This is a genomic window from Acidomonas methanolica (genome assembly GCF_004346035.1).
In the GTDB taxonomy this organism is placed as follows: Bacteria; Pseudomonadota; Alphaproteobacteria; order Acetobacterales; family Acetobacteraceae; genus Acidomonas; species Acidomonas methanolica.
In genome coordinates, this window is the sequence record NZ_SLZN01000009.1 from 1 (window position 1) to 108,411 (window position 108,411).

The 108,411-nt window shown below is 65.3% G+C and carries 98 protein-coding genes; 53 read left to right on the forward strand and 45 right to left on the reverse strand.

All coding sequences use genetic code 11. The features are described from left to right. The first annotated feature begins 126 nt into the window (after window positions 1–126). Entirely contained in the window at window positions 127–372 is a 246-nt protein-coding gene (locus tag EDC31_RS08580; RefSeq protein WP_132127005.1) for a hypothetical protein, read from the forward strand. 37 nt (window positions 373–409) lie between these two features. Here EDC31_RS08580 and secB read toward each other — a convergent pair whose 3' ends face one another. Next, on the reverse strand, window positions 410–940 hold the full coding sequence (secB, locus tag EDC31_RS08585) for a protein-export chaperone SecB (protein WP_042062105.1): 531 nt from the start codon (window positions 938–940) through the stop codon (window positions 410–412). 182 nt (window positions 941–1,122) lie between these two features. Here secB and EDC31_RS08590 point away from each other — a divergent pair, with 182 nt between their 5' ends. The 4 genes from EDC31_RS08590 (at window position 1,123) to EDC31_RS08605 (ending at window position 5,413) form a co-directional block, all read left to right on the forward strand. After that, on the forward strand, window positions 1,123–1,830 hold the full coding sequence (locus tag EDC31_RS08590; protein ID WP_042062106.1) for a Tim44/TimA family putative adaptor protein: 708 nt from the start codon (window positions 1,123–1,125) through the stop codon (window positions 1,828–1,830). A gap of 73 nt (window positions 1,831–1,903) precedes the next feature. Next, window positions 1,904–3,046, forward strand: coding sequence for a murein transglycosylase A (gene mltA, locus EDC31_RS08595; protein ID WP_239641764.1), 1,143 nt, complete (start codon window positions 1,904–1,906; stop codon window positions 3,044–3,046). A gap of 2 nt (window positions 3,047–3,048) precedes the next feature. Then, window positions 3,049–3,879 carry a DNA-methyltransferase gene (locus EDC31_RS08600; RefSeq protein ID WP_042062110.1) on the forward strand — a complete coding sequence of 277 codons (831 nt, stop codon included), beginning with the start codon at window positions 3,049–3,051 and terminating at the stop codon, window positions 3,877–3,879. Window positions 3,880–3,961: 82 nt separating this feature from the next. Further along, window positions 3,962–5,413 (forward strand): cytochrome-c peroxidase, encoded by a 1,452-nt coding sequence (locus EDC31_RS08605; RefSeq protein WP_275574637.1) that lies wholly within the window; start codon window positions 3,962–3,964, stop codon window positions 5,411–5,413. A gap of 136 nt (window positions 5,414–5,549) precedes the next feature. Here the strand turns inward: EDC31_RS08605 and EDC31_RS08610 are convergent, their stop codons facing one another. Beyond that, the gene (locus EDC31_RS08610; RefSeq protein ID WP_042062114.1) at window positions 5,550–8,309 is read right to left on the reverse strand and encodes a ribonuclease E/G; all 2,760 of its coding nucleotides are present in this window, start codon (window positions 8,307–8,309) and stop codon (window positions 5,550–5,552) included. Between the two features lie 676 nt (window positions 8,310–8,985). Between EDC31_RS08610 and EDC31_RS08615 the strand changes: the two genes are divergently transcribed. Beyond that, window positions 8,986–9,837, forward strand: coding sequence for an N-acetylmuramoyl-L-alanine amidase family protein (locus tag EDC31_RS08615; protein WP_186820022.1), 852 nt, complete (start codon window positions 8,986–8,988; stop codon window positions 9,835–9,837). 20 nt (window positions 9,838–9,857) lie between these two features. On the opposite strand, the gene EDC31_RS08620 is transcribed toward EDC31_RS08615, so the two are convergent. After that, window positions 9,858–10,463, reverse strand: a complete 606-nt coding sequence (locus tag EDC31_RS08620) for a glutathione S-transferase family protein (protein ID WP_042062122.1) — start codon at window positions 10,461–10,463, stop codon at window positions 9,858–9,860. Window positions 10,464–10,727: 264 nt separating this feature from the next. On the opposite strand from EDC31_RS08620, the gene EDC31_RS08625 reads away from it, so the two are divergent. Next, window positions 10,728–12,299, forward strand: a complete 1,572-nt coding sequence (locus tag EDC31_RS08625) for a 2-isopropylmalate synthase (RefSeq protein WP_042062116.1) — start codon at window positions 10,728–10,730, stop codon at window positions 12,297–12,299. Window positions 12,300–12,349: 50 nt separating this feature from the next. Here the strand turns inward: EDC31_RS08625 and EDC31_RS18110 are convergent, their stop codons facing one another. Together EDC31_RS18110 and EDC31_RS08635 are read right to left on the reverse strand one after the other, a co-directional pair. Next, window positions 12,350–12,808 (reverse strand): hypothetical protein, encoded by a 459-nt coding sequence (locus EDC31_RS18110; protein ID WP_243697798.1) that lies wholly within the window; start codon window positions 12,806–12,808, stop codon window positions 12,350–12,352. A gap of 131 nt (window positions 12,809–12,939) precedes the next feature. After that, entirely contained in the window at window positions 12,940–13,170 is a 231-nt protein-coding gene (locus tag EDC31_RS08635) for a hypothetical protein (protein ID WP_132127007.1), read from the reverse strand. A gap of 404 nt (window positions 13,171–13,574) precedes the next feature. Between EDC31_RS08635 and EDC31_RS08640 the strand changes: the two genes are divergently transcribed. The 14 genes from EDC31_RS08640 to htpG all read left to right on the forward strand — a co-directional run bounded on the left by EDC31_RS08640 (window position 13,575) and on the right by htpG (window position 27,170). After that, entirely contained in the window at window positions 13,575–14,621 is a 1,047-nt protein-coding gene (locus EDC31_RS08640) for a rod shape-determining protein (protein ID WP_042057402.1), read from the forward strand. Window positions 14,622–14,655: 34 nt separating this feature from the next. After that, on the forward strand, window positions 14,656–15,579 hold the full coding sequence (mreC, locus tag EDC31_RS08645; RefSeq protein WP_042057400.1) for a rod shape-determining protein MreC: 924 nt from the start codon (window positions 14,656–14,658) through the stop codon (window positions 15,577–15,579). A gap of 12 nt (window positions 15,580–15,591) precedes the next feature. Continuing rightward, window positions 15,592–16,158, forward strand: coding sequence for a hypothetical protein (locus EDC31_RS08650; protein WP_042057399.1), 567 nt, complete (start codon window positions 15,592–15,594; stop codon window positions 16,156–16,158). Window positions 16,159–16,312: 154 nt separating this feature from the next. Beyond that, window positions 16,313–18,184 (forward strand): penicillin-binding protein 2, encoded by a 1,872-nt coding sequence (gene mrdA / locus EDC31_RS08655; RefSeq protein WP_186819993.1) that lies wholly within the window; start codon window positions 16,313–16,315, stop codon window positions 18,182–18,184. A gap of 46 nt (window positions 18,185–18,230) precedes the next feature. Then, window positions 18,231–19,385 (forward strand): rod shape-determining protein RodA, encoded by a 1,155-nt coding sequence (rodA, locus tag EDC31_RS08660; RefSeq protein ID WP_042057395.1) that lies wholly within the window; start codon window positions 18,231–18,233, stop codon window positions 19,383–19,385. Further along, window positions 19,382–19,780: a DUF3293 domain-containing protein gene (locus EDC31_RS08665; protein ID WP_042057393.1), complete on the forward strand. Its 399-nt coding sequence runs from the start codon at window positions 19,382–19,384 to the stop codon at window positions 19,778–19,780. The genes rodA and EDC31_RS08665 overlap by 4 nt, the downstream gene beginning before the upstream one ends. Window positions 19,781–19,798: 18 nt before the next feature. Continuing rightward, window positions 19,799–19,957: a hypothetical protein gene (locus tag EDC31_RS17695; RefSeq protein WP_158310317.1), complete on the forward strand. Its 159-nt coding sequence runs from the start codon at window positions 19,799–19,801 to the stop codon at window positions 19,955–19,957. A gap of 146 nt (window positions 19,958–20,103) precedes the next feature. Continuing rightward, window positions 20,104–21,078 (forward strand): ACP S-malonyltransferase, encoded by a 975-nt coding sequence (gene fabD / locus EDC31_RS08670; RefSeq protein ID WP_042057391.1) that lies wholly within the window; start codon window positions 20,104–20,106, stop codon window positions 21,076–21,078. A gap of 45 nt (window positions 21,079–21,123) precedes the next feature. Next, entirely contained in the window at window positions 21,124–21,864 is a 741-nt protein-coding gene (fabG, locus tag EDC31_RS08675) for a 3-oxoacyl-[acyl-carrier-protein] reductase (protein WP_042057389.1), read from the forward strand. Between the two features lie 191 nt (window positions 21,865–22,055). After that, window positions 22,056–22,295, forward strand: coding sequence for an acyl carrier protein (locus EDC31_RS08680; protein WP_003618476.1), 240 nt, complete (start codon window positions 22,056–22,058; stop codon window positions 22,293–22,295). A gap of 173 nt (window positions 22,296–22,468) precedes the next feature. Next, a complete protein-coding gene (fabF, locus tag EDC31_RS08685) occupies window positions 22,469–23,752 on the forward strand; it encodes a beta-ketoacyl-ACP synthase II (RefSeq protein ID WP_042057386.1) in 1,284 nt (427 codons plus the stop codon). 55 nt (window positions 23,753–23,807) lie between these two features. Continuing rightward, window positions 23,808–24,767, forward strand: a complete 960-nt coding sequence (mltG, locus tag EDC31_RS08690) for an endolytic transglycosylase MltG (RefSeq protein ID WP_306310134.1) — start codon at window positions 23,808–23,810, stop codon at window positions 24,765–24,767. Next, window positions 24,764–25,156 (forward strand): NUDIX hydrolase, encoded by a 393-nt coding sequence (locus EDC31_RS08695; protein WP_042057383.1) that lies wholly within the window; start codon window positions 24,764–24,766, stop codon window positions 25,154–25,156. The genes mltG and EDC31_RS08695 overlap by 4 nt, the downstream gene beginning before the upstream one ends. A gap of 148 nt (window positions 25,157–25,304) precedes the next feature. Further along, window positions 25,305–27,170 (forward strand): molecular chaperone HtpG, encoded by a 1,866-nt coding sequence (htpG, locus tag EDC31_RS08700; protein ID WP_042057382.1) that lies wholly within the window; start codon window positions 25,305–25,307, stop codon window positions 27,168–27,170. 52 nt (window positions 27,171–27,222) lie between these two features. Here htpG and EDC31_RS08705 read toward each other — a convergent pair whose 3' ends face one another. Beyond that, the gene (locus EDC31_RS08705) at window positions 27,223–28,314 is read right to left on the reverse strand and encodes a retropepsin-like aspartic protease (RefSeq protein WP_042057379.1); all 1,092 of its coding nucleotides are present in this window, start codon (window positions 28,312–28,314) and stop codon (window positions 27,223–27,225) included. Window positions 28,315–28,907: 593 nt separating this feature from the next. On the opposite strand from EDC31_RS08705, the gene EDC31_RS08710 reads away from it, so the two are divergent. Then, on the forward strand, window positions 28,908–31,373 hold the full coding sequence (locus EDC31_RS08710; protein ID WP_052511787.1) for a TonB-dependent receptor: 2,466 nt from the start codon (window positions 28,908–28,910) through the stop codon (window positions 31,371–31,373). Here EDC31_RS08710 and EDC31_RS08715 read toward each other — a convergent pair. From EDC31_RS08715 to EDC31_RS08725, 3 genes are all read right to left on the reverse strand, one after another. After that, window positions 31,346–31,855, reverse strand: a complete 510-nt coding sequence (locus EDC31_RS08715) for an energy transducer TonB (RefSeq protein WP_042057378.1) — start codon at window positions 31,853–31,855, stop codon at window positions 31,346–31,348. The two genes, EDC31_RS08710 and EDC31_RS08715, sit on opposite strands and share 28 nt — an antisense overlap. Before the next feature lie 19 nt (window positions 31,856–31,874). Next, on the reverse strand, window positions 31,875–32,774 hold the full coding sequence (gene rpoH, locus EDC31_RS08720) for an RNA polymerase sigma factor RpoH (protein WP_042057377.1): 900 nt from the start codon (window positions 32,772–32,774) through the stop codon (window positions 31,875–31,877). A gap of 245 nt (window positions 32,775–33,019) precedes the next feature. Then, the gene (locus tag EDC31_RS08725; RefSeq protein ID WP_042057376.1) at window positions 33,020–34,039 is read right to left on the reverse strand and encodes an RluA family pseudouridine synthase; all 1,020 of its coding nucleotides are present in this window, start codon (window positions 34,037–34,039) and stop codon (window positions 33,020–33,022) included. Between the two features lie 41 nt (window positions 34,040–34,080). On the opposite strand from EDC31_RS08725, the gene EDC31_RS08730 reads away from it, so the two are divergent. After that, on the forward strand, window positions 34,081–34,443 hold the full coding sequence (locus tag EDC31_RS08730) for a hypothetical protein (protein ID WP_042057374.1): 363 nt from the start codon (window positions 34,081–34,083) through the stop codon (window positions 34,441–34,443). Window positions 34,444–34,469: 26 nt separating this feature from the next. Here the strand turns inward: EDC31_RS08730 and EDC31_RS08735 are convergent, their stop codons facing one another. Next, window positions 34,470–34,766: an ArsR/SmtB family transcription factor gene (locus EDC31_RS08735; protein ID WP_042057372.1), complete on the reverse strand. Its 297-nt coding sequence runs from the start codon at window positions 34,764–34,766 to the stop codon at window positions 34,470–34,472. 138 nt (window positions 34,767–34,904) lie between these two features. On the opposite strand from EDC31_RS08735, the gene EDC31_RS08740 reads away from it, so the two are divergent. Next, the gene (locus EDC31_RS08740; RefSeq protein ID WP_042057368.1) at window positions 34,905–35,978 is read left to right on the forward strand and encodes an alkene reductase; all 1,074 of its coding nucleotides are present in this window, start codon (window positions 34,905–34,907) and stop codon (window positions 35,976–35,978) included. A gap of 171 nt (window positions 35,979–36,149) precedes the next feature. Here the strand turns inward: EDC31_RS08740 and EDC31_RS08745 are convergent, their stop codons facing one another. The 4 genes from EDC31_RS08745 to treF form a co-directional block, all read right to left on the reverse strand. Next, window positions 36,150–36,563: a flagellar biosynthesis regulator FlaF gene (locus tag EDC31_RS08745; RefSeq protein WP_042057366.1), complete on the reverse strand. Its 414-nt coding sequence runs from the start codon at window positions 36,561–36,563 to the stop codon at window positions 36,150–36,152. Window positions 36,564–36,703: 140 nt separating this feature from the next. Continuing rightward, a complete protein-coding gene (locus tag EDC31_RS08750) occupies window positions 36,704–38,242 on the reverse strand; it encodes a flagellin (RefSeq protein WP_042057364.1) in 1,539 nt (512 codons plus the stop codon). Window positions 38,243–38,325: 83 nt separating this feature from the next. Continuing rightward, entirely contained in the window at window positions 38,326–40,059 is a 1,734-nt protein-coding gene (locus EDC31_RS08755; protein WP_081797493.1) for a tetratricopeptide repeat protein, read from the reverse strand. Window positions 40,060–40,105: 46 nt separating this feature from the next. Then, window positions 40,106–41,785, reverse strand: a complete 1,680-nt coding sequence (gene treF, locus EDC31_RS08760; RefSeq protein WP_052511783.1) for an alpha,alpha-trehalase TreF — start codon at window positions 41,783–41,785, stop codon at window positions 40,106–40,108. 157 nt (window positions 41,786–41,942) lie between these two features. Here treF and tldD point away from each other — a divergent pair, with 157 nt between their 5' ends. From tldD to EDC31_RS08775, 3 genes are read left to right on the forward strand one after another with little or no spacing between them, the layout of a single operon-like run. Further along, window positions 41,943–43,412, forward strand: coding sequence for a metalloprotease TldD (gene tldD / locus EDC31_RS08765; protein ID WP_042057363.1), 1,470 nt, complete (start codon window positions 41,943–41,945; stop codon window positions 43,410–43,412). Between the two features lies 1 nt (window position 43,413). Beyond that, on the forward strand, window positions 43,414–43,635 hold the full coding sequence (locus EDC31_RS08770) for a hypothetical protein (protein ID WP_042057362.1): 222 nt from the start codon (window positions 43,414–43,416) through the stop codon (window positions 43,633–43,635). Beyond that, the gene (locus EDC31_RS08775; protein ID WP_239641595.1) at window positions 43,608–44,471 is read left to right on the forward strand and encodes a glutaminyl-peptide cyclotransferase; all 864 of its coding nucleotides are present in this window, start codon (window positions 43,608–43,610) and stop codon (window positions 44,469–44,471) included. The genes EDC31_RS08770 and EDC31_RS08775 overlap by 28 nt, the downstream gene beginning before the upstream one ends. On the opposite strand, the gene EDC31_RS08780 is transcribed toward EDC31_RS08775, so the two are convergent. The 6 genes from EDC31_RS08780 to EDC31_RS08800 are packed head-to-tail and all read right to left on the reverse strand — an operon-like array spanning window position 44,380 to window position 48,898. Next, window positions 44,380–45,000 (reverse strand): cytochrome c oxidase assembly protein, encoded by a 621-nt coding sequence (locus EDC31_RS08780; RefSeq protein ID WP_052511781.1) that lies wholly within the window; start codon window positions 44,998–45,000, stop codon window positions 44,380–44,382. The genes EDC31_RS08775 and EDC31_RS08780 overlap by 92 nt on opposite strands. An 11-nt stretch (window positions 45,001–45,011) precedes the next feature. Further along, window positions 45,012–45,632, reverse strand: coding sequence for an SCO family protein (locus tag EDC31_RS08785; RefSeq protein WP_158310316.1), 621 nt, complete (start codon window positions 45,630–45,632; stop codon window positions 45,012–45,014). After that, window positions 45,629–47,362: a cbb3-type cytochrome c oxidase subunit I gene (locus EDC31_RS08790; RefSeq protein WP_042057359.1), complete on the reverse strand. Its 1,734-nt coding sequence runs from the start codon at window positions 47,360–47,362 to the stop codon at window positions 45,629–45,631. The genes EDC31_RS08785 and EDC31_RS08790 overlap by 4 nt, the downstream gene beginning before the upstream one ends. Next, window positions 47,359–47,904: a cytochrome c oxidase subunit II gene (locus EDC31_RS08795; protein WP_052511779.1), complete on the reverse strand. Its 546-nt coding sequence runs from the start codon at window positions 47,902–47,904 to the stop codon at window positions 47,359–47,361. The genes EDC31_RS08790 and EDC31_RS08795 overlap by 4 nt, the downstream gene beginning before the upstream one ends. A 15-nt stretch (window positions 47,905–47,919) precedes the next feature. Next, window positions 47,920–48,063, reverse strand: coding sequence for a hypothetical protein (locus tag EDC31_RS17700; protein WP_158310315.1), 144 nt, complete (start codon window positions 48,061–48,063; stop codon window positions 47,920–47,922). Between the two features lie 46 nt (window positions 48,064–48,109). Beyond that, window positions 48,110–48,898: a c-type cytochrome gene (locus tag EDC31_RS08800; RefSeq protein ID WP_081797491.1), complete on the reverse strand. Its 789-nt coding sequence runs from the start codon at window positions 48,896–48,898 to the stop codon at window positions 48,110–48,112. 531 nt (window positions 48,899–49,429) lie between these two features. Here EDC31_RS08800 and EDC31_RS08805 point away from each other — a divergent pair. The 7 genes from EDC31_RS08805 to galE all read left to right on the forward strand — a co-directional run bounded on the left by EDC31_RS08805 (window position 49,430) and on the right by galE (window position 58,427). Further along, a complete protein-coding gene (locus tag EDC31_RS08805; protein ID WP_042057358.1) occupies window positions 49,430–51,118 on the forward strand; it encodes a methanol/ethanol family PQQ-dependent dehydrogenase in 1,689 nt (562 codons plus the stop codon). A 13-nt stretch (window positions 51,119–51,131) separates the two neighbouring features. After that, the gene (locus EDC31_RS08810) at window positions 51,132–52,277 is read left to right on the forward strand and encodes a c-type cytochrome (RefSeq protein WP_052511775.1); all 1,146 of its coding nucleotides are present in this window, start codon (window positions 51,132–51,134) and stop codon (window positions 52,275–52,277) included. A 1,013-nt stretch (window positions 52,278–53,290) separates the two neighbouring features. Beyond that, window positions 53,291–55,204 (forward strand): methanol/ethanol family PQQ-dependent dehydrogenase, encoded by a 1,914-nt coding sequence (locus EDC31_RS08815; RefSeq protein ID WP_239641594.1) that lies wholly within the window; start codon window positions 53,291–53,293, stop codon window positions 55,202–55,204. Between the two features lie 200 nt (window positions 55,205–55,404). Then, on the forward strand, window positions 55,405–56,181 hold the full coding sequence (locus EDC31_RS08820; RefSeq protein ID WP_239641593.1) for a transporter substrate-binding domain-containing protein: 777 nt from the start codon (window positions 55,405–55,407) through the stop codon (window positions 56,179–56,181). A gap of 3 nt (window positions 56,182–56,184) precedes the next feature. Next, on the forward strand, window positions 56,185–56,958 hold the full coding sequence (locus tag EDC31_RS08825; protein WP_239641592.1) for a c-type cytochrome: 774 nt from the start codon (window positions 56,185–56,187) through the stop codon (window positions 56,956–56,958). Between the two features lie 59 nt (window positions 56,959–57,017). Continuing rightward, window positions 57,018–57,293: a formaldehyde-responsive transcriptional repressor FrmR gene (gene frmR, locus EDC31_RS08830; protein ID WP_042057356.1), complete on the forward strand. Its 276-nt coding sequence runs from the start codon at window positions 57,018–57,020 to the stop codon at window positions 57,291–57,293. 147 nt (window positions 57,294–57,440) lie between these two features. Continuing rightward, window positions 57,441–58,427: a UDP-glucose 4-epimerase GalE gene (gene galE / locus EDC31_RS08835; RefSeq protein WP_042057354.1), complete on the forward strand. Its 987-nt coding sequence runs from the start codon at window positions 57,441–57,443 to the stop codon at window positions 58,425–58,427. A gap of 176 nt (window positions 58,428–58,603) precedes the next feature. Here galE and dps read toward each other — a convergent pair whose 3' ends face one another. Further along, entirely contained in the window at window positions 58,604–59,152 is a 549-nt protein-coding gene (gene dps / locus EDC31_RS08840; protein ID WP_042057352.1) for a DNA starvation/stationary phase protection protein Dps, read from the reverse strand. A gap of 104 nt (window positions 59,153–59,256) precedes the next feature. Continuing rightward, entirely contained in the window at window positions 59,257–61,770 is a 2,514-nt protein-coding gene (locus EDC31_RS08845; RefSeq protein ID WP_052511771.1) for a glycosyltransferase family 2 protein, read from the reverse strand. 209 nt (window positions 61,771–61,979) lie between these two features. On the opposite strand from EDC31_RS08845, the gene pstC reads away from it, so the two are divergent. From pstC to EDC31_RS08875, 6 genes are read left to right on the forward strand one after another with little or no spacing between them, the layout of a single operon-like run. After that, on the forward strand, window positions 61,980–62,948 hold the full coding sequence (pstC, locus tag EDC31_RS08850) for a phosphate ABC transporter permease subunit PstC (RefSeq protein ID WP_132127006.1): 969 nt from the start codon (window positions 61,980–61,982) through the stop codon (window positions 62,946–62,948). After that, the gene (gene pstA / locus EDC31_RS08855; protein ID WP_042057346.1) at window positions 62,948–63,817 is read left to right on the forward strand and encodes a phosphate ABC transporter permease PstA; all 870 of its coding nucleotides are present in this window, start codon (window positions 62,948–62,950) and stop codon (window positions 63,815–63,817) included. The genes pstC and pstA overlap by 1 nt, the downstream gene beginning before the upstream one ends. Window positions 63,818–63,833: 16 nt before the next feature. Continuing rightward, a complete protein-coding gene (gene pstB, locus EDC31_RS08860) occupies window positions 63,834–64,646 on the forward strand; it encodes a phosphate ABC transporter ATP-binding protein PstB (RefSeq protein ID WP_081797489.1) in 813 nt (270 codons plus the stop codon). Window positions 64,647–64,666: 20 nt separating this feature from the next. After that, window positions 64,667–65,389, forward strand: a complete 723-nt coding sequence (phoU, locus tag EDC31_RS08865) for a phosphate signaling complex protein PhoU (protein WP_042057343.1) — start codon at window positions 64,667–64,669, stop codon at window positions 65,387–65,389. Next, window positions 65,389–66,081 (forward strand): phosphate regulon transcriptional regulator PhoB, encoded by a 693-nt coding sequence (gene phoB, locus EDC31_RS08870; protein WP_042057341.1) that lies wholly within the window; start codon window positions 65,389–65,391, stop codon window positions 66,079–66,081. Before phoU ends, phoB begins: the two co-directional genes overlap by 1 nt. Before the next feature lie 9 nt (window positions 66,082–66,090). Then, a complete protein-coding gene (locus EDC31_RS08875) occupies window positions 66,091–67,251 on the forward strand; it encodes an ATP-binding protein (protein WP_042057339.1) in 1,161 nt (386 codons plus the stop codon). An 8-nt stretch (window positions 67,252–67,259) separates the two neighbouring features. Here EDC31_RS08875 and dld read toward each other — a convergent pair whose 3' ends face one another. Then, the gene (dld, locus tag EDC31_RS08880) at window positions 67,260–68,975 is read right to left on the reverse strand and encodes a D-lactate dehydrogenase (protein WP_042057337.1); all 1,716 of its coding nucleotides are present in this window, start codon (window positions 68,973–68,975) and stop codon (window positions 67,260–67,262) included. Window positions 68,976–68,989: 14 nt separating this feature from the next. Then, window positions 68,990–69,847 carry an EcsC family protein gene (locus tag EDC31_RS08885; RefSeq protein WP_042057335.1) on the reverse strand — a complete coding sequence of 286 codons (858 nt, stop codon included), beginning with the start codon at window positions 69,845–69,847 and terminating at the stop codon, window positions 68,990–68,992. Between the two features lie 135 nt (window positions 69,848–69,982). Here EDC31_RS08885 and EDC31_RS08890 point away from each other — a divergent pair, with 135 nt between their 5' ends. Next, window positions 69,983–70,429 carry a hypothetical protein gene (locus tag EDC31_RS08890; RefSeq protein ID WP_052511769.1) on the forward strand — a complete coding sequence of 149 codons (447 nt, stop codon included), beginning with the start codon at window positions 69,983–69,985 and terminating at the stop codon, window positions 70,427–70,429. Between the two features lie 463 nt (window positions 70,430–70,892). Here EDC31_RS08890 and EDC31_RS08895 read toward each other — a convergent pair whose 3' ends face one another. The 6 genes from EDC31_RS08895 to EDC31_RS08920 form a co-directional block, all read right to left on the reverse strand. Continuing rightward, window positions 70,893–73,301, reverse strand: a complete 2,409-nt coding sequence (locus EDC31_RS08895; RefSeq protein WP_042057334.1) for a helicase-related protein — start codon at window positions 73,299–73,301, stop codon at window positions 70,893–70,895. A 52-nt stretch (window positions 73,302–73,353) separates the two neighbouring features. Continuing rightward, a complete protein-coding gene (locus EDC31_RS08900) occupies window positions 73,354–73,986 on the reverse strand; it encodes a D-sedoheptulose 7-phosphate isomerase (RefSeq protein ID WP_042057332.1) in 633 nt (210 codons plus the stop codon). 158 nt (window positions 73,987–74,144) lie between these two features. Then, a complete protein-coding gene (pdeM, locus tag EDC31_RS08905) occupies window positions 74,145–74,822 on the reverse strand; it encodes a ligase-associated DNA damage response endonuclease PdeM (protein WP_042057330.1) in 678 nt (225 codons plus the stop codon). 10 nt (window positions 74,823–74,832) lie between these two features. Next, the gene (locus tag EDC31_RS08910; RefSeq protein WP_042057328.1) at window positions 74,833–76,047 is read right to left on the reverse strand and encodes an alpha/beta fold hydrolase; all 1,215 of its coding nucleotides are present in this window, start codon (window positions 76,045–76,047) and stop codon (window positions 74,833–74,835) included. 28 nt (window positions 76,048–76,075) lie between these two features. Then, complete coding sequence (locus EDC31_RS08915; RefSeq protein WP_052511767.1) at window positions 76,076–76,888, reverse strand: class I SAM-dependent methyltransferase; 813 nt, start codon at window positions 76,886–76,888, stop codon at window positions 76,076–76,078. A gap of 3 nt (window positions 76,889–76,891) precedes the next feature. Continuing rightward, the gene (locus EDC31_RS08920) at window positions 76,892–79,438 is read right to left on the reverse strand and encodes a ligase-associated DNA damage response DEXH box helicase (protein ID WP_042057326.1); all 2,547 of its coding nucleotides are present in this window, start codon (window positions 79,436–79,438) and stop codon (window positions 76,892–76,894) included. 41 nt (window positions 79,439–79,479) lie between these two features. Here EDC31_RS08920 and EDC31_RS08925 point away from each other — a divergent pair, with 41 nt between their 5' ends. From EDC31_RS08925 to EDC31_RS08950, 6 genes are all read left to right on the forward strand, one after another. Further along, window positions 79,480–80,490 carry a ligase-associated DNA damage response exonuclease gene (locus tag EDC31_RS08925; RefSeq protein WP_042057324.1) on the forward strand — a complete coding sequence of 337 codons (1,011 nt, stop codon included), beginning with the start codon at window positions 79,480–79,482 and terminating at the stop codon, window positions 80,488–80,490. Continuing rightward, complete coding sequence (locus tag EDC31_RS08930; RefSeq protein ID WP_042057322.1) at window positions 80,487–82,082, forward strand: cisplatin damage response ATP-dependent DNA ligase; 1,596 nt, start codon at window positions 80,487–80,489, stop codon at window positions 82,080–82,082. The genes EDC31_RS08925 and EDC31_RS08930 overlap by 4 nt, the downstream gene beginning before the upstream one ends. 75 nt (window positions 82,083–82,157) lie before the next feature. Further along, entirely contained in the window at window positions 82,158–82,613 is a 456-nt protein-coding gene (aroQ, locus tag EDC31_RS08935; protein ID WP_042057320.1) for a type II 3-dehydroquinate dehydratase, read from the forward strand. Beyond that, the gene (locus tag EDC31_RS08940; protein WP_042057318.1) at window positions 82,610–83,050 is read left to right on the forward strand and encodes an acetyl-CoA carboxylase biotin carboxyl carrier protein; all 441 of its coding nucleotides are present in this window, start codon (window positions 82,610–82,612) and stop codon (window positions 83,048–83,050) included. Before aroQ ends, EDC31_RS08940 begins: the two co-directional genes overlap by 4 nt. A gap of 13 nt (window positions 83,051–83,063) precedes the next feature. Beyond that, entirely contained in the window at window positions 83,064–84,410 is a 1,347-nt protein-coding gene (accC, locus tag EDC31_RS08945; protein ID WP_042057317.1) for an acetyl-CoA carboxylase biotin carboxylase subunit, read from the forward strand. Between the two features lie 27 nt (window positions 84,411–84,437). Next, entirely contained in the window at window positions 84,438–85,010 is a 573-nt protein-coding gene (locus tag EDC31_RS08950; protein ID WP_042057316.1) for an NIPSNAP family protein, read from the forward strand. 33 nt (window positions 85,011–85,043) lie between these two features. On the opposite strand, the gene EDC31_RS08955 is transcribed toward EDC31_RS08950, so the two are convergent. Then, complete coding sequence (locus EDC31_RS08955; RefSeq protein WP_042057315.1) at window positions 85,044–86,525, reverse strand: LTA synthase family protein; 1,482 nt, start codon at window positions 86,523–86,525, stop codon at window positions 85,044–85,046. A gap of 200 nt (window positions 86,526–86,725) precedes the next feature. Here EDC31_RS08955 and EDC31_RS08960 point away from each other — a divergent pair, with 200 nt between their 5' ends. The 3 genes from EDC31_RS08960 to EDC31_RS08970 are packed head-to-tail and all read left to right on the forward strand — an operon-like array spanning window position 86,726 to window position 90,991. Further along, window positions 86,726–88,462 carry a capsular polysaccharide export protein, LipB/KpsS family gene (locus EDC31_RS08960; RefSeq protein WP_158310313.1) on the forward strand — a complete coding sequence of 579 codons (1,737 nt, stop codon included), beginning with the start codon at window positions 86,726–86,728 and terminating at the stop codon, window positions 88,460–88,462. A gap of 2 nt (window positions 88,463–88,464) precedes the next feature. Next, the gene (locus EDC31_RS08965; RefSeq protein WP_081797487.1) at window positions 88,465–89,781 is read left to right on the forward strand and encodes a capsule biosynthesis protein; all 1,317 of its coding nucleotides are present in this window, start codon (window positions 88,465–88,467) and stop codon (window positions 89,779–89,781) included. Between the two features lie 7 nt (window positions 89,782–89,788). Further along, complete coding sequence (locus EDC31_RS08970; protein WP_042057313.1) at window positions 89,789–90,991, forward strand: glycosyltransferase family 4 protein; 1,203 nt, start codon at window positions 89,789–89,791, stop codon at window positions 90,989–90,991. A gap of 88 nt (window positions 90,992–91,079) precedes the next feature. Here the strand turns inward: EDC31_RS08970 and EDC31_RS08975 are convergent, their stop codons facing one another. The 3 genes from EDC31_RS08975 to EDC31_RS08985 all read right to left on the reverse strand — a co-directional run bounded on the left by EDC31_RS08975 (window position 91,080) and on the right by EDC31_RS08985 (window position 93,479). Continuing rightward, window positions 91,080–91,949 carry a lipid-binding SYLF domain-containing protein gene (locus EDC31_RS08975; RefSeq protein ID WP_042057410.1) on the reverse strand — a complete coding sequence of 290 codons (870 nt, stop codon included), beginning with the start codon at window positions 91,947–91,949 and terminating at the stop codon, window positions 91,080–91,082. Window positions 91,950–92,053: 104 nt separating this feature from the next. Continuing rightward, a complete protein-coding gene (locus tag EDC31_RS08980; protein ID WP_042057311.1) occupies window positions 92,054–92,890 on the reverse strand; it encodes an inositol monophosphatase family protein in 837 nt (278 codons plus the stop codon). A 19-nt stretch (window positions 92,891–92,909) separates the two neighbouring features. Then, complete coding sequence (locus tag EDC31_RS08985) at window positions 92,910–93,479, reverse strand: MmcB family DNA repair protein (RefSeq protein WP_239641591.1); 570 nt, start codon at window positions 93,477–93,479, stop codon at window positions 92,910–92,912. On the opposite strand from EDC31_RS08985, the gene EDC31_RS08990 reads away from it, so the two are divergent. Continuing rightward, window positions 93,478–94,377 (forward strand): glucosamine inositolphosphorylceramide transferase family protein, encoded by a 900-nt coding sequence (locus EDC31_RS08990; RefSeq protein ID WP_042057309.1) that lies wholly within the window; start codon window positions 93,478–93,480, stop codon window positions 94,375–94,377. The two genes, EDC31_RS08985 and EDC31_RS08990, sit on opposite strands and share 2 nt — an antisense overlap. A 30-nt stretch (window positions 94,378–94,407) precedes the next feature. On the opposite strand, the gene EDC31_RS08995 is transcribed toward EDC31_RS08990, so the two are convergent. From EDC31_RS08995 to EDC31_RS09020, 6 genes are all read right to left on the reverse strand, one after another. Beyond that, window positions 94,408–95,481: a glycosyltransferase gene (locus EDC31_RS08995; protein ID WP_042057307.1), complete on the reverse strand. Its 1,074-nt coding sequence runs from the start codon at window positions 95,479–95,481 to the stop codon at window positions 94,408–94,410. Next, complete coding sequence (locus tag EDC31_RS09000) at window positions 95,478–96,230, reverse strand: nucleotidyltransferase family protein (protein ID WP_042057305.1); 753 nt, start codon at window positions 96,228–96,230, stop codon at window positions 95,478–95,480. The genes EDC31_RS08995 and EDC31_RS09000 overlap by 4 nt, the downstream gene beginning before the upstream one ends. Beyond that, window positions 96,227–97,006, reverse strand: coding sequence for a sterol desaturase family protein (locus EDC31_RS09005; protein WP_042057303.1), 780 nt, complete (start codon window positions 97,004–97,006; stop codon window positions 96,227–96,229). The genes EDC31_RS09000 and EDC31_RS09005 overlap by 4 nt, the downstream gene beginning before the upstream one ends. Before the next feature lie 65 nt (window positions 97,007–97,071). Continuing rightward, complete coding sequence (locus EDC31_RS09010; protein WP_042057301.1) at window positions 97,072–98,193, reverse strand: LptF/LptG family permease; 1,122 nt, start codon at window positions 98,191–98,193, stop codon at window positions 97,072–97,074. Next, window positions 98,190–99,344, reverse strand: coding sequence for an LptF/LptG family permease (locus EDC31_RS09015; RefSeq protein ID WP_042057299.1), 1,155 nt, complete (start codon window positions 99,342–99,344; stop codon window positions 98,190–98,192). The genes EDC31_RS09010 and EDC31_RS09015 overlap by 4 nt, the downstream gene beginning before the upstream one ends. After that, a complete protein-coding gene (locus EDC31_RS09020; RefSeq protein WP_042057407.1) occupies window positions 99,341–100,234 on the reverse strand; it encodes a metallophosphoesterase family protein in 894 nt (297 codons plus the stop codon). The genes EDC31_RS09015 and EDC31_RS09020 overlap by 4 nt, the downstream gene beginning before the upstream one ends. A 104-nt stretch (window positions 100,235–100,338) precedes the next feature. Between EDC31_RS09020 and EDC31_RS09025 the strand changes: the two genes are divergently transcribed. Further along, window positions 100,339–101,298 (forward strand): diacylglycerol/lipid kinase family protein, encoded by a 960-nt coding sequence (locus EDC31_RS09025; protein ID WP_081797495.1) that lies wholly within the window; start codon window positions 100,339–100,341, stop codon window positions 101,296–101,298. A gap of 4 nt (window positions 101,299–101,302) precedes the next feature. Beyond that, on the forward strand, window positions 101,303–102,217 hold the full coding sequence (locus EDC31_RS09030) for a hypothetical protein (protein WP_042057295.1): 915 nt from the start codon (window positions 101,303–101,305) through the stop codon (window positions 102,215–102,217). 27 nt (window positions 102,218–102,244) lie between these two features. Here EDC31_RS09030 and spt read toward each other — a convergent pair whose 3' ends face one another. The 5 genes from spt to EDC31_RS09055 form a co-directional block, all read right to left on the reverse strand. Then, window positions 102,245–103,444: a serine palmitoyltransferase gene (gene spt, locus EDC31_RS09035; protein ID WP_042057293.1), complete on the reverse strand. Its 1,200-nt coding sequence runs from the start codon at window positions 103,442–103,444 to the stop codon at window positions 102,245–102,247. Further along, window positions 103,441–103,698 (reverse strand): acyl carrier protein, encoded by a 258-nt coding sequence (locus tag EDC31_RS09040; protein WP_042057291.1) that lies wholly within the window; start codon window positions 103,696–103,698, stop codon window positions 103,441–103,443. The genes spt and EDC31_RS09040 overlap by 4 nt, the downstream gene beginning before the upstream one ends. 40 nt (window positions 103,699–103,738) lie before the next feature. Then, on the reverse strand, window positions 103,739–105,460 hold the full coding sequence (locus EDC31_RS09045; protein WP_239641598.1) for a fatty acyl-AMP ligase: 1,722 nt from the start codon (window positions 105,458–105,460) through the stop codon (window positions 103,739–103,741). Between the two features lie 86 nt (window positions 105,461–105,546). Next, on the reverse strand, window positions 105,547–106,701 hold the full coding sequence (locus EDC31_RS09050; protein WP_186819994.1) for a sensor domain-containing protein: 1,155 nt from the start codon (window positions 106,699–106,701) through the stop codon (window positions 105,547–105,549). Beyond that, window positions 106,698–107,990: a lipopolysaccharide biosynthesis protein gene (locus tag EDC31_RS09055; protein WP_239641597.1), complete on the reverse strand. Its 1,293-nt coding sequence runs from the start codon at window positions 107,988–107,990 to the stop codon at window positions 106,698–106,700. Before EDC31_RS09055 ends, EDC31_RS09050 begins: the two co-directional genes overlap by 4 nt. Between the last annotated feature and the right edge of the window lie 421 nt (window positions 107,991–108,411).

Below are 108,411 nucleotides of genomic sequence, written 5' to 3' on the forward strand. Positions count from 1 at the left end.
TACGACCGCGGCGTCCCGTCGGCAGCCCATTCCAGACCATGGCCGGGTCAAACCACACCGTCAGGGAGCCGCGCTGCTTCAGCGCGGCATTATACAAACGCCAGTTCGTCGTGCGGCAGATCGGGGATGGCGGCTTGCTCATCACATTCAGCTACCACCCTGGGTTCATTCCGTGAATCCAGGAACAAGCTATTTCCGCAACAAAGCCCTCTCGAATGGGAGGACACCCGCTGGACCAGCGGTGACGCGCTTCTGCCCCTCGGCACGCGCCAGCCCGACAGCGTCGCCATCCTCACCATCCAGATCAAGGCGGGTGGGCCTTATCTGGTGGTGGAGAATGCGCTCGAGGACGTCGCTCTTGCCATGGCCTGATTCGGGCGGGGAGGGCTTGCCCTCCCCGGAGCGTGTTTCAGGCGTGGCCGGCGGGTTCCGGGAACTGGGCGGCGCGCTTGGCCTGCCAGAGCGCCACGAAATCGATGGGCGCCAGAACAACGGCGGGGAAGCCGCCATCGCGCGTCACGTCGCTGATGATGCTGCGGACAAAGGGGAAAATCAGGCGCGGCACTTCGACGAGCAGCAGCGGCTCGATGATGTCCTGGGGCGGATTATTGAGCGTGACGATGGCGGCATAGGTCAGGTCCGCGATGAACACGGTGCGGCCGGCCTGGGCTTCTCCCTGGATGCCAGTGCCTTCGACGGCCTCGACGCGCGTCGTCAGGACGACCTCGAAGACCGGCTGGTTTTCCTCGAGTTGATCGACCTTCACGTCGATATTGACCGAGACCTGCGGCGCGTCGCGCAGGGATTTGAAGATCGCCGCGCCAGCCGGCACCTCGAAGGAGAGATCCTTCGTGTATTGCAGGTTGATGGCAAGGGGAATGCCCTGCGGCGCGTCGGAAGGCAGGGAGTCGTTGGCGGGGGGCGTGGTGGTCTCGGACATGGTTTCTCTCGGATCGAAGGCGTCGGGGCGGCCCGCGTGATGCGGACCGCGTCGCTGACTCGGCGGTAGCATGGCGCGGCCCATGCGCCAACCGTCGAAAACGGGGAGAGGCAGGATCAAACGGATTGTGTTATAGACAGGGGGCCCCAAAACAGGGGGCCTGATCGCAAGCTAGGGTTCTGATGAAATTTCTTGACGCCATTCCCTATGACATCGTCGTGTTCGCGCTTGTGAGCGTCCTGCTCGGCTACAGGTTGTGGCGCGTGCTCGGACGACGGGTGGGTGTGTCCGAGGCGCCCGCGCCTCGCGTCGTGCCTGTCGCGCGGCCGGAGGCGATCGTCGCCGCGCCGGCGGCCGAGCCGGTGGCGACGCATGAGATTCCGGCGCCCGGAACGCGCGTGGGGCAGGTTCTGGCGACGATCGCGACCCTGGAGCCGGGTTTCGTGCCGGAGCGTTTTCTGCGCGGGGTGGAGACGGTCTTCCGCAGCGTGGTGCTGGCCTTCGCGACCGGGGATCGGGACAAGCTGCGCGCGACGCTGACTCCGGGGGCGTTCGAGGCGTTCGTCTCCGCGCTCGAGGCGCGTCAGGCGGCGGGCGAGGTCTTGCAGGTGGAGATCGTGGCCGTGCAGTCGCTGGCCATTCAGGACGCCGCCATCGAGATGCCCGGAACGGGAACGCAGGACACGGGGCCGCGAACGGATGTGAAGCGGGGCATGATCGAGGTGCTGATCGTGTCGCGGCAGATCAGCCTGCTGCGCGATCGGGACGCCCAGCCTCTGGTGGGGACCGAGGCCGTGACGGAATTCTCCGATCTCTGGCGTTTCGAGCGGGTGTTCGGCATGCAGACGGGTGGCGCATCCTGGCGGCTCGCGGCGACGCGCGCGGCTTGAGAGCGCCCGAGAGGCGGGTTCACGAAGGGCGCGGCTTGGAGTAGCGTCTGCGCCCATGAAATTTGTGTGCTTGATGGCCCTCGGGGCTGTAGCCGGCCTGCTCGCCGGATGTGCCGAGCAGGCGGCGTCCACGCAGCGTGCCGCCTTTTCTTCGGTGTCCTTCGAAACATTGACGGGGTGGGGTGACGAGACGCCCTCCGCGCTCGTCGCTCCCTTGCGGGAGGAATGCCGACGCATCGCGCGCATGCCGCCGGAAAGCGTGCTGGGCGGCGCGGGGGACGGCTCGATTCCCAATGGGCGTTACGCCGGGGATTGGGCGGGGGCCTGCGCCGCCCTGGAGGCTGTGGGCGAAGGGGACGAGGCGGCGCGGCGGTATTTCGAATCGTGGTTCGTCCCGTATGAGATTGGCGTTTCCGCCTTTTACACCGGCTATTATGAGGTGGAGGTCGCGGGCGCGCCGCAGCGCGGCGGCGCGTTCCAGACGCCTCTTTATGGTCGTCCGTCGGATCTGGTCCAGGCCCGCGCGACGGACGGGCGTGTCGTCAGCGGACATTGGGTGGACGGCGCGTTCAAACCCTATTTCAGCCGCGCGGAGATCGATGCCGGGGTTCTGGACGGCAAGGCGCCGGTTCTGGCGTGGCTGAAGAGTCCGGAAGACCTTTTCTTCCTGCAGGTTCAGGGCTCCGGGCGGATCGTCATGCCGGACGGGTCCGTCTTGCGCGTCGGGTATGACGGGCGAAACGGTCATGACTATGTGCCGATCGGCAAGGTGCTGGAGGAGCGTGGCGCGCTGGCGCCCGCGGATGTGACCATGCAGTCCATCCGTGCGTGGCTCGCGGCGCATCCGGATCAGACGCGGGAGGTTTTGGAGCGCAATCCGAATTACGTCTTCTTTCGGCGGCTGGACGGTCTTCTGCCCAGTGTCGGCGCGCCCGGCGCGCTGGGCGTCGGGCTGACGCCGGGGCGGTCGATGGCGGTGGACCGGACGGTGCTGCCGCTCGGCGCGCCGCTCTGGGTCGAGACGACGATGCCGGAAGGAACAGGCGATGCGGGCGCGTGGCGGCATCTCGTTCTGGCGCAGGATATCGGCTCCGATATTCGCGGGGCCGGGCGGGGTGATCTCTTCACCGGCTGGGGCGCGCGGGCGGAGGACGTGGCGGGCAGGCTGCGCGCCAAAGGGCGGATGGTGGTGTTGCTGCCGCGGCCGCCCGCCTGATCATGGCCGCGACGATCCGCTCGCGGCGGGAGCATCTGGGGCGGCATGAATTGGTGCGCGGCGACGCGCTGGGCGTCATGCGGCGCATGGCGGCGGAGAGCGTGGACGTGGTCGTGACGTCGCCGCCCTATAATCTCGGGTTGTCCTATCGCAGTTATCGCGACGCCTTGAGCGAGGACGCCTATCTGGAGTGGATGGAGCGCATCGGGGCGCAGGTGGCGCGGGTGATGCGGCCGGGGGCGTCGTTCTTTCTCAATATCGCGGGGTCCTCGGCGGAGCCCTGGCTGCCCTTCGAATTGATGGTCCGGCTGCGGCGGCTGTTCGTGTTGCAAAATCATATCACCTGGATCAAGTCCGTGGCGATCGGCGATGTGACGCACGGGCATTTCAAGCCGGTCAATTCCTCGCGCTACGTCAATCGCAATCATGAGCACGTGTTTCACCTCACGCTGAAGGGAGACGTGAAGCTCCAGCGGCTGGCGGCCGGCGTGCCGTTCACCGACAAATCCAACATTGCCCGGCGGGGACATGAGCAGGATCGCCGCTGCCGGGGGGATACGTGGTTCATCCCCTACGAGACCGTGCGGACGCGCGAGCAGAAATTCCATCATCCCGCGACCTTTCCCGTCGCCTTGCCGCTGGCCTGCCTCACTTTGCACGGTGTTTCCTCCGGGAGCGTGGTGCTGGACCCGTTCATGGGAACCGGGACGACGCTGCTGGCGGCGGAAGCCGTCGGCGCGCGCGGGATCGGGATCGAGAGCGACACATCCTATGTCGCGATCGCGCGGGAGCGGCTGCGGGAGGTCATGAATCGACCAGACCGATCAGAGTGATTGGCAGAAACAGTTAGACATGTGAGGCCCGGCTCCAGACTTTCAAGAGCCATTCATTTCATTTTCAGGAGTAAAGCGGCACGTGTCCTCGATCGTAACGAAAGCCCTTGCAGGCGTGGTGCTGCTGGGAGGCGTGGCCTATGGCGGCACGCTCGCGTGGCTCATGCATTTCGATCATGAGGGCGTGCCGCAATTGCCCGCCGGAAGTCCGACACGGAGCGATCCGGTGGCCATGAGCGCGTTCGCCGTCTTCCAGAAATCCCGGTGCGATTACTGTCATGTGCCCGGAACGCCACTCCCCTTCTATGCGACTCTGCCCATCGCGCATCAGCTCATGCAGCACGACGTGCGCCAGGCTCTGCGCCATTTTCGCTTCGATCCCGTGCTGGCGGCGTTCAGGGCGGGCAAGCCGCCCTCGGTCGAGCAGTTGTCGCGGATCGAGGAGGTGGTCGAGCAGAACCGCATGCCGCCGTGGTCCATGCTGCTGATGCATCCTGACGCCTATATGACAGAGGCGGCTCGCGAGGCGGTGCTGAACTGGGTGCATGAGGAGCGGCGGCGTTATTATGCGACGACGGGCGTGGCCGCGCGCTTCGCCGCCGAGCCGATCCAGCCGATTCCCGAGAGCCTTCCCGTCAATTGGGAGAAGGCGGCGCTGGGGCGCGATCTATTCTTCGACAAGCGGCTGTCCGGGAACGGGCAACTCAACTGCGCGAGCTGTCACGGGCTGAATACGGGCGGGGTGGACAATCTCAGGACGGCGACCGGCATCAACGGGCAGAAAGGCCCGATCAACGTTCCGAGCGTCTATGACGCGGCGTTCAATATCGCGCAGTTCTGGAACGGGCGGGCGAAGGATCTGGCCGCTCAGGCGGCGGGGCCGGTGACCAATCCGGTCGAGATGGGCTCGCATGACTGGGATCAGGTGGCTGCGACCATCCGGGCCGTGCCGGATTACGCCACGCGCTTCGAGGCGCTCTATGGCCTCGAGGGCGTGACGGAGGGCACGGTCACGAATGCGATCGCCGAATATGAGCGGACGCTGATCACGCCGGACAGCCGGTTCGATCTGTATCTGAAGGGCGACGACTCAGCGCTCGACGCTCAGGAAAAGCGCGGCTACGAGCGCTTCAAGGCGATCGGATGTGCGGGCTGTCATAACGGCGTCGCCGTTGGCGGGGGAGCGTATGAGATCATGGGGCTTGAAGGGGCGTATTTCAAAGATCGTGGCGATGCGCTGACCCAGGCCGATCTCGGCCGGACGACCGTCACGCAGGAGGCAGCGGACGACGAGCGGTTCAAAGTCCCCAATCTGCGGAACGTCGCTCTGACCTGGCCCTATTTTCATGACGGCAGCCAGAAGACGTTGGAAGACGCCGTGCGCAATATGGCGCGCTACCAGACGCCGGATCACGACATCACGAATCAGGATGTGGCCGACATCGTCGCTTTCCTCAAGACGCTGACCGGCAAATATCAGGGCGTGCCGCTGACCGAGGTTCCCGCCGAGCCGCCCTTGCGTCCCGCGCAGTGAACGAGCGGGAGGCAAGGAAGACTTCCTCCCGACCGTCCAATCCGCTCCGGGGGGCATTTCTTCCGTTGTTTCAGGGTCTGATCGCTTCAGCCTGAAGCGATCAGACCCTGAGATGTCCGACGTGCGGGATGTCGGCTCAGCGCCGCCACCAGCCCACGCGCCGCTCGGCGGGAGCGACTTCGTCCACGTCGATCGGGGTGATCGCGGGCGCTTCCTCACCTGCGGCCTCGGCGGCTGCTTCCGGTTCCGCTGCCGGAGCGGCGGCCTTGCGCGGACGACCGCGACGCCGGGGCTGGGCAGGCGCCTCGTCCGTGACCGTGGGGACGTCCGCTGTCGGGGTCGGCACGTCCTCCGCGGCGGTTTCCGCAACAGCCTTGCGCGGACGACCGCGACGGGCGGGTTTGGGCGCCTGTTCCGCGACCGGCGTTTCGACCGCTGCGGTCTCGACGACCGGAACTTCGGCGACCGGGGCTACGGTCGCCATGCTTTCATCCTTGCGCGGACGGCCGCGACGACGGACAGGCGCTTTTTCTTCCACCATCACGGCGACAGGCGGTTCTTCGACCGGCGTCCTGGCGGCGGGTTCCGGCTCGACCGCCTCGACCGGAGCGGCCGGAGCCGCTTTCTTCTTCGCCCGGCCGGTCCGCTCGGCGCGGCTCGGTTCGAACAATTCCTGAGCGTTTTCCGCTTGTTCGATCACGTCGAAAATATCGAATCCCGCACCGGCAAACGGATCGGCCGGCGTCGGGCCCGTCCAGCCGCGCGGGGCGGGGCTGGAACGCCGCGTTTCGCGGCGCGGCTCCGCCTGAGGGGCCTCCTCCGGTCCGGTTTCGCTCTCATCGCGATTGGCCCGGCGGAAGCGGGTGCGGCGGCGGCCCGGAACGATATTTTCCTCCGCAACGGCGTGCGGTTCGACGGTCGCCTCGTCGTCAGGCGTCGAGTCGCCGGTTTCGTCCACGCCGTCGGCGAACGCTTCCCCGCCATTCTGCTCGGGACGACGGTCGCGATCACGCCCGCGACGGCGGCGGCGACGGCGGCGACGGCCATTTTCCTCACGTGCCTCGCCCGACGTCTCATCCTGGGCAACGGCCTCGTTCTCCCCGGCGTCGAGCGCCTCGGGCTCGTCCAATATCTCGACCGAAGGCTCGGACGGTCCGGCGAGCATCGCCGTGGGGATAGTGGTCTGAGGTACCGGGGCGGACTCGGTCTGTGGACGCAGACGCTCGATCTTCACCTCGGATGGCATCAGTGCGTCATCAGGCTTGAAGACCACGTGCATGCGGTGACGCTGCTCGATCTCGCCCAGCCAGCCGCGCTTGTTGTTGAGGATGTAGAACGCGACGCCGGGCGCGGCCAGCACCTCGATCTCGGCCGCTTTCTGGCGCACGCCCTCGTCGTCGATGGCGCGCAGCACATGCAGCGCCGCGCTCTCCGTGCCCCGGATGAAGCCGGTGCCCTGGCAATGCGGGCAGGGGGTGAGGACCGATTCGGCCAGTGACGGGCGCAGGCGCTGGCGCGACATTTCCAGCAGGCCGAAATGCGAGATGGAGCCGACCTGGATGCGCGCGCGGTCGGAGCGGAGGGCGTCCTTCAGCCGCTTCTCGACCATGGTGTTGTGCTTGCGGCTCTCCATGTCGATGAAGTCGATCACGATGAGCCCGGCGAGATCGCGCAGGCGAAGCTGGCGCGCGACTTCCTCGGCGGCTTCCAGATTGGTGCGCAGCGCGGTCTCCTCGATATTGCGCTGGCTGGTCGAGCGGCCGGAATTCACGTCGATGGAGACGAGGGCCTCGGTCTGGTTGATGACCAGATATCCGCCCGATTTGAGCTGGGCGGTCGGCGAGAACATCGCATCGAGCATGCCCTCCACCTGATAGCGGGCAAAGAGGGACTGCGCCTGTTCGCGCCAGAGTTTCACGTGGTTGACGTTATGCGGCATCAGCAGGCGCATGAACTCGCGCGCGCTCTTCCAGGCGGGTTCGCCGTCGATGAGGATCTCCTCGATGTCCTTGCTGTAGAGATCACGGATGGCGCGCTTGATGAGGCTCGCCTCCTCGTAGATCAGCGCGGGCGCGACGGAGGACAGGGTGTGGCTGCGGATATCGTCCCAGAGTTGCAGGAGATATTCGCAGTCGCGGGTGATCTCCGGCCCCGGGCGCTGGGCGCCGGCGGTGCGGACGATCATCGCCATGCCGCGCGGAAGGTCCAGCGCGGAGATGATCTCGCGCAGGCGCTTGCGGTCGGACTCCGAAGTGATCTTGCGCGAGACGCCGCCGCCGCGCAGGGCATTGGGCATCAGCACGCAATAGCGGCCGGCCAGCGAGATGTAGGTGGTGAGTGCTGCGCCCTTGTTGCCGCGCTCTTCCTTGACGACCTGCACCAGAAGGATCTGGCGGCGGCGGATGACTTCCTGAATCTTGTAGGCACGCAGGAAGCGGGCCATGCGGCGGGCGGCGGCGGCTTCGTCGCCGGTGTCGTTCTCGCCGCCGACCATTTCGGGGAAAGACTGATCGGCGGAGTCCGCATCCGCGTCGCCCTCGGCGGCGGGCTCGTCATGCTCCGCGGGCTCGGCGCGTTCCGCGTCGGTGCGGGCCAGATCGTCGCGGGCGTCCTCTTCCTGAAGGGCGAGCAGCCTCTCGCGGTCGGCGACCGGGATCTGGAAATAATCCGGGTGGATTTCGCTGAAGGCGAGGAAGCCGTGGCGGTTGCCGCCATATTCCACGAAGGCGGCCTGGAGGCTCGGCTCGACGCGGATTACCTTGGCAAGATAGATATTGCCCTTGAGCTGTTTGCGCGCTGCGGTTTCGACGTCATATTCTTCGAGGCGATCACCGTCCATCACCACCACGCGGGTTTCTTCCGCGTGGGTGGTGTCGATCAACATACGCTTGGTCATTAAAAAGGGAACTCCGGTCGGCCACGGTACCGGACGGGCGAAGGCGGCCGCGCCTGCGCGCGGGGGCCGGATGCCTGCAGGCCGTGGCGAAACTGCTGAGAGATGTGGGAAAATGGGGCGCGGGCCGGAGACCGATCGCATCGCCGGGCGACAAGACAGGGCGAAGCCCCGCTTCCTGATCAATCCCGTTGGCGCGAGTGGCGAAAGGCATGAAGTCCCCAAGGTCGAAAACAAGCGGGGCGACGATAACCGGGGCGGAAATCCGCTTTCCCGCGCCCTCGGTTAGGGCTTGGTGAAAGGCGGAATCCTGCCGGAGACACGGCACGACGTCGCGCGGAGGATCGTCAACGGGACGTCCCGCCCGGCGTCCTTCGCTCTTGCAGGAAATCGACCGTCTGGGTCTCTCGTCCCTGTAGGATGACGGAAAAGCTCCTTCGGCGCAAGAGGAGATGTTCGGCAGTTGTTTTTCGGGGTTGAATGTCCAGCCTCGTCCGATCCTGCTTGTCTGAAATCGAGGGTTTCCAAAGGGCGAGCCCTTTGGCGGGTGCCGGGCAGCGCCCGGCGGCGTAGAATCGGTTTTCAAACCGGGACAGACTGACCAGACCCGGTTCGCCACGTTATGGCCATGATGATGCCGGAAAACATGCGTCGGTACACCGATCGCGGAGGGTGGAGGATGGAGAGGCATGGCTTGGGACGCCGTCTGGCGCTCGGCGGTGGCCTGACTCTGCTGGCGGGGCGGTCCGTGGCGGCTTTCGCGCATCAGGCAAAGCATCATGCGGCTCATCAGCATCCGGTCCTGCATAAACCGGCCGTGTTGCGGCAGGCTCCGCCGCCCAAACCGGTCGTGATGCTCGATCCCGGTCACGGCGGGAAAGACCCCGGCGCGATCGGGATCAGCGGTACGTATGAGAAGCATATCGCGGAGGCCGCCGCCGCCGAGTTGCGCCAACAGCTCCTTGCGACTGGCCGCTATCAGGTCGTGCTGACGCGGGATACGGACCGTTTCATCCCGCTGGAAGGGCGTGTCGAACTCGCCCATCGCCATAAGGCGGGGCTTTTTATTTCCATGCATGCCGATGCGCTGCATGATCCGGGGGTGCGGGGGGCGAGCGTCTACACGCTTTCATCCGGCGCCTCGGACGCGCAGACCGCCGCGCTGGCGCGGACCGAGAACAGCGCGGATCGTTTCGCGGGGCCAGCCTTCCACGGCGTTTCGCCGGAGGTGCAGCAGATTCTTGCCAGCCTCGTGACGGAAGAGACCCGGCGGGGGTCGGCCCATATGGCGTCCAGCGTGGTGGAATCGTTCCGTCCGAAGATCAGGTTGCTGACCAACCCGGCGCGGCATGCCGCCTTCGTGGTCCTGAAATCCGCCGATATTCCGTCCGTGCTGGTCGAGATGGGGTTCATGTCCAATCGCCTGGACGAAGCCGCGCTGGGAAAACGGGCGCATCGCGCGGAAATCACCCTGGCGATGCGGAGCGCGGTGGACAGTTATTTCGCCGGCATGGCGACGGCGGCGGGATAGGGACGTCAGAAAACGGCTTCTCAGTAGTGGTCCAGAATGCCGTCCATGCCCAGGAAACCGGGAAGGGCGATGACGCGGTTCAGCCATGCGCGGAGATGAGCGAAAGGCGCGAGGTTGATCCGCCCCTCATGCGCCATGGCGAGATAGGGGAAGAGCGCACAATCGGCGATGGTCGGGCGCGAGGTGGCGAACCAGTCCCGCCCCTCCAGATGCCGGTCGAGTCGCGGCAGAAGATCGGCCGCGATGGCGTGCGCGGCCGCAAGATCGCCGGGACCGCCGCGCTTGACGATCGCGCGGGCGCGGGCGGGACCGTGCCAGAGTTCGTTGGTCGAGATCGACAGCCACGCGGCGATATGCGCCTGGGATTCGGCCTCTTCCGGCCACCAGTGGGTGAGGTCGAATTTCCTGGCGAGATAGATCAGGATGGCCGGAGATTCCCAGATCGCGATGCTGGCGTCCCGCAGCACCGGAACGTGCTGGAAGGGATTGAGCGCGGCGAAAGCGGCTGTCTTCTGCTCGCCGGCCTCGGTGTTGACCGGGATGAGGGTGAGTTCGATGCCGGTCAGGGCGGCGAAGAGGCGAATCTTGTGACAATTGCCGGATGTGGCGCGATCATAGAGTTTCATGGTGAATTTCATCCTGAAAATCCTAGGTCGAGACTAGCAACGGAGCGCGGGCTGCGATAGAGTGTCGCCCATGTTTGCCTCGCCCGCCCTTTCGCGTCTCATAGGTTGCGCTTTCGCGCGCCTCGACGCCTGCGCGGGTCTCTCGCTTCCGGGCGCGCTTCGACTTATCGGCCCCTGAGCGCGATCAGGGCGGCCTGCGGGCCGCTGCGTTCAGGGGACTATGGATTTCAGGCATTCATTCCATAGCGAAAGCACGTCTTCAACATGAGCATCGACCATCCTTCCTTCGGGCGCATCTCCGAAGATCGCGTCATTATTTTTGACACCACGTTGCGTGACGGCGAGCAGTCGCCCGGCTTTTCCATGAATCTGGACGAGAAGCTGCGCATGGCGCGCGCGCTGGAAGCGCTCGGCGTGGATATCATCGAGGCGGGCTTTCCCGTCGCCTCGCCCGGCGATTTCGAAAGTGTGAAGCGGATCGCCGAGACGGTGTCCGATGTCGTGGTCTGCGGCCTGGCCCGCAGCGGCGGCAGGAAGGACATCGAGGCGGCCGGCGAGGCCATCGCCCCGGCGCGGCGGCGGCGCATCCATAATTTCATCTCCACCTCGCCGCTCCATATGAAATACAAGCTGCGCATGGAGCCGGAGACTGTTCTGGAGCTGATCGCCTCCGGCAATCAGGCGGCGCGGCGCTATACGGACGATGTGGAATGGTCGGCCGAGGATGGGTCGCGGACCGAGCCCGACTTCCTCTGCCGCTGCGTGGAAGCCGCGATCCGGAACGGCGCCACGACCATCAACATACCCGATACGGTCGGCTATGCGACGCCGGAGGAGATGCGCGCCATCTTCGTCATGCTGCGCGAGCGGGTGCCGGGGGCGGAGAAGGTGATCTTCTCGGCGCATAATCACAACGATCTGGGATTGGCCGTGGCCAATACGCTGGCCTCCGTCGAGGGCGGCGCGCGGCAGATCGAATGCACGGTCAACGGCATCGGCGAACGGGCGGGGAATGCGGCGCTGGAGGAGATCGTCATGGCGATCCGCACCCGGCGCGACCGCTATCCCTTCGATGACGGGATCGACACGCCGAAGCTGCTGGGCGTGTCGCGGATGCTGGCGATGATCACCGGCTTCGACGTGCAGCCGAACAAGGCGATCGTCGGGCGGAACGCCTTCGCGCATGAGAGCGGCATTCATCAGGACGGTGTGCTGAAGAACGCGCTGACCTACGAGATCATGACGCCGGAATCGGTGGGATGGACGAAGTCGTCGCTGGTGCTGGGCAAGCATTCCGGCCGCGCGGCGTTCCGCGACAAGCTCGCGGCGATGGGATACGCGCTGGAGGAGTCCGTCGTCCAGCAGGCGTTCGAGCGGTTCAAGGTGCTGGCCGATCACAAGAAGACGGTGTTCGATGACGATATCCGCGCACTGGTGGATGACGAGTCGCGCGACCACGAGCGGGTTCGCTTCGTCTCGCTGGATCTGATCGCGGGGTCGAAGCGTCCTGCCGAGGCGACGTTGGAACTGGCGGTGGACGGCGTCACGCGCGCGGCCACGGTCGAGGGGAACGGGCCTGTGGATGCGGCGTTCCGCGCCATTCAGGCAGTCTTCCCGCATGAGGCGACCCTGGCGCTATTCACGATCGGGGCGGTGACGGAAGGAACGGACGCGCAGGCGCGCACGACGGTCCGTCTGGAGGAAGGCGGGAAGCTGGTGGACGGGCAGGGAGCGGATGCGGACACGGTGGTCTCGGCGGTGCGTGCCTATGTCCATGCGCTGAACAAGCTGCTGGTCAAGCGTGTCCGCTCGGAGCCGGAAGCGCTGATCGCGTAAGGGCGTCCGCTTCGTCCCGAGGAGAGGCCGTTCTCCTCGGGATTCCTCCCTCAATAGCCGTAATTGCCCGGCGGCGGCGGGGCGGGCTGGCAATTATAGCCCGGCTGGCACCCTTGCTGATAGCCGGGCCGCTGCTGATAGGTGGGCTGGGGATAGCCGTTGTTGTATCCGCCGTTCGGGGCGGGCGGGCGGCCATTTCCATAATAGGCATTGCCGTTCGGATAGGGCGCGTTGCCGCTCGAGTAATAGCCGCCGCGGGCTGGCGTCGTGACCGCGCCGGTCGCCGCGCCGAGCACGCCGCCCGCGAGCGCGCCGATCGCCGCACCTCTGCCGCCGCCCGCGAGGGCGCCGATGGCCGCGCCCGTGCCGCCGCCGATCAGCGCGCCGGAGCCCGCGCGCGCGGTGGGGCTGTAGGCGCTGCCGCATCCGCTGAGTGTGAGCGCCGCCACGCCCAGCAAGGCCGGTGCGGTGAGGGAGAGGGTGTGTCTGAGAGAAGTGGAGGTGGTCATGTTCGTGTTATCCGCCAGGGTCTGATCGCTTCAGGCTGACTCAGCCCCTCAAACAATAACTTGAAGTCTTTCCGGCGAACACTGGTTCGGCCGGAAAGACTCGCGCGGAGCGCCTCAATAATCGCGGAGGCTCAATAACCGCGCGGGCGGTTGGGCGTCGTGGCGGCGCCGCCGGCCGCGCCGATCGCGCCGCCCGCGAGGCCGCCGATCAGCGCGCCCCTGCCGCCGCCCGCGAGGGCGCCGATGGCCGCGCCCGTGCCGCCGCCGATCAGTGCGCCGGAGCCCGCGCGCGCGCCGGGATCATAGGGGTTGCCGCAGCCGGCCAGGGCAAGCAGGCCGATCCCGCCGGCCGCGAGGGCCATGGGGCGCAGCACGGGGACGGAAATGCTCTTCATGTCGAACTCCTGTGTTGATGGCGGCCTGCGGGGCCGGGACTGTACCCGCCCCGGTAGGCCGGTATTTTTCGGACAACGTTTCAACGGGGCGGCCGCATGACGGGTTGCGCATGCGTCGTCTTCTGGAAAGCGTTGCCTAACGTGCTTGTCGCGGGCGGGTATGGCTAAAGCGTGGCGGCGGCGTGGCGCGAGCGTTCTGGACAGGACGGCGAGAAAGAATAACGGCGCGAACCCCCTTGCTCCGGAGGGCGCGCCTCGCTAAGCCCTGCGCCGGGGCGAGGCGCGTCTTTTCCGGTTTGCCGCCGTATCGTGCGCGCTGCACGTATTCGTGCGCGAATGAGTTTGCGGATTATTTTCCCGGAGGTTTGGGGATGTTTTCACGTCTGCTGGGTCTCATGTCGGCAGACATGGCCATCGATCTCGGCACGGCCAATACGCTCGTCTACGTGAAGGGGCGTGGCATCGTGCTCAATGAGCCGTCGGTGGTGGCGATCGCCGAGGTGCGCGGCAAGAAGCAGGTGCTGGCCGTCGGCGAGGAGGCCAAGCAGATGGTCGGCCGCACGCCGGGCAACATCACGGCCATCCGCCCCCTGCGTGACGGCGTGATCGCGGATTTCGAGGTCGCGGAGGAAATGATCAAGCATTTCATCCGCAAGGTGCATAATCGCCGGGCATTCGCCAGTCCCCAGATCATCGTCTGTGTTCCGTCCGGCTCGACGGCGGTCGAGCGTCGCGCCATTCAGGAAAGCGCCGAGAGCGCGGGCGCGCGGCGGGTCATGCTGATCGAGGAGCCGATGGCGGCGGCGATCGGCGCGGGACTGCCGGTGACGGAGCCCTCGGGGAGCATGATCGTCGATATCGGCGGCGGCACGACCGAGGTGGCCGTCATCTCGCTGGGCGGCATCGTCTATGCGCGCTCGGTGCGCGTGGGTGGTGACAAGATGGACGAGGCCATCATCTCCTATATCCGGCGCATGCATAACCTGCTGATCGGGGAAAGCTCGGCGGAGCGGATCAAGATCGAGATCGGCTCCGCCATGTTGCCCGAGAATTCGCGTGATTACGGGCCGGTCAAGGAGGTCAAGGGGCGCGATCTCATCAACGGCGTGCCGCGTGAGGTGATCGTCAGTCAGGCGCAGATCGCCGAGAGCCTCGCGGAACCGGTGAGCCAGATCGTCGATGCGGTGACGATGGCGCTGGAGAATACGCCGCCGGAGCTTTCCGCCGATATCGTCGACAAGGGGATCGTGCTGACCGGCGGCGGCGCGCTGTTGCATCGTCTGGACGACGTGCTGCGTCACGCGACGGGGCTGCCCGTGCTGGTCGGCGAGTCGCCGTTGAACTGCGTGGCGCTCGGCACGGGGCGGGCGCTGGAGGAAATGCGTCGTTTGCGGAACGTGTTGATCTCGATGTACTGAACCGTCGCGACGCGAGCGGGAGGCTCGGCCGGAGATGCTGTCGATCCAGGCGCGTCAGGCGCTCGCCAAGCTGTTTCTGCCGTTCTTCTTTCTGCTTGCCAGCGCGTTTCTCGTCCTCGGCGTGGCGCGCCGTCCGCTTGTCGATCATGTGCGTCTGGAGATCGAGGACGTGCTGGCGCCGGCCTATGCGCTGATGGCCCAGCCGGGCGAGAAGCTGCGTCACGTCTGGGATGATGTGCGGGCATTCGCCCGGTTAGGCTCTGAGAACGTGCGCCTGCGGCAGGAGAACGAGAAGCTGCGGCGCTGGTATGACGTGGCCGTAGCGCTCGCGAACGAGAACGCGCAACTCAAGGCGAATCTGCACTGGATTCCGGAGAATGCGCCGCGCTTCGTGAGCGGCCACACGATCCGGGACGCGGGAGGGTTATATGGGCGCGCGATCCTGCTGGCGGCGGGAGCGGGGCAGGATATCCATGTGGGTGATGTGGCGCTGGACGCGAAGGGGCTGATCGGACGGGTGACGGAGGTCGGCTCGCGGACATCGCGCATCCTGCTCGTCACGGATCAGGCGAGCCGCCTTCCGGTCATGCTGGAATCGTCGCACGGCACGGCGATCATGGCCGGGGACGGCAGCGCGACGCCGCGCCTGTTGTTCTATGCGCAGAACAATCACCCTCTGGAAGGTGAGCGCGTCTTCACCAGCGAGCAGTTGCCTCCCGCGGGAGAAGCCGCCGATGAATTTTCCGGCCTGCCCGGCGGTCTGCCGGTGGGCGTGGTGCATTACGTGCGGGCGGGCGAGCCGGTCGTGGTGCCTGACGGAGACGTGGAGCATCCGGATATCGTGAGGGTGTTCGATTACGGGCATACCAGCACGCAGGGGCCGGAAGCGCCGGGACGGATGAAACGTGCGCCGGCCGCCGGAGCACCGTTCCCTCTCGTTCCCGGGCGGCCGGGATAGATGAGGACGGGAATGCGACTCGATCTGCCTCCACCGTCGAGCCAGCCGGGAATCGAGCCGCGCGCAAGCCTGCGGCGGCGACTCGATGTGGCGCTGCGGCTGGCTCTGCCATGGGTCTCGCTCCTCGTCTGCGTCTTTCTGCTCTCCGCGTTTTCCAGCCTGCCGGGGGAATCGGCGCTTCTGTTCGGAATCTGTCTGGGCAGCGTCTATTTCTGGTCCGCGCATCTGCCGGAATCCATGCCGTCCTGGGCGGTTTTTCTCGTGGGACTCGAGGCCGATCTCATCAGCTTCGGGCCGCCAGGGACGATTCTGATCGCGCTTCTGGTGGTTCACGGCGTGGCGCACACCTGGCGATATGGTCTGAGCCGAATTAATTTTTTGCCCGGCTGGGGCCTGTTCGCGGCGCTCTGTATTATTCTCTCATTATTTCAATGGGTTGTGGCCTGCGTCGGCGCGCTGCGATTTATTCCGCCAATGAGTGCCCTCTTTCAGGCGGGGCTGAGTATCGGTATCTATCCCACATTGAGCGCCCTGTTCGTGAGGGTGCACCGTGCGATCGTCAATCCGGACCGAGCCTGAAGGTCAGTATCTTGCTCTTGAGCATCCGCCATGAAACGGTTTGCCTGCCCGGTCATGTCCCGCATGGGGGGCGGGAATCGCGTGAGTTCGCCATTGCGTGCCCCGCTTCATGAAGCTGCCTTTTCCCAGGAAGCCGCGACCGCTTCAGCGGCTGATGCCGCGCAAGGACGTCGTCGTGCCGACTCGCGGGGTTTTCACCCGCCGCGCGCTTTTTGTCCTTGCGGCCCAGGCCGGGGTGCTCGGTCTGCTGGGGCGGCGGCTGTATGATCTGCAGGTCGTCGATGGCGGCCATCTCAAGGCGCTCGCGGAGCGCAACCGCGTCAGCAGGCGGATGCTGGCGCCCCCGCGCGGGATCATCACCGACCGCTTCGGCGTGCAACTCGCGGAAAACAAGGTCAACTGGCGCGCCCTGCTCCTGCCGGAAGAGACGACCGACCCGGCCGCCGTCATCAGGAAATTCGGGCAGATCATCCCGCTGGACGAGCGTGATCAGGCACGAATCGAGCGGGACATGCGGCATGTCCGGAAATTCGTGCCGGTCGCGCTCAAGGATTTCCTGAGCTGGGACGATATGGCGCGGATCGAGCTGAATGCGCCGGGCCTGCCGGGTGTGTTCGTCGATGTCGGGTCCACGCGCGCCTATCCGCTCGGGCCGCAGCTTGCGCATGTCGTGGGGTATGTCGCGCCGCCGAACGAGAAGGATCTCGCGGCCTCGGCCATGATGGCGCTGCCGGGGATGCGCGCCGGGCGGGCGGGGATCGAGCAGACGCAGGATGCGTTGCTGCGCGGGGAGCCGGGTTCGGTCGAGATGGAGGTCAACTCGCGGGGCCGCGTGCTGGGCGAGATCAACCGCCAGGAGGGGCGGCAGGGCGACGAGTTGTCCCTGACCATCGATGCCGGGCTTCAGCAGATGGTGCTGGGCCGCATCGCGGACCAGGCGGCGAGCGCCGTGGTGATGGATTGCCGCAATGGCGAGGTGCTCGCCATGGTCAGCACGCCGTCCTTCGATCCGACACTGTTCGATTCCGGTGTCAGCCGCGAGCAATGGACGGAATGGGCGAATGACGTCCGCACGCCGCTCATCAACAAGGCCGTGGCGGGCGTTTACCCGCCGGGTTCGACGTTCAAACCGGCCGTGGCGCTGGCGGGACTCAAATCCGGCATGGTCACGCCGGAGGATCGGTTCAACTGTCCCGGTTATTACGACATGGGCGGCGTTCGGTTCCATTGCTGGTCGAAATACGGGCATGGCAACCTCACCATGCGCCAGGCGCTGAAATATTCCTGCGACGTGTATTTCTATCAGCTCGCGCGCAAGATCGGCATGGACCCGATCAAGGCGATGGGGAACGGTTTCGGTCTCGGTACGAAGCTGGACATCGAGCTGACCCATGTGCGCTCGGGCGTCATTCCCACGCCGGAATGGCGGCGCACGCACGGGCATCACTGGAACGGCGGCGACACGGTGAATGCCGGGATCGGCCAGGGATTCGTTCAGGTGACGCCGCTGGAACTCGCGACCTACGTGTCCCGCATCGCATCGGGCCGGAATGTCGAGCCGCATCTCGTGCGGCGGGTGAATGACAGGTTCTCGGACCAGACCGATGTGACGGCCGCGCCCGCGCTTGAGATCGAGCCGGCGCATCTGGACGTGATCCGGGGCGGGATGTTCGATGTCGTCAACGCGCCGCACGGCACGGCTCCGAAGGCGCGGCTGGACATTCCGGGCGTGCAGATGGCGGGCAAGACCGGCTCGGCGCAGGTGCGGCACATCTCGCGCGCGCTGCGCGAGAGCGGGCATTTCAATTCCATGTCGCTTCCCTGGGAGGAACGGCCTCACGCGCTGTTCATCTGTTTCGCGCCGTTCGACGCGCCGCGCTACGCGCTCGCCGTGGTGATCGAGCACGGCAATGCGGGCGCGGACGCGGCGGCTCCGCTGGCGCGCGACATCATGACGGACACGCTCAACCGCGATCCGGTCAATCATCTGCACGATCCCGGCCAGACGGTCGCAGAAAACTTCTAGCCCGAAATTTCTGGCGTCAGAATTCCTTACGGGAGTATCGGGAGGCATGCGCTTCCAGAAACGTCTCTGGCGGGCGGAGCCGAGCTTCCGTCTGCTGTCCAAACTGTTGCGGATCAACTGGCTGTACGTCCTGCTGATCTGCGCGCTTGCCGCTGTCGGCTATGTCGCGCTCTATTCCGCGGGCGGAGGGTCGGCGCGGCCGTTCGCCGCGCCGATGGCGCTGCGCTTCGGCTTCGGGCTCATCATGATGGCGGTCGTTGCGCTGATCAGTCCCCGCGTTCTGAAGCTGGCCTCCGTGCCGATCTATCTGGGCGCGGTGGCGCTTCTGGTCCTCGTGCTGAGGATCGGGCATGTCGGCAAGGGAGCGGAACGCTGGATCGTGCTGGGGGGGCTCCAGTTCCAGCCTTCGGAGACGGCGAAGATCGCCCTGGTCCTGGCGCTGGCCGCCTGGTTCTCCCGCGTCGACCCCGCCAAGCTGGGCAATCCCCTGCGGCTGGCGGTTCCGGCGCTTCTGGTGCTGATTCCGGTGGTGCTGGTGCTCAAGGAGCCCAATCTGGGAACGGCTGTCATCATCGGCGTTCTGGGCGCGACGCTGTTCTTCGTGGCGGGGATGCGGCTCTGGCAGATCGCCGTTCTCGTGGCGCCGGTGCCGTTTCTCGGCTCGTTCGTCTATGCGCATCTCCATGATTACCAGAAGGCGCGCATCGACACCTTCATGCATCCCGAGCACGATCCGCTCGGCGCGGGATACAACATCATCCAGTCCAAGATCGCCCTTGGCTCGGGCGGGATGTGGGGGGAAGGCTATCTGCACGGCACGCAGGGGCAGTTGAATTTCCTGCCGGAGAAACAGACGGATTTCATCTTCACCATGATCGGCGAGGAATGGGGATATGTCGGCGCGATCGCGGTCATGATCCTGCTGGGACTGATGATCACGGGCGGCATGATGATCGCCATGATGAGCCGCAACCAGTTCGGGCGGTTGCTGGCGCTCGGGATCTCGGTCGATCTCTTTCTGTATTGCGCCGTCAACCTCTCCATGGTCATGGGCGTGATCCCCGTGGGGGGCGTGCCGTTGCCGCTGATTTCCTATGGCGGCTCGGCCATGCTCACCATGATGTTCGGGTTCGGGCTGCTGCTTTCGACCTGGGTGCATCGCAACGAGCGCGACGGTGACGAGGCGGCGCCCACGCCGTGAGCGGGGCGCGGGCGCCCACGCCGCGCCTCGCGCAAGCCTATCGGGCGACGCTCTATGCCGCGCCGGGGCTGCGTGTGCGGATCGGGCGGCGTCCGCAGGGCTGGCCGTTGCCGGGGCGTGAGATCGTGTTGCTGGGGGCGTGCAATCCGGGCGGCCGATTGTTGCCGCCCGGGGTCAATGCGCGGCGGATGGCGGCGTTGCGACGGTGCCTGCATGACGTGGCGTGGCGGGAAGGAGAGGGGCGGCTGGGGCATTGGGCCGAACCGTTCCTCGCCGCCGCGATGCCGTTGGCGCGGGCGAAATCCCTGGCGCGGCGCTTCGGGCAGAATGCGGTCGTGGTGCTGCGGCGGGGGCAGGTCGCGCGACTCGTCTGGCTGTCGGCAACGAATTTTTAATCGTTTCCGTGTGAAGAGTTGCTCAGAGTTCGATGCGGTGTCCTGGGCGGAGACGGGCGCGGAACCTATCGCGATCCCCATACCGGAACGCTGCTGGAGCCGTTCGGCCGCGCCTATATGTATTCGAGCCTGGTGGCGCACGGATTGGCCGAGCCGGGGGAAACGGTCGGGAATTAGCGTGGCAGGACTCGCCTGGAGTCAATGGTTTCCGAGGGACCGGACTGCATGCCGGAACACGGTCGGCGCGTCGCGGTATTTGACAAGCGGGGCTGGGCTCGCCATCACCTTGCGACCTTATTTTGTGGCAGACAGGGTTTGAGGTCATGACGGTTCATGCGTTCGTGTTTCCCGGGCAAGGGAGCCAGTCCGTCGGCATGGGGCTGGCGCTGAACGACGCGTTCGGAGCGGCGCGCGAGGTGTTCCAGGAGGTGGACGACGCGTTGGGTCAGAAGCTTTCGGCGCTGATGTTTCAGGGCGACGCCGGAGAATTGACGCGCACCGAAAACGCCCAGCCCGCGCTCATGGCCGTCTCCATGGCGGTGTTGCGGGTGCTGGAGCGTGAGGGTGGCTTTCGCGTGCAGGACAAGGCCGCGTTGGTGGCCGGGCATTCGCTCGGCGAATACTCCGCCCTGGCGGCGGCGGGATCGCTTGGCATCGCGCAGACGGCCCGGTTGCTGCGCCTGCGCGGCCAGGCGATGCAGAAGGCGGTGCCGGCGGGGGAAGGCGGCATGGCGGCGCTGATCGGCGTCGAGAGCGACCAGGCGCGTGCGATCTGCGAGGAGGCGGCGATTCTTCGGGTGGAGGGGCAGCCTGACCGGCATGAGGTGATCGAGGTCGCCAACGACAATGGCGGCGGTCAGATCGTGATTTCCGGCACGACGGCCGCCATTGCGAGGGCCGTGGCGATCGCGAAGGAGAAGGGCGTGAAGCGGGCGGTCGTGCTGCCGGTCTCGGCGCCGTTCCATTGTTCCCTGATGGCGCCGGCGGCGGAGGCGATGGGCGAGGCGCTGGAACGGTCGGAGATCGCGCGCCCCGTCGTGCCTGTCGTGGCCAATGTGACCGCGGCGAAGGTGTCGGACCCGGCGGAGATCCGCGGCCTGCTGGTAAAACAGGTGACGGGCACGGTGCGCTGGCGCGAGAGCGTGCTGGCCATGGCTGCGATGGGGGTCGAGAGTGTGATCGAGCTGGGGGCGGGGAAGGTTCTTTCCGGCCTTGTGAAGCGCATCGACGGATCGCTGGCGGTTGCCAATGCGGGCGCGCCGGACGAGGTCGAGGGCGTGCTGAAGCTGCTGTCTTGAGATCGGTGTCGGGCGCAGGACTATTTTTGGGAAAGATACGGGATCATGTTCAGCCTTGAGGGCAAGACGGCGCTGGTGACGGGCGCCTCCGGAGGAATCGGAGCGGCTGTGGCGCGGGCGCTGCACGAGCGGGGCGCGGCCGTCGTGCTTTCGGGCACGCGGGAAGAGGCGTTGCGCGCGCTGGCGGCGGCGCTGGGGGAGCGGGCGTTCATCTGCGCCGCCAATCTTTCTGACGCCGGAGAGGCGGACGCGCTGGTCGGACGGGCGGAGGCGGTCGCGGGCGCGCCGCTGGACATCCTCGTCAACAATGCGGGGCTGACGCGCGACAATCTGGCGATCCGGATGAAGGACGCCGAATGGTCGCAGGTCCTGACGGTCGATCTGGAGTCGCCGTTCCGCCTGTGCCGTGCGGCGCTCAAGGGGATGTTGCGGCGGCGCGCGGGCCGAATCGTGAATATCGCCTCCATCGTCGGGACGACGGGCAATCCCGGGCAGGCCAATTACTGCGCCGCCAAGGCGGGCATGACGGGCATGAGCAAGGCGCTCGCCCAGGAGGTCGGCTCGCGCGGCATCACGGTCAACGTCGTCGCGCCGGGTTTCGTCGAGACGCCGATGACGGACGCGCTGCCGGACGTCCAGCGCGAGAAGCTGTTGGGAGCGATTCCGCTCGGGCGCATGGGGCGTCCGGAAGACATCGCGGCGGCGGTGGTCTATCTCGCATCCGACGAGGCGGGGTGGGTCACGGGAAGCACGGTTCACGTCAATGGTGGCATGGCCATGAACTGAATATGGTAAAACCGTGCACGTACTTGGCGGAGCGGGGAAAAGCGTGCTAATCGCCGCCAGCTTCGTCCGGAGTGTGGTTTTCGCGCAGGCGGGCGGGTGTGTTCCGGTCGGGACACCCGGCTCGAGCAGCCAGACGGGTCCATTTCGTTTTTTAAACGCCCGGGCTCCGGGCAGACAGGAAGCCAGAAGAGATGAGCGAAATCGCCGATAAGGTTAAGAAGATCGTTGTCGAACACCTCGGTGTGGACGAAAGCAAGGTGACGCCGGATGCGTCCTTCATCGACGACCTCGGTGCGGACAGCCTGGATACGGTCGAACTGGTCATGGCTTTCGAAGAAGCGTTCAGCGTCGAGATTCCCGAGGATGCGGCCGAGAAGATCACGACCGTCAAGGACGCGATCGACTACATCGAGAAGCAGAAGGCGGCCTGAGACCGTTTTCCAGGTTCGCAGTGGGAACGCCGGATGGTGTCCGGTGGACCCGCGCAGATCCGCGGTTTCGGCGAGGCCGGAGCCGGCGGTGTGACTGAAAGATTCTGGACCGGCCCGATATCCCGCGTATGGCGGGATAAGGTCTGGTTTTCGTTTTGGAGCTGTGCCCGCCCATGATGGCAAACATATCGGCAATGAAGGAGAGGCGCGTCGTCGTCACCGGTATGGGCCTCGTCACGCCGCTTGGCGTTGGCGTGGATGTCACGTGGCAGCGCCTTGTCGAGGGGCGAAGCGGAATCCGGCGCATCTCCTGCTTCGATCCCTCCGACCTGCCGGCGCAGGTGGCGGGCGAAGTGCCCGAGGGTCCGACCGCGGAGGGCGGTTTCACGCTGAGCGACTGGGTGCCCCCCAAGGAACAGAAGAAGATGGATCGTTTCATCCATCTCGGTCTGGCGGCGGCGATTCAGGCGGTCGAGGATTCGGGATGGACGCCCGAGACGGAAGAGGATCGTTGCGCCACGGGCGTCATGATCGGTTCGGGCATCGGCGGATTGCAGACGATCTACGACGCGTCGCTGACCGTGGCGGAAGGGCGCGCGCGCCGTCTTTCGCCGTTCTTCATCCCGTCGGCGCTCATCAATCTGGTGTCGGGCCATGTCTCGATCCGTTACGGTTTCAAAGGGCCGAACCATTCGGCGGTGACGGCCTGCGCGACCGGCGTGCATGCGATCGGCGACGCGACGCGGCTCATCATGCTCGGCGACGCCGACGTCATGGTGGCCGGCGGCGCCGAGGCGGCGGTCTGCCCGCTCGGCATCGCCGGTTTCGCGGCGGCGCGCGCGCTGTCCACCGGGTTCAACGAGACGCCGGAAAGAGCGTCCCGTCCGTGGGATCGCGAGCGCGACGGCTTCGTGATGGGCGAGGGCTCGGGCATCGTGGTGCTCGAGGAATATGAGCACGCCAAAAAACGTGGCGCGAAGATTTACGGCGAGATCATCGGTTATGGCCTCTCGGGCGACGCGCATCACATCACCGCGCCTGCCGAGGGACATGACGGCGCGTTCCGTGCGATGAAGGCGGCGCTGAAGAGCGCCGGGCTGACGCCGGACGATATCGACTATGTCAACGCGCATGGCACCTCGACCATGGCCGACGATCTCGAACTCGACGCCGTGGAGCGGCTCTTCGGCGATGCCGGGCGGAAGCTGGCGATGTCCTCGACCAAATCGGCGATCGGCCATCTTCTGGGAGCGGCGGGATCGGTGGAGGCGATGTTCTCGCTGCTCGCGATCCGCGACAACGTGGCGCCGCCGACCCTCAATCTCGACAATCCGGCGCGGGAAAGCGTGATCGATCGTGTGGCGCTCGAAGCGCAGCGGCGGGACATCAAGGTGGCGCTGTCCAACAGCTTCGGCTTCGGCGGCACCAATGCCAGCCTGATCGTGCGCGGGGTCTGAGACGCCGCCGGACGCGAAACTCTCGTCTGGCCGCCAAATTGCGCGCTGGGTAGGGGTGATCTTCTGCCTGCTCCTCCTCGGAACAGGCGCGCTGGTCGGCGGCGGATGGTGGATCTGGCAACGCCCGGGGCCGTTGGAGGCCGGGCGGGATGTGGTCGTGCCTCACGGCGACACCCTGACGGTCTGGCATGATCTTGCGGCAGCCGGCGTTGTGCAGGATGACGATCTGGCGCGCATGGTCTTTCGCGCCACCATATGGCTGACCCGGCGGGACGGCGCGCTTCATGCCGCCGAACTCGCTTTCCCGGCGCATGTTTCCCTGGCAAAAGTGGTGTGGGTGCTGCGGCATGCGCCGCCGGTCCAGCATCATCTCACCATTCCGGAAGGCTGGACGGCCTGGCGGGTTGCGGCGCAGTTGAAGGCGACCGACACGTTGACGGGAGAGACGCCGCCGATTCCCGAAGGAAGCGTCCTGCCTCAGACGATCGCCTTTCTGCGGGGAACGCCGCGTGCGACCGTGGTCCGGCGGTTGCAACATATGATGGATGGCGCCTTGGCGCGAGTCTGGGCCGGACGGGATGCCTCACTGACTTTGCCCGATGCCCATGCGCTGCTGGTGCTGGCGTCGATCGTGGAGCGGGAGACCGGACGTCCGGCGGAGCGGCCGCAGGTCGCGCGGGTGTTCCTCAACCGCCTGGCGCAGGGGATGCGGCTGCAATCGGACCCGACGGTCATCTATGATCTCAGCGAGGGAACGGGCGCGATCGATCACCCGCTGACGCGCGCCGAACTGGACGAGTCAGGACCGGAGAACACCTATCGCATCGCCGGATTGCCACCCGCGCCGATCTGTTCGCCGGGTCTGGCGACGCTGGAGGCCGTCGCGCATCCTGCGTCCGGAGACGCGCTCTATTTCGTCGCGACGGGAACGGGGGGACATCGTTTCGCGGCCACGCTGGACGAGCATAATCGCAATGTCGCGGCCTATCGGAAATCGGGGAAGGACGGTCGATGAGCGGGATCATTCGGATCGCGGCGGCGGTGATCCGCGATGTGGAAGGGCGTGTCCTGCTCGTCCGCAAGCGCGGGACGGCGGCGTTCATGCAGCCGGGCGGCAAGATCGACGCGGGCGAAAGTGCCGAGGCGGCGCTGCGGCGGGAATTGCGCGAGGAACTGGGAGTCGAGGTCGCGCCGGACGGGCTGGCGTTGCTGGGCGAGGTGTCCGCGCCCGCCGCGAACGAGCCGGACATGACGGTTGTGGCCGTGCTGTATCGCGCCGTCATCACGGGATCGCCCGCCGCGCGCGCGGAGATCGCGGAACTGCGCTGGGTAAGGCCGGATGAGCCGGATATGGTGCTGCTCGCCCCCCTGACGCGGGATCACGTGCTTCCGGCCTGCCGCTGACGCGGCGGGCGCGATTTCTCGCGTCGCGTTCATGGAATCTTAACCGGAAGGGAGGTAAGTCCTCATTCCGCGTGGGAGGCGGACGTTGAAATGCGAAGGGAGCGGGCGCATATCTCCGGCGGCAAAAGGACTGCAAGCAGGAGATTTCATGACTGAAGAAACGTCGCGGCCCGCCGCTCCGGTGGAGGGGGAACAGCATGAATTCAGCGCCGAGGTCGGGCGGCTGCTCGATCTGGTGGTTCATGCGCTCTATTCCGAACGTGAGATTTTTCTGCGCGAACTGGTGGCCAACGCCGCCGACGCCTCCGACAAGCGGCGCTTCGAGGCGCTGACCGATGCGGCGAAGACATTGCCGCCGGATGCCTCGATTCGCATTCATCCGGACAAGGAGGCACGGCTGCTGACGATCAGCGACAGCGGCGCGGGGATGAGCAAGGAGGAACTGGCGAAGAATCTCGGCACCATCGCGCGCTCCGGCACCCGGGCCTTCGGCGAGAAGCTGAATGCGGCCAAGCCGGAAGACCGGCCGAGCCTGATCGGGCAGTTCGGCGTCGGCTTCTATGCCGCGTTCATGGTGGCGGATCGTGTTGACGTCGTGTCGCGCCAGCCGGGCTCCGAGGAGGCGTGGCGCTGGTCGTCGGACGGAAAGGGGGCCTACACGCTCTCACCCGCGACGCGCGAGGCGCCGGGGACGGACATCATCCTGCATGTGAAAGCCGATGCGGACGAGTTCCTCGATGCGTGGCGGTTGCGCTCGATCGTGCGGAAATGGGCGGATCATGTGTCCTGGCCGATCGTTCTGCGCGAGGGCGAGGAGGACAAGCCCGCCAATGAGGGAACGGCGCTCTGGCGCAAGCCGAAATCGGATATTTCCGCCGAGAACTATACGGAGTTCTACCGCCGCGTCTCGCATCAGTTCGACGAGCCGTGGGCCACGCTGCACTGGTCCGCGGAAGGCACGACGGAGTTCACCGCACTGCTCTTCATCCCGAGCGCGCGGCCCTTCGATTTCATGGAACAGTCGCGCGAGAGCAAGGTGCATCTGCATGTCCGCCGGATGTTCATCACCGACGATGCGGAGTTGCTCCCGGCGTGGCTGCGCTTCGTGCAGGGCGTGGTCGATACCGAGGATCTGCCGCTGAATGTCTCGCGCGAGATGCTGCAATCCACGCCGGTTCTGGCGCGCATTCGCAAGGCGGTGACGCGCCGCGTCGTCAACGAGATCAGGAACCGCGCCAGGGATGCCGAGAACGCGGCGGGATTCGCGACGTTCTGGGAGAATTTCGGCCCTATCGTGAAAGAGGGGATCTGGGAGGACAGCGAATATCGTCAGGAACTGACCGGTCTCGCGCGCTTCCATTCCACCCATGGCGACGATCCGGTGACGCTGGACGAGTATGTCGCCCGCATGAAGCCGGAGCAGGAGGCGATCTATTATCTCACTGGCGACAATCCGGGGGCTCTGGCCAATTCACCGCAGCTCGAAGGATATCGGGCGCGGGGGATCGAGGTGCTTCTGTTGTCCGATCCGGTGGATGGATTCTGGCCGGACCGGCTGCATTCCTATCAGGACAAGCCGCTGAAGGCGGCGGCGCAGGCGCATGCGGATCTGGAGAAATTCGAAACTCCGGCGCAGGATGGCGAGGCGGCGGATGTGTCGGCGCTGCTCCCCGCGTTGAAAGACGCGCTGGGCGAAACTGTCAAAGAGGTGCGGGCGTCGGCGCGTCTGGTGGGGAGTGCGGTCGTGCTCGCCAATGACGGCGGTCCGGACCCGATGATGCGGCGTCTCATGCAGCGCTCCGGCCAGTCCCTGCCGCAGGATCTGCCGGTGCTGGAGATCAATCCGCGTCACGCGCTGATCCGCGATCTGGCGGGGAAGCTGGCGGCGGGTCAGGACATTTCCGTTTACGCGCAATTGCTGCTCGATGTGGCGCGGATTCAGGAGGGCGACGCTCTGCCGGATGCGGCGGGTTTCGCCCGGCGGCTGACCACCCTGTTGGCGGGTCAGGGTTGATCGCTTCCGGCGGGGAGGGGGTTTCGGCCTCCACCCGTTTGGGGGCATGGGCCTATTGCCGCACTGCGGCGTGCGCGATGTGTGATGAGATGGGGGGCAGGTTGCCGGGCCCGATATCGCGCGGTCCGGTGTCGAGTTCCTCGCCGCTGAAGAACATCATGCCCTGGCGGAAGGCAAAGAGCACCTTGCGGTGCCGGAAGAAATCGCGGCCGAGCAGGTTGTAGTTCACCGTCTCGACATTCACGCCGAACGGTCCGCCGTGCCACGAACCGATCTGGGCTTTACGGTAGCGATGGCGATAACCGAGGATCATTCTGCCGTCGAGTGTATTGGTGCGGTCGCCCTCGTCGAGATCGACGCGACGCAATCCGTCTGCCGTTGCGTCTTTCTCGGAGAGGACGGACAGGTTGGAGCTTGGCTCGACATGCATCCCGATGGGCGCGCCATCCAGCGTCACAGTGACCATGTTATCGACTCCGGTGCGTCCGGCAATCAGTGGTGCGCGAAATGAATGGGGGCCGGTGGTCCGGGAAAGGTCGCGGCATTCTGGCGTGTCGGGCGGCATGAAGAGCGTGAGGCGCCGGGCCGGGATGTCGAGCAGGACGTCGTAATTTCCCAACATGTCGAAGCCGAGAATGGCCAGTGCGCCCATGGTGACGCCCGGCTTGTCGTTGAATGTGCCCAACTTCATCGCCTCGACATTCTCGGCATGACCCTGAGCCATGCGCAGTTCATGAATATGGGTGAGACGGGTCGTCTCCATGGTGCCGAGGGTGAGCGCGCCGACATAGCCGTCGTCGGGAAGCTCCAGGAACTCATCATTGCCGTCGAAGACGCCGATCATGTCCTCGGACGGGCTGAGAAAGGCGGCACCCTCCTCGTCGTCGATCCGGACGGGTACGGTCGGCGCGCCGTTGCGGTTCAGCAATTCAGAGGCGAGAACATGCCGTAGGCAGGCGGCGGGGAGATTGGTTTCGGCTTCGACGTCAAAGGGAAAGGGCGGCGGCACGAAGGACGGGGGTTTGCCGTGAGCGTCGAGCGGTGCGGCGATATGACGGATACCTTCATGGATTTCCGGCTGGCATCCCGCCAGAAGCAGGAAGGCGAGCAGCCCGCCGCCGGTTTTGCGCGGAAAGAGAGTCATGACGCGGCAAGCGGCGGGCAGTTTCGCGAAGGAAGCTGAACCGCGCCGGCCAGTGGCGCTGTCGCGAGGGAGACCAGACGTCCGGGCGCTCTGTCAGTTCGACCGTGGGAAGGGCCGGTTCCGAGATTGTCTCCGCCGGAGTCGAGAGGAAGGTCGGCCGGGTCGGCCCCGGTGATGGTGGGCGCGCATGCTGCGAAAAGGAGCGGGGCGGGCAAGGGGCGCATGGGCGGTTCCGGCTGGTAGAGATGCGCCGCGGAGTCTGGCGTATGAGAGCGCTCTCGGGAAGGGGGAGGAAAGCGCGACGAGGACAAGTGCCTGCCGAAACGGGAAACGGTGAAGATGCCGTTTATATCGTTTTCGATAAAGATTCATAACAATAGTGAATAAGACTTGTCACAGTGACGTGAGAGCGTCTGCTCGGCGTTGTATTTCATTTGGTTGCTGAAATCGTTTGCATTAAATGCGCGAAAGGGACTGACCCTGCTAAGAAACGAGATTAGGACAGCATGTCAGACGAAGAATGCGTGGGCAAAGAATGTGTGAGTGACTCCTGCTTCACATCGCGGGTAGTCCGACGATGGCGCCGGGGCGGATTGAGGGGGAATCGTGCTCTGCTGCTGACCTCCGCGCTCGTCCTGCCGGGGGTGATCATGATCGGCGGAGCGGATGCGGCGACGCATCGTCATCCGGTCAAGGCCCGGCATGCGTCGCATGCCAACACCATGCTGGCCCAGTCTGCCTCTCCTTCGCCTGCTGCGCCCGTCGCGTCATCCGCACAGACCGCGCAGATGCAGGCGCCCACAAAGACTCAGCCCGTGTTGCCGGCGCCGCAGAGCGAGACGATCGATGTCATCGGCATCACGCCGCTGATGGGCACTGGTATCAGCCGCGAAAAGGTTCCGTCCTCGGTACAGGTTCTGACGGACAAGGATCTGCTTCGCTACGGTCATCCTGATCTGATTCAGGCCATGGACGGGCAACTCGCGGGCGTGAACATGGATTCCGCGTCGGGCAATCCCTACCAGCCGACCATGATCATGAACGGCTTCGAGGCTTCACCTCTTCAAGGCACGCCGCAGGGTATCGCGGTGTATATGAACGGCGTTCGCTTCAACCAGGCGTTCGGCGATACGGTGAACTGGGATATGATCCCGACGATCGCGATCAAGAAGATGGAAGTCCAGACCGCAAACCCGGTCTATGGTCTGAACGCCCTCGGCGGCTCCGTCAATATGCGCATGAAGGACGGCTTCAATACGGGCAATCTGGTCGAGGCCGATCTGTCCGGCGGTCAGTACGGGCAGATTCAGGCGAATGGTCAGTTCAGCCACAAATGGCGCGATTGGTCGGTGTATGTCGCGGCGCGCGAGGAGCATCAGGAGGGTTGGCGCGATCTCCAGAGCACCGATATTCAGAATCTGTATTCCGATCTCGGCTACAAACATGGCAACAAGGAATTCCACGCCAATCTCGTGATGGCCAATTCGACGCTGAACGGTCCGGGAACCTCGCCGATCCAGTTGCTCCAGGCCGATCCCGCGGCTCAGTTCACCGCGCCCAATGCCATCGGTAACAAATACCTGATGTTCGATCTCAAGCAGGGGATCGATATAACGCCGACATTGCATTTCCAGGCTTTGGAATATTATTCCTATTTCCAGCAGCTTGTGTCGAACGGCAATGCGCCGAACGATTCTCCGTGCAATGACGGAACAGGTCTGCTCTGTCAAAGTCCGGGTAACTATTCGACAAGCCGGAACGGCGCGACGATTCCTGCCTATCTCGGCAGCAATCCTTATTCCTATAACGAGCTTGATGATCAGACGACCAACACGAATAGCTACGGCGCGACGTTTCAGGAAATATCGACGCACAAGCTGTTCGGTCTCAAGAATAATGAAGTTGCTGGTTTCAGCTTCAACGGCTCGCAGACGATGTTCTCGGCCACAAGCTATATCGGTGGCGTGACGCCGCTGACACGCTCCTTCATCGGTCCCGGCGTCGTGCTCGACGAGTCGGGCAATGTCCCTGTTCGCGTCGGCATACAGAATAATTATTACGGTATTTATGGTTCCGATACGCTCAGTCTCACGGACCGGCTCTCGCTCACCGTGGCGGGCCGCATCAATATCGCGGACGTCAATCTGTCCGACAAGATGGGCGGGGATTTGACGGGCAATCACCATTACACGCATTTCAACCCGTCGGCGGGTCTGACCTATCGGTTCACGAACTGGCTCTCGGGTTTCGCCAGCTTCGCCGAAAACAACCGCGCGCCGACTCCGGCGGAGTTGTCATGCGCCAGTCCGCAGGATTCGTGCAGCCTTGCGAATTTCTTCGTTGGAGATCCGAATCTGCGTCAGGTCATCACGCATACCTATGAAATCGGCTTGCGTGGTCATGTGAATATCGGTCGCGGAGCGCTCGTTTACGAAGGCAGCATCTACCGCACCAATGCGCAGGACGACATCGCCTTCATCAACAGCGTCACGCTCAATCGCGCCTTCTTCCAGAACGTGGGCGACACGCGGCGCCAGGGGGCGAAGCTGCACCTCGCCTACAATACGGATTGGTGGACCGTCTATCTGAACTATACGTTCAACGACGCCACGTACCGCACAACCTACGTGGAGTCCGGCGGCAGCAATCCGCAGGCCGATGCCAACGGCAATCTGACCATACGGCCGGGTGATCGTCTCGCGGGCATTCCCAAGGACAAGCTGACCGGGGGCGCCGATTTCCGCCTGACGCCCAAATTGACGTTCGGCGCCAATTTCGTGCTGCAATCGGGGCAGTATCTCTATGGCGACGAGGCGAATCTGACGCCGGAACTGCCGGGCTTCTTCACGGTCAACCTGCATGGTACGTATCAGATTACGAAGAATTTGCAGTTCTTTGCCCAGGTCAGCAATATCGGCAATCGCCGTTACTATACGTATGGCACATTCTCGCCTGCGAACTCGGTCTATCTGTGGCAAGTGCCGAATGCGACCAATCCGCGCGCCTACAGCCCTGCCATGCCGATCAGCGGCTATGGCGGATTGCGGTTGACGTTCTGAAGTCGCGACGGGAAGGGGCCGGTTCCCGGCCCCAACGTGTAATTGACATGCAGCTGATAGGAATGGCCTATCGGCTGCCCGTTGCGCTGGGCGGGAAAATAGCTGGCGACCCGGGCGAAATTCAGAGCCGCCTGATCGAGCGTAAACCCTCCGCTGCGGGTGACATGACAGGCGGAAGATCGTCCCTCGGCGTCGATCCAGCACTTGATCGTCACCTTGCCCTCAAGATTTTCCCGCCGGGCGATCTCCGGATAAGGAAGCCGCGGCGACACGAGCATGTTGAGTCTCGGCCCGTGCGTGACGCCGACGACATAATGTTGCGCCGGTCGCTGATGGAGAAAGGTCACGCCGAGTGTAAGCTCGAAAACCGCCAGACAGACGATGCCGCCGATGAAGAACGGGCGGCTCGACCAGTCCGGCTTGCTTCGAGGGAGCGGGGATGGAAGAGGAACGGACTCATGCGGTTCCGCCGGCTCGCTCACGGAATGGTCTTGCGCTCTGTCAGTGCCCCGCAACTTCCGTGCCTTTGCGGCGGCGTTCGGCGACTTCGGCCGCCATGGCTTTCTGGAGCTTCTCGAAAGCGCGGGCCTCGATCTGGCGGACGCGCTCGCGTGAGATGCCGTAGTGGTGGGACAGCTCCTCCAGCGTGGTGGGGTCTTCCTTGAGGCGGCGCTCCATCAGGATATGGCGCTCGCGCTCGTTCAGTCCCTTCATCGCCTCGGTCAGCAGCGCCTGACGGCCGCTGAGTTCCTCCGATTCGGCAAGGCTCTCTTCCTGGTTCTCGTGGTCGTCCACCAGCCAGTCCTGCCACTCGCCTTCGCCGTCCAGCCGCAGCGGGGCGTTCAGACTGTGGTCGGGGGCGGCGAGGCGGCGATTCATCGAGACGACGTCGGCCTCGGGCACGCCGAGGTCGGTGGCGATCTTGTTCACCTGCTCGGGCTTGAGATCGCCGTCGTCGATGGCCTGCATCTGGCCTTTCAGGCGGCGCAGGTTGAAGAACAGCTTCTTCTGCGCGGCGGTGGTGCCCATTTTCACCAACGACCAGCTGTGCAGGATATATTCCTGCATCGCGGCGCGAATCCACCACATGGCGTATGTCGCCAGCCGGAAGCCGCGATCGGGGTCGAAGCGGCGCACGGCCTGCATCATGCCGATATTGCCTTCGCTGATGAGTTCGCTGACCGGCAGGCCGTAGCCGCGATAGCCCATGGCGATCTTGGCGACGAGGCGCAGATGCGAAGTGACGAGCTTGTGCGCGGCTTCGGTATCGTGATCGCGACGCCAACGCTGGGCGAGTTCGACCTCCTCCTCCGGAGTGAGAAGGGGGAACTTGCGGATTTCCTGCAAGTAACGGGTGAGATTGCTCTCGGGCCCTACTGAAATGACAGCGGAAGAGGCCATAGGCGCGTGCTCCTTTCGCCCGGGAGGACTGGCGGGCGCCAGTGCCAGTCTTAACTGGGTGGCAGGGCAAAGGTTCCGCCGGAGCCCCGGGTGACGCTGGGAGGGATTCTCGTCCCCGCCGGCCCCCCTCACCACGAGCGAGGACAGACGGGACATCCGTTCCGGCGGTGCGTCAACTCGTCGGAGTAGGTAAGGGAAACATGGAGCGCTGATTTTGTCAATAAATCAGACTATATTAATCCGGATTAATCTTCCCGTTGCAACGCGGTTAGAAGCGCGCGGAAATCGGCGGGCGGTTCGCTCGTGAACAGCAGCGCTTCGCCGGTCCGTGGGTGAGTGAAGCCCAGGCGGGCAGCATGAAGCGCCTGACGGGGAAAGTCCAGCGCCGCCGCGCGGGCGATCGCCGGGAGGGCGCGCGCGGCTGCCGGAATGCGGCGCAGGTAGACCGGATCGCCGAGCAGTGGATGGCCTGCATGGGAGAGATGCACCCGAATCTGGTGCGTGCGCCCGGTGGCGAGACGGCATTCGACCAGCGAGACGGCATGATGCAGCAGGTCGAGTCGTCGGACGCGGGTGAGCGCGTGTTTGCCGGTCGGGCCGGTGACGACCGCCATGCGCTTGCGGTCGCGCCTGTCTCGCCCGATGGGCCCGTCGAACTCGGTCTCGGCCGGGAGCACGCCCCAGGCGAGGGCAAGATAGGCGCGGTCGATGGTGCGCGCGGCGAAGGCGTTCGACAGCGCTTGATGAGCCAGCGGAGTCTTGGCCGCGACCATGAGGCCCGACGTATCCTTGTCCAGCCGGTGGACGATGCCGGGACGCTTCTCGCCGCCGATTCCTTCCAGATCCTCGCCGCAGTGGCCGAGCAGGGCGTTGACCAATGTGCCGCTCTCGTTGCCGGGGGCGGGATGGACGACGAGGCCGGCCGGTTTGTCGATGACGATGAGATCGCGATCCTCGAAGAGAATGGGCAGGTCGTGATGCTCCGCCTCTGGTCGGGCGGGCGCGGCGGGGGGAACGGTGAGCGCGAACGCCATGCCCGTTCGCGCGACATGGGCCGGTTCGCGCAGGAGCACGCCGCTACAGGTGAGGTGGCCGCCCTCGATCAGCGCCTTGATGCGGGAGCGCGAGAGGCCGGGCAGCGTCTCCGCCAGCAGCCGGTCGATGCGTTGGCCGGATTGCGCGTCGCTGACCGTGAGGCTGTGATGTTCGCCGCTTTCCGGCCGCGGGGGCGGCACGGAGGGCGACAAGGGGCTGGCGTCGTTCATGACGGTGCTGTAGCGCAGGAGGGGGGGACGGGAGAAGCACGATGATGGCTGGGGCGATGCAGGACAAAACGGGGCGGCGTGTGGTGTCGCGGGGGTTGATGGCGGCGGTGATCGTCATGGGCGCGATGATCGTCGTCGGCATGATCGCGCTGACGGGAGTCGTGACGTGGCGCGTGACGCATCGCACGATCTTCGGCCCGACTCCGGAGGCGATTGCCGCCTTGCCTGTTGGGGGAGAGACCATCACCCATTTCGTCGCCCCGGAGGGAACGCGGATCAAAAGCGTGACACCGCGCGGGGATGGAACGGTCATCGTCCGGTTGCGCGGCAGTGACGGAGAGCAGCTGCTGGTCTGGGATCCCGCGCGTGGGCGTGTGATCGCGCGGTTCGAACTCGGGGAATGACGCAAAGCGGCCGACGGGCGGTCGCGTCAGCTCTGGAGGATGGCGGCGAGCAGGCCGGGGAAGCGGGCGTCGATCTCCGCCCGGCGAAGGAAGTTGAGATGTTGGACGCCCTGTATCTCGGTGCGGACCAGCCCGGCCTCGCGCAAGACCTGGAAATGGTGCGACATGCTGGATTTCGGGCGGTCACCGAGCAGAGCGGCGCAGTTCGCATATTCAACTCTTGAGAGAGTTTGGACGACTTCAAGGCGAATCGGATCGGCGAGGGCGCGCAGGACCGTCATCAGATCCGGCGCATCGGGCGCGGAATGGTCGAAAGACGGCATCAGGACGGGCAACTCCGGGTTGAAAGTATTTTGCTCATTTAAGACGTCGGGGAGATTGAAACCAGCGTCTTTGCATATAAATTGTTCGATGAAAGGCGAACAATAAATCTTCGCCGGGTCCGGAAGAGGAAGATAAGCATGCCGAGTTTGTTCGATCCGATCCGTGTCGGCAGCATTGAAGCGCGGAATCGCGTGTTCATGGCCCCGCTGACGCGGGCGCGCGCCACGCGGGAGCATGTGCCGACCCCGATCATGGCCGAATATTATGGCCAACGCGCTGGCGCCGGCCTCATCATCAGCGAAGCGACGGGCATCAGTCGAGAAGGGTTGGGCTGGCCGTTCGCGCCGGGGATCTGGAGCGATGAACAGGTCGAAGCGTGGAAGCCGGTGACGGATGCTGTCCATGCGAGGGGTGGAAAGATCGTCTGCCAACTCTGGCATATGGGGCGGATGGTGCATTCCAGTGTGACCGGGCAGCAACCCGTCGCGCCCTCGGCCATCGCCGCGCCGGGGCAGGCGCATACCTATGAGGGCAAGAAAGACTATGAAGTGCCGCGCCCGCTGGAGATCAGCGAGATTCCGCGCCTTCTCGACACGTATGAGCGGGCGGCGCGCAATGCCGTGGCAGCGGGCTTCGACGGCGTGCAGATTCATGCCGCCAATGGTTATCTGATCGACGAATTCCTGCGTGACAGCGCCAATCATCGTGACGACGCCTATGGCGGCGCGCCCCAGAACCGCGTGCGGCTGCTGCGTGAGGTTACTGAACGTGTGGCGGGAACCATCGGCGCGGAACGGACGGCTGTGCGGCTTTCTCCGAATGGCAACTCACAGGGGGCGATCGACAGCGATCCGCTGACGGTGTTCCTGCCCGCGGCGAAAATCCTCGACGTTTTGAAGATCGCCTTTCTCGAATTGCGGGAGCTGGGGGCGGACGGGACGTTCGGCAAGACCGACCAGCCGAAATTGTCCCCGTACATTCGCGAGGTCTTCACCGGGCCGCTGGTGCTGAACCAGGATTACTCGCCTGAAGATGCCGCGTGGGCGCTGGAAAGCGGGGCGGCGGACGCCATTGCTTTCGGGCGGAAATTTATCAGCAATCCGGATTTGGTACACCGGCTGCGCGGGCGGCTCGCTCTTGCGCCGGACGATATGAAGACCTGGTACAGCCAGGAGCCGGAGGGTTACGTGGATTATCCGGCGGCGAGATAAAACAGGGTATGCCGCACATCGTTTCCCCTCAGTGAGATATGATCTTACGTTTTCCGGGAGTGGATTTGTGGTCGCTCTCGGTAAAGCGTTACATTGAGACTGAAGAAAAATAGTGATGTTGCGTGCCGGACTTACGGCTTTCCAGAAGGGCCGATCAGAGTAGACGGAAACTCACGTCAAAACTGCCATGGTGACACGCTTTTCCGTTCGTCCGTCATGTTCGGCCCTCCTTGACGGTGCTGGTGATGTGGGCGAAAGCCCGTCGATCATCTCGGCATTGATGTCGATCAGCGGTTTGAGCGACGAGTTCGTATTCATGGCTTGGTTACTCTGAACGAGAACCCATGTGCCGAGTTTGATGACGTCGTTGCGCAGAGTTTCCGGCAAGGGATTGTCCCGGTTCCCGGCTGCACGGAGCAACAGAGACCACAGCCTGTAGTTCAAGGCGAGGGCCTGACGCCGCGAGGTTCCGCTCGAAGCGCCTTCCAGTTGTTCATTGATTCGGCGGAAAGCGAATAATTCAGTCTCACGAGGCGAAAGCCCTGAGCCGTCTTGGTTCTGGTAGTATGACGCACCATAAAACATCAGTTTATCTCCTGTTTGACAGTTTCAATTTCAGTCCAGTTTCACGGCGCGTCATTGGAGTCTTTGTTTGAGAGGTTGCTTCAGGCGTGTTCAACCTGAAGCGAGTAGACCCCTCGATGAGATATTTTGCTTGACGAAGTTTAGCCCCGGAAAAGACTGAGGATTGAAGAGGACTGCGAGTTCGCGATCGAAAGGGATTGAATCGCGAGTTGCTGTTTGGTCTGCAAGGCCGTCAACTTCGCGCTTTCCGCCGCCAGATCGGCATCCGTCAGCGCACCCACGCCGCTCGTGAGAGCGTTGGAAAGGCTGCTGGTGGCGCCGCTCAGAACGGAGAGCTGGTTGGCTGAGGAACCCAACGTGCTGGCGATGGTATTCATCTTGGAGATGGCCGCCTGCACGGCCAGCAACGCGACATTCGCGCCGGTCGCCTCGCTTGCCGTCCCGGCATAGGTGGTGCCAGTGGACGTCGCCGCCGTGAAGACGCCCGCCGTATTTGAAGCGTCGAGATTATTCCCGGCAATCGTCAACGCGCCGGCGGCCGACTGGCTCACGCCGAAACCCGCACTCTGCATGGCCGTGATCATGTTGGTCGCGGCGTCACTGCCGGCCGCGCCGGTGCCCACGTTCACGAGGGTGAGGCTCGTCTCTTTCGTCGCATTCCCGTTCGCATCCGTTGCGGTGACGACGGAATAGTTGAAATTGCCGTTATCATCTTTCGAGACGGTGATCTTCGCGCCGTTGGTCGCATGATACATCAGGTCGCCATTGGCGCTGACGGTCGCGGCTCCGACGCCGGTCAGGCTGCCATCCGCGTTGACGGTCAGGGTGGTCGCCCCCGTAAGGGTGGCCAACTGGCTGGCAAGGACCTGCGTGCCGCCCGTCCCCGAGCCGCCGCTCGTTTCAGACGTCAGGGCAGCCGTGCCGGCCGAGGTGTAATTCGTGGCGATGAAGACCGATTCGATCGCGGGATTCGAGGCCGATGCGCTGGCTGCCGACGTCCACGCCGTGTTGTTGAGCGTGATGGAGGCGCCGTCTCCGGCTCCGACGGTTGTCGAGCCTTCCGTCAGGGCGTCCTGGAAGCTTATGGCGCTTGCCGAACCGGAGGTGGGGGTCGCGGAAAACGAAAGCTGAAGTCCCGCCTGATTGACGTTGAGGCCCGACAAGCCGAGACCGGCGGCCGTCGCGTTGAAGCCGGATTGGGTGAAGAGCGTGCCATTGACGTCCTGAGCGGCGGAAACCGACGTATAGGAGACGCCAGCCCCCAATGTGCCGCCGACCAGATTGACGCCCTGGAAAGTGGCGCCCGAGGCGATCGCGTTGATCTGTGTCGCGGCTTGCGTGAGCGCCGCGTTCATCGTGCTTGCGTTATAGCCTGTGGTTTCGGCGCTGGTTACGGTTTCCGACAGCGAGGAGAGGATGCCGCTGATGGAGGTCATCGCCTGCGAAGCCGTGGCGACGACCTGGGAGGCGAAGTTCAGGCCGGACTGGACGCCGGACAGCGCGCCGATCTGCGAGTTCATCGTCTGGGCGATGGCGTACACCGCCGGATTGTCGGAGGCGCTGGATACGTCCTTGCCGGTAGAGACGCGGCTTTCGGTCTGGTTGAGAGCCGCGGTCGTCTGATCGAGGCTCTGGAGGGCCGCCATGGCGGCGTTGTTGGTGTTGATCGAGAGTGACATTGGATTTTTCTCCGGTTTCGCGAATTTTTTCGCAGCGCCAGATCACCACGGGAGTGGTTAACAGATTCTCAAGACGACAAAATTTATTTTGCCGCCATTTCCATGCGGTCGAACCGCATGCACCGATACGTGTTCGACCAGCGGAAAAGCCGGGCGCGAAGCTGTTCCGCGACATCGTTCCAGTCTCCCGGAGAGGTCTGCCGGAAAATATGCATCGTGGGGTACCAGGGGGTGTCGGACCGTTTTTCCAGCCAGCGCCAGCACCCGTCGGACCGTGAGATCATCCACACGGGCAGGCCCAACCCTCCTGCCAGATGGACGATGGATGTATCCACGGCGATGAGCAGGTCGATGCCGAAGAGCCGCGCCGCCGTGTCGGCGAAATCGCCAATGCCGTCCGTCACATCGACGACTGGCAGGCCGGATGTCCCGATCTGTTGTTTCGCATCGCCCAGTTGAAAGCTGCAGAACCGGAGTCCCTCCACGGAGAAGAGCGGGCGGAGGGACTCCAGCGGCATGGAGCGACGGCGATCGACGAGGTGGGCGCGTGGTTGGTGCTTGCGGGCTTCTCCCGCCCAGACGAGGCCCACGACGAGATCCGGCGTCTGGCTCTCTTGTGTCATATGCCGCCTGACTGCACCGCCCTGACGCTCGATTTCCTTTTCCCCGACGAACAGATAGGGGGCTGACGGGATGGTGTCGGGGGTCAGGCCGAGGCGATAGGGCAGGCTCGCCATCGGCAGATGGTAATCCAGGCGCAAGTCGGGCGGCAGTATGGTCATGACGCGCGCCACGCCTCGCACGCTTTCGAAAAGCCGCACGAGCGGGAAGCCGACCTGTACCGTTACGCGAGCGCCGCGCCGGTTCAACTCCTCCGCAAAACGGATGAACTGGAGCGAATCGCCAAATCCCTGCTCGCCATGCAGCAGAATGGATTTTCCGTGCAGATCCTCGCCTTGCCAGAGCGGCGCCGACAGGTCGGTCCGCATCACCTGGCAATCCTGCCAGCGATATTCGTAGTCTTTCCAGCCTTCCGCGAAATTCCCCGCTTTCAACAGGGCGGTCGATCGCGAGAAGCGCGTCCGTGGTTCGGTGGGCAGGATGTCCAGCGCGCGGTCGAACGCCGCGACGGCGTCCTCGCTGCGATCGAGGTTGAGCAGGGCATGGCCGAGATTATGATAGGCCACGCGACTTGCCGGCGAAAGCAGCGTCGCCGTCTCCGCCTCCAGCCGCGCATCCTCGAAACGGCCGCATCCGGCAAGGGCGGAACTGTAATCGGTATGATAATTCGCGTTGGTCATGTCGGCCGAGCAGGCGTCGCGCAGATGGATGCAGGCTTGCTCGGGTTCCCCCAGAATGACCAGACAGCAGCCGAGGCGATGCAGAATGACGCCGTCCGCCGGATTGAGCGCGCGCGCATGCTCGTAATAGGCTCTGGCGCGCTCATGCAGCCCGTCGCTCTCGAAAGAATTCGCCAGAAGAAAATAGGCCATGGCGGAATGGGGAACGGCCGACGCCGCGAGATCGCGTTGCCGGTGGGCTTCGGGGTGGCGTTTGAGGCGGCGCAAGCAGATCGCGAGCAGGATGCGGTGCACGAACTGGCCGCCGAGACGGACGCAGCGGTTCAGGGGCGCCAAGGCGCACGCAACGCGTCCCAGATTCATTTCACATTCGCCGAGCAACGCCAGGGCGGTGAGGTGGTCCGGCTCGCGCGCCAGCACGGACAGCGCCGCGCGCCGCGCGCCGGGCCAGTCCTGACGCTTCATCGCGTCCATGAGCGTCTCGGGGGCAGGGGAGGAAGACGGGACGGTGGCCATGGCGAAACTCCTTTCGCTTATGGCTATCGCCGCAATCCTTAATTTTTCATTTCCGTGGCGCGGATTTTTGGTCGTTCGGGGGAGGCTCGGCCAGAAGAGGTTCGGCGAGCGTCGGATAGAGCTTGATCAATCCCAGCAACGTGCCGTTGGTCCAGCCGAAGCCGATCTGCATGGGATATTCGCCGCCTCCCGGGCCGCCGACCGGGCTGACATCCGGCGAGACGACATCGTATTTCTCCAGAAACACCCCGGATGTCCGCCACGTCCCGACGACGCGGCGCATCCATCGCTCGGCGATCATCCGCGCCAGATCGTCCTTGCCGTATCGGACCAGTCCGCGCACGGCCATCCATTCCAGCGGCGCCCAGCCATTGGGCGAATCCCATTGCTGGCCCGTGTGCTGCGTCGTGGCGACGATTCCGCCGGGGGCGCTCAATCGGGCGCGCGAGGTCCGCTCCAGGCGATCGGCCTGCTCCTGGCTGGCCAGGTGAAGGAAGAGCGGCATGAACGTCGCCGCCGAGAGCACGCCGGTGGTTGCGCCTTTCGTCCAGTCATAATCGCTCCAAGCGCCGAGCCGGGGATCGAACATGAGGCGGTCGATGGCGGCGAGCCGCGTCCGGGCGCGCGCCGTCCATGCCGCCGATTCCGCTCCGTCGGTGGCGCGGGAGATCGTTTGTTCGAGATGTGCGAGCAGGGCGTTGAGATCGATGGGCAGAAGGTCGGTCGTGTGGATCGTGACGAGGCTGTGCCCGTCCGCGAGCCAGCGGCTGCTGAAGTCCCAGCCCGATTCCGCCGCCGCCCGGAGATCGCGATAGACCTCGCCGGGAGGGCGGCCCGATCGCGCGGCGGTGGCGATGTCCTCGGGGTAGCTCTCGTCGCGCGGCGTGTCGAGATCGTCCCAGTAGCGGTTCAGCACGGTGCCGTCGGCGAGGCGCACCACATGGCGATGCGCCTGGCCGGGCGCGAGGCGCTCCGCCCCTTCCATCCAGTAGGCATATTCGCGCTTCATTTCGGGCAGGAAACGGCGAAGGGTCTGCGGTCCCTCATGCCTGGCCAGCAATTCGACCATCAGTGCGAAAAAGGGTGGCTGCGAGCGGCTGAGATAATAGGTGCGCGTCCCGTTCGGAACGTGTCCGTAACGGTCGATCAGCGACGCCATGTCCCGCACCATGTCCTCGACGAGATCCATATGGCCGCTCTCGGCCAGGCCGATCATGGTGAAGTAGGAATCCCAATAATAAAGTTCCGTAAACCGGCCGCCGGGGACCACATAGGGGTAGGGCAGCGGCAGAAGGGAGGAATAGGGGACGGGTTTGTCGGGGCCGCGCGTCAGGACGCGCCACATGCCGTCGATATAGTCCGGAACCGTTTCGTTCCGCGAGACACGATAGATGACGCCCGCCGGGGGGTGGAAGGTGAAGTGCCGGCGCACGAAATCGGCGAGGACGAAGCCGGGCCGGGCCTTTTCCGCGCGCCAGAGGCGGAGGAGCGCCTCGGGCGCGCGGTCGGGCGTCGCGTCCGCCACGGATTTGAAATCGGGAAAGAGATGCGCGTCACCGATCGCCGCGAACAGCCCGTCCAGCGCGATGGAGGGAGGGCGGAGATCCTGCGGCGCGACCATCTGGCGCGCCATGGCCGGCGGCGTGAACGGGACCGGCGGCCGGGCGGCGGCGGGACTCGCCGTCAGGACTGCGGCGATCAGAAGCGCCCCTGTCTCTCTCCTCATCTCTGTTCCTTTTCCGCCGTCGCTTGGTCGCCCCCGTCCGCCGCCTGTGGCGGAAGCGCGAGAGGCCGAGAGACGTTTCGCGCAACGGCCTCTCGCAATCGCGCGGGGAAAGCGCCATGTTGGACGAAGTCCCGTTCAGGAAAAGTGTTCCCGCCCCATGAGTTCCCGTTTCGCCGCCGATCGCGCCCCCCTTTCCGCCCTTGCCGCCACCGAGACGGTGTTCTTCAGTGGCGCGCAGGCCCGGCTGACGCGGGACGAGGCGGCGACTCTGGTGCGGGAGTCGCTGGAGGGGACGGATGACGGCGAATTGTTTCTGGAATATCGGGAAAGCGAATCGCTGACCCTAGATGAAGGGGTGATCCGGTCCGCCAATTTCGACACGAGTTCGGGCTTTGGACTTCGCGCCGTTCTGGGAACGGAGACAGGATTCGCGCATTCGGATGACATCAGCCGTCCGGCGCTCAGGCGGGCGGGCGATGCGGTCGGTCAGGTCCGGCAGGGGCGTTCGGGCACGCTTGCCGCGCCGCCCGCGGCCACCAACCGCCGCCTCTACGCCGAGAACGATCCGCGCGAGGGAACCGACTTCGCCCGCCGCGCCGCGCTGCTTTCGGAGATCGACGCCTATGCCCGCGCGCTCGATCCCCGGATCGTGCAGGTCAGCGCCTCGCTGTCCTCCGAATGGCAGGCGGTGCGCATCCTGCGGCGCGAAGGTGAGGACGTGGCGGATCTGCGTCCTCTGGTGCGGCTGAACATCTCGGTGGTGGTCGAGCAGGACGGGCGGCGCGAGAGCGGCGGACGGGGATTGGGCGGCCGCTACGACGTGCGGCGTCTGATGGAGGCCGAGACATGGAAGGCGGCGGCGGACGAGGCGTTGCGCCGGGCGCTGGTCTCGCTGGACGCGGCGCCCGCGCCGGCGGGCGAGATGGACGTGGTGCTCGGGCCGGGCTGGCCGGGAATTCTGCTGCATGAGGCGGTCGGGCACGGGCTCGAAGGCGATTTCAACCGCAAGGGCACGTCCTGCTTCGCCGAGATGCTCGGTCAGCGTGTCGCCGCGCCCGGCGTAACGGTGATCGATGACGGCACCCTTCCCGAGGCGCGCGGCTCGCTGACCATCGACGACGAGGGCACGCCGAGCGGGCGCACCGTGATGATCGAGGACGGCATCTTGCGCGGTTTCATCCAGGACCGGCTGAATGCCCGGCTCACCGGCGTCGCCCCGACCGGGAACGGCCGTCGTCAGTCCTATGCCCATGCCCCGATGCCGCGCATGACCAACACCCTGATGCTGGGCGGCGATGTCACGACGGAGGAGATGATCCGCTCGACGCGGCGCGGGATTTACGCCGTGGATTTCGGCGGCGGACAGGTGGACATCACCTCGGGCAAGTTCGTCTTCGCCATGTCCGAGGCCTATCTGATCGAGGACGGGAAGGTGACGCGCCCGGTGAAGGGGGCGACGCTGATCGGCTCCGGTGCGGAGGCGATGCGGCGGATTTCCATGATCGGCGCGGATATGGAACTCGATCCCGGGATCGGCACGTGCGGCAAGGCGGGGCAGGGCGTGCCGGTCGGCGTCGGTCAGCCGACGCTGAAGCTCTCCGGCCTTACCGTGGGCGGGACGGGCTGAGATGAGCCACAACTACGCCAAGCCCGCTTCCCCCGAGGCGCGACTCGCCCGGTTGATCGCGCGGATTCCGGACGGGTGGGGCGTGCAGATCGAACGGCCGCCGGGCGGCGGCTGGAGCGTGGGCCTCGAACACCCGGAGGAGGGCGTGACATGGGGAACGCCTCAGCCGACGCTTCAGGCGGCTTTGGAAGACGTATGGCGGCTCGTGGGGCCTCCTGCCTGACCGTGATGCGGTTTCTCCGCTGCCTGATCGTTCTGGCGATCCTTCCGGCGCATGCGGTCGCCCTGCCCGTTGAAACGGCCCGCGTGCTGCATGTCTATCCGCATGATCCCTCGGCCTTCACCGAGGGGCTGCTGATTCATGACGGTCGTCTCTATGAAAGCACGGGGTATGAAGGCGCGTCCTTCATCCGTGAGGAAGATCTCCGCACCGGGCGGGTCCTGCGCAGTGTCCAGCTTCCGCCCGATCTCTTCGGCGAGGGCATCGTGGCCGTGGGAGATGAAATCCTCAGCGTCACCTGGCGCAACGGCGTTGGCTTTCGCTGGAGCCTGCCGGACCTGCGTCGTCTTGGCCGTTTCCAGTATCCCGGCGAAGGCTGGGGCATGACCTATGACGGTCGCCGGATTATCCTGTCGGACGGCACGCCCGTCCTGCGGTTTCTCGATCCGGGCGATCTGCATGTGGTCCGGAGGCTGACCGTCACGGCGGATGGCGTTCCGCTGCGGAACATCAACGAGCTTGAAATGATGAAGGGCGAGGTGCTGGCCAATATCTGGCTCACGAACGAGATCGCCCGCATCGACCCCGCGACGGGCAAGGTCATCGGATGGATCGACCTGACGCCGCTGGTTCGCCGGGTCGGCGCGCGCGACGTGGACGCCGTCCTGAACGGGATCGCCTATGACGCGGCGAATGACCGGCTTTACGTGACCGGCAAGGACTGGCCGCTGCTGTTTGAAATAATGCTCAGTTCGCAGATTTCCGGTGCGCGGCGTGAAGCCCCTCCACCAGATACCACAGCGCCATCACCTGAAGCGGGAATCCGGCGGCGAGCATGACGAAGCCGGCATAATGCTGATCGTCCAGCGGCGGCAGATTCCACAGGCAGATGAGGTTGAGATACGGCGCGTAGAGGACGTTGCCCGCCGTCATCCAGATGACCGCCACCACCATCATCGGCAGATTGGCCAGCGTGAGATAGGCCGCCAGCCAGAGATCGTTCCTGATATGGCGCGTCCAGGGCATGACCTGCGCCCAGAGGAGCAGGCCGGAGAGCAGTTCCAGCCCCCCGATCGGGAGGGAGAAGAGGGCGTTGGCCAGGCCGCGCGACAGGATTTGCGGCATGCTGACCAGAATGCTCAGGCCGCCGAACACGGTCAGCGCGACCAGCGGATCATAGAGCCAGGACGAAGCGGGCGCGCGCCGCGCCGACGCTCCGGCGGCGAGAAGGAAGAGCGGCGGCGCGATCTGGTTCAGGGCCATCAGCGCCGCCGTATAGCTGACCATCGACGCCAGCGTGCTGGACAATTCCCACAGCGCGCCTCCGGTCGCGGCGAGTGCGCCCGACAGCGCCGCCAGACGAAGCACGGTTGAAATCCTCACTTCGCGCCCGGTTTGCCCATGTCGAGAACGTGACGAATATCCTGCGCGATCCCGAACGGATTATTGAGTTGCGTCGGCCCGTACAGCGCATGGACCATGCCGTTCGGCCCGACGAGGGTCAGCACGGAACTATGATCTATCATCCCGTTCATGGGTTCTTTCATGACCGTCACATGCCAGTCCCGCGTGACCTTGTCTATCTCCGGCTGCGTTCCGGTCAGGCCGATGGGCACGGGCGAGAAATGGGAGAGGAAGGTCCGCAGGGCGGGGCCGTCGTCATGCTGCGGGTCGAGCGTGACGAACAGAACCTTCACCCGCCCGCGATCCGCCCCCAGCTCCGCGAAGACCGGCCTGAGCGCCGCGAGCGTCATCGGGCAGACATCGGGGCAGTGGACATAGCCGAAATAGACCAGCACCGCCTGGCCTCTCAACGAGGAGAGCAGGAACGGCTGCCCTCTGTCATCCTGCAAATCGAGGGGGGGCGCCGAATGAGGGCGGACGGGGGTTCCCTCGAAGCTGTAGGCGCCCTCCCGACCCGCATAGAGCCATAGCCCTCCTCCGAGGAGAAGGGCCACGGCCAGCGCGCGGCCCACCGAGCGGAGGGCCTTGGCGCTCACCACGCCACCCATCCCGGAGAGAGGGTCATATGACGCAGGAAGGACCAGAAGATCGGCACATAGGACAGCGCGCAGATGAGCGTCGCCACGCCGGTCCAGAACCATACGGGCTCCATGGCCCGTGCCAGGGAGGAGGTGTGCTCGGACGGAACCGCCGGGCGCTCGAGGCTGTAGCTTTCCGACCGTCCGAACGCGCGGGCGAACGGGATGGCCGGCGCCTCGATCTTCCGCCCGAAGAGCAGCGAGCCGAAGAACACGATGTAGAAGCAGATCATCGCGAGCCAGAGGATCACGCCGCCGATTCCGATCAGCGCCATGGGAATATGCGCCGCGCCGTAGAGCGTGTGGAACGCTTCATGCGGCAGGGCGGACACCCAGGCGCGGCGCGGGACGCCGTAGAGACCGGCCGTCTGCATCCCGATGCCGAAGGTGCTCATGCCGATGAACCACAGCCATGCCGCGGCCAGCGCCAGCCTGCGGCTGATCAGCGCGCGCCCGGTGAGATGCGGGATCAGCCAGAACGCCATGCCCATGAAGGTCATCGCGACGACGCTTCCCACGGTCATATGGAAATGGCCCGGAATGAAGGTGGTGTTATGCACCACCGCATCGAGCTGCCACGAACCGTTGACCATCCCGGAGGCGCCGCCGATCACGAATGTCAGCATGGACAGGACTTGCGCCGCGACGCTCGGGTTGCCCCAGGGAAGCGCTTTGAACCATCCGAGAATACCTTTCCCGCCACGCTTGCGTCCGGCGAACTCCAGCGTCAGCCCCATGGTGAATGCCGTGATCAGGCTGGGGAACGCCACCGACATGGTCAGCACCACGAGAATGCCGCGCCAGATCGGCGAGAAGCCGGGATCGGCGAACTGGTGATGCGACCCGACCGGCAGGGAGAAGATCAGCATCAGCACGAAGGTCAGGCGGCCCATGGCGTCCGAGGCGAGGCGGCCGCCGAGCTGGTTCGCGAGCAGGCCGTACCACGACACATAGGCAGGCATCAGCCAGAAATAGACGATCGGATGACCCGTCAGCCAGTAGAGCGTGCGGCTGATGGCCGGATCGACCGTATGGATCAGGCCCAGCGACCAGGGGTCCATCTGGATCACGAGTTCCGTCATGATCCCGATCGTCGAGACGTCCCACATGAGCATCGTGATGAGGGCCATGTAGGTGACCAGCGGAGTCACCTCGCCGGGGCGCTGTTTCTTCCAGGCACTGCGCATCTGGAGCAGGATTGGCAGCGGCAGGGTGCTGCCCAGCCCGAGCGCGGTGAGGCCGAAATAGAAGAGCGGGCTGCCCTTCAGCGGCGGATAGAAGGTCCAGAGCACGTTCGAGCTGTTGTCGAACATGGCCGCGAGAACGAGTCCCGTGCCGATCAGCATGATCACGAAGCTGCCGCGCCAGAGAGTCATGTTCGGCGTGATGCCGAGTTCGCGCGCGGGCAGGTAGACGAGCAGGCCGCAGATGACGAAGAAGGTGAAGACGTAGCCGTTCATCACCCCGTGGATCGTCAGGCCCTGATAATAGCTCTGGAAAAACGGACGCAGGGCCGGATAGAGATTGTGGCCGCTATAGTTCAGCGCCTGCAACGGCCCGATCCCGGCTCCCAGCAGCAGGGCCGAAAAACCGACGACCAGGAAGGCGAGCATCATGCGCCGTTCCGCGGCGAGAACGTCGGGCCTCGGAACGGCCACGGCTGCCGGAGTGGAAAGATGGGCGCTCATTGGGCTGCCTCCGCTTCAGGCCGGGCAGGGTCCACGATGATGGGCGACGCCATCGCGTGGTGCATCAGCCCGCAATATTCGTTACAGATGATGTAATATGTCCCGGGCTTGCGGAACACGTGCGACACGAGGCCGATCTCGCCGGGCACGGCCGTGAGGTTGATGTCCGTCCCCTGCACCTCGAAGCCATGAAGCACATCGGCGCTCGTCACCCGGAACGTGATCTTCGCACCCTGCTTCACATGAATCGGCCCGGGAGCCCAGCGCCACATGCGGGCCACCAGCGACACGGTGTAGGCGTTCGGCCCGGTCTCGACCGCCACGCCTTCCGGCTGCGCCTGATCCGTGGTCATTTGCCCGATAACGGGGGTTTGCCCGCCCGATTTCGTGACCAGGTTATAGTCGATCACCACGTAGAGCATGGCGATGATGGTCAACACCGTCAGCAGAATCAGGACGATGAACACCCAGATGCGCTCTTGCCGTTCGCCCGCTTCGTAGAAGCGGCGCTCGGACGGCGTCATGGACGAAAGATCCGACATTATCTCTCCTCCCCCTCACGCGCGATGCAGGAAAATGAGCGACACCACGCTCCACGCGAATATGACGTAGGCCAGCAGAATGCCGCCGATCACCCACGTTCCGACGGGGCGCGCGGCCCTCTCGTCCTCGGCCGCAAAAGGCCCGTTCTCATTGCTCATAACAATACCTCGTCATGCATCACTGGCGCTCTCATCGGGGCCTTCTTCACTGGGGCTTCGCTGCGGCGAAGCCGAGCGTGTGGATATAGGCGGCCAGAGCCCGGATCTCGTCCGGCGTGAGAGACTTGGCCTCCATCAGCATGAGGGCGCTGTCCGGATCTCGTTTCGCTCCCGTATGCCAGATCGAAAGTTGCTCGATCATATAAGCCTGGGACTGCCCGGCGAGTGCCGGAAACATCTTTCCGAGCCCGGCGCCGGTCGGCCCGTGGCATCCGGCGCATGCCATCACCCGCTGGGCCGGCTTGCCCTTTTTGTACAGCGCCTCGCCCTGGCTCACGAGAGCCGGAGCGGGGGCGATCGACGAATCATAGGCCGGTGCCGGCAGCGACGCGTAATAGGCGGCGACGTTCGCCCGCTGCTCCGGCGTCAGGGCGGCCGCGAATTCCTTCATGAAGACATTCGCCCGCACGCCGCTGGCGAAATAGCCGAGCTGCTTCTCCAAATAGGAGGCCGGCAGTCCCGCAAGACGCGGAATGCCGCCGATCGCCTGGCCGGAGCCGTCCGCCATATGGCACGAAGCGCAGACGGGATGTCCCGGCCTGACACCCTGTTCAGCAATGATCTTGCCCGCCGCTACGTCTCCGTCCGCCCGAGCGGAGCCCGGGAGGCCGGCCCCCGCAGCGCAACAGAGCAGCAAGGCAGTCCATGCTTTTGCCTTTCCCGTTATTTTTTGTCGCATGACGCTCCCGAACACCCTCTCTTCCGTCATCCACGGAATTTCAAATACTTCAACCGACGGACTGCGATCAGCCGGAAGAGGCCCTCCGAGCCTCATATGACCGGAAGGATATGCCTCTCCGTCGACTGCTGGCCACAATTTCTCGCCTTACCGGAAAAGCGCTTGTCGGCCGGCGAGGTATGACTTGATATAATTCATTTTTCCCCTGAAGGAAGGCGCTTTGCAACTATTGGTAGCACGTGCTGCGCCTATTCCTTCGATAACTTTTTGGCGAGATGAAGTAACGAAGAACATGGTCATTTGGATATGATGCTATCATGCTTTTGCTATGCCTCATCGAGAAAGTTTCATCACACAAGAAACTTGTAAGTCACAATAACGTTATCTTGCATGTTGTGTCCATCTAGCAAAGGTGAGGTGCTTGACACAAAACTTTGAGCGCCTGCTAATCCGTTCCCGTGTCGTCCGGAAGCCACAGGTCCCGGCCTCGCATTTAGTCCGCTTCCGGCTGCTCTCGATCCGACGCGCCGGGGCTCATCTGGAGCATAAGAAAGAATGTCGATTCCCAGATTCGCCGGGAAATCAGCCCGGCCCTCTCGCCAAGCAGGGCTTTCCGTTCGAAGCCTGATGCTGGGATGCCTCGCCGGCGTGAGCTTCGCCGCGACCTCGACCGCCATGGCTCAGCCCGCCGAACCCTACAAGCCGGTTACGACGCAAGACCTCCTGCACGCAGCACAGAGCGACGACTGGCTCATGGTGCGCCACGACTACAATTCGAGCGACTATTCGCCCCTCAAGCAGATCACGACCAAGAACGTCACGGATCTCAAGCCCGTCTGGGATTTTGAGACGGGTCTGAAGAGCGGTCATGAATCCCCCGCCATCGTCAATGGCGACTATATGTTCATCACCGGGCCGAGGGATGTGCTTTTCGCCTTCCAGGCCTCGACCGGAAAGCTGCTCTGGAAATATGAGCATGATCTTTCCCATGTCGGCCTCAAGACGGTTTGCTGCGACGTGGTCAATCGCGGCGTGGCCCTTTACGGTGACGCCGTCTACATGGCGACGCTCGACAACTACGTCGTCGCGCTGGACGCCAAGACGGGCAAGGTGCTGTGGAAGAACCAGCTCGAGGTGCCGGATCTCGGCTATGCGATGACGCTGGCGCCGCTCGTGGTGAACGGCAAGGTCATCGTCGGTGAATCCGGTGGCGAATATGGCGCGCGCGCCTTCATTCAGGCTCTGGATGCGAAGACCGGCAGCAAGGTGTGGCGCTTCAACACCATTCCGGCGCCGGACGAGCCCGGCGGCGACACCTGGCCGAAGGGCGCCTACAAGACCGGCGGCGGCGCCGCCTGGCTGACGGGCAGCTATGATCCGGCGACCAACTCCCTGATCTGGGGCGTGGGCAATCCCGGTCCGTGGCTCGCCAAGCTCCGTCCCGGCAACAATCTCTATACGGACAGCGTGCTTTCGCTCGATCCCGATACGGGCAAGCTGAAGTGGTACTATCAGTACACCACGCATGACACCTGGGATTATGACGGCACCAACGAGCCCGTGCTGACGGACATCACCTACAAGGGCAAGACCTACAAGGCGCTGGTGAGCGCCAGCCGCAACGGCTGGTTCTATGCGATCAACCGCAATGACGGCAAATTGATCTACGCCGTGCCCTTCGCTCACGCCACGTCGGTCAAGGGGTTTGACGCGCAGGGCCACAACATCACCGATCCCGCGCTGTATCCGGATATCGACAAGGAAATCTTCACCTGCCCGAGCTTCCTCGGCGGCAAGAACTGGTGGCCGATTTCTGTCGATCCGCAGACGAAATACGCCTATGTGCCGACGTTCTACAGCTGCATGACCATGAAGGGGACCTCGGTCGCCTATCGTGCGGGGCTGCCGTTCCTGGGCGAAACCTTCCTCGTCAAGCATGATCCGGAGCATCCGGATAACTGGGGCGCGGTGCAGGCGATCAATCTGTCCACCGGCAAGCAGGCATGGGTTTTCCCGTCCGAGCTGCCCTGGAACGGTGGCATGCTGACCACGGCCGGCGGTCTCCTCTTCTCCGGAAGCGCGGACGGCTATCTCTATGCCTTCAACGCGAAGACCGGAAAGGTGCTCTGGAAGAGCCCGCAACTTTCTTCCGGCGTCGTGGCGCCGCCGAGCACGTTCAAAGTTGGTGACAAGCAATACGTGGCCATTTACGCTGGTTGGGGTGGAGGCACTCCGATCTGGGGCGGTGAAGCCGCGAAAGAACCTCGCGTCCGGCACATTCCGCTGGGTGGCCACCTCTACGTCTTTGCTTTGTGAAAGAAAAAATGACATGGCTGAAAAGACTATTCGTTATGGTCTTCTCGCCCTGACGGCTCTGGGAGGCTTCGCGGCCTCCCAGTCCAATGCGTCGGCGGCGATGTCCTTCTGCGTCGACAAGAGCAGCCCCTCTCACGCCATGGATGAGCGTGTTGCGAAGGCTGTAGCCGGCAGCGAAAACATGACCACCCGGCTTTATCAGTTCGACGGCAGCGCGGACGGGGATGATGACGGGTACGACGCCAGCAACTTCAAGAAGCTCGCGGCGGAGAAGTGCAGCCTCGTGCTCGGCTTCCCGGTCGATACGTCCGCCAAGGAACCGGCGATTCCCGAAGGGACGCATGCTTCTCTTCCCTATGCACGCACCGGCTTCGTGCTGGTGACGCCGCGCGGCAGCGAGGCGCGTGCGCTGAGTGATCTGCCCCGCGGGTCGGAAGTGGCCGTGACCAATCTCACGGCGCCGAATCTCTATTTCGAGAAGCACCCGAATGTGCGTGCCAGCGTGTATCCGACGGATGCCGAGGCGATGAACGATCTCGTGGCGCACAAGGTGCCGGCGGCGATGATCTGGCAGGCCAGCGCGGTGAACTTCCTCGCCGCCAAAGGGCAGGACAGGAACTACTGTATCCATGCGCTGAACGAACCGCATGCCCAGTGGAACGTCGTCGCCCTCTATGGCGCGTCAGGCGCGCAGGCCGCGCAGGCGTTCAATGCCGCCGTGACCACTCTGCGGCATTCGGGCAAGCTCGCAAGCGTCGTGGCGCCTTATGCCGAGACACCGAAGAGCGGCTTCATCCTTGCGGCCGATGAGACGTCCTCCAAGCCGGCCCTCTTCACGGAGGACCAGGCCAAGGCAGGCGCAAAGGAATACGCCGATAATTGCTCGCAGTGCCATGGCGACGATCTCAGCGGCATGGCGGGGCCGGCGTTGAAAGGTCCGAATTTCGCCTCGGCCAAGGCGAATTTTCATGTGAGCGACATCTACGCGATCGTCTCCAAGAACATGCCCGCGACCAACCCGGGCAGCCTGACGACCGATCAGTACGTGAACATCATGGCCTTCCTGCTCCAGCAAAACGGGATGCCCGCAGGCTCCACCAAGTTGACGGCGGATATTGCCACGAAGTCGCAGGTGCCGCTGATCTATAGCGGCAAGTAACCTTCGCCTTTTACGAAGACCCCTGCCGGGCAGACCGCCGGGCAGGGGTTTTTTTATGTCCGCCACCCGTGATGCGACTGATACCAATTCGGCTGATCCTCGCGGCGATCCATGACGATGCCTCGCGCGCGGGCTACTGTGCGATCTCTGCGCATGGCGTCATGAAGAATACGGCGTCCGTCTCTTCTGTGCCCGTATGAGCGAGAGCATGTGCGATCGCGATATCCGCTTCCTGACGGTTCGTCCTCGGCGTCCTTGCCGGAATTCCGATGCGCAGGAGGTTTTAAAAGGATTTCCCCGTGATCGCGTCCAGCCTATCGACGAGCATGCCGCTACCGCCCCGTTTACGCGAGTGGAGCCCGGTCACAAACATCTGGCCATGCTCGCGCCCCATCTGGTTGTCGAACCGGGTCTTGCGAGCCCTATGACGACATGGTCGCCATCTGCTGCCGCGCATGGCAGCAGTTCGTCGAGCAGCCGCACCGACAAAAAGGAGGTGGTAAGCAGGCGCCCTGAGGCGGGCTGCGCAACTGCGTGCGTGTCGGCGGCCCTTCACTCCTGCCGGGTCGCGCCACGCCGCAGAGCGCTTGCCGGCAGTCGAACAGGCTGGCGCCGGGACAGCGCGCTTCGCATCACTCACGTTACGTTATGAGAAAAGTGCAGATATATTTATTAATTGATATGGGTGACGAAGCGATGTCGAATGAGCGCCGTGAAGACCTCAATCGCGAGTCGGATTCGCCATCTTTTACTTTGGTGGTGAATCCCATCATTAATATAATGATGTTGTTAATCGACAGAAAAATAATGACACATAACGCGTGAGTGGCTCTGTCGAATACGCTCATGGGTAAATATCGCATTTTTGTGTGATCAAGGGTCACGCATATGTGCGGGGGTATACTCCAGGGAAGTTTGTGAGTCAGCCTGATTAACTCATTGTTTTTACGTATTTTAAGGGATATTTCCCTCGGAAATCCACCTATTGATTTATCACGTGAATTGCGTGACCAGTGGCTGGCCGGGTCGAGCCGGTGCCCATGGGAAACACGAGTTCGACCGATCCGGACAGAAAAATGTTTCGGAGTAAAGTTCAAATGGACACAAAAAGAAATACTTGCCACAGCAAGTCAATGCTGGTCGCGGCAAGTAGCCTGGCCGCCCTTCTCCTCGTGAGCGGCAGCGTGCGCACGAGCCATGCGGCTGACGTCTCTCTGGCTGGCATGCAGGAGAATGGCGACAATTGGAACATGCCGACAGGCACGTACAATAATTGGCGTCACAGCTCGCTGAGCCAGATCAACGCCTCGAATGTGAAGAACCTTCAGGTTGCCTGGACGATGTCCACGGGAACCCTTCGCGGGCTTGAGGGACAGCCGCTGGTCATCGGCAATATGATGTACTACGAGACGTCATATCCGAACTACGTCTACGCCGTGGATCTCGATCATCCCGATCAGATCGCATGGAAGTTCATGCCGCCCCCGAATGAGGACGCGCCGCCTGTCGCATGTTGTGACGTTGTCAATCGCGGTCCGGCCTATGCGGACGGCATCGTCATCGCGAATGCGCTCGACGGCATCGTCTATGCGTTGGATGCGAAGACCGGCGAAGTGAAGTGGACGGCGAAGAATGCTGATCCCAAGGTCGGCTCCACGATGACCGATGCGCCGATGATCGTCGGTGACAAAGTCATCGTCGGTGTGTCCGGCGGCGAGTTCGGTGTGCGCGGCTATCTCACGGCCTATGATCTGCACAGCGGCCAGGAAATCTGGCGCGCTTACAGCGAAGGACCGGACAGCGACCTCAAGTTCGATCCGGAAAAGACGCTCAACGGTGCGACGGGCAGCCCGGTCGGCGCGGATTCGAGCCTGAAGACCTGGAGCGGCGATCAGTGGAAGGCCGGCGGCGGCGCCACCTGGGGCTGGTATTCTTACGATCCCAAGCTGAACCTCGTCTATTACGGGATCGGCAACCCGGGCACCTGGAACCCGACGCAGCGCCCCGGCGACAATGCGTGGTCGATGTCGATCGTTGCGCGTGACGCGGATACGGGCGTTGCGAAATGGGTCTATCAGATGACTCCGCATGACGGCTGGGACTATGACGGCGTCAATGAATCGCTGCTGATCGATGCCGAGGAAAACGGGAGAAAGGTTCCCGCGCTCATCCATTTCGATCGCAACGGTTTCGCCTATCTGCTGAATCGCGAGAATGGCCACCCGATCCGGATCAGCAAGTATGATTCGTCGGTGAACTGGGCGACGGGCATCGACCCGAAGACCTGGCGTCCGGTCGTCGATCCAACGAAGATGACGACGCAGGACAAGAACGTTACCGGCATCTGCCCGTCCTCGCAGGGCGACAAGGACGAGCAGCCGATCTCGTATGATCCGAAGACCCGGCTCGTCTATGCGCCGCTGAACCATCTGTGCATGAGCTACCAGGCCTTCGCCGTCAAATACATGGCGGGCTTCCCCTTTGTCGGCGCCATCGTGAACATGGAACCTGGACCGGGCGGCAATCGCGGTCGTTTCATCGCGTTTGATCCCCAGACCGGCAAGACGAAGTGGGAGATCAAGGACACGTTCCAGGATTGGAGCGGCGCCCTGACCACCGATGGCGGGCTTGCCTTCTACGGCACGCTGGACGGAAAGCTGCGTGCGGTGGACGTCAAGACGGGCAAAATTCTGTACGAGTTCAAGTGCCCGTCCGGCATCATCGGCAATCCGATCACCTATATGCACAACGGCCGTCAATACGTCGCGGTGCTGTCCGGTGTCGGCGGTTGGGCGGCCATCGGCATGGCCAACAACCTGCACAAGAGCACCGATGGTCTGGGTGGCGCAGGTCTGACGGCCGCGTTGCCGAACTATACGAACCTCGGCGGAACGCTGATGGTTTTTGCCCTGCCGCAGAAGGCGTGACCGATCGCGCCTCTCCTGACGCTTCGGCGTCACGAGGGGCGCGTTCCCGTCGTAATTCATTTCGGAGGTGTATCATGCGCCCGCGTTTTTTTTCAAGGCTTTTGCTTCTGGGCACCGCGCTGATCGGCGTCGGGACGGCAGGCTCCGCCTATGCCGCCCGGGCGGTCAGCACGAAAGCCGGAAGCACGCCGGAGATCGGTGTGGCGCCGGGGGAGGATTCGGCCGCGCTGCGTGTCTGCGCGGATCCGAATTATCTCCCTTTCTCCAACAAGGCTGGCGAGGGATTTGAAAACAAGATTGCGGAAATCGTCGCGAAGGCGATGGGACGAAAGCTCGTTTATTATTGGTTGAGCGAACGCGGACCCGGCGGATATCCCAACTTTCTGGCCGATGCATTGGACGTGGGGAAATGCGATGTGGTGATGAGCCTTCCCGCGGGTGATCCCGAGGAGGGTGGCACGGACCCATATTATGAATCGGCATATGTGTTCATCTCGAAGAAAGCCGATACACGTGCCCAGGCGGTCACGGCCATGTCGTCGCCGGCCCTGCGTGCGATGAAGATCGGCGTGCAGGATGACACGACGCCCGTTTCCGCGATCCAGATGCTCGGTCTGGTGGATAATGCCGTGTCGTTCGATGTCGCGGACGATCCGAATGTCTCACCCAGAATACTTCTCGACGCCGTGAAGAGCGGCCAGGTGGATATCGTTGTCACATGGCAACCGGCGATCGGGGCGTTTCTGAAGGACTATCCCGATCTGACGATCCGGGAGGTGCCGCCCGAATTCTATGGGCCCGGCCTGCCTCAGGTCACATATGCCTACAAGATCGCCATGGGAGTCCGGAAAAAGGACACAGGACTTCGTGATGCGCTTAACACGGTCATCAACGGTCATAAACAGGAATTGAGCGATGCACTCGCCTCGTCCGGGGTACGCTTTTACAGCGGAAAGGGCGCGATTCCCTATAATTGACCGATGAATATTCTGGTCAAAAAAACGAAAGAACAGACCATGACAAACGAGAAGAGATTCCTGATTTTGCCCGCTATCCTAGGCGCTGCGCTGATGACGGCCACTCCTGCCTCGGCCCAGTCGGGCGGGGAGGCGATCGCCAAAGGAAGCGACTGCTTTTCCTGCCATGCGGTGGATACGAAAGTGGTTGGTCCCGCCTTCAAGGATGTGGCCGCCAAATTCGCCGGTGATGCATCGGCCGTCAACACGTTGGTCGACGCGATCGACAAGGGACATGTCGGGACATGGGGAAGTATTCCCATGCCGCCGCATCCCAGTCTCAGCGCGGATCAGACGAAGCAGATCGTCACCTGGATTCTGAGCCTGAAATCAGGTTCGGCTGCGTCCGGCGGGCAGGCGGCGCCCGAAGCCAGCAAGCAAGCCTATACCTATACGGTTGACGGGAAGAAGGTCACGGTCGGTTTTCCGATTTTTCAGGATGGAAGCACGACCAAAGTCACCAAGGCCGTTTTCCATGGCTTCGAGACATATAATTCCTACTGCTTCCGTTGCCACGGCGAGGATGCGGTGGGCGGTTCCTATGCGCCGAACCTCCGCAACTCTCTGAGCAACGGCATGACGGAACAGGAATTCACCAGCGTCGCCATGGTCGGCCGCAAGGACAAGGGCATGCCAAGCTGGGCGGGTTTCTTCACTCCTGAGCAGATTCACGAGATCTACGCTTATGTCAAAGCCCGCTCCGTCGGGGCGGTTGGCACAGGTACACCCCAGGAGTAATGGGTTCCGTAACGATCAAATCCGTGCGATACTCACTCACACTATAAGGGAGCCACATCTTGCCGCATTCGCCTGATGAAAAGAAGCGCGTTCTCGCGCGTGTCCGGCGTGTGCGGGGCCAGATCGACGCACTTGAACGCGCGCTTGAAGTTGGCAGCGAATGTGGCCCGGTCCTTCAGCAGATCGCCGCAGTTCGGGGAGCCATCAACGGGTTGATGGCGGGGGTATTGGAAAGCCACCTGCGGGAGGAGTTTCTTCATCTCACCAAGGATGTGTCTGAAACGGATTCCTCGATCAACGAGGTCGTTTCGCTCGTGCGCTCCTATTTCCGTTGAGCCTCTAGACGCGACGTCATCCGAAGGAGAATGTCGGCACCATATCCGGCTCCACGGGGTTACGGATATGGCGCTGCTTTCTTATTCTGTGGAGTACGTCCCCGGGTTTCTGTACTCTCATCCTTCGGTCGACATAAGGAACGATTGATGAGGTATTTGGTGACTGGCGGATGTGGCTTTGTTGGGAGCCATGCTGTTCTGGCGCTTCTGGACGCGGGGCATGAGGTGGTGGTGCTTGATGACCTGAGCACGGGGCATCGTGAGGCGCTTCCGCCCGGCGTTGAGTTTCACCAAGTTGACCTGATGGACCGTGATGCCACGGCGGGTGTCGTTGCGCGTGGGGCGTGGGACGGCGTGCTGCATTTTGCGGCACTTTCCCTGGTAGGGGAGAGCATGGTGGAGCCACTGCGCTATTTCCGGCGCAACTACATGACAGCGCTCAATCTGATTGAGGCGTGTGTTGCGAGGGGCGTGGGCAGGCTGGTGTTTTCGTCGACGGCGGCGCTGTTCGGCGGGCCGGAGCGTTCGGAGCCGATCCCGGAGACGGCGCTGATCCAGCCCGGCTCGCCATATGGCGAGAGCAAGCACATGATCGAGCGTGTCCTGCATTGGGCGGACGCGGTGCACGGGCTGCGCAGCGCATGCCTGCGGTATTTCAACGCGGCCGGGGCCGATCCCGGGGGGCGCGCCGGGGAGGACCATCGTCCGGAGACGCATCTGATTCCGCTGACGATTGATGCGGCGCTGGGGCGACGGCCTGCGCTCAAGCTGTTCGGGACCGACTATCCGACCCGGGATGGATCGTGCATCCGTGACTACATTCATGTCACTGATCTTGCGGACGCGCATTTGCGGGCGCTGGATCAGATTCATGACCGGAGCGTGGTGTATAACATAGGGAACGGGGAGGGGTATTCGAACCTTGAGGTGATCAGCGCGGTGGAGCGTGTCAGCGGCCGAAAGGTGCCGTGGGAGGCGGCCGGCCGGCGGCAGGGAGACCCTGCGAAGCTGGTTGCGGATTCCGCGACGCTGCGGCGGGAGACGGGGTGGACGCCGCGTTTTGCCGAACTCGACAGGATCGTGGAGACCGCCTTGCTCTGGCGCGAGGCTCATCCGGACGGGTATGGTCGCTGACAGCCCGTCCATAATCAGGGCGGTCGAAAAAGTTTTTTGGTTCTTTTTTTAAAAAGAACGACGATGTTCCAAGAGCACGTCACCCTTCCGGGCCTTTCCGGCAAAGCGCACTGCGCCGGAAAGGCTCCCATTTTTCTGGGAAGGGGCGCTTTGTGATCCCTTCCAGATGATGGGATTTAGCGCTCGCCCTTGTTGTCGCCGTCGCGCAGCGTGCCGGTCGGCTCCTGAACGTGGGCTTCGAGGAACCACAGGTTTTTATCGAGGGCCCGCGAAATGCCGGTGAACAGGTCGGCCGTGTCGGGGTCTCCGGCTTCGTCGGTGATGTCGATGGCCTCGCGCACGTTGTTGGCCACGACGGCGTAGCGATCGATGAGGGCTGCGATGTGATCGCCGATCTTGTAGATATCCGTCGGATAGGCTGTGCAACTCGACGCGCCCGCGACGGTCTGGATCGTGCCATAGGCCGTTCCGCCGAGTTGGACAGCGCGTTCGGCCACATCGTCGGTCGCCGTATCCAGCGCGTCCCGGAACCCGTCGAGCATCTCATGCACGCCGATGAATTGCGGCCCCTTGAGATTCCAGTGGGCCTGCTTGGTGATCAGAGCGAGGTCTATCAGATCGGCCAGTCTGGCGTTCAGAACTTCAATCGACACCTTCTTCGCGTTGTCCTGAAGACTGTTTCGCGTTTTGTGCAAGGCCTTGTCGAGGTTTTTGTTCGAGCTCATGGGGGTCTCTTCTCCAGAATGGCTGCCATTCGGTGCAGGCGCCGGAAAAACCGCGCCGTCCGCTGCCATGTCAACGTCAGCACCAGGCTTTGGTTTCGAGCCGGTCAGAGCGGCACGGGCTCCAGTTCGGAGGGGGCGTGAAGATCGAAAAAGGGCGGGCGATCCACGGTAAAGAAGCGCGAATAGGCCGGGTCCTGACGAAAGATCGCGTTGTCTTTCCAACGATTTTGGATCGTCTGCGTTTCATCGAAAAAGCGCCATTCGTTTTCCGGGGTCTGATCGGATCCGCGCGAGAGCGATTCGTGATGGAACGCGACCGCATCGGCGCAAAACACGATCCGGTATCCGGCGCTGCGGATCTTGAGACACAGATCGACGTCATTATAGGCGACCTGCAATTCCTTTTCGTCAAATCCTCCGATTTCATGGAAAACGTCCGCCCGCATCAACATGGCCGCGGCTGTCACCGCCGAGACTTCATGCGTCAGGCGGGCGCGGCCGATATAGCCGTAGTCTTCGGCCGAAAGCCCCAGATGCACATGCGCGGCCACGCCCGCCGGGCCGACCACGACGCCGGAATGCTGCACGATGCGTGTCGGATAGAGCAGCTTGGCGCCGACGGCCGCGATATCGGGCGCGGCTGTCGCCTCCCCCACCATGTATTTGAGCCAGTTGCTGTCCTCGACGAACACGTCATTATTCATGAACATGTAGAAGTCGGAGTTGGAATGTGCAACGGCGAGATTGTTCAGGCGTGAATAGTTGAAGGGCTCCTCGACGGTCAGCACGCGGACATTCGGGATCTTTCGTGCTTCCCCGATGAAGTCCCGCGCCTCTTCGGTGACGGACCAGTTGTCGACGAAAAGAATTTCGAAGTGGTTGTAGTCGGTATTGTCGAGCAGGGCGTGCAGGCACCGTCTGGTCGTCTCTATCTGGTCCTTGAAGGGAATAATGACGGTCACGCTGGGCTGCTTCGTCACTTTCCACAATACCCGATAGATCGACATATTGTTGATCGCCTCGACTTTCGCACGTGTTTTCATGCGCTTGAGATGGTCGGTGACGGCCCGGACACCGGCCTTGACCGCATATTGCTTGTTGGCGATCGAAACCGCAGTCGAGTTCGGCGTCATGCGCCAATGATACAGGATTTCGGGCACATGGACGATCTCGGAGGGGTTGAGACGTTCAGCGGCGCGGAGCATGAAATCATGGTCCTGAGCGCCGTCATACTCCGTTTTCAGATGCCCGATCGCGCGCATCGTCGCGGTGTCGATCATCGTCAGATGGCAAATATAGTTGCAGCCCAGAAGGTAGCGGTAATTGAAATCCGGTTTCAGGTTGGGATCGAGGAAGTATCCGGCCTGGTCGATCTTGTCCTCGTCCGAGTAGAGCAGCTTGCCGCCGGTGCGTTCCGCCGCGCGTACCATGACTTCGATCGCCACGTCGAGCAGCAGATCGTCATGATCGAAAAAGACCGTGTATTTGCCCTGCGCCGCGTCCATGGCGACGTTCGTGGCGTTCGAGATGCCCTGATTCTCCGCCAGCGTGAGCGCTCTTATGCGTGGATCGGCCATGCAATAGCGTGTGATCCGCGCGGCGACGTCCCGGGATTTTCCGCCGTCATCGACGATGATGAGTTCCCAGTTCCGGTAGCTCTGACCGATCACGGACTCTATTGCCGCCTCGAAATCGCGCATGAGCGGCTTGTAGGTCGGGCAGAGGACCGAGACGAGCGGCTCGTCCGTCAACGGCGTCTCCAGCCGGGCCTTCACCAGCCGGGCGCGGAGATCCGCCTGATAATGGCGGGCCCAGATGTCATAGTTGCTCAGATTGTGGCTGGGCCGTGGAATGATGTCGCGAATGTCATTCCTGAGCTGCGTCAATTCCTTTTGCAGTCGGCCGATCGTGTCGGCGATGTCCACGAGCCGCGTTTCGAGCAGATCGTTCGCGATCGAGGTGACATAGGGGCTGCCGTCGACCTCCTTGCCGTCGGGGAGGATGAAGGCCCGGAACTGCCGGGGCGCGGAGCTGCGCAAGCGGGTCGGCAGGACGACTTCATAGCCGCAATTGGGATCGCAATCGAGCGCGGCGGCGACATCGCCGCGATAGCGATCGGCCCGAACCTGCGCGATCTGCGCGCCGTCCACGGTTATTTTCAGGAGCACGCCGCCCCGGCGCGGCGTCTTGCGTGTGCTTTGGAGCGCCCATCCGCGCAGGACTCCCCGTTTGATGCCGTCAAGCACCGCTTCGTATCGGACGGGAATTTTACCGTCGAAAACCAGATGATCGACCCGCTCCGCCGCATTGGCCGGGTCAAGCGCAAGGAGGCTGGCGCGATTGCCGAGCCGAAACCCGATCCGGTGAGGTTCGCCGTCGAAAAACTGCTCCGGAATTTCGTATTCGAAGCCCAGGGGCAATCCTGTGAGACTAAGGACCTCGTCCACGTCAGGCCGGAGCCGATCGCAAAGGATCTGATCGATTTCCTGGTTGTCGATCAGGACATGCAGCTTCGCCGGCTGATGCGGAGGCAGACGATCGAAGGCCCATCCCTTCGCCAGACCCATTTCGCAGACATCAAGCGCGCCGATAAACCGTGTCGCGTCCAGGGAAGACATTATTCTATCGGTCCTTACCAGGGTCACAGGGGCCGGAATCATGGGCCGGTCCGCTACATTTCCTCAAGCGGTTACGCTTGACAATGGTCGTCCGCCGCCATGGCTGTCATCAAAGATTAATCGTGGACGCCGGACATATGATATTGTCTCGATACGGGGGCGAGGCTACAGCAGCGATGTTTGGCGGGTCCCTGAATTCAGAGAGGCAGATGACAACCGTTTCGAGCGTTGCCGAGCCAGCCCCTGTGATGAAGGCGACGAAGCCTTCCTTCTGGCAGGGAGATCAGTTCTTCCGGCTGGTTGTCCTTGGCTGCGCGACGCTCGTTCTGCTCGTGCTGGGCGGCCTCGTGATCGCGATGGGCGTGGGCGGATTGCAAGCCTTCCGGGTCTTCGGCCTCGACTTCGTCATCTCGAATGTCTGGAACCCCGTCACCAATCAGTATGGCGCTCTGGCGCCGCTTTTCGGCACGATCGGGTCCACGCTGATCGCCGTGGCCATCGCGCTGCCTCTCGCCTTCGGTTCGGCTTTCTGGCTGACGGCGATCGCTCCGGCGGCGCTCGCCGAGGCCGTGGGAACCGCCATCCAGCTACTCGCCGCCGTGCCCTCGATCATCTTCGGCATGTGGGGTTTCTTCGTGGTGGTGCCGTTCATGGCCCAGCATCTGGAGCCCATCCTCCACCACAGCTTCGCTCATACGCCCGGCATTCGCTGGCTCGTTCATGGCGCGCCGTTCGGAACGGGCCTGCTGACGGGCGGGATCGTGCTGGCCGTGATGATCACGCCCTTCATCACCGCCGTGATGCGGGACGTGTTTCTGGTCGTGCCGCCGATGCTCAAGGAAAGCGCCTACGGCCTTGGGGCCACGCGCTGGGAAGTCATACGCCGGGTGGTCGTTCCCTGGTCGCGCGCGGGGATGATCGGCAGCGTCGTGCTCGGGCTGGGGCGCGCGCTGGGCGAGACCATGGCCGTCACCTTCGTCATCGGCAACGCGAACACCATCGGCTGGTCGCTGTTCGAGCCGCGCAATACCGTCGCGTCGCTGGTCGCGCTCGAATTCCCCGAAAGTCCCGCCGGAAGCCTCAAGCTGTCAGCGCTCCTCGCGCTGGGCTTTCTCCTCGTGCTGATCTCCTTCGGGACGCTCTCCGTCGCCCGCTGGTTCCTGCGGGAGAAGAGCTGATGGGCGCGACCTCCGCGCCCGGCTGGCGCAAGAATCCACTCGCGACACGCCGCCGTGCGAGCGATCTTCTGGCGACGGGATTCGGCTATCTCGCGAGCGCCTTATTGGTCATCGCGCTCTGCTCCATTCTCTGGACTCTGCTCTCCCAGGGGGTGGCGGGCTTGTCCCTGGCCGCGATCATCCGGCCGATGGGGCCTCCGGGAAGCCATGGCGGCCTCGCCAATGCGATCGTCGGCAGCATCATCCAGACAATCATGTCGCTGGTGATCGGCGCGCCCGTCGGGCTGGCCTGCGGGATCTACCTTGCGGAATATGGCGGCACGTCACGTTTCGCGGGGACGGTGCGGTTCGTGTCCGACGTGCTGCTTTCGGCTCCATCCATTCTGGTCGGCCTGTTCGTCTATCTCGTGCTCGTCGCGCCGTTCGGTCATTTCTCGGGGCTTGCCGGCGCGGTGTCGCTCGCCATCCTCGCCGTGCCCATCATCGTCCGGACGACCGAGGACATGCTGCGTCTCGTCCCGACGGCGATGCGCGAGGCCGGCGCCGCGCTCGGCGCGGAGAAATGGAAAGTCATTCTCATGATCTGCATGAGATCGGCGGGTCCGGGGGTGCTGACGGGCATTCTCCTCGCCCTCGCGCGGGTGAGCGGCGAGACGGCGCCGCTGCTCTTCACCTCGCTGGGCAACCAGAACTGGTCCTTCTCGCTGGACAAACCGATGGCGAGCCTCCCCATAGCCATCTATCAATATGCCGGAGCCTCGTACGAGGACTGGGTGGCGCTCGCCTGGACGGGCGCGCTGTTCATCACCTTCGGCGTTCTGGCCATCAATATCGTCGTCCGCTTCGGTTTCGGACGGCAGAAGAGTTGACGGGAAACGGCAGGATATGAGCGTGATCGCAAATACTTCGGGGACGATCGCGGCGGCTCCGGCCCCGTTTCCGGCGGCCGTCGCGCTGGAGGTGCGCAATCTCGATTTCTATTACGGCACCCACAAGGCGCTGAACGACATCAGCCTCGACTACCTCTCCCGTCGCGTCACCGCCATGATCGGGCCGTCCGGATGCGGGAAGTCCACGCTGCTTCGCATCTTCAACCGGATGTATGATCTCTATCCCGGTCAGCGCGCGGAAGGCTCGGTGTTGTTCGACGGGGTGGATATCCTCGATCGCGCGCTGGACCTGAACATGTTGCGCTCGCGGATCGGCATGGTGTTCCAGAAGCCCACGCCCTTCCCAATGTCGGTCTACGACAACATCGCCTTCGGCGTGCGCCTGCATGAGCGTCTCTCGCGTGCCGAGATGGATGCCCGCGTGGAGGATGTGCTGACCCGCGTGGCGCTCTGGAAGGAGGTGCGCGACCGTCTGCGCGCCCCCGCTACGGGGCTCTCCGGCGGCCAGCAGCAGCGCCTGTGCATCGCGCGCACCATCGCCACGAAGCCGGAAGTCGTCCTGCTCGACGAGCCCACCTCGGCGCTCGACCCGATCTCGACGGCGCGCATCGAGGAACTGCTCGACGAACTCAAGCGTGATTTCACCATCGTCATCGTGACCCATAACATGCAGCAGGCCGCCCGTTGCGCGGATCGGGTCGCGTTCTTCTATCTGGGCAATCTCATCGAGGTCGATACGGCGGACCAGATTTTCACCAATCCGCGCGAGAAGCAGACGCAGGATTATATTACCGGCCGCTTCGGCTGAGGGACGCGGGGGAAGAGACCATGGGGACGGACAGTGCTCACACCGTCAAGAGCTACGAGCAGGAACTGACCCGGCTGCGTGCCCTGATGACGCGCATGGGCGGGATCGTGGAAAGTCAGGTGGCGCAGGCCATCGCCGCCGTGACCGAGCAGGACGAGCAGGCGGCCCAGGCCGCGCCCGCGCAGGACGCCCAGGTGGATGCGCTGGAGCGGGAAGTCGAGACGCTCTCCATCCGGCTGCTCGCGCTCCGCGGACCGATGGCGAGCGATCTGCGCGAGATCGTTGCCGCGCTGAAGATCACCGGCGATCTGGAGCGGATCGGCGACTATGCGAGTTCCATCGCGCGCCGCAGCCGGAAGTTCGACCTCATCGACGGCAACATCTCGCTCTCCGGGCTGAGCGCCATGGGGCGTCTCGTGCAGGACAACCTGCGCCGCGCCATCGACGCGATCAGCCAGCAGGACGCGGACCGCGCGCTCGAGGTATGGAACTCGGATCGCGAGGTCGACGAGTATTACACCGCGATGTTCCGCGCCCTCGTCACCTATATGATGGAAGACCCGCGCAAGATCACCACCTGCACGCATCTTCTCTTCATCGCCAAGAACCTTGAGCGGATCGGCGATCATGCGACCAACATCGCCGAGCGCGTCTACTACGCCGTCACCGGCGCAACGCTTCCTGCTCTTCGTCCTCGCGGTGGCGCGGCGCTGAGCGATCCCGATGAGGTCCAGCTTCCCTGATGAGCCAGAGCTCCGCCCGCGTTCTCGTCGTCGAGGACGATCCCTCCCTGCAACTCATGCTGCGCTACAATCTCGAGAAGCTGGGCTACCGGGCCGAAACCGTCGGCGACGGTGAGGCCGCCCTGTCCGCCCTGGAGGATCGCCGCCCGGACGCGGTGGTGCTGGACTGGATGCTGCCGGGGCTGTCCGGCCTCGATGTCTGCCGTCGCATCCGGGCGAATGCGCGGCTGCGGGATCTGCCCGTCCTGATGCTGACGGCGCGGTCGGACGAGCAGGACGGCATTCGCGGGCTCGATGGCGGCGCTGACGATTATATCGTCAAGCCGTGCAGCATCGAGACGCTCGATGCGCGGCTGCGCGCCGTGCTGCGCCGCACCCAGCCGGGCTATGACACGCTTTCATTCGCCGATCTGCGTCTGGACCCGGAAACCCACCGTGTGGAACGCGCGGGCCGCCTTCTGACGCTGGGTCCGACCGAATTCAAGCTGCTCGAATTTTTCATGCGTCATCCGCGGCGCGTGTTTTCCCGCGAGGACATTCTCCAGCGTCTCTGGGGCCCGAACATGCATGTCGAGTTGCGCACGATTGACGTACATATCCGTCGCCTGCGCCGCGCGCTCAATCTTGCTGACGAGCCCGATTATATCCGCACCGTCCGCGTCGCCGGTTACGCGCTCGACGACGCCCCCTGACGGGCCGGATTGTCTGCCGTCGTCTCTCTGCTTGCCGCCGCCCTGATCCCCGGTGGCGCGTGCGGCATCTTCGGCTGGTGGCTGGGCCGGCGCGGCAAGCCGGTCGAGCCGCGTGCTGCGCTCCCGTCGCTTCTGGTATCCATCCCGCGCGCGCGGCCCGAGGCGCTCGTCGAGCTTCTGCCGGTCGCCGCCGTCCTGCTCCGCAGCGAGGGCGGGCTGTCTCACGCCAATCGTGCGGCGCGCATGCAATTCGGCGAATCGCTGGGAGCGGTCATCCGACATCCAGGCGTCCATGCGGCGCTGGAACGTCTGGCAGCGGAGGAGAGCATCGCCACGACGCTGGAACTGGATGTCCCGGTGCGCCGCGTTGTGCTGGCGTCGTTCCAGCTCGTCCCGGCGGAACTGTTCCCTCCGGGCGAAGGGGAAAATGCCGAGGCGCATGTCCTGGTCATCCTCGACGACCGCTCGGACGCGGAGGCCGTGGACCGGATGCGGGCCGACTTCGTGGCGCATGCGAGCCATGAACTCCGGACGCCGCTCGCCTCTCTCGTCGGCTTCATCGAGACGCTGCGGGGGCCGGCCGCCGACGATCCCGTCGCCCAGCAACAGTTTCTCGCCATCATGGCGGCGCAGGCCGGGCGCATGCAGCGGCTGATCGACCGGCTGCTCTATCTCTCCCGCGTCCAGCGGCTCGAACATACGCGCCCGAAGAGCGTCGTCTCGGTGAGCGATGTGGTGGACCGCCTGATGGACGAGACGACGTTCCTGATGCGCGACGCCGACGCGTCATTGACCTTTCCGTTTTCCGACGAGGGTATTTTCTTCCTCGGCGACGAGGACCAGATCGTGCAGGTTCTGCTCAATCTGGTCGAGAACGCCGTCAAATACGGCGGCCCGGGCGTGGATGTGACGATCAGCCTTACGGTCGATGCGGACGTCCTGCGGTTCCTCATCGAGGATAACGGCCCCGGAATCGAGGCGCGCCATATTCCGCGCCTGACCGAGCGGTTCTACCGCATCGAGTCGCATGGCACCGCGCAGGTCTCCGGCACGGGGCTGGGGCTGTCCATCGTCAAGCACATCGTCGACCGGCATGGCGGCAAGCTGGTGATCCGGAGCAGCGTCGGACGCGGGACACAATGCGAGGTTTCGCTTCCGCTGCCCGGATAGGCGACATCTCACACGCTCTCCGCGGCCCAGTTCCGCTTCCGGCTGGTCTTGCCGATGCCCGGATTGAGGCAGTTGCAGGGATCGAGAGCGCGGTAATGCGCGGCCATCTCCGGCGGCGCGGCGTAGAGATGGCCGACATTGTGCTCGGCGGGATATTTTGCACCCCGTGCGTCGAGCAGAGCCAGGAGGTCATGCTTGACCGTTTCGGGATCGAAGCCGTTCCGCACCACGTATTCCTGATGCATCACGTGGCAGAAGAAATGTCCGTAATACACGCGGGCCGCGAGTTTTTCCGCCAGTGCGGGCGGCAGCCGTTCGAACCAGTCCCGGTCGTTGCGCCGGAGCGCTACGTCGAGCGGCACCAGCGCGGCGCATGTGCGCCGGTGCATCGTCTGATAGCGGATGGCCGCCCCCGCGACGGCGAAACGATGCAGGAAGGCCCGCGCCCCCTCTTTCGGGGTGCAGGCGAACCAATCCCCCTCATGCCCGGTGAAGAACACCGCGAGATGAGCGCGCATTGCCTCGGCCATCGTCCCGGAGACCTTGAGCATCAGATGATGTTCGAAGCGGTCGCGATAGGCTGCGAGGCGCGGCAGAATCTGGGAAGGCAGGCATTTGCTGAACGCCTGAAGCACGTGATCGGCGAGGGCGGGCGGCAGGAAGCGCGACTGCGCGGCGAATCCGTCGAACCGCGCCTTCATCGCGAACCAGCGGGGGAGGCGCTTCGTGCCGATCAGGCGGATCAGCGCCACCATGTCCCGACCGTAGCGTTCCGTGATCTCGAACGCCTCGCGATGGACGTATTCGCCCGCGATCGGCAGTTCCGGAAATCCGGTCAGCACGTCGCGCCGGAGCGTTTCCAGCACGTCGGGCGTATTGGTGCCGATATAGAAGGTCGCCGTGTCCTTTTGCGCGGGAAACGTGTCCAGCCGCGCGGCGAAGACGACCAGCCTCCCCGCGCAGCCCGCGGCGTCGTGCCAGTTTTGCGGGTTGGCGTTGAACCGCGCCGGGCTGTCCGCCTCAACATCCCGGACGCGTGTGGCGTAGCGCGCATCGTGGCCCTTCCCGGCGGTCCAGTCGATCCGGCTTTCGTCGAACGCTCCGCGTTCGAGGGCGGCGAGCATCGCTTCCGGCTCCATTTCCCCGGAGTCCGGACCCAGGGGGATGCCGAGATGATTGACCAGCCGGAGAACGCCATCCGCGCCGACCTGCCCGAACACCGCCATTTCCGTATAGGCCGGCCCCCGTTGCACGAGGGCGCCGCCTGAATTGTTGCTGACGCCGCCCAGCACGGACGCGCCGAGGCAGGACGAGCCGATCACCGAATGGGGCTCGCGCCCCAGCGGCGCCAGGAGGTGTTCGAGCGCGTGCAGCGTCGCCCCAGGCAGGCAGACGACCTGCCGTCCGCCGCCGATGACATGGATTTTGGCGAGGCGGAGCGTGTTGATGAGGACGATCTCGCGATCGTAGCCGTTTCCGTCCGGGACGGAACCGCCCGTCAGTCCGGTATTCGCCGCCTGCATCAGGACGATCTTCCCGGCGGAGACGCAGGCCTGCGCCACGCGCCAGAGTTCGACCAGCGAGCCGGGCCGGACGACGGCGAGGACAGGCCCCTCGCCGCAGCGAAACCCTTTCCGATACCGATAGGTCGCGCTGTCGGAGGTCAGCACGTGACGCCGTCCCACCAGGGCGCGCAAACTATTGAGGAATGCCGTACCAGACATCGGGCTGTGCCGTTTCAGAACGCCGCCTCCGCTTCCGCCGGTCCGGCCGTCCCCATATGCGCCGCGGTCTGCCGCACGACGGGGCCATGGCGGCGTTCCAGGCGGCGGATAGTGAAATGCGCCCGGGCCAGCGCGCGATAATGCGAGAGAAAGGCGGCGTTGAGCGAGGCGCCGCACAGCGCGCCCGCCACCGGCATCATCTGGAGCGCGAATTTGCGCGAAAGGCCGATGCCGTAATGCGACGCGACCTCCGCGACGAGCATGACCACAGGTCGTCCCCGCAGCAGCGCGCGGGCGGAGAAGAAGCCCAGTTCGCTCTCTTCATTGTCCCGTCCGGCGGGGAAGCTGCGCAGGGCGAAGACCTCCAGGCAGGCGCGGCGGGTTTCGTCATCCCGCAGATCCTCGCCCTCTTCCTGCGCGATGCGGGCGATTTCCCGCATGATGGCGAGAGTCGTGAAGCCGATATCCGGCGCGAGACCGAACGCGCCGCCGAAACCGCCCAGCGCTCCGGAAACGGCGACCGCCGCCTGCCCGGCATGGTCGCGCCATGGCGCGCGCTCCGAAGGCGGCTCGTGCTGGATGCCAAGGATGGCGACGTCAAAGGCGCGGGTGATGGCCGCTTCCGCCAGGCCCTGCAGCTTGGCCTGAAAAGCGGGGGCCATGCCGAGCCCGCGCAGGCCGAGCCTCGCCGCCTGGCCGACCGCGCCGCCCATGAGATCCGCCAGTCGCACCAGAACGCCACGGCCCTGCTCGACCCTGGCCAGCACCGACTCGAGCTGTGCGAGCGACTCGGAATCGAGCGAGAGGGCGGCGATTTCGCCCGCATAGGGCGTGGCTGGGCCATTGCTTGACGGGCCATTGCTTGTTGTCATGACGGTCTCCTCATGGCTGGCGATGCGCTTGGCGCAAGGCAAACGCAAGATGCGATAGAATTGTTCATTTGCCCATGGATGAGGATTAAGACAGACAAATGACATATGTGCGCAGATGGGGCGAGGAGACGGACGATGATCAGGAAAATTCGGACGATCGTGACGGCGACTGGCCTCATGGCGTTTTTCGCCGGGCCTGCTCTCGCCGATCCCGCGCATGACATGGCCGCCGCCGGCGCGCCCGCCGGGAAGTCGCTGACCCCCGCGCAACTCGTGGCGCTCCCGGATGGCGGCGCGCCTCCGCCGCCGCATGGCTATACCGAGGTGGAGGATAGCGAGGCCGTGCTGGCGGATTTCAGCGCGACGGTCCGGACGCATCGCACGCTCGGTCTGCCTGGAAACGAGGCGCATCAAAGCACCAATATCCCGAATGATGCGCCGTCTCATTTCAGCATCGGCAACATGCCGGTGAAATTCATCGCACCTGTCGCGCCGCCCTATACTCAGAATGTCTATCGCACGGTCGCGGGGTCGCCCGGGGTTCAGGACGACGTGCTGCTGGAGACGGACGGTCATCCCTGAACGGGGTGCCCAGCGCCTGGAAACAAAAGAGGCGCCCTATGGCGCCTGCATGATATTCTGTTCATCTGATCAGGCACCAATCGCTTCAGCAGAGACCGCCTTGACGAGACCCGCTCAACTGAAACGACCGGCGTCGTATGACATAGGCCGCCTTACGGCGGATCGGCCCCCCAATGTATGACATTGACATGGGCAACCCCTGAATATTCCATGGGTTTGCGATGGAATGTGCTTACGGAAAGACCAGATGACATATCGGCTTCCTTTCATCGCACTGCGCGAAATGGCGCATTTGTTTTGCGCTGAACTGGGCTTTACTTCCTGATCAGTGGATAGCGACCCACCGGATACTTGAAGCTGCCCGATCACCGCAAAATCACGTTAGACCCGTTTTTATGACAAATGAAAGAAATTTTTTTGACTCCCGGATTAAATTTCCGGCCGCCGCGCCTTGGGGCGCGAATCACCGCCGCTTGCGCGGCGACTCGGGTTTGCGCGTGGTGGGGCGTGGTGCGGCCTTCTTCGGTCCGAAGCCGCGGCGGCGCTCCTGCCGCTCATGCTCGCGGACACGACTCTGCTGGCGCAGCACCGCTTCGATCCAGTCATTGAGGGTTTCGCTGTTCGCCTCGGCGGCCGCGAAATCCGGATAGGCCTCGGGGAAGCGCAGCGCCAGCCAGCGCCAGGCCACGAGGCGTTTGTGTCGTTTCTCCGCGCGTTCCAGCTCTTCGCGCCCCGCCTGCACGGGTTGGGGCAGGCGACCCGTTCCCGGCGGCGGCACGGTCCGGCGGGCGGCGTGATCCGTGGCCCAGCGCGTCAGCCGGGCGATGCCGTTATCGCGCTCGTCCACCGGGCACATGGCATAGGTCCAGCGCTCGGTGAGATCGAGGCCGTCGATTCCTTCCAGCGCCGAGGCGATCTCGAAGGCCTGATCCATGTCCGCAAGGCGGTAATTCGGGTCGTCCGGACGCAGGACCGCGCGTTTGATGCGGGACAACACGCCGTAGAGACTTTCCGTGTCCATTTCTTCCGCCACGGCACGGACGATGTCGGCGTCAGGCTGGACCAGCGGTCGCAATTCGAGAATCGGCTCAGGCGGCGCGACCAGTTTCCTGTGGATGAAGGCCGGGCTGCCCGCTTCCGCCAGCACGGCGACGAGCCCGTCCTCATGCTTGCCGTAGCGCCCGGCGCGGCCGCCGATCTGTTTGATTTCCTGCGTGGTGAGGTCGCGGGTGTCGCGCCCGTCGAATTTCCGCAAGGAGCTGAACACGACACGCTTGATGGACAGGTTGAGGCCCATGCCGATCGCGTCAGTGGCGACCAGGATCTCGGCGTCGCCATCGTTGAAGCGGGCGGCTTCGGCCCGGCGCACCTCGGGCGAAAGCGCGCCGTAGACCACGGCCACGCGCCGTCCGCGCGCCAGCAATTCGGCCCGCAGATCCAGCACCTCGCGGCGGGAAAAGGCGATCACGGCGTCGCCGGCCGTCAATTCGCCCAATCGCACCGGCGCTTCGGCGGCTTTGAGCGGGCTTTTGCGCTCGAGGCTGATCTCGTCCAGCGGATCGTCGCAGAGTTCGGCGATGCGCCGGACCAGCGGCGCGCAATCCGGCGCGCCGAGAACATAGAGATGGCGCGCGGGCGCTCCCATGATCGCCGCCGTCCAGGCCGCGCCGCGATCGGGGTCCGCGAGCATCTGCGCCTCGTCGATGATCGCCACGTCGACGGGATGATGAAACGGACACATCTCGACCGTGGCTGCCAGATGGCGGGCGCCGGGCAGGGTGATGCGCTCTTCCCCCGTCGCCAGCGAGGCGGGGACGCCACGCGACAGAAGCGCCTCGCGGAATTCATGCGCCAGAAGGCGGAGAGGCGCCAGGGCCAGCCCGCTTCCGGCGGCGGCCAGCGCGTTCAGCGCAGTGTAGGACTTCCCGCTATTCGTGGGGCCTGTCACCAGGGTGATGCGGCGCTTGAGCGCGCGGGCGGTTTTGAAATGGGCGGCGTAACGGTCCAGCGCGGCGATGCGGGCGATGACGGCGTTGCCGACCTTGCGGCCCGTCGCGGGTTGCGGCTCCGGCTCGACCGGAAGCGCGCGGCCCCGCCATTCCGGAAGGTGGCGGCGGAGCTTCCGCAACTCCTCCGGATCGAACAGGAAGAGTTCCGTCCCGTCCGGCTGGGGGACGCGGCGCGCCACGGGGATGCGGTTCTCGGCGAGCCAGCGCAGGACTTCGCGCTGGCTGCAATGCAGGATCGCGGGAATCGCCGAATAGGGAACGAGACTCTCTTCCCACGTGCGGAGACGTTCCTCCTCGCGGCGCCGCCGCGCCTCGGCGCGCGCCTCGATGCGCGCTTCCTCTTCCCGCCGCGCGCGCTCCGCGGCGAGCATTTCGTCCTCGAATTGCGTATCCGCGATGCCGAACGCGGCGGCGACGGCCTGCGCCAGACGATCCACCTGCGCGCCGGACAGAAATTGCCCGGCATCCGTCAAATCCGCCTGCATCGCCTCCAGCACCGCGCGCGGCGTGTCGCCGAGTTCGCGCATGCGTTCGGCGAGCACCTCGTCCAGCACGGCGCGCAGACCCCCGGCTGTCGCGCGTGGATCATGCATCCGGCTGACGGCCTCGAGCACATCCGGCTTCGTGACCCATTGCTCGCCCGCGCGACGGGCGGCGTTCATCAGTTGCGCCGCCCAGTCCTTGCGGCGCACGTCGCAGAGGCAACGCTCGTAATCGGCCGGTGCGACGTGATCGGCTCCCGGCGCGAGGGCGCGCGCGACCAGTTTTTCGAGCCGGGGCCATTCGCGCGCGGCGGGCGTCAGGCCGGTTTCTTCGGCGGCGGCGGCGATCGCGCGGGCGGCGGGAGAGGAGGCGGCGTCCATGGCTATGCTTGTGCGGGAGTTTCGAGCCTGTCGCAACGCCTGCCGATGGCGCTCAGCGCGGGCAGAGGCGTCTCTCCACGATGCCGCAGACGATATGACCGGCGGTGATGTGGACTTGCTGGATCACCGGCGTCCAGTCCGACGAGGCGCTGAAGACGTGATCGACATCCGGCAGGTCCGTGGTGGCGGAACCGCAAAAGGCGATGGTGGTCAGTCCCGCGCGTCGCGCCTCGGTGAAGGCGCGCAGGATATTGGGGGAGCGGCCGGACGTCGAAATGCCCAGAAACACGTCTCCCGGGCGGCCAAGGGCGAGCACCTGCCGGGCGAAGACATGCTCGTAGCCATAATCGTTGCTGATGGCGGTGAGGCTGGAACTGTCCGTCGTCAGCGCCACGGCGGCGAGCGGGCGGCGGTCGTACATCAGCCGCGCGGTGAATTCGCTCGCGATATGCTGGGCGTCTCCCGCGCTGCCGCCATTCCCGGCGGTCAGCAGCTTGCCTCCCGCCGCGAGCGAATCGGCGATGAGGCCGCCGAGTTCCAGCAATTGCGCGGCGAGCCGCCGGTCCGATGCGAAAGCGGACATCGCCGCCGCGGATTTATCGAGATAATCCCGCATGAAGGCGCGATCCCCGTCGAGATCCATATGGAGGGGAACGGCATCGAGAGGGGAAGCGGCGAATGGCATGACGAAGGCAGTCCGGAAAGAAAACGATGCGAGCCCGGCGAAAACGACCGTGGCGCGGTGATCGGGATATTAGAGGGAAATGCTGAACAAGGCATTAACAGATTGGGGAACAGAGTGGGGCCTCCGCTTGAAAGTCGTCGCCGCGGCGCGGATCGGCGTCATGCCGCCGCGCGTTCGAAGCGATAGATATTGTGCCGCCCGCGCATGAAGATCGTCGTGCCGCGCGGAAACAGGCCGGCGATCGTGGGGTCGGAGACGTCCAGACCTCCGGTGTAAGCGCCGAAGGCCGGGAGGATCAGCCGCCTCTCATCCGTTATGAAACAGGCCCGGGCGATGAGTTGGCCGCGCAGCCGCATCCGGGCCTTGGGATGGAAATGTCCGGATATTTCAATCTGCTCCCCAGTGCGGTCCGCACTCGCCTCGTGCCGGAACACGAACGGCCCCCTTGAGGCGATCGTGGCCCGATGACCGGGCAGTTCCGGGTCTGGCTCGGGATCGTGATTGCCGGACAGCCAGACCGTTTCGATCCGCGCGGCGATGGCCAGAAGGCGCGCTTTCAACACTCTGTCGAGGCGTGCCCAGCCGCCCGCGTCGTGAAAGCTGTCGCCCAGGGCCAGCAGTCGCGCGGGGGCATGCCGTTCGATCGCGTCCTCCAGCGCCGCGAGCGTTTCGACACTGTCCCATGGAGGCAGGATGAGCCCGTGACGATCGAAGGCAGTGCCTTTTTCCAGATGGAGATCGGCCACCACCAGCAGGCTTTCCTCCGGCCAGAACAGCGCGCCGGAGGGATCGAGCAGGAGACGCGCCCCTCCGAGGACGAGCGGCGCGGTGTTCACCGGGAAGCTATCATTGAGGACGCGGCGTGCAGTCCGGCGTGACCGGCCTGCCGTTCATGACCGCGTCGGTGAAGGCCGCCGAGGCGGGGAGGGAGGCGAGGACCGTCTCGGAATGGTCCTTGCCTTTGTAGAGATGGGCCTGAACGAGCGTTCCCGCCGCGCAGGCATCCTTGACGAGGGCAAGCTGGCTGAGCGGCGCGACGTCGGTATCCGCCGTCCCGGTGCCGACGAAGAGGGGAGCGGAGAGTTTCAGCGTGGGGTAAGCCATGGCGCGAATGACCGGCGCGAGCACTTTGGGCAGGGCGGGCGTGAAGGCGTTCTTCTGCGTCAGCCCGTCCGCCTTGATGATGTCATGCAGAGGGGCGAGGCACTCGGTCGATGCTGCGTGGAACGCATTCATGGCCTTGGGCGTGTAGGCCAGCTTCGGGTCGAATGTCGGGTCGATGCTGGCCTGTCCTGCGCCCATCAGGAGCATATAGGCGATCACCCAGCTCGAATCACCTTGCCCGTCGCCCTTGTGGCGCCCCTCCTTGCGTCCGCTGGCGAAGAGAGTCTTCGCGATTTGCGGGGTGATGTAGGGGATACCCGTCGCGACCGTTCCCCGGATGTCGAGCTTCGGAGCATAGAGCGGCGCGTAGGCGGCGGCGGCGAAGGCCGCGCCCCCGCCCTGCGACTGGCCGACGATCATGACGGTGTTGCGCAGGTCCGGCAGGCCGGAGAGGGCGGCGCGTACGCTGTCCAGCACGCTATACGCCTCGGCGCGGGCGTTCAGGTAAGGATGCGGCCCCTCGCCGCCGAGGCCCTGATAATCGGTGGCGACGACGGCGAAGCCGCGCTTCAGCCAGGCGTCGAGATACTCCTTGTCGCGCGCCGAATGCGGGTTGCGCGACGGGGCGCATTGATCGGCGATTCCGACGGTGCCGTGCGCCCAGGCGACGACGGGCCAGCCCCCGGCGGGTGCGGGCCCGTCGGGATAGAGCACTTCGCCCGTTACCTGCACGAGGCCGGAGCCGGTGACGCCGTTCGTCGCCAGATAGGAGATCGACAGCGCCTTGCTCGCGTCGGGTACGGAAAGGGCGGGATCGAGAGGCGTGCTGGAGACCAACTGTCCCGGGGCTTGCGCCGGGGGGACGGTCGAAGCGGTCTTCTCCGCGCCGGAATCATCCGCGCATCCCGCGAGAAGGAGCAGCGCGGCGGAACTGAGGGCGACAGTCAGGGTCTTCATGGCGGGTTCGGTGTCCGGTGAGGAGGGGTCAGCGGGCGGGCTTGCGGAATTTCAATATGGCCTGATCGGTCCGGCCCCGGATGGAGGGATCGAAGACCGGCTTGTCATGCGGGTCCGAAGGGTTGGCGAGCGCCTTGCTTTCGGCCTGGAAGACGAATCCCGCCGCCTCCGCCTGCTGGCGGATGAGCGCCGGGTCGATGCGATGCAGGGATGCGAGATCGCCGGTTGCGCCCGGTGCGGCGACATGGTCGATCACCATGAAGATTCCCCCCGGCTTCAGGGCCGCGAAGGCCGCCTTGTCGAAGGCGAGCGCCGCGTCCGGACTCTGGCCGTAATACAGATCATGGTAATTCTGGGAGGTCCAGACCATATCCACCTTGCGCGGCAGGGCGAGTGCGTCGAGTTTTCGGGTGACGACGGAGACATTCGCGAAGGAGGGCTGCTGCGCGAGCGCGTTCATCGCGTTGAGTGCGCCGGGATGTTTCTCCAGGAGCCAGGCCGGCTCGACGGCCCAGACATGGCCGGTCGGCCCGACCGCATTCGCGAACAGCCGGGTGAAATAGCCCTGGCCCGGCATCACGTCCGCGATCGCCATGCCGCGCCGCACGCCGGCGAAGGCCAGAAGCGCCGCGGGTTTGCGGTCGGCGTCGCGGGCGCGGTCCGTCGCGGGACGATCGGCGTTGCTGATCGCCTGCGCGATGGCGAGTCCGGGACTGCCGGCGGAGAGCGTGGTGGCAATCCGGGCATGGGCCGCCGGGGGGAAGGCGGCCGCCGCCAGCCCGAGCACGGCGGCGCTCCAGAAGGCGGCGCGGGGAAGGGCGGCACATCGTGCAGTCATCATGTCTCAACTCCGGTTTGCTCTGTCAGCCCTCCCGCCGGCCGTCCTGTCGGCGGGAGGGCGACGGCGCTCCCTGCTACGGTAGCCAGAATGACCCGTGTCCGGAAGGGGCTCGTTGGTGGCCGGAGCGATCGCCTCGGCCATCAGCATTTCCGCCTCCGCCAGCAACTCGTCCTCCGCCATGCCGCCCACGCGCTCGCGGCCCATCTCCAGCATGATCGGCACGGCGAGCGGCGAAATATGGTCGAGGCGGCGATGCACCAGCCCCTCCCGCGCGCGCCTGAGCATCGCGGCGATGCGGGAGAGGTCGGTCAGGCCGCTCGCCGCGTCGGCCCATGTCGCGCGGAGCAGGATGTGATCGGGCTGATGCTTGCGGAGCACGTCATAGAGAAGATCAGTGCTGACGGTGATCTGGCGTCCGGTCTTCCGGCGCGAGGGAAGATCGCGGTCCACGAGCCCGGCGATGATCGCGACGTTGCGGAAGGTGCGGCGCAGGAGCGAGCTTTCCGCCATCCAGTCGTCCAGATCCTCGCCCAGCATGTCCTCGCTGAACAGCTCCGCGATGTCCGTCGGCTCGCGCAGGCACCAGCAGGCGATGACGTAATCGGTGGCGACGAAGCCCAGCGGCCCGCATCCGGCGCGCTCCAGCCGCCGCGTAAGAAGCAGGCCCAGCGTCTGATGAGCGTTCCGCCCCTCGAACGTATAGGCGACGAGATGCCAGTGCCCGTGACGCGGGAAGGTCTCGACGAGCAGCCCGCCTTCTCCGGGCAGTTCGGAGCGGCGCGCCTGCGCCGCGAGCCATTCGCGTACGGGGTCGGGCAGGGTCGGCCACGCGCGTTTGTCGTGCAGGAGCGCGCGCACGCGGCGGGCGAGATTGCTGGTGATCGCCATCCAGCTTCCGCCATAGACCGGGATTTTGGGCCGGTCGCCGCTCCCGCGCGCGACCTCGATCGCCATGTCGCGAATCCCGAGAAAGACGAGCTGCTCCCCGCCGAAGACGAAGCTGTCGCCCTCGGTCAGTTGATTGGCGAAATACTCCTCCACCTCGCCGAGGACGGGCCCGCCGCGCAGGCGGATTCGGAGCATCGGCGCTTCGACGATGGTGCCGATATTCATGCGGTACTGCCGCACGACCTGCTCGTTCCGCACCCAATATTGGCCAAGGGAATCGATCACGAGGCGGCGATGGCGGTCATAGGCGCGCAGGGCGTAGCCGCCATGCTCGACATAGGCCAGCACGTCGTCGAAATCCGCGCGGGCGAGAGCGGCGTAAGGCCCGGCGGAGGTGATCTCCGCATAGAGCACATCGGCGGTGAAGGGCGCGGCGCAGGCCATTCCGAGGACATGCTGCGCCAGCACGTCCAGTCCGCCGGGGCGCGGGGCGGGGCCGTCGAGATCGCCCGCCGCGACGGCCTGGCGGGCGGCCTCGCATTCCAGCACCTCGAAGCGGCTGGCGGGGACGAGAAGGGCGCGCGAGGGCTCGTCCAGCCGGTGGTTGGCGCGGCCGATGCGCTGCATGAGGCGGGAGACGGATTTCGGCGCGCCGATCTGGAGGATCTGGTCCACCCCGGCCCAGTCGATCCCGAGATCCAGCGAGGCCGTGGCGACGATGGCGCGCAATTTCCCCTCGGCCATGGCCGTCTCGACACGGCTCCGCTGCTCGATCTCCAGCGAGCCGTGATGCAGCGCGATGGGCAGCGTCTCGTCGTTGATCCGCCAGAGCGCCTGAAAGATCAGCTCCGCCTGCGCCCGCGTGTTGACGAAGACGATGCTCATCCCGGCGGCCCGGATGCGGGACAGCACGGCCTGCGCGGCGTTGACGCCCATATGCCCCGCCCAGGGCAGATACCAGTCCTCCGAATCCGCCATGCCGGACGGGATCAGCGTCCGCACGTCCGGCGGAGCGCCCGCGCGTGCCTGTACGAGACGGACGCGCCGCGCCTCTCCCCCCGGCGCGAGGAAGGCCGCGACCGTCGCGGGATCGGCGATGGTCGCGGACAGGCCGGTCCGCCGCGCCTGCGGGGCGAGGCGGGACAGGCGGGCGAGGCAGAGCGCCAGATGATCGCCGCGCTTGGTGCCGTAGAGCGCGTGGATCTCGTCGATCACCACGGCGCGCATATTCCCGAACAGCGCGGGCGAATCGGGCCAGGACAGCATCAGGGCGAGGCTCTCCGGCGTGGTCAGGAGGATGTCCGGCGGGGCCGCGCGCTGCCGGGCGCGGGCAGCGGCGGAGGTGTCGCCCGTTCGCGACTCGATGCGGACGGGAAGGTCCATCTCCGCGACGGGGCGGGAGAGCGTGCGGGCGATATCGGCGGTCAGCGCCTTGAGGGGGGAGATATAGACCGTGTGGATGCCGCGCCGCTGCTCCGGCGGCGTTTCGGACAGTTCGATCAGGCTCGGCAGGAACCCGGCCAGGGTCTTGCCCCCGCCCGTCGGGGCGATGAGCAGGGCGGACTGTCCCTTTCGCGCCAGAGCCGCCATTTCGATCTGATGCGGATAGGGGTGCCACCCATTGGCCGTGAACCACGTTGAGAAGAGGGCGGGCAACGTCATGATCGGGCCAGGAGATGGGCCAGGGCAGGGGCGGAAGAAGAATGAAAGCGACGGAATGGCTCGTGCCGAGGGCCGAGGGACTCTACTGCGCGCCGGGTGATTTCTTTATCGACCCGCTGGTTCCGGTGCCGCGCGCGGTGATCACCCATGGCCATGCCGATCACGCCCGGCCGGATCACGGCGCGGTGCTGGCGACGGAGGAGACGCTCGCCATCATGCGCCTTCGCCTCGGAGAGGATCGCGCGGGCGCAACGCAGCAGCCCCTGCGTTATGGCGAGGAGCTGACCGTCGGCGGGGTGCGGCTGCGTCTGGAACCGGCGGGGCATGTGCTGGGCAGCGCGCAGGCGGTGATGGAACGCGCCGGGACGCGCGCGGTGGTGAGCGGCGATTACAAGCGCGCGCCCGATCCGACATGCCGCGCCTTCGCGCCCGTGCCGTGCGACCTGTTCGTGACCGAGGCCACCTTCGCCCTCCCGGTGTTTCGTCATCCAGATCCTTTGCGCGAGATCGACAAGCTCCTGCGCGACGTGAAGCTCTTCCCCGACCGCACTCATGTGGTGGGATGCTATGCGCTGGGCAAGTGTCAGCGCCTGATCGCCCTGTTGCGGCAGGCGGGATATGACGGGCCGGTCTGGCTCCACGGCGCGCTGCGTCCGCTGTGCGGACTCTATGAGCGGTTCGGCGTGGCGCTCGGGGATCTGCGCCCGGCGACGGAGGCGGCGAAGGGCGAGTTGTGTGGCGGGATCGTGCTCGCGCCGCCCGGGGCGATCGCGGATCGCTGGGCGCGGCGTCTGGCCGATCCCGTGGTCTGCCTCGCCTCGGGCTGGATGCAGGTCCGGCAGCGCGCGAAATCGCGCGGAGTGGAGTTGCCTCTCATCATCAGCGACCATGCCGACTGGGACGCGCTCCTGACCACCTGCCGCGAGGTGGGGGCGGAGGATATCTGGGTCACGCATGGGCGCGAGGACGCGCTGATCCATGCGCTGGCGGGGTTCGGCATTCGCGGGCGGGCGTTGCGGCTCATCGGCTATGAAGAGGACGAGACCGCATGAGACTCTTCTCGGCCTTGTTGGAGCGTCTGGCCTTCACCCCGGCGCGGACGGTCAAGCTCGCCCTGCTGCGCGCCTATTTCGCCGAGGCGCCGGACCCGGATCGCGGCTATGCGCTCGCGGCCATCGCCGGGACGCTGGTTCTTCCGGCGGCGAGACGGTCGCTGATCCGCGACATCGCGACGGCGCGGGTCGATCCGGTGCTGTTCGAGCTGTCCTATGATTATGTCGGTGATCTGGCGGAGACGGTGGCGCTGATCTGGCCCGTGCGGGAAGCGGCCGTCGAGGAGCCGCCCTCCGTGTCTCTCGTCGTGGAAACGTTGCGCGCGGCGACGAAGAGCGAGATGCCCGGGATCGTGGAGCGGTGGCTCGACGCCTCCGCCCCGTCCGTGCGCTATGCGATCCTCAAGCTCATGACCGGCGGCCTGCGTGTGGGCGCGTCCGGGCGGCTGGCCAAGACGGCGCTGGCGGAGATCGCCGGGATCGCGCCCGACGAGATCGAGGAGATCTGGCACGGGCTGGAGCCGCCCTATCGCCCGCTCTTCGACTGGATCGAGGGGCGCGAGAGCCGGCCCGATCCCGCCGGCGCGCCGGTCTTCCGCCCGCCGATGCTGGCGCATCCGCTGGAGGACGCCGATCTGGCCGCGCTGGACCCCGAGGACTGGCGCGCCGAGTGGAAATGGGACGGAATCAGGGTCCAGCTCGTCCGCACCGCCGGGGGCGTGCGGCTGTATTCCCGCACGGCGGAAAATATCGGCGCGGCGTTTCCGGAGATTCTCGACGCGCTCGACGCGACGGGGGAGGCCGTGGCGCTCGACGGGGAATTGCTGGTCCTGCGCGACGGCGAGGCCGCGCCTTTCGCCGAGTTGCAGCAGCGGCTGAACCGCAAGACGCCGACGGGCGCGATGATGGCGCGCTTTCCGGCCTTTGTGCGCCTCTATGACATTCTGTTCGACAACGGCGAGGACGTGCGGGGGCTCGCCTTCGACGTGCGGCGCAAGCGTCTCGAAGCCTGGGTGGAGCGCGTGAGACCGGAGCGTATGGATCTTTCGCGGCTGATTCCGTTCGCCGATTTCTCCGAACTCGCGGCCCTGCGCGAAGCGGCGCGGGCGGCGTCCATCGAGGGGCTCATGCTCAAGCGGGGGGCGTCCGCCTATCTGCCCGGCCGTCCGCGCGGGATGTGGTGGAAGTGGAAGCGCGCGCCGCTGACGGTGGACGCCGTGCTGATGTATGCCCAGCGCGGCCACGGGAAGCGGAGTTCCTATTATTCGGACTTCACCTTCGGTCTCTGGCGGGAGGGCGAGGACGGGCCGGAGCTGGTGCCGATCGGCAAGGCGTATTTCGGCTTCACTGACGAAGAATTGCGCTTTCTCGACCGCTGGGTCCGGCATCACACGATCGGGCGGTTCGGGCCGGTGCGGGAGGTGGAGAAGGCGCTGGTGCTGGAGATCGCCTTCGACGCCGCGCAGCGTTCGACACGTCACAAAAGCGGGATCGCCCTGCGTTTCCCGCGGATCGCGCGCATCCGCGCCGACAAGCCCGCCCATGAGGCGGACGGGCTGGACGCGTTCGTGAAAGCCTATCTCGCGCACTGAGCGTCGCCGCCCTTGTCGTCCGGTACCTGAGCGCCACTTTAACGCGACGGAGAGGCGTGCTAGGGGCAGGCCGAGATGATGCGCCCATTGATCGCCGTGCTGAACGGCCCCAACCTCAACATGCTCGGTCTGCGCCAGCCGGAAATCTACGGACGGGCGACGCTTGACGACGTGGAGCAGCTTTGCCTCGCCACGGCCGAGAGGCTCGACGTCGCCCTCGATTTCCGTCAGACGAATATCGAGGGCGAGCTGATTTCCTGGGTTCAGGAGATGCGGGGACGCGCGCGCGGCGTCGTCATCAACCCCGCCGGGTACGGCCATACGTCCATCGCGCTGATGGACGCGCTGCTGGCGGTGGGGGTGCCGACGGTCGAGGTGCATATTTCCAACATCCATCGCCGGGAGGATTTCCGCCGCCACACCTATACCGCGCGCGCCGCCATCGGCGTGATCTGCGGGCTCGGCGTGCGGGGATACGCCCTGGCGATGCAGGCAGTTTTTGACATGATCGAGGACGAGGACGAGAGATGAGCCGTATGCTCGTGGACGCGGATGCCATCCGGGCATTGGCCGACATTCTGACGGAAACCGGGTTGACCGAGATCGAGGTCGCCGAGGGGGACAGCCGGGTGCGCGTGGTACGGGGGGGCGTGGTGACGCAGGTCGCCGCTCCTATCGCCGCGGTTGCCTCGACCGCCGCGGCGCCTGCCGCTCCGGCCGATCTGTCGAAACATCCGGGCGCGGTCACGAGCCCGATGGTCGGCGTGGTCTATCTGACGCCCGATCCGACCTCGCCGCCTTTCGTGTCGGAAGGTCAGACCGTCGCGGCGGGGCAGACGCTGATGCTGATCGAGGCGATGAAGACCTTCAACCAGATCAAGGCGCCGAAATCGGGCAAGATCGCGAAGATCCTCGTGGTCTCCGGCAATCCGGTCGAATACGGTGAGCCTTTGGCGATCATCGAATAAGGTTCTGGCGCTCATGTTCTCCAAGATCCTGATCGCCAATCGCGGCGAGATCGCCTTGCGTATCCTCCGCGCCTGCCGCGAGATGGGGATCGCGACCGTCGCGGTGCATTCGACAGCCGACGCCGACGCGATGCATGTGCGCCTGGCCGACGAGGCCGTCTGCATCGGGCCGCCTTCCTCGCGCGATTCCTATCTCAACGTGGCGGCCATCCTGTCGGCGGCGACCATCACCGGGGCCGAGGCGATCCATCCCGGCTACGGCTTCCTCTCCGAGAACGCCGATTTCGCCGAGACGGTCGAGGCGCACGGGCTGACCTTCATCGGCCCGACCGCCCGGCACATCCGCATGATGGGCGACAAGATCACCGCCAAGACGACGATGCAGGCGCTGGGCGTGCCGCTCGTGCCGGGATCGGACGGGGCGTTGCGTTCGGTCGAGGAGGCGCGCGCGGTCGCCTCCCGGATCGGCTATCCGGTGCTGATCAAGGCGGCGGCGGGCGGCGGCGGGCGCGGCATGAAGGTCGCGCGCGGCGAGGACGAACTCGAGGAGGCATGGAGCGTCGCGCGCACCGAAGCCCGCGCGGCCTTCGGCAATGACGAGGTCTATCTGGAGAAATATCTGGATCGTCCGCGCCATATCGAATTGCAGATTCTCGCCGATACCCATGGCAACGTGGTTCATTTCGGCGAGCGCGACTGCTCCCTGCAGCGCCGTCACCAGAAGCTGCTGGAGGAGGCGGGTTCGCCCGCGCTCACGGCGGAAGCGCGCGACGCCATCGGCGCCACGGCGACGGCGGCGCTGGCGAAGATGGGCTACCGCAACGCCGGGACGCTGGAGTTCCTCTATCAGGACGGGCAGTTCTGCTTCATCGAGATGAACACCCGCCTCCAGGTCGAGCATCCCGTTACCGAGATGGTATGCGACGTGGATCTCGTGCGCGAGCAGATCCGCATCGCGGCGGGCGAGCCGCTCGGCTACGGGCAGTCGGACATCTCGTTCAGCGGGCATGCGATCGAATGCCGCATCAACGCCGAGGACCCGGAGACCTTCGCCCCCAATCCCGGCACGATCACCGTCTTTCACGCGCCGGGGGGCCTGGGCGTGCGGATGGACAGCGCGATCTATGCCGGATATCGGGTGCCCCCCTATTACGACAGCATGATCGCCAAGCTGATCGTTCACGCGCCCACGCGCGCCGAGGCGATCGCCCGGATGCAGCGCGCGCTGGACGAATGCGTGGTGGATGGGGTGAAGACGGTGATTCCGCTGCACCGCCAGATTCTCGCCGATCCGCAATTCCGGAAGGGCGATTACACCATCCATTGGCTGGAGCGTTTCGTCGATTCCCTGAAATCCTGAACGCTGCGGGAAAACGGAGAGCGCGCCATGTCCTATTGTGAAACGCTGCGGCTTCAGGCGGTGCCGGGGAAGGCGGCCAATGTGCTTCTTTCCCTCGCCGGACTGACGGATGTTGGACTCTGGTCGGTCGATATCGGACTCCTCAACCGGATCTACGTGATGCGGGTCTCCGATTCTCCGGAGGCGCTGGATGCGGCGCCGCTCGACGCGCCGGAGGCAAGTCTCCCTTTCCTTCAGGGCGTCGAACGCACGCGCTGGCGCTGCCTCGGGGCGGGGCCGAAGCCTGCCGGGCATTATGGCGGCGTGTATGAATGGCGCTGCTACGACGTGAATCCGGGCCGGTCGGCGGAGGCGGAGGCGCTGTTTCTCGCCTCCTTGCCGGGACGTGAGACCCTGTCGCCGCTGGTCGCCGTGATGGCGTCGATCGACGGCCCCCAGCGTTTCGCCCATCTCTGGCCCTATGCCGATCCGAATGCGCGCGCGGCGATCCGGGCGCGTAGCGTGCAGGAGGGGCTCTGGCCGCCTCCGGGCTTCGCCCTCACCGTCTCGCGGATGGAAAACGAACTCCTGATTCCGGCGCAAAACTCGGCCTGGCGCTGAAGGGCGCGGCTTCGGGCATGTGAAAGCGGCTCCTTATGGCGTGCGCCGGATCGGAGCCTGTTCCGGCATCGCCTCGGCCTGACCTTGCCGGATGCCGAGCGCCGCGAGAATGGCCGCGTTCAGCCCGGCCGGGGTGATGTCGGTGATCTTGTGCTCGGCGGGAGTGAGGTCGGTGGGCCGGCCGTGGACATAGCGGATGATCAGATAGGGCGTTTCCCGTCCGGCGTCCGGGTCCAGATCCCCGGGCAGGGAGGGGCGGTGATCGCCGAAGAACACCAGCAGCACGTCCGCCTCCATGCGCTCCAGATCGTTCATCAGCGTCGCGAGCATCCGATCGCTGTTGCGCAGATGGGCTTCATAGGCGGCGCGCGGCGTTTCCAGCCCCAGGCGGCCCCTGGCCCAGGGGCCGTGATTCTCCATCGAGACGCCATGGATGAGGCGCGGCGGGACGGTGCTCTCGACGAGGCGGGAGAGCGCCTCACCGAAGGAACGATCCGCGACATAGGGGCCGGCGCGCTCGGCGGTTTCGAACGCCTCGCCGCCGATCAGCCGCGTGAAACCCCAGCGCGGCAGAAGGCGGTCGCGGCCGTAGAAACGCAAATCATGCGGGTGAAGGAAAATCCGCTCGCCATAGTGTGCGGCCAGCCGGTTCGGGAGCGCATGGAGCCGCGTCTCCTCGCCGGAGAGGAACGGATCGTATTGCCGGAATCCCAGTTGCTCCTCATCGAGGCCGAACAGCACGCCATATTCGGACCGCATGGTGTAGGCGCCGAAACCGCTGACGCGCAGATTTCCCCACTGCGCCGCCTTGCGCCGGGCGTCCGCCAGTCCCGGCAGGGGGGAGGCTCCCGGGAACAGAGCTTCCGGGTCGCAGAATGATTCGCATTGCACGACCAGCAGCGTGGGCAGGGGCTGGCCTGCCATGCATCGCGGCGGTGGGGGGAGCGGGGGCGCATTTTTCCAGCGATGACGATAGGTCACGAGGGTCGCGATCAGGCCGTGACGGCGGAAATCGGCGCGCAGGGCCGGCTGTCGCATCAGCGGAGTGGATTTCAGCAGGACTCGCAACAGCACGAGGGAGAGCCCGCAGAGAAGCAGGCCGGAGAGTCGGACGGCAAGGCTGCCATGCAAGACGGACCAGATCAGGAGTGGCGGCATGGTGAGGGCGGCGATGAGAAGAAGCGTCCTGATCCCCGGAGACAGGGCATGAAGATAGAATTTCGGTTCCCGCAGGAAGGAGACGAGAACGACGAGATCGGAAAAGACCAGCGGCTCGTCCAGCAGGCGCAGCTTGATCGTTGACCCCGCGACGAGCACGATTTCCAGAGCGAGCGTCACGCCAAGTCCGACGAAGGGCCGTCCGCAGAGCATGTCGATCAAACCGAGGACCGCGAGCGGCGGGAGTGTGCGGAGCAGGAAGGCGCTCGTCGAGCGTGCGCGGCGCGGCGCGGCGAGCGCGTCGAGAAGTTCGGTGGCGATGACGAGCAGGAGGCAGGACCACAACAAGATATTCATCCGGTAGATTGTCTTCGCACGTTGTCACCAAAAATCGGGTTGAGAGCCATAGGCTTGCCACAGATTGCGTTCAGAAAGACGACGGGAAACGGAGTGGAAGCCCCGTAGCAGGCGTTTCCCCTTGCGGCTATAAGGCGCGTGAAATGATCATTATTCCTCATTGGGCTTCCGGGTCTGGCCCTTCCGCATCTTGTCCCGGCGTGTGGCTGCCCACACCGCCCTGGTTGCAGGGGAAGCAGGTCGCCCGTGATGCGACCGGGGAGATACACGGCAGGGGCGCCGCCGATCCGGCCGGAATTCTGTCTGGCGAATGTCTGGATGAAATCGCAGCGCTCTTCGCATTGATCCGGCGGGAGCGGGTGGGGGGCGCGTTCTGGGCGCCCGCGCCCGACGCTGATGAGACGATCGAGCATATCCTGCGGCTCCCGGCTGAGGAGCGCGCGGCGCATGGGGTCTGGACCGCCCTGCGTGACACCCTGCCTCTCGACAGGACGCTCGTTCTCCCGCCCGGCTCCGCCGTCCCGGCCTGGCTCGCAAGGGAGGCGGGCGAGGGGGGAAGCCGGATTCTGACGCGCGGCTTCGACGCGCATCGCGTGCTCGGCCCGCATGTCACGCTGTGGTGCGCCGAACCGGACGCCCTGACCGAGTGCCTGGCCGTGTTGACGCTCGCCTATGGCGGAGTCGTCCAGCGTGTTGGAGAACGACGGGAGGAGCTGGGCGCGGCCTGGGCATATGAGAGGGTGCGGTTCGGCACACGCTATGTTTCTCCGTTGACGGGCCAGCCGTGGAGCGCCGAAGAGGCGATCCGCTATCTCGGCATGGTGCGGCGGCAGATGGAGGAAAATCGCCGGATCGCCGTCTGTACGGGCGTCGCGTGGTGGAAGCGGCGCAAGATCGCCGCCTTTCTCGCGGGGTCCGCTCCCCCCGTCTTCCGCCGGACGGCACGGGCGGCGATCCGGACGGCGGAAGCGCGCGGCGGGGATATCGCCGTCTGGTCGTCCCGCCTTTCGCCGGCGCTCAGGCAGTGCGCGACGCGGCGCGGGATCGGCCTGCGGCTGATGGAGGACGGTTTTATCCGCTCGGCGGGGCTGGGCAGCGACCTGTTGCCGCCCTCGTCCATCGTCATCGATTCGCGCGGCATCTATTTCGATCCGACGCGGGAGAGCGATCTCGAACATCTTCTGGCCACGGCGGCGTTCGATCCGGAACTGCTTGAACGCGCGCGCGCCCTGAGGCAGGTGCTCGTGAGCCGCGGCGTCACGAAATATGCGGCGGGAGCAGGCGGGGCCGCCACGGCTCTTCCCGATGACGGCCGTCGCGTCATTCTCGTGCCCGGCCAGGTGGCGGACGACTTGTCGGTCCGGCTCGGCGCGCCGGAAATCGGCGGAAATCCCGGACTGCTCATGCGCGTGCGGGAAGAGAATCCCGACGCGCTGATCGTCTATCGTCCGCATCCGGATGTCGATGCGGGGCATCGCGCCGGAGCGATTCCGGATGAGGACGCCCTGCGTCTCGCCGACGTCATCAGCCGGGACGGACCGATCACCGCATGGATCTCCCGTTGCGACGAACTGCATACCATGACGTCGCTCGCGGGCTTCGAGGCGCTGCTGCGCGGCAAGAAGGTCGTCACCTACGGGCGGCCTTTCTATTCCGGCTGGGGATTGACGGAAGATCGGAGCACGCCCTGCGTGCGGCGCAACAGGGAGCGGTCGCTCGACGAACTCGTCGCCGCGACGCTCTTCCTCTACCCGCGCTATCTCGATCCCCTGACCGCCTTGCCCTGCACGCCGGAACTTCTCATCGAGCGTCTGAACGACGCGCGTCTCTGGCAGCCGAATCTGACGATGCGCGTCCGGCGCCTTCAGGGCGGCCTGCGACGCTGGATCACGCGCAGGCTGGCCCGACGCCGCGTTTTCGCGCAAAAGGGGGCTTGATCATGCAGCAGATTCTCCCCGCCGAGACGACCTCGCCCGTCGCCGAACATCTTCCCCAGCTTCCCATCAGGAATTTCCTGTTTCTCCAGGGGCTTATGGGACCATTCTTCGAACGCGTCGGCGCACGTCTGCGGCGGGACGGCTACGGCGTCTACAAGGTGAACTTCAACGGGGGCGACTGGTGGTACTGGGCGCATCCCGGCGCGATCAATTATCGCGGCGATGCGAGGCAATGGCCCGCGACGCTTCGCCGGATCATCGCCTCGCGCAAGATCACCGACGTTCTTCTTTTCGGCGATTGCCGTCCGCTGCACCGCACCGCGCTGGAGATATGCAAGGAGCTGCATCTTCCCGTTCATGTGTTCGAGGAAGGTTATCTCCGCCCCGACTGGGTCACGCTGGAACTCGGCGGCGTGAACGGGCATTCGACCCTGCCACGCGATCCGGACTACTACCTGCGGACGGCCGCGATGCTGCCACCCGCAGGCAAGCATTTCCCGGTGCCCTCTTCCTTTCGCCGCCGCGCGTTCGAAGGCGTGATCTACAATGCGGCCGATCTGTTGTCGCGGGGGATCTATTTCAACAACTGGACGACGCATCGCCCGTGGCATCCCGTCCGCGAGGGGATCGGCTGGCTGCGGAAGATCGGGCGGGGAAAAGGGGCCCGCAGCCGCTCCACCGCGCTGGAGGCGAAGCTCAAGACGCTGGACGGGCGCTATGTTCTCTTTCCGCTCCAGCTCGACGCCGATGCGCAGGTGCGGATGCATTCCGATTTCGCGGATATCGCGGAAGCGATCACGACGGTCATCTCGTCTTTCGCCGCCCATGCGCCGGTCGATCTCCGGCTCGTCATCAAGGAGCATCCGCTGGATAACGGCGTGAAGGACTGGAAGGGGCTCGTCGCGGAAATTTCCGCGCGCTGCGGGGTCGCCGGCCGGGTTGATTACATGGAGGCCGGGGATATCGCGGCGGTCGTGTGCCAGGCGCGCGGCATTGTAACGATCAACAGCACGACCGGCACGCTTTCCGTCGCGTGCGGCGTGCCGACGATCACGCTGGGACGGGCCGTGTACAACATCGACGGTATCACGCATCAGGGCTCGCTGGACACGTTCTGGACGGCCCCGACACCGCCTGATCCCGCGGTGTTCGGCGCGTTCCAGCGTGTTCTGGTCCATAGCTGTCTGGTGCCGGGCGGATTCTTCTCGGACGAGGCGCTCGAGACGCTCGTCTCCGCCGCGATCGAGCGTCTCGAGCGCCATGCGCCGATCGCTCATCGGGCGCGGACGGCTCCGTCCTCCGCGTCCTCCCACGGCTGAATCCCTCATGACAGAGACAAGGAAACAGCTGTCCATCCTGTTCGACATTTCGCGCCTGATCTCCCGTGCGGCGGAGCCGGTTCCCACCGGCATCGACCGTGTCGAGCTGGTTTATGCGGAGTATCTCCTGGCCCGCTACGCCGACCGGCTGACCTTCGGCGCCATGCACCCGATTCTGGGAACCTATGGCGCGCTTCCCTTCGATCAGGCGAAGGATTTCGTGCTGGAACTTCAGGCCGTCTGGAACGGGAGACCGGACGGGCCGAAAGCCGGGCGGCTCGGGGCGGCGCTGCGCCGCCAGACGCTTCGGCGCCTGCGGCCGAAGATCGGCGGCGAGATCGTTCATCTGCACGTCTCGCATCATCATCTGACCCGGCCGCGCGTGATCCGGAATGTCGTGCGCGGCTATCGCGCGCGCTTCGTGCCGATGGTGCATGATTTCATTCCGCTGGATTATCCGGAATATGCGCGGCCCGGCGAGCCCGCGCGGCACGAGACGCGGATTCGCACCGTGACGCGCTATGCCGGCGGCGTCATCGTGCCGTCACAGGAAGTGCAGGAGGCGATGCAACGCCGGCTGGTCGCGGCCGGGCGGGCGCATGTTCCGGTCTGGATCGTACCGCACGGGGTGCATAAACATCCCCCGAGCGATCTGCCGCCGCATCGCAGCGATCGCCCCTATTTCGTGTGTCTCGGGACGATCGAGCCGCGCAAGAACCATCTTCTGCTGCTCAATCTCTGGCGGCGTCTGGTGACGGAACTGGGTCCGAAGGCGCCCAAGCTCGTGATCATCGGCAAACGCGGGTGGGAAAACGAGAATATTCTCGACATGCTGGACCGCTGCGAAGTGCTGCGCGGCCATGTCGAGGAGCATAACGGGCTCTCGGACGGGGAGGTCGTGCGCTATCTCCTGGGGAGCAGGGCGCTGCTTTTCCCGTCTTTCGTCGAAGGCTTCGGCCTGCCGCTGGCCGAAGCCCTGTCGCTCGGCGTGCCCTCCATCTGCTCCGACATTCCCGTGTTGCGCGAGGTCGGCGGCGATGCGGCGATCTATGTCGATCCCCTGGACGGCGTGGGATTCCGGGCGGCGATCGACAAGGCGCTGCGACACGAACTGCTTCCGGATGCGACCATGCGGGCGCTCAGGGCGTGGAAGCCGCTCTCATGGACGGAGAGCGTCGGGATGGCGATGGCGCGGATCGAGGCGGGCTGAGGGGTCAAAGAAGAACGGCGCGGCGTTCCAGACTTCTCCGACCCGGCGACGACGTTTCCATCGCCGGGATCTGGGAAGTCTCCGCAGGTCAATGCGGCGGGGCGAGCGCTTCGGTGGCGACGCCGCGTGCGGTCGAGCCCGCCGTGGACCCGACCTGGGACGCATAGGAGCGGGCGCTGTTGTAATTCGCCGGATAGGGGCTGTTGCCCACCGCATATGCCGCCTTGCCCGGCGCGGCCACGGAGGGCGGCGTGGCGGACGGGGTCGACGCGGCGGCGGGCAGGGCCACGCGCGAGAGAATGGAGCGCAGCGGGTCCGCGCCGCTGTTGTTGACGCGCATGGTGACGACGATGTCTTCCGGCCCGACGGTCTGGCCGTAATAGGCGCGATTCGCGCCACTATCGACGGTGAGCTTCGAGCCGCCGAGCGAGACGCCCGCGAACAGCCCTTTCGATCGCTGGATTGCGACGATATCGGTGTTCGCGGCGCCCGCCGTGCTGTCCTCGAGACCGCTGCCGACGGTCGCGAAGGAGGCGGAGGCGGCGGCGTTGAACTTGAACTGGCTGTCCAGCAGCGCCTGCAACCCGCGATCCGACATCACGAACAGCATCATCTCCGAATCTTCCATGCCAAGCTGGATGCCGAGCGAACCGGAGCTGAGCGTGTAGAAGGCGGGGTCCGACCATGATCCCTGCGCGGCGCGCGAAAGCAGCAGGCAGCCGCCGCCGGAGCCGCCGATGCCGATCGAGATGCGGAAGATGGACGGGCACACCAGCACGGCGCGGGCCTGGGCGAGATAACGCTGGGCGCGGGATTTCGCCGTCGTTCCCTTGAACAGGTCCTGTACGGCGAGGGTCGCCTTGTCCACCAGCTCCTGCTGTGCGACGGCGCCGGCGGCATATGCGGGACGCTGCAAGCCTGCCGTCACGACGCCGAGGGCAAGTCCGGTCAGAAGCATCTGGCGGAACCGGGAACGGATCAACGGCATTGGGTCAGGCCTCTCGGACGGTAATGACGCCATGTTCGTCACATGGAAATATGGTTGAATCATGAAGCGGCGTTTCAGTCCAGTGCGATGCCGGCCGCATTCGCCAGCGATCGTGCGACTCCCGGGGCGGCGGCGAAGAGCAGCGCCCCGCCCGTCAGCCCGCCGTCGCGCAGGAAAGGGGAGGCGATCGCGCCGGCCTCCCCCAGAAAGACCAGCGCGGCGGCGACGTCCCAGAGATTGATGACCATCTCCAGATAGGCATCCTGCCGCCCGCTGGCGACGTCGCAGAGCGCAAGCGTGCCCGAGCCGCAGGTCCGGGGCATGACGCCGAGGGCCATGAAGGCGTCGATCTTGCCGGTATAGGTCTGCCGCGTCACTTTGGGGCTCCAGCCCATCTCCACTATGGCGGTCGTCGGGTCGGTGACGGGGGACGCCGTGAGCGGGCGTCCGTTCAGGAACGCCCCGTGCCCGCGCCGCCCGGTATAGATCTCGCCCAGCGCCGGCGCGTTGACGACGCCCGCCACCGGCTCGTCATGATGCATCAGCCCGATGGAAATGCACCAGCGTTCCCGCCCCCGCGCGTAATTCGACGTTCCGTCGATCGGGTCCACGACCCAGACATAGCCGCTATGGCGCGCCTCGTCCGACCGCCGTCCGTTTTCCTCGCCGAGGAACCCGTCATCCGGAAACAGGGCGCCGAGACGCTCGGCGAGGAACTGTTCCACCGCGCCGTCCGCCTCCGTCACATAATCCTGCACCCCTTTCGTCCCGCCCTGCGGACCGCCTGGGGGTGGGCGCAGCTTCATCGCGAGGGCGGCGGCCTCCGCGGCGACGGCTTCCGCCGCGGCCAGACGCAGCGCGCGCTCCCGTTCGTCCTGAAGGGCGGGATCGTATGGGCCGGAACGGGTCATGACAGGCTCCTGAGCGGGTTCAGTCCGCGCGCAGCGTGACCCCGAGGGTCGCGCGTAGCGAGGCGGTGATGGCGGGATCTTCCAGAAGGGCGAGGCGCGCCGCCGCCGTGGTGGCGAAGAGATGGGTGAGGGCGCGGCGTCGCGCGGGGGAAAGCCGGTGTTCAGGCGCGGGACGGATCATGGCGCATTCGGCGAGGATGCCCATGGGCAGATCCCGCACGGCGGCGACGAGCAGACCGGCATCCTCCGGCAGGAGATCGACCGGAAAATCCTCGTCGACCGCGAAAAAGAACTGGTCCGACCAGTCGCGGTATTCATGCCATTTCCGATCGGTGAGAAAATCTCGCGGACCGGACTTGACCTCGATGCAGACGAAGCCATGATCCGGACGCAACGCCATGATATCAGCCCGTCGCCCGAGGGATGTCCCGGAGGCGGGCAGGGTCAGTTCGTTGACGGCCGCCCAGCCGAGAGTCCGGCACAAGGCAAGGGCGGCGCGCCGGATGGCGAGCTGGGTCTCCGGCAGGGTGGGTCGCATGTCCCCATTCTGCGCGTTCGGACCGCGAAGGGAAAGGTCGTCCTCACTCATGGCATTCCTGAAAACCGATCTCTGGCGGAGCGTTCTGGTCCGCGCGCCGATCGAGGCCGTCATGCGCGCCGGATCGCTCGACTCCTTCGAGATGATCGTGCTGCCCGATCCGGGGCGGAACCGCATTCTCGCCGATCCGTTCGGCGTGCGGCATGACGGGCGCGCCTTCGTCTTCCTCGAGGCGATGTCCTATGACGAGCGGCATGGGGTGATCGACATGATCGCATTGTCCCCGGACGGCTACGCGATGGCGCGTCACACCGTGCTGCGCGAGGCGTGGCATCTCTCCTATCCCTTCGTCTTCGAACATGAGGGGCAGGTCTTCATGTTGCCGGAGGCGTGCCGGTCGGGGCAACTGAGTCTCTATCGCAGCCGGCGCTTTCCCGAGACATGGGAGAAGGTCGAGGCGTTCCGCTTTCCGGAAAACGCCATCGACGCCTCGCCCGTGTTTCATGAGGGCAGGTGGTGGATCTTCTACACCCCGGCCGCGCGGAAGGAGGGACGGCAAATGACGCTTTGCGCGGCATGGGCGGACACGCTGACGGGAGAATGGCGCCCGCATCCGCGAAACCCGATTCGCGTCGATCGCGGGGGTGCGCGGCCGGGCGGGACGCCGTTCCTCCATGACGGGCATATCGTGTTGCCCGTGCAGGATTGCCGTCGGACCTATGGCGCGGCGGTCCGTTTCCTGCATCTCCACATCGACCCGGATCAGGTGCGGATCGAGGAGGGACCGCGCGTGACCGCGCCGCCGCGTCTCGCGCCCTATACGGACGGGCTGCACACCATCTCGAAACTGGGCGACCAGACGCTCATCGACGTGAAGCGCATCGCCATCGGGCCGGGGCGGTTCCTGCTGGAGGCGAAACGCTGGCTGGGCGCCCGGTTCACGCGGTGAGCGCCGCGAAGGCGATGCAGGCGGGGCGGTTCAGGTGAGGTCGGCGGCGCGCGCGAGGATAGCGCGGCCTTGCGCCTCGAAATTTTCGGCGTTGAAGAGGTCGAGCACGCGGGCGCGCGCGGTCCGGCCCTTCGCGGCCAACTGATCGGGCGCGCGGAGCAGTCCGGCCAGGGCGTCGGCAAGGGCGCGCGCATCTCCCGGCGGGACGATGCGGCCGAAAGCCGGGGTGACGGTCCGGGCGATCTCCCCGGCCTCCGAGGCGACGATTGGCAGTCCCGCCAGCATCGCCTCATGCGCGGCGAGGCAGAATCCTTCCCAGCGTGAGGGCTGGGTGTAGAGATGCAGCCCGGTGAGGAACGCCGCCGGGTCCGCGACATAGCCCGCCAGGGTGACGGGCAGCCCGTCGCGGGCGATCAATCCTTCGAGGCGTGCTCGTTCCTCGCCCTCGCCGCCGATAACGACCGAGAAGGGTGGAAGGTCCGAGCGCTGGCGCAGCAGGGCGACGGCGGCGCAGAGCACGTCGTAGTTCTTCACCGGATGCAGTCGTCCGAGCGAGCCGATCCGCACGGGCTCGCCGCTCCGCCATGGAAGCGCCGTGGGAAAGGCGGGATCGGCGCGGAAGATCGGCCAGATGGCGAGCCGGTCGGGCGCGATTCCGAGCGTGGCGCGGGTCTGGGCCGCGACGCTGGCCGAATCGGCGATCCAGAGTTGCGAGCGGTTGCGGAAGAGCCGCAGCAGCCGGGCATTGGCGGGTTTGAGACGCGCCGAATGCTGCCAGCTGATGACCGGGACGCCGCGCCGCGCCCCGACGATCTGCCCCAGCAGCGTGGCGCGGGACAGGGATGTCCAGAGATGCGTCGGCCGGAGCCGCGCGATCTCGGCGTCCAGCCAGCGGAGCGCGGCGAGATGGTCGGTGCGTCCTCCGGCACGGACCCTCACCTCCAGCCCGGCGGCTTCCATCGGCGCGACAGCCTTGCCGTCGCGCCGGGTCAGGGCGAGCACCGTCACCTCATGCCCCGCCTCGCGCATGACCCGCGTGACGTCGGGGACGGGGAGGGCCGCGCCGCCGCCTTCCACCGAATTGATGATATAGGCGCCCCTCACGTTTCGGACAGAATCCGCTCGACCAGAGTCAGATCGGCGGGTTTGTCCACATCGACCGCCGCCTTGCCGTCACTCATCGGCACCAGCCGGACGCGCGCGCCGGTCAGGCGTTCGATGTGGCGGCAGAGCGCCGTGCTGGTGAGCGTTCCGGTCACGGCACGCAGCAGGATCGTCGGGCCGAGGATCGCCGCCATGCGCCAGGGTTTCTTGCGCTCGCGTTCGAGCCGCTGCCAGAGTCTGACGACGTCGCGCGAGGCCGGCGTGGCGAAGAGAAAGAGGTTGCAGCCGGAGAAGCGCATGTCGCGCAGGCGGATATAGGTGCGCTTCGTCCCCGGCACATCGCGTTCGATGACCGCGCGGGTGGCGACGGCGACGGCGAGATCGCACGCGTCCGATTCCGCGAGGAATTCGGCGATCCAGACCGGGCGGAGCAGCGGGTGATCCGCCGTGGTCACGAGGAGCGGCGTGCCGCACGCCGCGATCGCCTGAGCGACGCTCGCGCTAGGGCCGGGCGCGGCGGGCAGGAAGACGACATTCCCCGCCACCTCGCGCAGATCGTCCGGTGCTTCGGTGGAGACGTGGATCGTCCCCAGCCCCGGCGTGGCCCGCAAACAGTCCAGCACGCGCGCCAGCATCGGACGCCCCGCGACCGGCAGAAGCGCCTTGTGCGCGACGCCGCCGTGGCGGGCGAGCGGGTCCCTGTCTCCGTCGCGCGATCCCGCGAGAACGAGAACTGGAAGCTCCGTCACGCCGCCGGTCGCGCGCTGCCCGGTTTTGCGCCCTCGGGGCGGTCGCGCGGCGGCGCGCCGGTCTGGCGCATGACCCAGGGAAAGCGCGCGGCGCGCTCGACCGTATAGCCGAGATTGAACACATGCGCGCTGCGGGGACGCGAGCGGGCGTCCTCATAGAAGCTGCCGAAGAGGCGATCGGGGAAATAATTGGTGATCCCGTAATTGCCGTCCTCGTCATGGAAATGATGCAGGAGGTGCAGCGCCTTCATCCGCGCCACCCAGCGCGAACGCGGCTTGTAGGCAAGATGCTGGATGCAGTGGAAGAATTCGTAGACGCAGGTCATCGCAAGGCCGGTCGCGATCGCCGCCCAGGCGCCCGGCCAGCCGCCGACGGCATAACCCAGCGGGGTCACGATGATCGCGATGGTCGGGATCGTGTTCAGGGGCGAGCCGAAGAGCACGTCCAGCAGATGCGGGTCCTGATGGTGGTCGAAATGGATGCGCTTCCAGAGCCCGGCCGTCAGCGGGTTGCGATAGAGCCACTGGCCATGAAGGATGAAGCGGTGGATCGCGTACCAGGTGATCGGGTAGATCGCCACGACCAGCGCGACGGGAATCAGGACATGCATGAGCGGCGGATGCGCGCGCAGGCAGAGCGTCGTCGTCAGGACGATGAGGGCGAAATAGAGCAGGATGGTCGGATAGGTGAGATAGGCCATCCAGAGTTGCGGCAGATTCATCTTGCCCAGGTCGAAGCTGCGCCCGGTCCGCAGGGAGGCGCGGTTGCGCCACATTGCCAGTCTCCCGTTCGGTTGGGACGGGTCGTTTTGCGGATCGGAGGAAAGCGGTCGGGACTCGTTCATGATTCTTCCATCTTCAGCACCCAGGTCATCCCCAGCAGAACGGCCATGAGCGGCGTGGCGAGGATGGCGAGCGGTGCGGGCAAGGTCCCGGCATTGCCGAGCGCCTGCACAATTCCCTGCAACACGATATAGGCGAACCCTGCGCCGAGAGCAGCCACCGGCATCATGCTGCGGCTGCCGGTGCGGGGTGGGATATAGACCACAGGCAACGCCAGGAGAAGCATCACGCTGAGGTTCAACGGCATTATATAGGGCGCAAACAGCGCCATGCGATAGGTCGCCTTCGGTAAACTTGCCGGTGCGCCGCCATGAAGCACGGCCCGCACCTGCGTCGTGGACATCTGGGGATAGGGCTGGGCGAGGATCAGCACCTCGTCCGGAGTGACGTTCGGGAGGGGAAGGGGAGACGAGGGCACGGCGCTGGCGATGACCTGGTCGCGTGTGAGGACGAGTCTGCGCATGTCGCGCCCTTCCCATTGTCCTGGCCCCTCCCGTCGATCCTGCGACCAGCGCGCCGTCGCGGCCCGGTCCGACGCATGCAGGACGCCGCCTCGCGCGCGCTGATAGATGTTGACCCCATAGAGAATCCGGCCGCTGGCCCCGAAGCCCGTGATGTGGACGATCGCGTCGCCGTCATGGAACCAGAGATCCGGACTGATGCTTTCGGGATGCGGAGCGGACGCGTTCCACCACCGGGCGAGCGCCAGTTCGGAGCGCGGCGCGAGCACCTCATGCAGAAAGAGTCCGGTCGCGGCGGTGCCGAGGACGGCAGGCAGGAGGAGGAGATACAGCGCGCCGGTCGTCAGCCCGGCCGCGCGGAGGCTCGCGATCTCGCTGCCGAGCGTGAGCCGGGTCAGCAGCGCGATCGCCCCGATCAGCACGCTGAGCGGCAGGGCGCGCAGCACGATGGCGGGGAGATGCAGGAGCGCGTAGGTCGCCACCCCCCGCAGCCCGAGGTGACGCGCCAGGATCGGCGTCGTCTGCTCCAGCAGTCCGAGGATCTCCATCAGCGCGACGAGCACGAAGGCGCAGAGCAGGATATGCCCGGCCAGCGCGCGGGTCATATAGACGAGCAGGACGTGCCGGGGGGGGCTGGGGGACCTGCGGGAGAGTGTCATGACGGGCGCGTCAGCTTGCGCCGCCGCCACGAACCGCGCGACCGGCGCAGCAGGACGGCGAGGCAGAAGGTGCAGAAGACGAGTTCCGGCAGCCAGATCGTCGGCACGGGGGACAGGCCTTTCGCTGCGACGAGGCCATGGCCGAGTTGCAGCACATGGTCGAATCCCACCAGGCTGAGTGCCAGCAGGATGAGACCGAGCACGGGGCGGCGGCGTTTCGCGCCCATGGCCAGCGCGACGGCGAGGGCCGGGATGAAGGGGATGGCCAGGGCCCGGGCGACGCGGAAATGCAGTTCCCCGCGCAGCTCCGTTGCGGCGATGCCGTTATCAGGCGCGCCGTGCAGCGCGCGGATGAGTTCGAAGAGCGTCAGTTCCCGCTCGTCGGCCCCGCGTTTGCGGAAGCTCGATCCCGTATGCTTTTGCAGGATCAGCCGCCGGCTGTGAACGAAATGCGTCTGGGTCGGCGTCTTGACGCTATCCGGGCCGGGATCGGTCAGGATCGTGCCGTTCCAGAGGTCGAGACGGGTGGCGGAGCGGTCACGCGCGATGGTCAGCAGCCCGCGCTCCGCCGTCACGATCCGCACGACGCCCGCGTTGTCGTGGTCCCGGATGAAGACGCGGCGCAGCACCGTGCCATTATGGCTCACGCCGTCCGCCGTCAGGACCGAGCCGCTCCCCGTCGCCGCGAACATGCCGGCCTGGAGATGGGGCGCCCAGCCGGTATGCGCGGCGAAGTAGAACCCCGCGCGGAAATCGTAGCGGGCGAAGGGCTGGATATAGCCGTAGAGAAGCACGCTCAGCGCGCCCAGCAGCAGCCCCGTCAGCATGAAGGGGCGCGCGTAGCGGATCAGCGAGACGCCGCTGGCCATCAGGGCGTCGATCTCGTTATTCTCGCTCATCCGCCGGGCGATCTGATAGACGCTCACGCAGAGCGCGGCGGGCAGGGCGAGGCCGAGATAATGCGGCAGAAGATCCGTCAGCAGCCCCAGAAAGGTCGCCAGCGAGCTTCCCGCCGCCGCGAGATCGTCGAACAGGACCAACAGACGTTCGAGCAGCAGGGCGGCCAGAACCGCTCCCAGCGAGATCAGGAACGGCGGAAGGAGCTGGGCGAACAGATACCGATCGAGCGTCGGCAGGCGGTCCTGGGTCATGAGACGGGTCGCAGCCAGCTCCGTTGCGTCAGGGTTTCCAGGCCGTCGCCCGCCGGCCGCAGGACGCGGCGCGTCAGGTCGATGCGCCAGGCCTCGTCCTCGCGCCTGATGTCCAGCGCGTTCCAGCCCGCGCGCCGTCCGGGCTTCGACGAGTCCAGCGAGGCCGAGGCGGAGCCGATCAGCGGGATGCCGGCGCCGCGCACGGTCGAAGCACTCGCGTCGTGCGAGTGGCCATGCAGGACGAGTTCCGCGCCCGCGGCCTTCAGGGCGGCGGTCACGGCGCGGCTGTCGAGCAGGGATTTGCGCCAGGGGACGAGGCCGGTGCGGGGCGGATGGTGGATGAGCACCACCCGGCATGAGCCGCGCAGGCGGCGCAGCAGCGCGGCGAGCCGCGCCGTCTGCCGTGCGCCGACGCGCCCATAGGCCATGAAGGGGGGGCTGGGAACGGCGCTGTTCACGCCGATGAGCGCGACGGGGCCGATGCGGCGGACATAGGGAAAATGAGCCTCGTCGGGCGCCATCCAGGGCGACCAGAGCGCGAGTCCCTTCGCCCAGGGCAGGCCGGTCATCCTGTCGTGATTGCCCGGGACGATCACGGCGGGGGCAGGCAGGCCCGCCAGCCACGCCGCGCCGGCCTCCATTTCCGGGATCAGGCCGAAATTCGTCAGATCGCCGGTCATCGCGATCAGCGCGGGATGATGGGCGGCGATATCCGCCACCACGGCGTCGCCCAGCGCGGCGAGATGATGATGGCGGCGGTTAAAATGCCATGAGAGCAGGCTCAGCGCGCGCTTGTTCATGAGGTCGCCTGCCGCGACGGGCAATGGTGGCGGGAGATGAACGTCCGAGAGATGGGCGATCCGCACCACCGGGGGGAAGGACTCAGGCATGAGGTTTTCATAGCCGATCCGCATGCCTCTGTCGCCTCGGGGTTGACCGATCGGTTCAGACGGCGTTTGAGAGGATGTTTTTCATCCGCGGAGCGCTGTTTTCCTTGACTGTCGCCTTGATCCACAATCCCCGCAGCCGCCGGAACCGACACACCGGCTCGGCGTTCGTGAGTGAGGCGTCGCAGTTGCTGGGGCGGGATTTCCTGTTGCCGACCTCGCATGACGAACTGGACCGGCGCGTGGGCGAACTGGCCCGGCGCGGGGTGGACCTGATCGTGGTCGATGGCGGTGACGGCACGGTGAGCGACGTGCTCACGGCGATTCATCGGGCCTATCCCGCCGACGCGCTCCCGCGAGTCGCCGTTTTTCCGTCCGGCAACTCCAATCTGATCGCCGGCGATGTCGGGCTCCGTCGGCGCGGCATGGAGGCGCTGCGGCGGATCGTCTCCGCGCCCGAAACATTCGTGCCCATCCGCCGTCGCCCTCTGCGGATCTCATGGTCCGACGGCAGCCAGCCCGAGCGGCTGGGAATGTTTCATGGCAGCACCGGCTTTGCCCGCGCCATTGCGATCGCCCATTCGCCGCATGTCCTGCGCTATGCGCCGCACGGCTTCGCGGTCGCGGCGACGCTGATCGGCGCCGTCGGCGGCCTGGCGCTGAAATCGCGCCGGTCGATCTGGCTGAACGGCGACGCCGTGGACATTCGCGCCGGAGAGGACGTGCTGCCGCATGAACGCAGTTTTCTCTTCCTCGCCACCGGCTTGCAGCATCTGGATCATGGCATCTGGCCGTTCTGGCGGCGGCCCGGCGACCCGGTGCAGGGCGTGCATTTTCTGGAGATCGCCGCCCGTCCGCGCCGTCTTGCCCCGGCGATGCTCGCCTTGTTGCGCGGGCGTGCGCCGGACTGGCTCCGCGCCCATCCGGATTACCGCAGCGGCTGCGTCGACGAGATCACGCTGCGAAGCCGAAGCGATTTCGTGCTCGACGGCGAGGAGCTGAGTCCCGGCCCGGGAGGCAGTATCGTGGTCGGGCGCGGGCCGGTCTTCACCTTCCTTCAGGGGTGATCGCATGACGGCCGACGCGCTGGACCGTTTCCTCATCGGGGAACTGACCCATCCGGTTGATCCCCGGCTCGTGGCGTTCGTCAGGGCGATCGTCGGGGAGCGTCGCCCGCTGGGCGTGCTCTTTTACGGCTCCGGCCTGCGCGCGTTCGATGCTGACGGGCTGTTCGATTTCTATATTCTGCTGGACTCGCTCGAGGACTGGCCGCAATCCGCTCCGCTCCGACTGGGCAACGCCCTGCTGCCGCCGAATGTCCATTATGTCGAACGGGACGGCCTGCGCGCCAAGGTCGCCCTTCTCACGCTCGACCAGTTTCTCGCCCGTTCGCGCCCCGATTCTCGCGATACGACGATCTGGGCGCGGTTTTGCCAGCCCGTCCGGCTCGTCTGGGTGCGGGACGAACGCGCGGCGGACAGGATTCTCGCCGCCATACGGGGTTGCGTGATGACGGCGGCCGGGTGGGCCGCGCGGCTCGGCGAGGGGCCGATGACGGCGGAAAGCTGGTGGTCCGGGTTGTTCATCCGTACCTATGGCGTGGAATTGCGCGTGGAGACGCCGGAGCGGGCGCGGGTGCTGATGGCGGATGGTGAGGCGCGCTACGCCGCGCTGCTGCCACTCGCCTGGCGGGCGGCGGGGCTCGCCTTCGACCGGGACGGTCCGGCGCTGACGCCGCTGGTGACGCCGGAGCGGGCGCGGCGGCGTTGGGCGCGCATCGCCCGGCGGGGGCGGATGCTGAACGTGGCCCGGCTGCTGAAGGCCGCTTTCACTTTCGAGGGCGGAGCGGCCTATCTCGCCTGGAAGATCCTGCGGCATGGCGGCCCGGATCTGCGCCTGTCCCCGTTCGAGGCGCGCCATCCGCTGCTTTGCCTGCCCCGGCTGCTGTGGCGCGCCCGGACGGTGCTGCTCCGCAGGAGAAAATGACCGCTGTCTCGACGGCGGGAGCGGGGCCTAACGGCCCAGCCCGTATTCTCCCGCGACCCGTTCGAAGATGCCGACGGCCTGTGCGATCTGGTCCGTCTCATGAGCCGCCATGACGGAGCAGCGCAGAAGCGGATTCTGAGTCGGCGTCGCCGGGGGGAGGGAAAGATTCACGTAAAGACCGCTTTCCAGCAGCCGGTTCCACATGGCGATGGCCTGCTCCACATTGTCGAGCGTGACGGCGACGACCGGGCTGACATGCGTGCTGACGGACAGTCCCAGCCCCTTCAGGCCGTCATGAAGCTGACGGGCATTCGCCATGAGTTTCTCGCGCAGCTCGGGACGGGCCTGCATCTCGGTCAGCGATCCGAGCGTGGCGGCGATGATCTCCGGCGGCAATGACGCCGTGAACATGTAAGGGCGCGAGCAGAGGCGGATCAACTCGATGCCGTCATGATCGGAGACGCAATAGCCCCCCACGGTGCCCAGGCTCTTGGAGAAGGTGCCGACGATGAAATCGACTTCCGTCTCGCAGCCCTGCGCCTCGGCCACGCCGAGCCCGCTGGCTCCCAGAACGCCGAAGGAATGGGCCTCGTCCGCCAGAAGCCAGGCGCCGTGCGCCTTCTTGACCTCGACGAACTCCTTCATCGGGGCGACGTTGCCGGTCATCGAGTAGATGCCCTCGACGACGATGAGCTTCGCCCCCTGATGGTCCTTCAGCCGGCCCAGCCGCCGGTCCAGATCCTCGGGGTCGTTGTGGCGGAAGCGGATCACCTGCGCCTGCGACAGGCGGCTGCCGTCATAGATGCTGGCGTGGCTGTCGGCGTCGAGCAGAAGGATGTCGTCCTTCCCCGCCAGCGCCGAGATCGTGCCGAGATTGGCCTGATACCCCGTCGAGAAGACGAGGCAATGGCGCTTCCTGAAGGTCTCCGCCAGACGGTGCTCCAGGGTCTTGTGCAGCGCGTAGGTGCCGTTGGCGATGCGCGAGCCGGTCGTGCCCACGCCCTCGGAGCGGATGGCGGCGATCGCGGCCTCCGCGGCGACGCTGGACTGGCTGAGGCCAAGATAATTATTCGTGCCGAAGAGCAGCGTCTCGCGACCCTCGATCAGCCCGACCGTGGCGGAGAGCGGGCGTTCGATCACGACGCCGAAAGGGTTGCGCGGCGCGGCGCGGCGGAGGTTTTCGATATCCGCCGCCAGCCCCGCATATTTGGCGAAGATATCCGTCATGCAGGCGCGCCGCCCTTCAGCTCCGTCAGACAGATGGCGAGATCGCGGATGGTGCGGATGTCGGCCAGACGGTCCAGCGGCACGGAGACGTCCAGCGTGTCCTCGATCTCCATGACGAAGTTCATCACGGCGAGGCTGTCGAAGGCGAGATCGTCCACGATCCGGCTGTCGCCGTCGATGTCTCGCGGCACTTTCGGGTTGGCGAGCAGTTTCTCAATGATCAGCGCGGTGATCGACTCGACCGTTTCGGCCATCAGGTCTCTCCGGGATAGGACGGGGTCCGAAAAATTGAAATCAGGCGGCGGAACTGACCAGCGGTTCGAACTGACCCGCTAGCAGCATGGCCTTCGCGCGGGCGCGGGTGAGCTTGCCGGACGAGGTCTGCGGCAGGGTATGGGGCGGGACAAGGATGACCTCCACGTCCACGCCATGCTGGCGGCGGAAGTGACCGGCCGTCTCTTCCCGCAGGCATTCGCGCTCGGCGGGGTTGGTGGCGCGGCACTGGACGAGCGCCACGATGTTCTCGCCCGTCTCCGTCTCGACGGAGAACACGGCAACATCGCGGGAGCGCAGGCTGCCGATCGCCGTCTCCGCCGACCATTCCAGATCCTGCGGCCAGATATTGCGTCCGTTGATGATGATGAGATCCTTGGCGCGCCCGGTGATCACCACCTGCCCGTCGAGCATGTAGCCGAGATCGCCGGTGTTCAGCCAGCCGTCGCCGGACAGCACGGAATGTGTCTCCGAATCCCGGCCATAATAGCCGCGCATCAGGCTCGGCCCGCGCACATAGACCGTGCCCACGCGGCGATCCGCCAGCACCTTGCCCTCGGTGTCGCGAATCTCGACCTCGTGGTCGGGGAGGGCGCGCCCGCAAAGGACGAAGGTGCGCAGGACCAGTGACGGATCATGGCTCGGATACGCCGCGCCTTCCGTCTCCAGGCGGCGCAGATCGATCGTATCGGTCTGGATCCCGGTGTCCAGCGGGGCGAAGCTGATGGCGAGCGTCGCTTCGGCCATGCCGTAGCTCGCGACGAACGCCTCTGCGCGGAAGCCTGCCGAAGCGAAACGTTCCGCGAAATTTTCCAGAATATGGTGGCGAATCATGTCGCCGCCGATTCCCGCCACGCGCCAGCAGGACAGGTCCAGCGTCTCCGGCGCCTGGCGGCGCGCGCAGAGTTCGTAACCGAAGGAGGGGCTGTAGGCGATGGTTCCGCGATTGCGGCTGATGAGGTCGAGCCAGACATGCGGCCGCCGCGCGAATTCCCGCGTCGGGAGGAGATCGACGCTCAACTGGCAGGTCATGGGGGTGAGGAAGAACCCGACCAGCCCCATGTCATGATAGAGCGGCAGCCAGGACACGCAACGATCGCCCGTCGCACGCACCTGCAACCCGTCCCGCGCGATGGCGCGCGCATTCGCCATGCCCGCTTCCTGCGTGACGGCCACCCCCATCGGAAAACGGGTGCTGCCCGAGGAGAATTGCAGGTAGGACAGCGATGCCGGCTCGCGCGCGGGCAGCGCGATGTCGGGGACGGGATCGCGAAGCAGGTCGGCGGGCAGGCCCCCGAAGGCGAGCTCCAGCCCTCCGACGATCTCCTGCGTCCAGCCCGCGATCACCTCCGGAACGATTACCGCCCGCGCCTCGGCGGCGGCGATCATGCCGCGGAGCGTGGCGATATAGGAGTCGCGCCCGCCGAAGGCGATCGGCAGGGGCAGCGGCGCAGGCACCAGGCCCGCGTACTGGCACCCGAAGAACAGCCGCGCGAAATCGCCGTCGCTCTCCGCGATGATGGCGACCCGATCGCCGGGATGCAGCCCGCGTCCCAGCAGGCGCCGCGCGGTGTCGAGCGCCTGCTCGCGCAGGCAGCGATACGGCAGGGCTTCGAGAAGCTGACCGCGCCCGTTATAGATGTTGAAGCCCGCCCGACCTTGCGCGGCGTAATCGAGCGCGTCGGCGAAGGTGGCGAAATCGCCGAAACGTCTGGTCTGTTCGCAATCCGTCGCAGTCGGAATCGAGGTCTTTGCGGTGCTCCCGGTGTCGTTCAAGATTTGCCCAGCTCCATCGTCCGTCATGCGATCATAAACCGGCCGATGATTCGTCATGCGGCCCTCCTGAGGAATTCGACGATGGCGTCGGCGGCTGCGGGAGCAGTCGGGCCGTCGTCCGGAAACTCGAAGGTTTCTAATACATATTGACGCTGAACCTCAATAAAGGCGTCGTGACGGGCGAAAGCCCGCGTGAGCGCCTCGTCGAGACTGCTCCCCGGCGTGTGGCCGGAGGCGGGGCTCATATCCTGCACGTCGCCCAAAGTCCAGAATTGATAGTCCGGATTGTCCTGCCAATGAATCCGGTGCGCGTTCAGGAACAGGCAGGGACGCGGCCGCACGACGAACTCGGCGACCTGGCTGCTGACATCCCCGAGATAGAGATCCGCGGCCATGGTGTAGGTCATGTCGATGCTGCGCGGGCTGCCGGGATCGATCAGCATGTGGGGGAAGGCGGCGTAGCGCGAGACGAGCGCCTCTCCCTCCCTGCGCCGCTTGTCGAACAGCCGGTAATGCGGCGCGAAGATCAGGTTATAGCGGTCCTGATGCGCGAAGAACGCCAGCACGTCTTCGCCGCAGACCGGCCATGACGAGAGCCTGGCCGAGAAATGCGGATTATAGAGAATGGTCGGCCGGTCATTGTCGAACAGGCGCGAGCGCTTGCCGCCCATGCGCCGCACGATATCGAACTTCGCATAGGCGCCGCGGAAATAATGTCCGGGCCGAATCGCGCCTTCCGAGAGCAGGCGCCGCTCCACCTTGCGGCCGGAGAGGAGCACGAAGTCGAACTCGCGCACGTCCTTCGCGAAGCCGATGGCGCGATCGCCCGCGCCATGCCGCGTCCAGACGATGCGCGGCTTCCGGATGCCCATGCGCCGGAGATAGAGCGACGTGCGTTCCGGCACGACAATCCCCTGAAAACGCGAGAAATAGTCCCGGTTCAGGAAGAGGCTCAGCAGCTTCGGGATGATGCCTGGACCATGTGTCTCGATATGGCGGCGCACGACATCCGGCAGGGCCAGCAGCTCGAATTTCGCTCTCGCCCGGGGATAGAGCGCGCCCAGTGTGCGGGCGTAGTCGAGATGCGCCTGGGTCGTGCAGGCGACATGCACGTCGACATCCGGATAGCGGGTCGCCATTTCCATCGCGATCGGCAGGGAGTGAAGTGTCTGGTGAGGTTGGGCGATGTAAGGAAAGGCGACTTTCAGCATGGGGCGGCGTCTCGCGCGGCATCATGCGGGCGCGCCTCGAGCACAAGCAGGAGTTGCAGTCCGATCAGGGTGATCGTCGCCAGAAGAGTCGCGGGTCCGGCGCCCCCGAGCCCGTACCAGCGGACCATGAAGAACAGACTCGGCAGGAAGAGCAGCGTTTCGAGCGCGCGCGCCTTGATCGCCGCTCCGGCCCGGCGTGTGGTGAAGAGCAGGGGTTCGAGCGGCAGTCCCCAGACCGTGACGATCTCCGCCGCAAGCAGCCAGAGCATGACCGGCACGGCCTGCGGATTGGCCTCGCCCGTCAGCAGCCTGAACAGCGGGTGGCCGAGGAAGAAGGCGACGGCGAGAATGACGCAGCCGACCACCCCGCCGGACAGGGCAATCTGGATGCAGAGACGGTAGAGACGTCCCGTGGCCTTGTCGCGCCACATGCGCGCCATCTCGGGGTAAAGCGTTGTCTGGATCAGGGTGACCGGCTTGGCGACGCCCGCCGCGATCTGGCTGGCGAGGCGATAATAGCCCGCGCTGGCGGGCCCCAGCAGGCAGCCGACCATCAGCGTCCCGAGATGACCGAAGGTCAGCGCCAGGGTCGAGGTGAAGTTGGTGGCGAAGACGAAGCGCCAGATCCCCGGATGCAGACGCCCCATATGTCCACGCACGATATCGGCGACCGTCAGGCGCAGGCTGAACGAAAAGCCCTTCAGGAGGTTGCGGACACGCAGCTCGCGAATCGCGAAACCGCTCAGAAAGGCCCAGGCCGTGGCTTCGGCCATCATCCAGATGGCGGCAAGCCGGGGAATGGAGCTGCCGAGGACGAGCATCGCCAGAACGCCGATGACCCGGCAGATCGTCGCGACGGTGCCTTGCATGGCGAGCCGGTCGTATCGGTCGAAAAGCCGGAGAACGCCCGTCGCCGTGGCGGTCGTCATGAACAGGACGGAGACCATGTAGATCGTCCCGACCAGACGGATGCCGGGCGGCCATCCCAGCAGGCTCGTCCCGAACCATGCGATGCCCATCCCGACCATGCAGCCGACGAGTCCGCTCATCAGATCAAGAAGCAGGCTGAAGGCGACGATATGTTGAAAGCTGCGTCTCTCTCCGCGGGTCAGCGGGCCGACGCCGTAATGAAGCACGACCTGCCAGGACTGGAAATCGACGACATCGCCGACCATGCGGGCGAAGGCGTACATCATGGCGATGAGGCCGAAACCGTAGCTTCCGAGAAGATGAATGGTCAGCGAAATCTGCGCCAGGCTGAGCGGCGCGTTCACGGCGCGCCCCATCAGCAGCACGGCGACATTCCTGAGTACGCGCCGGAGGCCGTTCGGAGCTTGCGCGCCGGCTTCTCCGGATGCTGGAGGCAGATCTTCAGGCATGGGGGTCAGACATGGGGGAACGTGCGATCCCGACTTCCTCATGAGGCGGACGACCGGGGCGGAATTGCCCTGATCCGGTTCACGACGATGATAGTGATGGCGTTCCGAGGGAACTCCAACACCGGATATGCATCTTTTCATTGCACAACCGCGTGGCCGAAGAAATTTTTTTTATTGTCATTTTTTCCATTGACGCTTTGGTGTGAGTGCTCGTAAAAGCCCGCTACCGACGAGGGGGGCTGAGGTTTCTCTGGGTTTTCTGAGTGAAATCAGGGGCTTTAAGTTGGTTTTGTTCTTTGACAATTGAAGATTGAGAGAGAATGGAAGG

Coding starts and splice junctions, on each gene's coding strand:
- EDC31_RS08740 (WP_042057368.1), top strand. CDS start 34,905: ATGCCGAGTTTGTTCGATCCGATCCGTGTCGGCAGCATTGAAGCGCGG.
- EDC31_RS08910 (WP_042057328.1), bottom strand. CDS start 76,047: ATGAAGACCCTGACTGTCGCCCTCAGTTCCGCCGCGCTGCTCCTTCTC.
- EDC31_RS08920 (WP_042057326.1), bottom strand. CDS start 79,438: ATGACGTTGCCCGCCCTCTTCTCAACGTGGTTCACGGCCAATGGGTGG.
- fabF (WP_042057386.1), top strand. CDS start 22,469: ATGATGGCAAACATATCGGCAATGAAGGAGAGGCGCGTCGTCGTCACC.
- EDC31_RS08950 (WP_042057316.1), top strand. CDS start 84,438: ATGTCCTATTGTGAAACGCTGCGGCTTCAGGCGGTGCCGGGGAAGGCG.
- treF (WP_052511783.1), bottom strand. CDS start 41,785: ATGAGGAGAGAGACAGGGGCGCTTCTGATCGCCGCAGTCCTGACGGCG.
- EDC31_RS08940 (WP_042057318.1), top strand. CDS start 82,610: ATGAGCCGTATGCTCGTGGACGCGGATGCCATCCGGGCATTGGCCGAC.
- secB (WP_042062105.1), bottom strand. CDS start 940: ATGTCCGAGACCACCACGCCCCCCGCCAACGACTCCCTGCCTTCCGAC.
- EDC31_RS08635 (WP_132127007.1), bottom strand. CDS start 13,170: ATGGCCCTCGCGGCCGGCGGGATCGGCCTGCTTGCCCTGGCCGGCTGC.
- EDC31_RS08620 (WP_042062122.1), bottom strand. CDS start 10,463: ATGAAACTCTATGATCGCGCCACATCCGGCAATTGTCACAAGATTCGC.
- EDC31_RS08600 (WP_042062110.1), top strand. CDS start 3,049: ATGGCCGCGACGATCCGCTCGCGGCGGGAGCATCTGGGGCGGCATGAA.
- fabG (WP_042057389.1), top strand. CDS start 21,124: ATGTTCAGCCTTGAGGGCAAGACGGCGCTGGTGACGGGCGCCTCCGGA.
- EDC31_RS08695 (WP_042057383.1), top strand. CDS start 24,764: ATGAGCGGGATCATTCGGATCGCGGCGGCGGTGATCCGCGATGTGGAA.
- EDC31_RS08745 (WP_042057366.1), bottom strand. CDS start 36,563: ATGTTTTATGGTGCGTCATACTACCAGAACCAAGACGGCTCAGGGCTT.
- rodA (WP_042057395.1), top strand. CDS start 18,231: ATGCGCTTCCAGAAACGTCTCTGGCGGGCGGAGCCGAGCTTCCGTCTG.
- rpoH (WP_042057377.1), bottom strand. CDS start 32,774: ATGGCCTCTTCCGCTGTCATTTCAGTAGGGCCCGAGAGCAATCTCACC.
- EDC31_RS08980 (WP_042057311.1), bottom strand. CDS start 92,890: ATGACCCGTTCCGGCCCATACGATCCCGCCCTTCAGGACGAACGGGAG.
- EDC31_RS08750 (WP_042057364.1), bottom strand. CDS start 38,242: ATGTCACTCTCGATCAACACCAACAACGCCGCCATGGCGGCCCTCCAG.
- phoU (WP_042057343.1), top strand. CDS start 64,667: ATGGGGACGGACAGTGCTCACACCGTCAAGAGCTACGAGCAGGAACTG.
- EDC31_RS08890 (WP_052511769.1), top strand. CDS start 69,983: ATGATCAGGAAAATTCGGACGATCGTGACGGCGACTGGCCTCATGGCG.
- EDC31_RS08810 (WP_052511775.1), top strand. CDS start 51,132: ATGGCTGAAAAGACTATTCGTTATGGTCTTCTCGCCCTGACGGCTCTG.
- phoB (WP_042057341.1), top strand. CDS start 65,389: ATGAGCCAGAGCTCCGCCCGCGTTCTCGTCGTCGAGGACGATCCCTCC.
- mrdA (WP_186819993.1), top strand. CDS start 16,313: ATGCCGCGCAAGGACGTCGTCGTGCCGACTCGCGGGGTTTTCACCCGC.
- EDC31_RS08610 (WP_042062114.1), bottom strand. CDS start 8,309: ATGACCAAGCGTATGTTGATCGACACCACCCACGCGGAAGAAACCCGC.
- dps (WP_042057352.1), bottom strand. CDS start 59,152: ATGAGCTCGAACAAAAACCTCGACAAGGCCTTGCACAAAACGCGAAAC.
- EDC31_RS17700 (WP_158310315.1), bottom strand. CDS start 48,063: ATGAGCAATGAGAACGGGCCTTTTGCGGCCGAGGACGAGAGGGCCGCG.
- EDC31_RS08845 (WP_052511771.1), bottom strand. CDS start 61,770: ATGTCTTCCCTGGACGCGACACGGTTTATCGGCGCGCTTGATGTCTGC.
- EDC31_RS08975 (WP_042057410.1), bottom strand. CDS start 91,949: ATGCTTCTGACCGGACTTGCCCTCGGCGTCGTGACGGCAGGCTTGCAG.
- EDC31_RS08795 (WP_052511779.1), bottom strand. CDS start 47,904: ATGTCGGATCTTTCGTCCATGACGCCGTCCGAGCGCCGCTTCTACGAA.
- EDC31_RS08805 (WP_042057358.1), top strand. CDS start 49,430: ATGCTGGGATGCCTCGCCGGCGTGAGCTTCGCCGCGACCTCGACCGCC.
- spt (WP_042057293.1), bottom strand. CDS start 103,444: ATGACGGATATCTTCGCCAAATATGCGGGGCTGGCGGCGGATATCGAA.
- EDC31_RS09005 (WP_042057303.1), bottom strand. CDS start 97,006: ATGTGGCGCAACCGCGCCTCCCTGCGGACCGGGCGCAGCTTCGACCTG.
- EDC31_RS08735 (WP_042057372.1), bottom strand. CDS start 34,766: ATGCCGTCTTTCGACCATTCCGCGCCCGATGCGCCGGATCTGATGACG.
- mltA (WP_239641764.1), top strand. CDS start 1,904: ATGGCCCTCGGGGCTGTAGCCGGCCTGCTCGCCGGATGTGCCGAGCAG.
- EDC31_RS08930 (WP_042057322.1), top strand. CDS start 80,487: ATGAGACTCTTCTCGGCCTTGTTGGAGCGTCTGGCCTTCACCCCGGCG.
- EDC31_RS08590 (WP_042062106.1), top strand. CDS start 1,123: ATGAAATTTCTTGACGCCATTCCCTATGACATCGTCGTGTTCGCGCTT.
- EDC31_RS08915 (WP_052511767.1), bottom strand. CDS start 76,888: ATGATGACTGCACGATGTGCCGCCCTTCCCCGCGCCGCCTTCTGGAGC.
- EDC31_RS08970 (WP_042057313.1), top strand. CDS start 89,789: ATGACAGAGACAAGGAAACAGCTGTCCATCCTGTTCGACATTTCGCGC.
- EDC31_RS08790 (WP_042057359.1), bottom strand. CDS start 47,362: ATGAGCGCCCATCTTTCCACTCCGGCAGCCGTGGCCGTTCCGAGGCCC.
- EDC31_RS08650 (WP_042057399.1), top strand. CDS start 15,592: ATGCGACTCGATCTGCCTCCACCGTCGAGCCAGCCGGGAATCGAGCCG.
- EDC31_RS08885 (WP_042057335.1), bottom strand. CDS start 69,847: ATGACAACAAGCAATGGCCCGTCAAGCAATGGCCCAGCCACGCCCTAT.
- EDC31_RS08800 (WP_081797491.1), bottom strand. CDS start 48,898: ATGAGGCTCGGAGGGCCTCTTCCGGCTGATCGCAGTCCGTCGGTTGAA.
- htpG (WP_042057382.1), top strand. CDS start 25,305: ATGACTGAAGAAACGTCGCGGCCCGCCGCTCCGGTGGAGGGGGAACAG.
- EDC31_RS09010 (WP_042057301.1), bottom strand. CDS start 98,193: ATGACACTCTCCCGCAGGTCCCCCAGCCCCCCCCGGCACGTCCTGCTC.
- EDC31_RS08705 (WP_042057379.1), bottom strand. CDS start 28,314: ATGACTCTCTTTCCGCGCAAAACCGGCGGCGGGCTGCTCGCCTTCCTG.
- EDC31_RS08900 (WP_042057332.1), bottom strand. CDS start 73,986: ATGCCATTCGCCGCTTCCCCTCTCGATGCCGTTCCCCTCCATATGGAT.
- EDC31_RS09015 (WP_042057299.1), bottom strand. CDS start 99,344: ATGACCCAGGACCGCCTGCCGACGCTCGATCGGTATCTGTTCGCCCAG.
- EDC31_RS08640 (WP_042057402.1), top strand. CDS start 13,575: ATGTTTTCACGTCTGCTGGGTCTCATGTCGGCAGACATGGCCATCGAT.
- EDC31_RS08725 (WP_042057376.1), bottom strand. CDS start 34,039: ATGAACGACGCCAGCCCCTTGTCGCCCTCCGTGCCGCCCCCGCGGCCG.
- mreC (WP_042057400.1), top strand. CDS start 14,656: ATGCTGTCGATCCAGGCGCGTCAGGCGCTCGCCAAGCTGTTTCTGCCG.
- EDC31_RS08990 (WP_042057309.1), top strand. CDS start 93,478: ATGGCATTCCTGAAAACCGATCTCTGGCGGAGCGTTCTGGTCCGCGCG.
- EDC31_RS08825 (WP_239641592.1), top strand. CDS start 56,185: ATGAATATTCTGGTCAAAAAAACGAAAGAACAGACCATGACAAACGAG.
- accC (WP_042057317.1), top strand. CDS start 83,064: ATGTTCTCCAAGATCCTGATCGCCAATCGCGGCGAGATCGCCTTGCGT.
- tldD (WP_042057363.1), top strand. CDS start 41,943: ATGAGTTCCCGTTTCGCCGCCGATCGCGCCCCCCTTTCCGCCCTTGCC.
- EDC31_RS08985 (WP_239641591.1), bottom strand. CDS start 93,479: ATGAGTGAGGACGACCTTTCCCTTCGCGGTCCGAACGCGCAGAATGGG.
- EDC31_RS08965 (WP_081797487.1), top strand. CDS start 88,465: ATGCAGCAGATTCTCCCCGCCGAGACGACCTCGCCCGTCGCCGAACAT.
- fabD (WP_042057391.1), top strand. CDS start 20,104: ATGACGGTTCATGCGTTCGTGTTTCCCGGGCAAGGGAGCCAGTCCGTC.
- pstA (WP_042057346.1), top strand. CDS start 62,948: ATGGGCGCGACCTCCGCGCCCGGCTGGCGCAAGAATCCACTCGCGACA.
- galE (WP_042057354.1), top strand. CDS start 57,441: ATGAGGTATTTGGTGACTGGCGGATGTGGCTTTGTTGGGAGCCATGCT.
- EDC31_RS08680 (WP_003618476.1), top strand. CDS start 22,056: ATGAGCGAAATCGCCGATAAGGTTAAGAAGATCGTTGTCGAACACCTC.
- EDC31_RS08755 (WP_081797493.1), bottom strand. CDS start 40,059: ATGGCCACCGTCCCGTCTTCCTCCCCTGCCCCCGAGACGCTCATGGAC.
- EDC31_RS08625 (WP_042062116.1), top strand. CDS start 10,728: ATGAGCATCGACCATCCTTCCTTCGGGCGCATCTCCGAAGATCGCGTC.
- dld (WP_042057337.1), bottom strand. CDS start 68,975: ATGTCTGGTACGGCATTCCTCAATAGTTTGCGCGCCCTGGTGGGACGG.
- EDC31_RS08775 (WP_239641595.1), top strand. CDS start 43,608: ATGGCGGCTCGTGGGGCCTCCTGCCTGACCGTGATGCGGTTTCTCCGC.
- EDC31_RS08580 (WP_132127005.1), top strand. CDS start 127: ATGGCGGCTTGCTCATCACATTCAGCTACCACCCTGGGTTCATTCCGT.
- EDC31_RS09055 (WP_239641597.1), bottom strand. CDS start 107,990: ATGGGGCGCGCCGTGAACGCGCCGCTCAGCCTGGCGCAGATTTCGCTG.
- EDC31_RS08925 (WP_042057324.1), top strand. CDS start 79,480: ATGAAAGCGACGGAATGGCTCGTGCCGAGGGCCGAGGGACTCTACTGC.
- pstB (WP_081797489.1), top strand. CDS start 63,834: ATGAGCGTGATCGCAAATACTTCGGGGACGATCGCGGCGGCTCCGGCC.
- EDC31_RS09020 (WP_042057407.1), bottom strand. CDS start 100,234: ATGCCTGAGTCCTTCCCCCCGGTGGTGCGGATCGCCCATCTCTCGGAC.
- EDC31_RS08955 (WP_042057315.1), bottom strand. CDS start 86,525: ATGAATATCTTGTTGTGGTCCTGCCTCCTGCTCGTCATCGCCACCGAA.
- aroQ (WP_042057320.1), top strand. CDS start 82,158: ATGATGCGCCCATTGATCGCCGTGCTGAACGGCCCCAACCTCAACATG.
- EDC31_RS08770 (WP_042057362.1), top strand. CDS start 43,414: ATGAGCCACAACTACGCCAAGCCCGCTTCCCCCGAGGCGCGACTCGCC.
- EDC31_RS08895 (WP_042057334.1), bottom strand. CDS start 73,301: ATGGACGCCGCCTCCTCTCCCGCCGCCCGCGCGATCGCCGCCGCCGCC.
- EDC31_RS08615 (WP_186820022.1), top strand. CDS start 8,986: ATGGAGAGGCATGGCTTGGGACGCCGTCTGGCGCTCGGCGGTGGCCTG.
- EDC31_RS09030 (WP_042057295.1), top strand. CDS start 101,303: ATGACGGCCGACGCGCTGGACCGTTTCCTCATCGGGGAACTGACCCAT.
- EDC31_RS08730 (WP_042057374.1), top strand. CDS start 34,081: ATGATGGCTGGGGCGATGCAGGACAAAACGGGGCGGCGTGTGGTGTCG.
- pstC (WP_132127006.1), top strand. CDS start 61,980: ATGACAACCGTTTCGAGCGTTGCCGAGCCAGCCCCTGTGATGAAGGCG.
- EDC31_RS18110 (WP_243697798.1), bottom strand. CDS start 12,808: ATGACCACCTCCACTTCTCTCAGACACACCCTCTCCCTCACCGCACCG.
- EDC31_RS09040 (WP_042057291.1), bottom strand. CDS start 103,698: ATGGCCGAAACGGTCGAGTCGATCACCGCGCTGATCATTGAGAAACTG.